Origin of the sequence: Streptomyces sp. 4N124 (assembly GCF_052245395.1) — a bacterium.
Taxonomy (GTDB): Bacteria; Actinomycetota; Actinomycetes; order Streptomycetales; family Streptomycetaceae; genus Streptomyces.
On record NZ_JBQQBS010000019.1, the window covers coordinates 1 to 113191 of the forward strand.

Sequence of the window (113191 nt, forward strand, 5' to 3'; positions counted from 1 at the left end):
GGTGTCGCCCGCGCCGGTCGAGTCCACCGCGGTGACGTTCGGGGCCGGGACGGTGACCGGCTCCTGGCCGCGGGCCGCGTACAGGCTGCCGGATGCGCCCAGCGTGATGACCACTTCCGGCACCTGGTCGAGCAGGACGTACGCGGCGGCGTGGGGGTCGGGGACGCCGGTGAGTGTGGCCGCCTCGTGCTCGTTGGGGACCAACAGGTCGGTGGCGGCGAGGAGTTCGGGGGGCAGGGGCTGGGCCGGGGCGGGTGTCAGGATCGTACGGACGCCATGGGCCCGTGCCGCCTGGGCGCCCGAGAGGACCGCGGCGAGCGGGATCTCCAGTTGGAGGAGCAGCGCGTCGGCGGAGGCGATCAGGCCCTCGTCGCCGGGGGCGAGGTGGTCGATGGTGCCATTCGCACCGGGGATCACGACGATCGCGTTGCTGCCCTCGTCGTCCACCACGATGTGGGCGGTGCCGGACGGGCCCTCCGTGGTGCGCAGATGGTCGGTGTTCACGCCGGAGTGCTCCAGTGTGGAGCGCAGCTTGCTGCCGAAGCTGTCGTTGCCGACCGCGCCGATCATCGAGACGCCGGCGCCCGCGCGGGCCGCGGCGATCGCCTGGTTGGCGCCCTTGCCGCCGGGGATCGTACGGAATGCGCGGCCGGTGACTGTTTCGCCGCGCTGTGGAGCCTTCTCGACGTAGGCCACCAGGTCCATGTTCGTGCTGCCGAGTACGGCGATGTGGGTCATGGGCGAGAAGCCTCCAGGCGGGTGAGGGCTTGGGTGAGGTGGGCGAGGGTGTCGAAGCCGGTGCCGTTGAAGTCGCCGACGGAGGTGGCCAGGCGGTTCTTGAGGGGGGTCGTCCAGCGGTCGGGAAGTGCGGCGGGGGAGCCGGCGAGGAGGGCGGCGATGCTGCCGGTCGTCGCGCCGTTGGAGTCCGTGTCCCAGCCGCCGGAGACGGCACGGCAGATGGAGGTGGTGAAGTCGCCGTTCGCGTGGGTGAGGGCGGCGGTGATCAGGGCGGTGTTGGGGATGGCGTGGACCCAGTGGTGGTCGGCGTAGGTGGTGTGGAGTTCGTCCACGACGGTGTCGAAGTCGGTGTGGTCTTCGGCCAGTTGGAGGGCGTGGTGGATGGCCTTGGTGAGGCGGGAGTTCGGGGGGATGACCGTGAGGCCTGTGCGTAGGCAGGTGTGGATGTCCTGCGTGCCGGTGGCGGCCGTGGCGATGACGGCCGCGGTGAACATCGCCGCGTAGACGCCGTTCGCCGTGTGGGTGAGGGTGGCGTCCCGGTGGGCCTGTTCCGCTGCGGCGGCTGGGTTGCCGGGGTTGGTCCAGCCGTGGACGTCGGCGCGGATCAGGGCGCCGATCCATTCGCGGAAGGGGTTGCGGTGGCGGGCCGTGTGTGGGGGCTCGATGCCGGTGAGGAGGTTGCGGTGGGCGATGCGTTCTGCGGTGAAGGTGCGGCCTGCGGGGAGTTCGTCGAGCCAGAGGGTGGCTACGTCTTCGGTGGTGAAGGTTTTGCCGTGGCGTTGGAGCAGGAGGAGGTTGAGGAGGGGGTAGTTGAGGTCGTCGTCCTCTGGCATGCCGTCGATGTTTTCGGCGAGGGAGGTGGTGGCCGATCGGCGGTTCCAGGGGTACTTCGTGGCGAGGTCTTGGGGCAGGCCCTGGGCTGTGAACCAGGTGGTGAGGGGCCAGTTGCCGGTGGCTTTGGCCAGTTGGCGGATGCCTGTGAGGGAGAGCTTCTCCACCGGTTTGCCCAGGAGGCACCCTGCTGCTCGGCCGAGCCAGGCTGCTTCCAAGCGGGCCTGAGTGGGGGCTGGGGCGGGGTGGGTCGCGCAGCCCGGCGCTTGCGGGGTGCCGCCTGCGCCCACCCGTGCCGCCCCAGGCGGCACGCATGCCCGCAGGTGGGGGCACAGGGTCTTGATCTTCTCCAGTTCCGTTGGTTCTTGCTCCTCCAACGCGCTTGGGAGGTCCGCCAGTTCGTCCAGCAAGTCCTCTGCCAGTTGGCGCAGGTAGCGCGATGCCCGATCCGGAGAGGCACCGGACCGTGGCGGAGCCTCCTGACCACCCGCCGCTCGCCACCGCGCCGCGATCCTCGAAGGCTCGCGGCCGTCCAAAGCCGCCTGGCGCAGCTCGTGGCCGAGGAGGTCCTCCGGCTGGACCCACGTCAGTCGGAGCATGCCGGGACTCCCAGCTCGGTCAGTGCCTGCTCGTGTGCCCGGCGTCGTCGTACGTCCCGTTCGAAGATCTCCCGGGTGACCTGGGTCAGTGTGGTCGCCGGTTCCCAGAGGTCCAGGCGGCTGGCCTCCGAGACGGTCTTGGACCAGTTCTCCGGGATCGGGGAACCCAGGGCGCCCGAGAGCGCGCCCGCCATCGTGGCGATGGAGTCGCAGTCGCGGCCGTAGTTCACCGAGCCGAGGACGGCGTGGCGGAAGTCGCCGTCGGCGACGACCAACATGCCCAGGGCTACCGGGAGTTCCTCGATCGCGTGCAGGCGGGACGGGCGGCGGGCGCCCAGGGAGGGCTGCCGGTAGTCGGGGCCCACTGTGTCGTACGGCGCCACCGCCTCCCGGAGCGGGCTCAGCGCCGACTCGAAGTCCGAGTGGGCGGAGGCCACTTCGCAGACCTTCTCGATCGCGGCCCGCGTGCCGTCCTTCGCCAGGGACAGGCAGGTCGTGACGACCGAGTCCGGCGTCGCGCCCGGCACGCAGGCCGCGGCCACCGCCGCCGCGAAGACGCCCGCCGCCTCGCGGCCGTACGAGGACTGGTGGGCGCCCGCGATGTCGAGGGCCTCGGTGTAGGCGGCCGTCGGGTTGGCCGCGTTGACCAGGCCGACCGGGGCCATGTACATCGCCGCGCCGCAGTTGACGATGTTGCCGGCGCCTGCCTCGCGCGGGTCGACATGGCCGTAGTGCAACCTCGCGACCAGCCACTTCTCCGCCAGGAAGACCCGGTGCAGCGGCAGGGTCTCCGTCTCCAGCTCCGGGATCCAGCGCGGGTTCGTCATCAGGTCCGGCACCAGGTGCTCGGCGATCGCGTAGGCGTCCAGGTGGTCGCGGACCTGGGCGTACACCCGTACCAGGGCGTGGGTCAGCAAGGTGTCGTCGGTGATGTGGCCGTCGCCCTTGTGGTACGGGGCGATGGGGCGGGCGGTGCGCCAGGCGCCGCCGTGCCAGGGGCCGACGATGCCGTGGACGCGGCCGCCGTGGCGTTCGAGGATCTGGGCGGGGGAGTAGCCCTCGACGGGGCCGCCGAGTGCGTCGCCGACGGCCGCTCCGACCAGGGCGCCGGTGATCCGGTCCGGCAGAGTGATCGCTGAGGTTTCATCTCCTTTGGGCGTCATGCCCCGAATCATCCTCCCGGTGGGGCCGGTTGCGCGGCTTCCAGGAGTTCGGCGAGTTCCACCAGGTCGGTGCCGGTCAGACGGGGCAGAACGCAGCCGGAGAGGGTGCGGCAGGTGTCCCGCCAGGTCGCCGGGATCGCCGCACCGCCGCCCAGTGCGCCGGTCAGGGCGCCCACGAGCGCCGGGGCCGAGTCCGCGACCCGGGACAGACAGGCCGCCGCGGGGACCGCCTCGGCGATCCTGCCGTGCGCCGCGGTCGCCAGGGCCAGGGCGACCGGGACCGTTTCGGCGGCGGCGATGCCGTAGCTGTAGACGTGGTCGACGATCTGGTGCTCCAGGAGCGGGATCAGCGCGAAGGCGCCGTCTGTGTCGGCCGCCAGCTTCAGCGCGTGGCGGGCGTTGCGGCCGGCCTCGGTGGACTCGGGGAGTTCCGCCAGGGCCGCCCGCGCGCACGCCTCGACCTCCGCTCCGACCAGCGCCAGCGAAACCGCCGCCGCCATCGCCCGCGCGCCGTGCACCCCGTCGCCGTCCTGGGTGTAGCGGGCGTCGAACTCGGCGAGGGAGGCGGCGAGTTCGGGGTCGCCGGGGTGGGCCACGGCCAGCACACAGGCCCGTACGCAGGCCGCGTCGTCGAAGTAGTGCGGGTTGTCGTGGCCGGTCGCGGGCGGGCGCAGTCCGGTGGCCAGGTTGCCGAGACCCGCCCGGACCGAGATACGGGCGCGCAGCGGGAGCACCGCCGATTCGATCTCGGGGGCGCGTTCGGCCGCCGCCGCGACTTCGCTCGCGACCGCGTTCCAGGTCAGGTCGATGGCGGCCCGCGTACGGCGCTCCCGGCTCAGGTCGCCCAGCGCACTGTCGTCCCCGGCCCGCAGCACGGCCTCCGCCGCGAACACCGCCCACTCCGCGTCGTCGGAGGGGCCGAGGCGGAGGGGTTCCGGGGGCTGGTTCAGCGCGATCGGCACGGGGAGCGTGGTCGTCGCGTTCTGCTCCGCGAACGTGTCCAGTTCGCGGGTCAGGCGCCGCGTCCACTCCGGCATCCGGGCCGCCCGGTGCCGGGCGGCCGGCCAGCCGGCGGCATCCCCCGCGGCCAGCCCCAGCAACAGCCCTTCCACCCGCCGGGTCACGGCCGCACCTCGTCCTCGTCGGCGGCGAGGACATAGAGGGCCACGGGGTCGGATTCCGCAGGCCCTTCATGTCGTACGAGACCATCCGGTCGTACGAGATCGTCCTGCCGTTCCTCTGCCTCCGCGTCCTCTTCTTCCGTCAGCAGGTCCGCCACATCCAGCACATGGTGGCCCCTCATCGACGGCAGGCAGCTGCCGCGGGCGGGGCCGATGGCGGCGGCCCAGTCGGACGGGATGGCGGACGCGCCCTGGGTCGCGCCGGCGAGGGCGCCCGCGACCGCTGCCGTGGTGTCGGCGTCGCGACCCATGTTCACGGCGGTCAGTACGGCCTGGACGAAGTCGCCGTCGGCTGCCGCGTAGGCGCCGAAGGCGAGGGCGACGGCTTCGGGGGCGAGGTCGGTCCAGGGGTAGCCGCCGATGACGACCGCGGAGCGGACCGCGCGTTCGCCGCGGTGGGCGACGGCGACGGCGCGGCGCAGGGAGCGGGCCGTCCAGGAGTCGTCCGGGACGACGGCGAGGGCGGATGCGACCACGGCGATCGTCGGGGCGCCGGCCATCGCCGCGGCGACGCCGGCCGCAACCGCCTGTCCGCCGTAGATGCCCTCGCCGTCATGGCTGACCGAGCCGTCGATCGCCACGAGACGGGCCGCTTCGGCCGGGCGTCCGGAGGCGAAGACGCCGAACGGGGCCGCGCGCATGGCGAGGCCGTCGCTCCAGGCGTGCCGGTGCTGGGCGGAGATGGGGGCGGCGAGGCCGCGGCGGAGGTTCTCCAGGGTGCCGCGTTCGCTGAAGCCGGCGCCGCGGAAGGGGCCCTCGTCGCGGTCGGCGATCCACTTGTGCCAGGCCGTCTCCACATGGAAGGGAGTGAGGGCGCTGCCGTGGCGGGCGAGCAGCAGGCCCGAGAAAATCGCGTACTCGGTGTCGTCCGTGCCGGCCGGCTTGTCGGCGACGTACCCGGTGATGCGGCCCCAGCGGGCGCGGATCTCGGAGGGCTTCATGTTCTCGGCGGGGGCTCCGAGGGCGTCGCCGACGGCGAGGCCGAGCAGCGCGCCGCGTGCCCGGTCGCGGAGTTCGGCGGCGTTCCCGGGCGCCGGGGCCGAGGGAACGCAGGCGATCGATGCCATAGGGGGCCTCTCCTCCGGGGGCTCCTCCCAGGGCGCGGAGCCCTTTGCGGATGTGTCCCACCGGAGGGGGCCGGGAGAGCGTCGGGGGCCTCAGTGTCACCCGGTCGACATCTGTGCATGCTCTCTGTCGAATGAGCGATCGATGGTAAAAGCGCAGGTTAGCCCAGCCTTTCCTTGCTGGCGGGAGAGGAATCAGGGGCGTAAGTTTGGTGTTGTCAAAGACTGGAATCAGTCTAAACTTAGCCTCACCTTAGCTCTGGGGGATCCGGCATGGCCATCATCGAAACCGAAGCGACGCTCCATGAGGCGCACCGCGACAACCACACCCACCGGGATGTGAACGGTGGCTGGCTGCGGCCCGCCGTCTTCGGCGCGATGGACGGCCTGGTCTCCAACCTCGCCCTGATGACCGGTGTCGCGGGCGGCGCGGCCGGTCCGCGGACCGTTGTGATCGCCGGGCTCGCGGGTCTCGCCGCCGGGGCCTTCTCCATGGCCGCCGGTGAGTACACGTCCGTCGCCTCGCAGCGCGAGCTCGTCGAGGCGGAACTGGACGTGGAGCGGCGGGAACTGCGCAAGCATCCCAAGGACGAGGAGGCCGAGCTCGCGGCGCTCTATGAGGCGCGCGGGGTCGAGCCCCGGCTGGCGCGGGAAGTGGCGGGGCAGCTCTCGCGCGATCCCGAGCAGGCCCTGGAGATACACGCCCGCGAGGAACTGGGCATCGACCCCGGTGATCTGCCGTCGCCGCTGGTCGCCGCCGTCTCGTCGTTCGGTTCCTTCGCGCTGGGCGCCCTGCTTCCCGTGCTGCCGTATCTGCTGGGCGCCAGTGCACTGTGGCCGGCCGTGCTGCTCGCGCTGGTGGGGCTGTTCGCGTGCGGTGCCGTGGTGGCCAAGGTGACGGCGCGGACCTGGTGGTTCAGCGGATTCAGGCAGCTCGCGCTCGGTGGTGCGGCGGCCGGTGTGACGTACGCCCTGGGCAGCCTGCTGGGAACGGCCGTAGGATAGATGGACTCGCACTTATGCGTTGGGCCGCATAAGTAGCCGTTACTCGCTGGTTTCGATTGCTTAACCACCGGGCATGAGCCGTAAGCGCTGTGGGCAATGAGGCCTGCCGCGCACCCTCGGGGTCGACGACGACGCCTCCCCGGCCCTCGGGCTGACGGACATCGATCTGTCCGCTTCGGTCCCCATTACTTCCGCCGCCGTGCGCGGTACCCCCGCCGCGACCGCGGCGTCCGCATGTTGGAACGCGGTATCCGGTTCCCGAGAACCGCCCCATCATGTAACCTGCACGAAATTTTGCACTCACGCAGAGGGCCAGCGTCGTCCCTCGGCACCTGCATATGCCAAGTTGACGACGACGGGAGAGCCGATGCGTACGCCGCGCCAGCCGTCCCAGCACTCTATGAATGGCCAGAACTGGTCGTTCATGGATGCTCGCCCTGCTGCGCAGGGTATGTACGACCCCCGCAATGAGCACGACGCCTGTGGCGTCGGCTTCGTGGCCAACCTCACCGGTGAGGCGAGCCATGCGCTGGTCGAACAGGCGCTCACGGTTCTGCGCAACCTGGAGCATCGCGGCGCCACCGGCTCCGAGCCCGACTCGGGTGACGGCGCCGGCATCCTCTCCCAGGTTCCCGACGCCTTCTTCCGTGAGGTGGCCGGATTTGAACTGCCGCAGGCCGGTGGGTACGCCGTCGGTATCGCCTTCCTGCCCGAGGCAGGCGCGGACGAGGCCGTCTCACGGATCGAGACGATCGCGGCCGACGAGGGGCTGACGGTCCTCGGCTGGCGCGAGGTGCCGGTCGCGCCCGAACTCCTCGGTGCCACCGCCCGCTCGACGATGCCCGCCTTCCGGCAGATCTTCGTCGCCGACGGCACCTCGGAGGGCATCGACCTCGACCGCAAGGCCTTTGTGCTGCGCAAGCGCGCCGAGCGCGAGGCCGACGTCTACTTCCCGTCGCTGTCCGCGCGGACCATCGTCTACAAGGGCATGCTGACCACCGGCCAGCTGGAGCCCTTCTTCCCGGACCTGTCCGACCGCCGCTTCGCCTCCGCGATCGCGCTCGTGCACTCCCGGTTCTCCACCAACACCTTCCCGAGCTGGCCGCTCGCCCACCCGTACCGCTTCGTCGCGCACAACGGCGAGATCAACACGGTCAAGGGCAACCGCAACTGGATGGCGGCCCGCGAGTCCCAGATCGTCTCCGACCTGTTCGGCGAGCAGGACAAGATCGACCGGATCTTCCCGATCTGTACACCCGAGGCGTCCGACTCCGCCTCCTTCGACGAGGTGCTGGAACTGCTGCACCTGGGCGGCCGTTCGCTGCCGCACTCCGTGCTGATGATGATCCCGGAGGCGTGGGAGAACCACGACTCCATGGACCCGGCCCGGCGCGCCTTCTACCAGTTCCACGCCACGATGATGGAGCCCTGGGACGGCCCGGCCTGTGTCACCTTCACCGACGGCACCCAGGTCGGCGCCGTGCTCGACCGCAACGGCCTGCGCCCCGGCCGCTACTGGGTCACCGACGACGGCCTCGTCGTCCTCGGCTCCGAGGTCGGCGTCCTCGACATCGACCCCGCCAAGGTCGTCCGCAAGGGCCGGCTGCAGCCCGGCCGGATGTTCCTCGTCGACACCGCCGAGCACCGCATCATCGAGGACGACGAGATCAAGGCCCAGCTCGCGACCGAGATGCCGTACGCCGAGTGGCTCGAAGCCGGCGAGATCGAGCTGTCCGACCTGCCCGAGCGCGAGCACATCGTGCACACGCACGCCTCGGTCACCCGCCGCCAGCAGACCTTCGGCTACACCGAGGAGGAGCTGCGCGTCATCCTCGCGCCGATGGCCAAGGCCGGTGCCGAGCCGATCGGTTCGATGGGTACGGACTCGCCGATCGCCGCGCTGAGCGACCGCCCGCGCCTGCTCTTCGACTACTTCACCCAGCTGTTCGCACAGGTCACCAACCCGCCGCTGGATGCCATCCGCGAAGAGCTGGTCACCTCTCTCCGCAGCTCCCTCGGCCCGCAGGGCAACCTGCTGGAGCCGACGGCCGCGTCCTGTCGCAGCGTCACCCTGCCCTTCCCGGTGATCGACAACGACGAGCTGGCCAAGCTCATACACATCAACGCCGACGGCGACATGCCCGGCATGAAGGCCGCGACCCTGTCCGGCCTGTACCGGGTCTCCGGCGGCGGTGACTCCCTCGCCGCGCGCATCGACGAGATCTGCGCCGAGGCCGACGCCGCCATCGACAACGGCGCCCGGCTGATCGTCCTCTCGGACCGCCACTCCGACGCCGAGCACGCGCCGATCCCGTCGCTGCTGCTCACCGCGGCCGTCCACCACCACCTCATCCGCACCAAGCAGCGCACCCACGTGGGCCTGCTGGTCGAGGCCGGTGACGTCCGCGAGGTCCACCACGTCGCCCTGCTCATCGGCTTCGGCGCCGCGGCCGTCAACCCGTACCTGGCGATGGAGTCCGTCGAGGACCTGGTCCGCGCGGGCACGTTCCTTCCCGGCATCGAGGCCGAGCACGCCATCCGCAACCTGATCTACGCGCTCGGCAAGGGCGTCCTGAAGGTCATGTCCAAGATGGGCATCTCGACCGTCGCCTCCTACCGCGGCGCCCAGGTCTTCGAAGCCGTCGGTCTCGACGAGACCTTCGTCGAGAAGTACTTCAACGGCACCGCCACCAAGATCGGCGGCGTCGGCATCGACGTCATCGCCAAGGAGGTCGCCGCCCGCCACGCGAAGGCGTACCCGGCGAGCGGCATCGCGCCCGCGCACCGCGCCCTCGACATAGGCGGCGAGTACCAGTGGCGCCGTGAGGGCGAGCCGCACCTGTTCGACCCGGAGACGGTCTTCCGCCTCCAGCACTCCACGCGCAGCGGCAGCTACGACATCTTCAAGAAGTACACGGACCGCGTGAACGAGCAGTCCGAGCGGCTGATGACGCTGCGCGGCCTGTTCGGCTTCAAGTCGGACCGGCAGCCGATCTCCATCGACGAGGTCGAGCCGGTCTCCGAGATCGTCAAGCGGTTCTCGACCGGCGCCATGTCGTACGGCTCCATCTCCAAGGAGGCGCACGAGACCCTCGCCATCGCCATGAACCAGCTGGGCGGCAAGTCCAACACCGGTGAGGGCGGCGAGGACGCGGACCGGCTGTACGACCCGGCCCGCCGTTCGTCGATCAAGCAGGTCGCCTCCGGCCGCTTCGGCGTGACGTCGGAGTACCTGGTCAACGCGGACGACATCCAGATCAAGATGGCCCAGGGCGCCAAGCCCGGCGAGGGTGGCCAGCTGCCCGGCCACAAGGTGTACCCGTGGGTCGCGAAGACCCGGCACTCGACGCCGGGCGTGGGGCTCATCTCCCCGCCGCCGCACCACGACATCTACTCCATCGAGGACCTGGCCCAGCTGATCCACGACCTGAAGAACGCGAACCCGCAGGCGCGGATTCACGTCAAGCTGGTGTCGGAGGTCGGCGTCGGCACGGTCGCGGCCGGTGTGTCGAAGGCGCACGCGGACGTCGTCCTCATCTCGGGTCACGACGGCGGTACGGGTGCGTCGCCGCTGACGTCGCTGAAGCACGCCGGTGGTCCCTGGGAGCTCGGTCTCGCCGAGACCCAGCAGACCCTGCTGCTCAACGGCCTGCGCGACCGCATCGTCGTACAGACCGACGGTCAGCTGAAGACCGGCCGTGACGTGGTCATCGCCGCGCTGCTCGGCGCCGAGGAGTTCGGTTTCGCGACCGCGCCGCTTGTCGTCTCCGGCTGCGTCATGATGCGCGTCTGCCACCTGGACACCTGCCCGGTCGGCATCGCCACCCAGAACCCGGTTCTGCGCGACCGGTACGCGGGCAAGGCCGAACACGTCGTGAACTTCTTCCAGTTCATCGCCGAGGAGGTCCGCGAGATCCTCGCCGAGCTGGGCTTCCGCACCCTCGAGGAGGCCGTCGGCCACGCCGAGACGCTGGACGTCTCGCGAGCCGTCGACCACTGGAAGGCGCAGGGCCTGGACCTGGAGCCGCTGTTCCACGTGCCCGACCTGCCCGGCGGCGCGGTGCGCCACCAGGTGATCGAGCAGGACCACGGGCTGGAGAAGGCGCTCGACAACGAGCTGATCAAGCTCGCCGCCGACGCCCTGGCCGCCGACTCGGCGACCGACGCCCAGCCGGTGCGCGCCCAGGTCGCCATCCGCAACATCAACCGCACGGTCGGCACCATGCTCGGCCACGAGGTGACCAAGAAGTTCGGTGGCGCGGGCCTGCCCGACGACACCATCGACATCACCTTCACCGGCTCGGCCGGCCAGTCCTTCGGTGCCTTCCTGCCGCGCGGCATCACGCTGCGCCTGGAGGGCGACGCCAACGACTACGTCGGCAAGGGGCTGTCGGGCGGCCGTGTGATCGTGCGTCCCGACCGGGGCGCCGATCACCTCGCCGAGTTCTCGACGATCGCGGGCAACACGATCGCGTACGGCGCGACCGGCGGCGAGCTGTTCCTGCGCGGTCGTACGGGCGAGCGCTTCTGCGTCCGCAACTCCGGCGCGACGGTCGTCTCCGAGGGCGTGGGCGACCACGGCTGCGAGTACATGACCGGCGGCCACGCGGTGGTGCTGGGCGAGACGGGCCGCAACTTCGCGGCCGGTATGTCCGGCGGTATCGCGTACGTCATCGACCTGGACCGCGACAACGTGAACGTCGGCAACGTCGGCGCCATCGAGAAGCTGGACGACACCGACAAGCAGTGGCTGCACGATGTGGTGCGCCGGCACGCGGAGGAGACCGGCTCCACGGTCGCCGGGAAGCTCCTCGCCGAGTGGTCCGAGTCGGTGGACCGCTTCAGCAAGATCATCCCCAGCACGTACAAGGCAGTGCTCGCCGCCAAGGACGCCGCCGAGCGAGCCGGTCTCTCCGAGACCGAGATCACCGAGAAGATGATGGAGGCGGCGACCAATGGCTGATCCCAAGGGCTTTCTCAACCACGGCCGCGAGGTCGCCAAGTCCCGCCCCGTCGACGTACGCCTCAAGGACTGGAACGAGGTCTACGTCCCCGGCTCGCTGCTGCCGATCATCAGCAAGCAGGCCAGCCGCTGCATGGACTGCGGTATCCCGTTCTGCCACAACGGCTGTCCGCTGGGGAACCTGATCCCCGAGTGGAACGACTACGCCTACCGCGAGGACTGGGCCGCCGCGTCCGAGCGCCTGCACGCCACGAACAACTTCCCGGAGTTCACCGGCCGCCTGTGCCCGGCTCCGTGCGAGTCGGCGTGTGTGCTCGGCATCAACCAGCCCGCCGTCACCATCAAGAACGTCGAAGTCTCGATCATCGACAAGGCGTGGGAGACCGGTGACGTCGCCGCGCAGGTGCCGGAGCGCCTGTCCGGCAAGACGGTCGCGGTCATCGGGTCCGGCCCCGCCGGTCTCGCCGCCGCCCAGCAGCTCACCCGGGCGGGCCACACCGTCGCCGTCTACGAGCGCGCGGACCGTATCGGCGGCCTCCTGCGCTACGGCATCCCCGAGTTCAAGATGGAGAAGCGGCACATCAACCGCCGTATCGAGCAGATGCGCGCGGAGGGCACCCGCTTCCGTACCGGTATCGAGATCGGCCGCGACCTCAAGGCGACCGACCTGAAGAAGCGGTACGACGCGATCGTCATCGCCGCCGGTGCGACGACCGCCCGTGACCTCCCGGTCCCCGGCCGTGAGCTCAAGGGCATCCACCAGGCCATGGAGTACCTGCCGCTGGCCAACAAGGTCCAGGAGGGCGACTTCGTGACGCCCCCCATCACGGCCGAGGGCAAGCACGTCGTCGTGATCGGCGGCGGTGACACCGGCGCCGACTGCGTGGGCACCGCCCACCGCCAGGGCGCTGCCTCCGTCACGCAGCTGGAGATCATGCCCAGGCCGGGCGAGGACCGGGCGCCGCACCAGCCGTGGCCGACCTTCCCGATGCTCTACAAGGTCACGTCCGCGCACGAGGAGGGCGGCGAGCGGGTCTACTCCGTCTCCACCACCCACTTCGAGGGCGACGAGGACGGCAACGTCCAGTGGCTGCACCTCACCGAGGTCGAGTTCATCGACGGCAAGCTGACGCCGAAGCCGGGCACGGAGCGCAAGATCCCCGCCCAGCTGGTCACGCTGGCGATGGGCTTCACGGGCACCGACCGGGAGAACGGCCTGGTCGAGCAGTTCGGCCTGGACCTCGACGAGCGCGGCAACATCGCCCGTGACGGCGACTTCCAGACCAACGTCCCCGGTGTCTTCGTCGCCGGTGACGCGGGCCGTGGTCAGTCGTTGATCGTCTGGGCGATCGCGGAGGGCCGCTCGGCCGCCCGCGGGTGCGACCGCTTCCTGACGGGCGTGAGCGACCTGCCGGCACCGATCCGTCCGACGGACCGCTCGCTGATGGTCTGATCGGCCCCAAGAAACGTCCCGCACAAAGGCGTGCGGTACACCCGACGGCGCCTGCCCCCTAGTCCCCGACCGGACGACTGGGCAGGCGCCGCCGCTTTTCTCACGCCAGTGCGCTCACCTTGCCGATGGCCAGTACGGCGAGCAGGGCGAGGAGTGCCAGGCAGACGCCCGCCTGGACCAGTGAGCGCCGATTGCGCGGCGCGTAGGCGAAGGCCACCGTCACCACCGCACCCGCGAGCAGCCCGCCCAAGTGCCCCTGCCAGGACGTGAGCCCCGCGGAGATCAGCAACCACAGCAGCAGGCCCGCCATGAAACGGTTGACGGCGTCCATGTTCGCCCCGAGCCGCCGGGCCATGACGTAGTAGGCGGCGCCGAGCCCGAAGATCGCGCCGGACGCGCCGACCGTCGGCGTCCCGGGCGCGAGCAGCAGCACCAGCACCGAGCCGCCGAGCGCGGAGAGCAGATAGAGGGCGAGGTAGCGGACGCGGCCGAGTTGTGCCTCGACGACCCGGCCCACGCTCCACAGCGACGCCATGTTCATCACGATGTGCAGGATCCCGAACGTGCCCTCGGTGGGGGGAAGATGGAGAAAGGCACCGGTCAGCAGCCGGTACCACTCCCCGTCCACGACCCCCTCCGGCTGGAACCCCGCCGGATAGGTGTCCTGCCACACGTAGTGCCCGCCGTCCGGCCCGGCCAGCCCGGCGCCCAGCATCTCGAACCGTTCCACGATCGCCGGACGCACCAACTCGCCCAGATACGCGAGCACGTTGAGCGCGATGAGTGCGTACGTCACGACAGGCGTCGCCGAGACCCGCCCGCCGACGACGGTCCGGGCCTGCCGTACCGTCCGCGCCCCCTCCTTCACGCACTCGGGGCACTGGTGGCCGACGGCCGCCTCCCGCATGCAGTCCGGGCAGATGTACCGCTCGCAGCGGGTGCAGCGGACGTGGGACTCCACCTTGGGATGGCGGTAGCAGGTGGTGACGGCGGACTCGGGTTCCACGGAACCGGCTCCTCGTGGGGACTTATGGGGGCGGCGACGGACGGCGGCGAACAAAATAGCGAACACCTGTGGACGGAGGGAGAGGTGGGGCCGCAGTGCCGTAGCCTCGGCGTCAGTCCTGACCTCGGTGTCAGTTCTGGTGAGTGAAGGGGGAGCCGGCATGGCCGCGATCAGTCTCAGCAAGGTGGAGGAGACCGCGCCCGCGCTGGTCAGCCTCTACAAGAGCGCAGGGGTGTCGCTCACGAAGCACGGCCTGGACGGGCAGCGGGCGGCGGTCTATCTGGTCGTCGACTACTCCGGGTCCATGAAGCCGTACTACAAGGACGGCAGTGTGCAGGCGCTGGCCGACCGGGTGCTGGGGCTGTCCGCGCACCTCGACGACGACGGCACCGTGCCCGTGGTGTTCTTCTCCACGGACGTCGACGCGGTCACCGACATCGCCCTCGCCGACCACCGCGGCCGGATCGACCGGATCGTGGCCGGACTCGGGCACATGGGCAAGACCAGCTATCACCTCGCGATGGACGCGGTCATCGACCACTACCTCGACAGCGGTTCCAAGGACCCGGCCCTGGTGGTCTTCCAGACCGACGGTGGCCCGATCAACAAGCTCGCCGCGGAACGGTATCTGTGCAAGGCGGCCAGACTGCCGCTGTTCTGGCAGTTCATCGGCTTCGGCGATCCGAAGAGCCGGCAGTTCGAGTATCTGCGCAAGCTCGACGAGTTGGCGGTGCCGGACAAGCGGGCCGTCGACAACGCCGGGTTCTTCCACGCCGGCCCGGATCCGCGGAAGGTGTCCGACAGCGAGTTGTACGACCGGCTGGTGGCCGAGTTCCCGAAGTGGCTGGTGGCGGCGCGGGCGGCGGGGATCGTGGGACCGGCCTGAGCCACTCGTCTGCTCGCACCGTTGGCTGAGCCGTGACAGCCGTGCCACCCTGAGTGAGATCCGACGGGGAGGCGACGACGCATGGACGGCGCACGATCGGTGGACCAGGCGGGCGGGTCCGCCCGCTCGCGCAGGCAGGCTCCCGGCAAGGGCGAGAAACTCGCGGACTGGGCCGACGGGCGGCTCGGGATCTACGGGCTGGCCAAGGCCCAGATGCGCAAGGTCTTCCCCGACCACCCGTCCTTCCTGCTGGGCGAGGTCGCGCTCTACAGCTTCATCGTGCTGATCCTCACGGGCGTCTACCTCACCCTGTTCTTCGAGCCGAGCATGGTCGAGGTCGAGTACCACGGCTCGTACGAGCCGCTCAACGGTGTCCTGATGACCAGGGCGTTCGAATCCACGCTGGAGATCAGCTTCGATGTGCGCGGCGGGCTGCTGATCCGGCAGATCCACCACTGGGCGGCGCTGGTCTTCGTCAGCGCCATGCTCGTGCACATGATGCGGATCTTCTTCACCGGCGCGTTCCGCAAGCCGCGCGAGCTCAACTGGGTCTTCGGCTGGACTCTGCTGATGCTCGGCATCATCACCGGCCTGACCGGCTACTCACTCCCCGACGACCTGCTCTCCGGCACCGGCATCCGCTTCGCCCAGGGCGCGATCCTGTCCGTCCCGATCGTCGGGACGTATCTGTCGTTCTTCCTCTTCGGCGGGGAGTTCCCGGGGCACGACATCATCTCGCGCCTGTTCCCGATCCATGTCCTGCTGCTGCCCGGGATCATGCTGGGGCTGGTGGCCGCCCATCTGATCCTGGTCTTCTACCACAAGCACACGCAGTATCCCGGCCCCGGCCGCGACAACAGGTCGGTGGTCGGCATGCCCTTCCTGCCGGTCTACATGGCGAAGGCGGGCGGCTTCTTCTTCCTCGTCTTCGGCGTGCTGACGATGATGGGCGGCATCGCCAGCATCAACCCCGTGTGGGCCTTCGGGCCCTACCGCCCCGATCTGGTGACGACCGGCGCCCAGCCCGACTGGTATCTCGGGTTCTCCGAGGGGCTGATCCGGGTGATGCCGGGATGGGAGATCAACCTCTGGGGCCACACCCTCGCGCTGGGCGTGTTCATCCCCTTCGCGCTGTTCCCGCTGGTCATGCTCGCCATCGGCGTGTACCCCTTCGTCGAGGCATGGGTCACCGGCGACAAACGCGAACACCACATCCTGGACCGGCCGCGCAACGCGCCCGTGCGCACCGGGCTCGGCGTGGCCTGGATCAGCCTGTACATGGTGCTGCTGATCGGCGGCGGCAACGACATCGTGGCCACCCATCTGCATCTGTCCATCAACGACATCACCTGGTTCGTGCGGATCGCCGTCTTCGTGGTGCCGGTCCTCGCCTACAGCATCACCAAGCGGATCTGTCTCGGCCTCCAGCGCCGTGACCGGAACAAGGTGCTGCACGGCAGGGAGACGGGCACCATCAAGAGGCTGCCGAACGGCGAGTACATCGAGGTCCATGAACCCGTCTCGCAGGAGCAGCTGTTCACCCTGACCCAGCATGAGCAGAACCCGCCGTACGAGCTCGGACCGCTCGTCGACGCCGGCGGTGTCCGCCGCCGGGTGAAACCGTCCCAGCGGCTGCGGGCCCGGCTCGCGCAGGCCATGTTCGGGCCCGGCAAGCGGATCGAGAAGCCGACGGTGGAGGAGTACCGGGAAGTCACCAGCGGCGACCACCACCCCTGACGACCAGGGCCCGGCACTCGTCCGGGGTGCCCCAGGCGGTGCGCAGGGCACGGGCCTTGGTCAGCCACAGCGACAGGTCGTACTCCGCGGTGTAGCCGATCGCGCCATGCAGCTGCAGCGCGGTCCGCGCCGTCGCATACGCCGCCTCGCAGGCCGTGACCTTGGCTGCGGCGACATCGGCGGCGTCCATGGTCAGCGCGGCGCCGAAGAGCAGGGGGCGGGCGAACTCCAGGGCGATCTTCGCGTCGGCCAGTCTGTGCTTGACGGCTTGGAACGAGCCTATGGGGGTGCCGAACTGAGTGCGCTGCTTGACGTAGGCGACGGTCTTGTCGAGGAGGGCGAGTCCGACGCCCAGCGCCTGGGCGGCGGTGGTGAGGCGGGCCCAGGTGAGGGCTTGCTCGACGGGTGGGGTGGGGGTGAGGAGTTCGCCGCCCGGGGTGAGGGGGGTGAGGCGGCGGGCGGGGTCGAGGGAGGGGCGGACGGGGCCGTGGCCGGGGGACAGGTGGAGGGAGTCGAGGGTGAGGGCGAGACGGATCGTGGCCGCGTCGCCGTCGAGGGCGTACGGGCTGCCGTATGCCACGGTGGCCATGGTCTCGCCGGAGGCGAGATGCGGTAGCAGGCGTTCGTCCTTGTCGAGCAGGACTGCCGCGGTCACGGTCTCCACCAGCGGGCCGGGCACCGCATGTCGCCCCAACTCGACGAAAGCGAGGGCGAGTTCGACGGGCCGGGGCCCCAGTCCGTCGTACTCCTCCGGCACCGCCAGTGCGAACACGCCCGCTTCGGCGATACGGCCCCACAGCGCGCGCCCGCTGCCGTGCTCGCCGCGGCTCCAGTCCCTTACCACCGTGGGCGTGTCCGCGGAGGTCAGCATCGCGTCCAGCGAGGCGGCGAACGCGCGCTGCTCGGCGTTGAGGAGGAAGCGCATCAGCGGCGTCCTTTCGGGAGGCCCAGCAGGCGTTCGGCGATGATGTCCCGCTGGATCTCGTTCGTGCCGGCGTAGATGGGGCCGGCGAGTGCGAATACGTACCGCTCCGACCAGTCCGTGTCCGTGAACTCGCCCTCCTCGGCCAGGAGATCGAGGGCCGTCTCGTGCAGCGCGATGTCGTATTCGGACCAGAAGACCTTGTTCAGGCTGGACTCCGGGCCGAGCTCCCGGCCGTCGAGGAAGCGGGAGGCGGCGGCGTAGGTGAAGAGCTGGTAGGCGCGGGCGCCGATCAGGGCGTCGGCGACACGGGGTTTCGTGGATTTCGGTTCTCCTTGCGCCTGCCAGAGCGTCAGCAGGTGGTCGGCGCTCGCGAGGAAACGGCCCGGAGAGCGCAGCTTCAGCCCGCGTTCGTTGCCCGCTGTCGACATCGCGATCCGCCAGCCCTGCCCGGGTTCGCCGATCACGTCCTCGTCCGGCACGAACACCTCGTCCAGGAACAGCTCGGCGAACGCGGGCTTTCCGTCGAGGCGGCCGATCGGGCGGACGGTGACGCCCGGTGCGCGCAGGTCGAACATCAGGTAGGTCAGGCCCTGGTGGGGCTTCGGGGTGTCCGGATCGGTGCGGAACAGGCCGAACGCGCGGTCGGCGAAGGCGGCCCGTGACGACCAGGTCTTCTGGCCGGTCAGTAGCCAGCCGCCGTCCGTGCGGACAGCCTTGGCTTTCAGGGATGCGAGGTCCGAACCGGCCTCGGGCTCCGACCACGCCTGGGCCCAGATCACCTCGCCGGAGGCCATGGGCGGCAGCACACGCGCGCGTTGTCGCTCCGTGCCGTGGTCGAAGAGGGTGGGGGCGAGGAGGCTGATGCCGTTCTGGCTGACGCGGCCGGGTGCGCCCGCCGCGTAGTACTCCTCCTCGAAGATCAGCCATCTGATCAGGCCCGCGTCCCGGCCGCCGTACGCGCTCGGCCAGTCCACCACCGACCAGCGGTCCGCGGCCAGCTCCGCCTCCCACGCGCGATGAGCCCGGAAGCCCTCCTCCGTCTCCAGCGAGGGCAGGGGCGCGGACGGCACATGCGCGTGCAGCCAGGCGCGGGCCTCGGCCCGGAAGGCGTCCTCTTCGTGTGTGAAGGCGAGATCCATCGGTGGCGTCCCCCTCGGCCGTGATCTCCTCAGCGGTCTTCTCGTGGTCTTCGCGTGGTCGTCTCACGCTCTTCCCTAACAAGTGTTTGGTAGGTTAGCGTGTCCCTATGACAGGCGTCGAGAGTCCGGCCTACGTGCCCGGGCACGGGCTGCTGAAGGGCCGCACCGCCGTCATCACCGCGGCGGCCGGGGCGGGGATCGGCGGGGCGACCGCGCGGCGCTTCCTGGAGGAGGGCGCGCGCGTGCTGATCAGCGACGCGCATGTGCGGCGGCTCAAGGAGTACGAGGCCGAGCTGGCCGGGGAGTTCGGGGCGGCCGTTGCCGCGCTGCCGTGCGATGTCACCGACGAGACGCAGGTGAGCGCGCTGTTCGAGGCGGCGGTCGAGAAACACGGCCTACTGGATGTCGTCGTCAACAACGCCGGGCTGGGCGGGACTTCGGACCTCGTCGACATGACCGACGAGCAGTGGTCGAAGGTGCTCGATGTGACGCTGACCGGGACCTTTCGGTGCACCCGGGCCGCCCTACGGCTGTTCCGGACCGGCGGCGACGGTGGGGTGATCGTCAACAACGCCTCCGTCGTCGGCTGGCGCGCCCAGGCCGGACAGGCGCACTACGCCGCCGCGAAGGCCGGGGTGATGGCGCTGACCCGGTGCGCGGCGCTGGAGGCCGCCGAGTTCGGGGTGCGAGTCAACGCGGTCTCGCCGAGCCTCGCCATGCATCCGCACCTGGTGAAGGTCACCAGCCCCGACCTGCTGGCCGAGCTGACCCAGCGGGAGGCCTTCGGGCGGTACGCCGAGCCCTGGGAGGTGGCCAACGTGATCGTGTTCCTGGCGTCGGGCTACTCCTCGTACATGACCGGAGAGGTCGTCTCCGTCAGCAGCCGGCATCCCTGACCACGGAGCGGCCCACAATGTGCTTGTGCCTACGAAGAAGAAGCCCCAGGTGACCGCCGCCCCCGAGCGCCGGCGCGAGCTCCTCGACACCGCCGCCGAGGTCTTCGCCGAGCAGGGATACAACGCCACCACCGTCCGCAAGATCGCGGACCACGCGGGGATGCTGGCCGGCAGCCTCTACTACCACTTCGACTCCAAGGAATCGATGCTGGAGGAGATCCTGCGGACGTTCCTCGACGAGCTCTGGGACGGGTACGACGCCGTCCTGGGCGCCGCCGAGCTGGGGCCGCGCGAGACGCTGGAGGCCCTGATCACCGAGTCGTTCCGGGAGATCGACCGGCACCGCGCCGCCGTCGCGATCTACCAGAAGGAGTCCAAGCACCTCGTGGCGCAGGAACGGTTCGCGTTCCTCGCCGAATCGCAGCGCAAGTTCGAGAAGGCGTGGCTGTCCACGCTGGAGCGCGGGGTCGCGGCCGAGGTCTTCCGGTCCGACCTCGACGTCCGCCTCACCTACCGGTTCGTGCGGGACACGGTGTGGGTCGCCGCGTCCTGGTACCGGCCCGGCGGACACCACAGCCCCGAGGAGATCGCCCGGCAGTACCTGTCGATGGTGCTGGACGGGATCGCCGTACGTACATAACCCACTGCTGGAGTCCGGAAGTCTGGGGAGTTGCCATGGCCGAGGCCTACATCGTCGAAGCGGTCCGTACGCCCGTGGGGCGGCGCGGGGGAGGACTGAGCGGGGTCCATCCGGCCGACCTGGGCGCGCATGTGCTGAAGGAACTGGTCGCGCGGTCGGGTGTCGATCCCGCCGCCGTCGAGGACGTCGTCTTCGGCTGCCTGGACGCGGTCGGGCCGCAGGCCGGCGACATCGCCCGCACCTGCTGGCTGGCCGCCGGGCTGCCGGAGGAGGTGCCGGGTGTGACGGTGGACCGGCAGTGCGGGTCCTCGCAGCAGGCCGTGCACTTCGCGGCGCAGGGCGTGCTCTCCGGGACACAGGACCTGGTCGTCGCGGGCGGTGTGCAGAACATGTCGCAGATCCCGATCGCCTATGCGACCCGGCAGGCCGCCGAGCCGCTGGGCTTCACCCAGGGCCCCTTCGCGGGCAGCGAGGGCTGGCGGGCGCGGTACGGGGACCGGGCGGTCAACCAGTTCGTCGGCGCCGAGATGATCGCCGGCAAGTGGGGGATCAGCAGGCAGGACCAGGAGGAGTTCGCGCTGCGCTCGCACCAGAGGGCGCTGCGGGCGATCGACGAGGGCCGCTTCCAGCGCGAGACCGTGCCGTACGGCGAGGTGACCCTCGACGAGGGGCCGCGCCGGGACACCTCCCTGGAGAAGATGGCCGGGCTCAAGCCGGTCATCGACGGCGGCACGATCACGGCCGCCTGCTCCTCGCAGGTCTCCGACGGAGCCGCTGCCATGCTGCTGGCCTCCGAGCAGGCGGTGCGTGAGCACGGGCTGACACCGCGCGCCCGAGTCCACCATCTCTCGGTGCGCGGCGAGGACCCGATCCGGATGCTGACCGCTCCGATACCGGCCACCGCCCACGCCTTGAAGAAGACCGGCCTTTCCATCGACGCGATCGACCTCGTCGAGATCAACGAGGCCTTCGCCCCCGTCGTCCTGGCCTGGCTGAAGGAGACGGGCGCCGATCCGGAGAAGGTCAACGTCAACGGCGGTGCGATAGCCCTCGGTCACCCGCTCGGCGCGACCGGCGCGAAGCTGATGACGACCCTGCTGCACGAACTGGAGCGCACGGGCGGGCGGTTCGGGCTGCAGACGATGTGTGAGGGCGGGGGGCAGGCGAACGTGACGATCATTGAGAGGCTGTGACGGGCGCTCCGCTGGGAGGTGCCGCGCTGGGTCGTCGATTGTCTGCGGCTCCGTTGTGGCTGGTCGCGCAGTTCCCCGCGCCCCTTACGGGGCGCTGCCGAACTGTGGGTTGCTAGGGGGCCGTCAGTCGTTCACGTGTCTCCTCGGCCTCCTTCATGATCCGGTCGATTAGTTCTGCGCATGTCGGCAGGTCGTCGATGACTCCGGCGACCTGCCCTGCCGCCATCACGCCGAGGTCCGTACGGCCGTCCACCATCGACGCTCTGAGCAGCATCGGAGTGTTCGCGGCGAGCAGGACCTGGCTCCAGGAGAGGTTCTTGCCGTGTTTGAGGGCGAGACCGTCGCGGATCATCGTCGGCCAGCCGAGGCCGGACAGCTTCCGGAAGCGGGCCGCGTGGCCCAGGGCTCGTAGCAGGGTTCTGGTGCGGCCGGAGTTCTCCAGCGAGTCGACCAGTTCCGTGCGGAGCATGCGGTGGGGAAGGCCGTCGACCGCCCGGGTGACCGTGACGTCCCGGACGCTCGCCGTCAGGTACCGCGCCTTGACCGCGTCCGGCACCGTCGAGTCCGAGGTGAGCAGGAAGCGAGTGCCCATGGCGACGCCCGCCGCTCCGTAGGCCAGCGCCGCGACCAGGCCCCGGCCGTCGAAGAAGCCGCCTGCCGCCACCACGGGTATGCGCACCGCGTCCACGACCTGCGGCAGCAGCACCGTCGTCGCCACCTCGCCGGTGTGCCCGCCGCCCTCGCCGCCCTGCACGATCACCGCGTCCGCGCCCCAGGCCGCGACCTTCTCGGCATGACGCCGGGCGCCGACCGTCGGGATCACGACCACGCCCGCGTCCTTGAGCGTGCCGATCAGCTCGGGGGAGGGCGCCAGCGCGAAGGAGGCGACCCGGACGCCCTCCTCGATCAGGATCCGCGCCCTGTCCCCGGCGTCGGAGGCGTCGGCGCGGAGATTGACCCCGAACGGCGCCGTCGTACGGGACGCGACCTCGCGTATCGCCTCACGCAACCGGTCGGTCGTCATCGTCGCCGAAGCCAGGATGCCCAGCCCGCCCGCGTTCGCCGTCGCCGAGACCAGACGCGGGCCCGCCACCCAGCCCATGCCCGTCTGCACGATCGGGTGGCGGACCCCGACCAGCCGGGTGAGCGCGGTGTCCATCAGGCCCTCGCCCCCTCGGGGACCTCACGCGCGCGCCGGTTGTCCGGGTCGATCACCTCACGGATCAGGCGCAGTTCGGTGGGCGTCGGCTCGCGGGTGGACGGCACCTCGTCCGGGACCGTCAGCGCGAACCCCGTCGCGTCCCTGACCTCCTCGACGCTCACGCCCGGATGCAGCGAGGCCAGCCGCATCGAGCGGTCCGGGGTGTCGAAGTCGAAGACGCCGAGGTCGGAGACGACCCGGGGGATGCGGTGATGGCGGGCACCGCCCGCATGGTCGTACCCCACGCCGCACACCATGTCGACCTTCTCCACGAACACCCGCCGGGAGTGCTTCGGGATCCAGTAACTGGTCGGATTGTTGAGGGTGTTGACCGGCGCGCCCCGCACCCCCAGAAGCTGCCGCTTCGGCTTCTCCCAGTCGCCGATGCAGGAGATGTTCTGGTTGCCGAAGCGGTCGATCTGACTCGCGCCCATCATCACGTGCCGCCGGCCTCCGGTGACGAGGGCCAGATGCTGCCGGTACGGCAGCCAGCCCTCGACGGTGCCGTCCACGTCGACCAGCATCGCCTCACCGTCGGTCAGCAACAGGTCCGGTGCGAAGGTGAGCCGGGCGAGGCGCGCGCCGACGGAGGGGATCAGGCCCATGGGGCTCGCCAGGATCTCACCGGCGCCGCGCCAGGCCTCGGCGCAGGCGATCACACAGAACTCACTCCGCGTCACGGTCATGTCCTCTCCCCCTCGGGCCCGTTGAGGAACCGCTCGGCGAACTCCGCCCAGGGTGTGGAGGCGTACTCCTTCTGCATGGCCTCGTCCCGCCCGTAGTCGGGCGCGCAGGACGTGAAGTACGCGCCGCCCGGCGCCTCCACCACGCCCGTCACCGCATGGCGTTTGATCAGCAGGGTCTGGGGTGCGGCCTCCTTCGTCAGCTCGGCGGTGTCCACGATCCGCTCGCAGGAGACGAACGCCGCGTCCGCCGCCTCGCAGAACAGGTCGTCGAAGTACGGGTCGGGCCCCAGATACTGGCCGTTGCCCCGCCGGTCGGCGCGGTTGACATGGACCAGGGCCGCGTCCAGGCGCAGGGCGGGCATGGCCACGAACGTCTCCCCGTCGTCGTACGGCGACGTCACCGTCCGCAGACCCGGGTTGACCCGCATCACATCGGAACCGATCCCGGCCCGCACCGGCAGGAAGGGCAGCCGGTTCGCCGCCGCGTGCAGCCCCCACATGAACATCGCCTCGTCGATCTCCATCAGCTCCAGCTCCCCCCGCTCGCGGGCCGCCCGGTAGTGCGGTTCGAGGGGGATCGAGTCGAGGGTGACGAAGGGGGCGACCAGTTTGCGGATCCGGCCGGCGGCGGCGAGCATGCCGACGTCCGGGCCGCCGTACGACACCACCGTGAGGTCGGTGATGCCGGACCGGAGCACTGCTCTCACCAGGGCCATCGGTTTGCGGCGCGAGCCCCAGCCGCCGATGCCGAGGGTCATGCCGCTCTCCAGCCCGGAGACGGCCTCGTCGGCGGTCATCGTCTTGTCACCCACAGCGGTCGTCGTCGTGTCGCCCACTCAGTCACCGTCCTTTCCAAAGGTGTCGCGGACCCGGTCGCCCACGCCGCTCACGCTCGCCTCGTAGGTGAAGCCCTGCTCGAAGCGGTAGCTGCGGCGCACGTCCACCGGGTCGATGCCGTTGATCGCGGCCTTGGCCAGCCGGAGCAGTTCTCCGTCCTTCGCGGCTATCTCGCGGGCCAACTCCAGGGCAGCCGAAGGGAGTTCCTCGCGGGGCACCACCCGCCACACCGAACCGTGCGCGTGCAGCTCGGCGGCGGTCGCCGTCCGCGAGGTGTAGTACAGGGCGCGCATCAGGTGCTGCGGGACCAGCCGGGTCAGGTGGGTGGCGGCGCCCAGTGCTCCACGGTCCAGCTCGGGCAGCCCGAAAGCGGCGTCCTCGCTCGCCACGATCACATCCGCGTTCCCCACCAGACCGATGCCCCCTCCCAGGCAGAAGCCCTGCACCGCCGCCACCACGGGCACCTCGCACTCATACACCGCCGAAAACGCCGCGAAGCAGCCCCGGTTGGCGCCGACCAGCGCGCTCTGCCCACGCGCCTGTATCTCCTTGATGTCCACGCCCGCGTTGAACCCCCGCCCCTCGGCGGCCAGCACGACGCACCGCACCTCCGGGTCGCGGCCGGCCGCGCGCACCGCGTCGGCCAGCGCGAACCAGCCGTCCACCGGCAGGGCGTTCACCGGCGGGAAGTCGACTGTGACAACGGCGATTCCGTCTTTCTCGGACCCCTTTTCCGGGGACGAGGTGGAGACACCCATGGGCGCATCAGCTACCTTCGCACTCAGCTACCTTTCCACCAAACATTTGTTAGGTGTGAGGCTTCGAAGCTAGCAGCAGGCGGATCGCGGCGGGAGGCCCTGTGGAAAACCAAGCGCCAGACCCTGTGGAAAACCCTGCCCATCCCCGCGACCGGCCCCTCGGCGGCCGCGTCGCCGTCGTCACCGGCGGCACCCGCGGCGTCGGCGCGGGCATCGCGAAGGCGTTCGTCGAGGCGGGCGCGGAGGTCGTCACCTGCGCGCGCCGACCACCCGAAGACCCCGTCGAGGGAACCGAGTTCGTGCCCCTGGACCTGCGGGACCCGGACGCCGTGCGCGCCTTCTTCGGCGGACTGCCCCGGCTCGACGTACTCGTCAACAACGCGGGCGGCAGCCCCTTCCGGCGACTGGCCGACGCGGACGCCGAGCGGCACTCACGGGTCGTCGAGCTGAACCTGATCGCTCCACTGACCGCCTCCCTCGCCGCCTACGAGCACCTCAGGCGATCCCGCGGCGCCGTCGTCATGATCGGCAGCGTCAGCGGCGACCGCCCCTCACCCGGCACGGCGGCGTACGGCGCGGCCAAGGCGGGCCTGCAGAGCCTCGCCCGGTCGATGGCCGTGGAGTGGGCGCCGGAGGTCCGCGTCAACACCCTCGTCGTCGGCATGGTCCGCACGGAGCTGTCCCACCTGCACTACGGCGGCGACGACGGCATCGAGGCGGTCGGCCGCACCGTCCCGCTCGGCCGCCTCGCCGATCCCGCCGACGTCGGCGCCGCCGCGGTCTTCCTCGCCTCCGACGCGGCCGCCTACATCAGCGGGGCGAGCCTGCTGGTGCACGGCGGAGGGGAGCGGCCCGCCTTCCTGGATGCCGCAACCGCCAACAAAGAGACGTGAGATGAGCGCCCGGGGAGACAAGAGCGATGAGTCGACAAGGAGACGCACCATGACCGGAATCTGCGACGGACGCGTCGTGATCGTCACCGGCGCCGGCCGCGGCCTCGGCCGCGCCCACGCGCTGGCGTTCGCCGCCGAGGGCGCCCGGGTCGTCGTCAACGACCTCGGCGTCGGCCTGGACGGCACCCCGGGCCCCGGCAGCCCGGCCGGCCAGGTCGTCGAGGAGATCCGCGCGGCGGGCGGCGAGGCGGTCGCGCACGGCGGCGACATCGCCACGACCGACGGCGCCGCCGCACTGATCCGGACCGCCCTGGAGACCTACGGCCGGCTCGACACCCTCGTCAACAACGCGGGCTTTCTGCGCGACCGGATGCTGGTCAACCTGGACGAGGACGACTGGGACGCCGTCGTACGCGTCCACCTCCAGGGTCACTTCCTGCCGCTGAAGCACGCCGCCGCGCACTGGCGTGCCGAGGCCAAGTCAGGCCGTGTGCCCGACGCGCGGATCGTCAACACCAGCAGCGGAGCGGGGCTGCTCGGCTCGGTCGGGCAGGGCAACTACAGCGCGGCGAAGGCCGGGATCGTCGGGCTGACGCTGGTCGCCGCGGCCGAGCTCGCTCGATACGGGGTTCAGGTCAACGCGATCGCCCCTGCGGCCCGTACGCGGATGACGGAACACACCTTCGCCGAGACCATGGCGGCGCCGGACGCCGGCTTCGACACGATGGCCCCGGAGAACGTCTCGCCGCTGGTGGTCTGGCTGGGCTCGGCGGGGAGCGCGGGGGTGACCGGGCGGGTCTTCGAGGCGGAGGGCGGCCGGATCACGGTCATGGAGGGCTGGCGCGCGGGGCCGACCGCCGACAAAGGGGCGCGGTGGGGTGCGGGGGAGGTGGGGGAGACGGTGCTGAAGCTGCTGGAGGAAGCAGAGGTGCCGGGAGAGGTGTACGGGACGTGAGGGCAGCCTGCGCCTCGCACTCGTCCGGCACGAAGAACAGTCGCCTACGTATCGCACTCCAGCACCGTCCGGCACAACGAACACCGCGCCCGCATCCGCCCCCGCACCGGCACCCTGATCCGCTGGTGGCAGGTCGGGCAGGGGAACGTGACGCGGAGGTGTCCGCCGCCGTCGGGGCTGAAGGTGTAGGGGACGCCGGGCTGAGGGCCGTGGACGTGGCGGCGGTCGCGGGCGTAGCGGCGGCGGCCCGCCCAGCCGGCCGCCGTCAGCGGGGGCTGCTGCTCGTCGCGGCGGGCCTGGACCATGCCCTTCGTGTACGCCGTGTAGGCCTGCGGACTGGTGAACCACACGGACGGGTCCTCGCCGAAGATCAGGGCGCGCTTGGCCAGGACGTACCCGAACTCCTCCGGTGTCAGATAGCCGAGCTTCTGCGACGACGACGCGTCCTCCCGGTAGGCGTCGAGGAGCAGCCAGCCGGCGCCCAGATACGTCGTCGCGGTGTCGGTGAGGATCTCGTTGTCTCGGGTGCCGGGGAACGACAGGTCGAGGCGGTGCAGATAGACGTGCATGATCTCGTGGGCGAGGGCCGCGCCGATGTCCCGCCGGTGGGTGCGGAAGCGGTCGTTCAGCTCGACGAAGTACTCGGGGCCCGCGGCGAGTTCGACGTTCGCGGCGTGCTTCATCTCGCGGAAGCTGACGATCACCCGGGCGTCCGGGAGCCGGTAGTGCCGCGCCAGCTCCCGTGCCACCCGCTGGGCGCCCAGATACAGGTCGTCGGTGTCGCAGAACGCCACGTCGACGGGGGCCACGCTGGTCGCGAACGTCTGGATGGTGTCGTACGACAGCCGCTTGTAGAGCGCGGTGATCGACTCCCGCACCGTCTCCAGGTGTGGGTAGCCGTGCTCGACCGGTCCGTCGTTCGCCACGTCTGTACCCCCAAGACGCCTGACCCGATTCCACTCTACGAGGGTATGAGCGGGTTTCGCGGGTCGGCGGTCAGGCGGAGCCCGGCTTCCGCCGACGGCCCCTCGAACTCCAGAACCCACACCTCGTTGCCGCCCTCCCGCAGCACCGGTCCGGGGACGTACAACGTGCGCTGTGGGCCCGCCGACCAGTAACGGCCCAGGTTGAAGCCGTTGATCCACACGAACCCGCGCGTCCAGCCCGGGAGCTCCAGGCAGGCGTCCCCGGCGCCACGGACCATGACGGTACCCCGGTACAGGCCGGGAGCACCCTCCCCGGCCGGCGGCTCGAAGGGCACACCGTCCACCCCCGCGTCGAAGGCGTCCAGCCGCAGTCCACGCGCGCGTACCCCGTGCAGAAACTGCCGCTCGTGCAGGATGCCTCCGGTGATGCCCTTGGCCTCGCCGGACCGCGGCCCGTAATTGACCCTCCCCAGGGACTCCACCCACAGCTCCACGCGCGCGTGCCCGGCAATCGGCTCCTTCAGCTGCTCGTCGCCCTCGGTGAGCACCCCGGCCCTTTCCCCGTCGACGTACACCACCGCCAGATCCCGCAGCCCGCGCGCGATCAGCGGGTACGGCTGCCGCGGCCCCGGCACGGCGACCTCGTACCGTACGACCCCCCGGTCGACGTCCAGCTCCTCGAAGGACGGCGGGAGGGGAGAGGTGGTCTCCGGGCCGCCGAGCGTCTCCAGTACGGCACTCAGGGGCGCCCAGCCCGCGAGGTCCACGTCGGCCGGGGCGCCCAACTGCTCAGGCATCGGAGGCGGTTCGGGCAGCGGACCGTCGGCGTACTCGGAGAGCACCTCGCGCAGGCGCCAGAACTTCTCCGTGGGGCGGCCGTACTCGTCGATCGGCGCGTCGTAGTCGTAGGAGGTCACGTCCGGCTCCAGCGGCCCGTCGTGCATGTCGCCGCCGCCCCGGTTGGCGCCCGCCCAGCCGGCGAAGTTGGTGCCGCCGTGCGCCATGTAGATGTTGACCGAGGCACCGCACTCCAGGATCTCGCGCAGGGATGCGGCCACATCCTGGGCGTCGCGCACGGTGTGCTGCCCGCCCCAGTGGTCGAACCAGCCGCACCAGAACTCCATGCACATCAGCGGACCCTCGGGGCGGTGCACGCGCAGCGTCTCGAACGCCACGCGCGCGTGGGAGCCGAAATTCACCGTGGCGAGGACACCCGGCACGGATCCGCCGGAGAGCATGTGGTCCTCCGGACCGTCCGAGGTGAACAACGGCACCGTGACACCCTGGTCCCGCAGCAGCTCGGCGAGCCGGCGCAGATACTCCGCGTCCGAGCCGTAGCTGCCGTACTCGTTCTCCACCTGCACCATGATCACCGGGCCACCGCGGTCGATCTGCCGGGGCACGACCTCCTCCAGCAGCCGGCCGAACCAACGCTCCACAGGACGCAGAAAACGCTCGTCACGCGTGCGTGCATGCCCCGGCACCCAGTGCGGCAGCCCACCGTTCTCCCACTCGGCGCAGATGTACGGCCCCGGCCGCACGATCGCCCACAGGCCCGCCTCCCGTGCCGCGTCCAGGAAGCGGCCCAGCGCACCCACGTCCCGGAAACGGCCGGGACCGGGCTCATGGAGATTCCACGGGACGTACGTCTCCACACAGTTCAGGCCCATCGCCCGCAGCATCGCCAGCCGGTGCCCCCACTGCTCCTCGTGCACGCGGAAGTAGTGCAGCGCACCTGACAGCAACCGCACCGGCCGCCCGTCCAACAGGAAATCCGTGTCCCCCACCGTGAAGTCGCTCATGCCGCCACCCTCACCCCTGGCGGCGATCACGTCCATGGACAAAGATCGGCGCTGGTTGGACGGAAACAACCGGGACGGAAACGACCGGGACGCACACGACACGGAGCGGAGTCGGCCGCGGATGTACCACACCTGGATGCGGTTCTTCACGCCCGGCCCCGCCCACCACCGGCTCGGCCTGGTCTGCCTCGGCGTCGGCCTCCAGTACGGCGCCCTGCCCACCGTCGGACCGCGCACCCTCGACAGCCACGTCGCCGTCGTGATCAGCACCGGCGGCGGCTGGTACGCCGGCCCCGACGGCCGCCGGACCACCGTCACCGCGCCCGCACTGCTGTGGCTCACACCCGGCATCCCGCACCACTACGGGCCCGACCCCGACACCGGCTGGGACGAGGGCTTCGTCGGCTTCGCCGGGCCCGCCACCGCCACCTACACCGAACTCGGCTACATCGAACCCGGCCGCCCCGTAGTGCCCCTCGCGGACGCCACCGGCCCGCGCGCCGTCATAGCCCGCATCGTGCGCGCCGCCCGCCGCGACAACCCGCTCCTGGAAGTGGAGACCGGCGCCGCCGTCCACGAACTCCTCGTCGCCCTGCGCCGCGCCCGCGCCGACCTGACTCCCGCCGGGAACCAGGTCCTCAAGGCACTCGCCCGCGACGCCTGTCTGCCGATGTCGGTCGCCGACCACGCCGCCCGGCACGGCATGACCACCGCCGAACTGCGCGCCGCCGTCCGCCGCGTGGCCGGCTGCAGCCCCAAGGACTACCTGCTCGGCATCCGCCTGGGCCGCGCCAAGGAACTCCTCGCCGCCACCGAACTGCCCGTCGCCGCCGTCGCCCGCCGCGTCGGCTACGACGACCCCGCCTACTTCTCCCGCCTGTTCACCCGCCGCGTCGGCATGGCCCCCATCCGCTTCCGCGCCCAGGAGGGCCGCACCGTCCCCGGCGGCTGGAGCGACCGCATCCCCGACCCCGACGACCCACCCGTCATCGAACGCCCGCGCTGAGCGCTCCGCTGGAAGCACGCCGTTGGGCCGTCTTTCGTCTGCGGCGCCGTCGTGGCTGGTCGCGCAGTTCCCCGCGCCCCTTCGGGGCGCGGCCCGGCTGCCCCGTAGGGTTTCGCCCATGACCACCAGCAACACCTCAACCGGTGACGTCGACCCCGCCGTCCGCGAGGAACTCGCCCGGCTGCGCGACAGCATCGACAACATCGACGCGGCCGTCGTCCACATGCTCGCCGAACGCTTCAAGTGCACCCAGCAGGTCGGCCACCTCAAAGCCGCCCACCAGTTGCCGCCCGCCGATCCCGCCCGTGAGGCCCGGCAGATCGCCCGGCTGCGCGCGCTCGCCGAGAGCGCCAAGCTGGACCCCGCCTTTGCTGAGAAGTTCCTCAATTTCATCATCGCCGAAGTGATCAGGCACCACGAGATCATCGCCGAGGACACCGTGAACGGCTCTACACCGGCGGCCAATTGACCTCGCCCTCTGCGCCCCGGGGCGTGACATGCGGGCCCGCGCGCGGCATGCTGCGCTGTGCACTCCTTGTCAGCTGACGAGCACGCCCCGTCAGTGCCCGGACATAAGCTGGTTGTCCACGCGGGAGGGACGCCGGGCCATGCCGTCGGAATCCAAGATCCTCATCGTTGACGATCACAAGGACACGCTCTACGCACTGGAGAGCGCCCTGGCGCCGCTGGGCTATCTGCTGGCCCGCGCCACCAGCGGCGACGAGGCACTCAAGCAGGTGCTCCGCGGCCGGGTCGGCCTCCTCCTGCTCGATGTGCGCATGCCCGGCGTCAGCGGCCTCGACGTGGTCCGCTACATGCGGCGCGTGGAACAGACCCAGCACATCCCCGTCATCCTGCTCACCGGCTTCGGCGCCGACCACGAACTGACCTCCACCGCCTTCGGACTCGGCGTCGCCGACCTCGTCATGAAACCCATCGACCCCTGGGCCCTGCGCACCAAGGTCCGCTACCTGTACGACACCCACCAGCGCCACCTCGCCCTCGAACGCGAGGTCCGCGAACTGCGCGCCCTCGTTCGGGACCACCCCCCGCGGCCCGCACTGCCCCACCCCGACGCCCGCGTACCGAACCAGCGACCCCCGGAAACCCAAACCGGAAAACTCGAACAGGACCGGACATAGGCCGCGTTACCGATCCGAGCCTGTGCGTTGTCGGTGGCATCAGGCAGCATGGCCTGCATGTCCGTACTGACGCGCGACGAAGCGCAGACCCGTGCCCGGCTTCTCGACGTCCACCGCTACCAGATCGAACTCGATCTGACGCGAGGCGACGAGCTCTTCGACTCCGTCACCGTCATCCACTTCACGGTACGGAGCGATCTCGAGGCATCGGACACCTTCGTCGAGCTCAAGCCCGCCGAACTGCGCAACGCCCGCCTCGACGGACGCCACCTCGACCTGGACACCCTGGACGAGAACCGGCTGCCCCTCAAGGACCTCACTCCGGGCGAGCACAAACTGCACATCGAGGCCGGCATGCGCTACTCGCGCACCGGCGAGGGCATGCACCGCTTCACCGACCCCACCGACGGCGAGACCTACGTCTACACCCAGCTGTTCATGGACGACGTCCAACGCGTCTTCGCCGCCTTCGACCAGCCCGACCTCAAGGCCGTCTTCGACCTGACCGTCACCGCCCCCGAAGGCTGGACCGTCCTCGCCAACGGCATCACCGAACACCTCGGCGAAGGCCGCTGGCAGGCCGCGCCCACCCCGCTGATCTCCACCTACCTCGTCGCCGTCGCCGCCGGCCCCTGGCACTCCGTGCGCACCGAACACCGCGGCCTGCCCTTCGGCCTGCACTGCCGCCGCTCCCTCGCCCCCCACCTCGACACCGACGCCGAGGAACTCTTCGAGGTCACGCGCGCGTGCTACGACCGCTACCACGAGAAGTTCGACGAGCCCTACCCCTTCGACTCCTACGACCAGGCGTTCGTCCCCGAGTTCAACGCCGGCGCCATGGAGAACCCCGGACTGGTCACCTTCCGCGACGAGTTCGTCTACCGCTCCGCCGTCACCGACACCGAGCGGCAGACCCGCGCCATGGTCATCGCCCACGAAATGGCCCACATGTGGTTCGGCGACCTCGTCACCCTCCGCTGGTGGGACGACATCTGGCTCAACGAGTCCTTCGCCGAGTACATGGGCTACCAGACCCTCACCGAGGCCACCCGATTCACGGACACCTGGGTGGAGTTCGGCGTCACCCGCAAGGCCTGGGGCTACGACGCCGACCAGCGCCCCTCCACCCACCCCGTCGCCCCCGAAGCCGTCGACGACACCGCCTCCGCCCTCCTCAACTTCGATGGCATCTCCTACGCCAAGGGCGCCTCCGCACTACGCCAACTCGTCGCCTGGCTCGGTGAGAAGGACTTCCTCGCCGGCATCAACACCCACTTCGCCCGCCACAAGTTCGCCAACGCCGCCCTCGCCGACTTCATCGACTCCCTCGCCGCCACCACCGACCGAGACGTCCACGCCTGGGCCGACACCTGGCTGCGCACCACCGGCGTCGACACCCTCACCCCCCACATCACCCCCGGCGACAACGGCACCTGCACCCTCACCGTCGACCACGCCGGCAGCCGCCCCCACCACATCGCCGTCGGCCTCTACGACCTCGACCTCACCGACGAAGGCCGCCTCACCCTGCGCGAACGCCTCGACCTCGACATCCCGCAGACCGACACCCGGCCCATCGGCAAACGCCCCGCACTGCTCCTGCTCAACGACGGCGACCTCAGCTACGCCAAGATCCGCTTCGACCCCGACTCCTTCCAGGCCGTACACGCCGGCCTGTCCGGCCTGCCCGACCCCCTCACCCGAGCCGTCGTCTGGAACGCCCTCAGAGACGCCGTACGCGACGGCGGCAGCGCCCATCCGGGGACGACCCACGAACCCGCGATGCCCGCCACCGCCTACCTCGAAGCGGCCCGCGCCCACCTCCCGCGCGAAACCGACCTCGCCATCGTCCAGGGCGTCCTCGCCTTCGCCGCCGGCCAGATCGCCGACCGCTACCTCACCCCCGAGCAGCGGCCCGCCGCGCTGGCCACCCTCTCCGCCCTCTGCCGCGACCTGCTGCGCCGCACCGAGGACGGCGACCACCCCGGCCTGCGCCTGATCGCCGTACGCCACTTCATCGACGTCGCCGCCCACCCCGACACCATCGCCGCCTGGCTCGCCGACGGCACCGTGCCCGGCGGCCCCGAACTCGACCCCGAGCTGCGCTGGCGCGTCCTGGCCCGCCTCGCCGTCCTCGGCGCCACCGACGAGTCGGCCATCGCCGCCGAACTGGCACGCGACCCCAGCGCCACCGGCCAGGAAGGCGCCGCCCTCTGCCGGGCCGCCCTGCCCGACCCGGACGCCAAGCGCACGGCCTGGGAGGCGATGTTCGCCACCGACGACCTCTCCAACTACCTCTTCAAGGCAACAGCCCAGGGCTTCTGGCAGCCCGAACAGGCCGATCTGGTACGGGAGTACGTGCCGCGCTACTACGCGGACGCCGTCGCCGTCGCCGCCCGCCGCGGCCCCGCCATCGCCGAAGCCGCCGGCCGCTGGGCCTTCCCCGTCCACGCCGTCGACGCCGACACCCTGCACCTCGGCGAGACCTGCCTGCGCGACGGCGACCCCATCCCCGCCCTGCGCCGCAAACTGGTCGACCAGCTCGACGACCTGGCCCGGGCACTGCGGGTCCGGGAGGCATAGGAACCCGGACCCCGCAACTCCGACACCCCCAACACGTTTTCCCCGCACGGAAGTACCCCCATTCGGGTTCCGATCGTTGGGCTTTTCGGGCGCCACCACGCAACCGCGTACAAGCTGGAACCCCCTCTGCCCGGCGCCCGGAGGACACCCATGAGCACGCTGCTGGCCCTCGCCTCAGGACCCGAGGGCCGCCACGCCCTGCGGCGGCTGCTCGACACGGTCCTCGACGCGCTCCACGCCGGCGAGCGGGCACGAGGCGGCCCGCTGCCCGCGGGAGGCCCGGAGGCGGTCGCCGCGCGCGTGCGGGACGCGGTGGGCGACGTACTGCCCGACGAGGGCGACCCGGAAGCCCTGCGCGTGCTCGTACAAGCCGTCGCCGAAGGCGCCGCCGACCCCGCGCACCCACTGTGCGCAGCCCACCTCCACTGCCCGCCCCTAGCCGTCGCCACCGCCGCCGACCTCGCCGTGTCTGCCCTGAACCCGTCGATGGACTCGTGGGACCAGGCCCCGGCGGCGTCGGAGCTGGAGGAACTGGTGACACGAGCACTCGCGAACGAGGTCTACGCAGGGGTACCCAGGGGCGAAGCCGAGAGTGGGGGAGCGATCGGCCCCCACCGGCCCGCGGCCAACACCGCACAGAACCACCCCGATGCCCTGGTCACCACCGGCGGCACCGAATCCAACCAACTCGCCCTCCTCCTAGCCCGCGAAACACACGGCCCGAGCGTGCGGCTGGTCGTCGGCGCCAACGCCCACCACACACTGCCCCGCGCCGCCTGGCTGCTAGGCCTGCCCGACCCCGTCGTCGTACCCGCCCCCGCCGGCACCCTCGACCCCGCCACCCTCGACCAAGCCCTCACCGCACTCCCCGGCCCGATCCTCGTCGCAGCCACCGCAGGCACCACCGACGCCGGACTCATCGACCCCCTCCCCGACATCGCCGCGCTCTGCCGAACCCATGGCGCACGACTCCACATCGACGCGGCCTACGGCGGCCCCCTCCTGTTCAGCCACCGCCACCGCGCCAAGCTCACCGGACTGGCAGCCGCCGACACCGTCACCCTCGACCTGCACAAACTCGGCTGGCAACCGGTCCCCGCCGGACTTCTCGCCGTCAAGGACGCCCGCGACCTCACCGCCCTGCACCACCACGCCGACTACCTAAACGCCGCCGACGACATCGAAGCCGGCCTCCCCGACCTGCTCGGCCGCTCCCTGCGCACCACCCGCCGCCCCGACGCCCTCAAAATCGCCGTCACCCTCAAAACCCTCGGCCGCACCGGACTCGGCACACTCATCGACCACATCTGCGACCGCGCCCGCGAGTTCGCCGCACTCGTCCAGGAACACCCCGGCTACGAGCTCTACGACACGCCCACCATCAGCACCGTCCTGTTCCGGCCCACCGCAGCCACCGACGACGCCGTCGCCGCCGTACGCCGACGACTCCTCACCGACGGCCGCGCCGTCCTCGGCCGGGCCCGCCTCGACGGCCGGCTGTGGCTCAAAGCAACGCTCCTCAACCCCGCCACCCGGCCGAGCGACCTCGCCGGGCTCCTGAAACTCGTGGAAGGAACCACCCCCCGATGACCCACCCCCCACGCCACGAGCCCGACACCCCCCGCGACCTCGTCGGCATCGGCATCGGCCCCTTCAACCTCTCCCTCGCCGCCCTCACCCACCCCCTCGCCGAACTCGACACCGTCTTCTACGACCAGCGCCCCACCTTCGCCTGGCACCCCGGCCTGCTCATCGACGGCGCCACCATCCAAGTCCCCTTCCTCGCCGACCTGGTGACCCTCGCCGACCCCGCCAGCCCCTGGACCTTCCTCAACTACCTCAAGGCCCGCGACCGGCTCTTCCCCTTCTACTTCGCCGAGCGCTTCCACATCCAGCGCGCCGAATACGACGCCTACTGCCGCTGGGTCGCCGAAAACCTCCCCGCACTCCACTTCGGCCACCAAGTCGACGCCGTCCGCTTCAACCCCGAACGCGACGTCTTCGAAGTCGACTTCACCAACCTCGACACCGACGGCGAAGCCCACTCCCTCGGCCGCACCTACACACGCAACATCGTCCTCGGCATCGGCACCGAACCCCACATCCCCGAACCGCTCAAACCCCTCGTCGACGCACCCGCCGTCCCCGTCATCCACGCCGCCGACTACACCGACCACCGCGACACCCTGCTCGCCGCCGAACACGTCACCGTCATCGGCTCAGGACAGTCCGGCGCCGAAATCTTCCTCGACCTGCTCCGCCACCGCCCCGCCGGCCGCGAACAACTCCACTGGCTCGGCCGCACCGAAGCCTTCGCACCCATGGAGTACTCCAAACTCGGCCTCGAACACTTCACCCCCGACTACACCCGCTACTTCCACGCCCTCGACGAACCCGTCCGCGACCGCCTCGTCACCTCCCAATGGCAGCTCCACAAAGGCATCGACACCGACACCATCGCCGCCATCCACGACGAGCTCTACCGCCGCACCCTGCACGGCGGCTGGCCCGACGCCGTCCTCACCCCCGGCGTCCGCGTCCGCACCGCGGGACGCGTCGCCACCACCAAAGTCGAACTCCACCTCGAACACACCCAGCAGAACACCCGCACCCGCCTCACCACCGACGCCGTCGTCCTCGCCACCGGCTACCGCGAACGCCCCCTCGACCACCTCCTCGCCGGCCTCGACCCCTACATGCGCCGCGACAGCCAGGAACGCCCCCGCATCGACGAACACTTCCGCCTCGTCCTCGACCCCACCGTCACCGGCTCCGGCTGCCACGTCTACGTCCAGAACGCCGAACACCACACCCACGGCGTAGGCACCCCCGACCTCGGCCTCGCCGCCTGGCGCAGCGCCACCATCCTCAACTCCCTCACCGGCAAAGAGACCTACCCCCTGCCACGCCGCACCGCCTTCACCACCTTCGGCCTCGAACCCCAACCCCACATCCCACCCACCCGCCGGCCCCGCCCCCTCACCCCCCTCCTCGACGGACGCTGACACGCCAACGGCGTCGGAGCGCGAACGCCCCGACGCCGTTGACCCGAACCCCCGCGTCCTAGAACACCGGCGTACCGCCCCGCGTCAACTTCCATTCCACCGACGCGAAGTCCTTCGGATCCAGCACGCCCTTCGCCGTCACCCACTCCGCGATCCGCGTACGAATCTCCGTCGACTCCGCCCACAACTCCTGCGCCGACGCCACATGCGGGAACGCACCCCCGCCATTCGCCCGGTAGTTGTTCACCGCGAACACGAACTTCTGGGCCTCATCCAGCGCGGCACCGTTGTACGTCAGATTCTTGATCCGCGAACCCGCCGCCTGCGCGATGTCGATCTCGTACGACAACCCCGACACGTAGTCGTAGTTGTAATCCGGACGGCCACCCGCGTTCGTCAGCTTCTCCACATCGACCGCGGCATCCGGCGCCGTCTGCACGAAATACTCCGCCGAATACTCCAGATACGCCTTCAGCTGCGCACCCGTCATCAACTTCGCGACCAGCGTGTTGTCGTACACATACAGACTCGACAGATCCCGGATCGTCACATCCCCCGCCGGAATCTCCGACGTCCGCGAGAACGGCGACGCCTGCGCGATCACCGGCAGCGAGGCGTACTCCGAACCCGCCAGCGCCGCCCTGACCACGTCCTCCTGCACCCTCGTGATCAGATCGATGATCGGGGCGTCCTTGTAACGGGCATCCACCGTCGTCAACGTCGCCGTGGCCGTACCGACGACCTGGTTGACGTACTCCACCACGATGTCGTGATCGTCCTTCAGCAGCTTCGTGATCCTCGGATCATCGGCGACCGTCTTCGCATCGCGCACCGTCGCCTTCACCGACTCGACCCTCCAGCGGCCCTTCTCGAAGACCAACTCGAAGTCGAACAGCGACAACCGCTCCGCAAAGCACAACGGCTCCGACAACACGACCGTCCTGCCGGTCTTCTCATTCGTGACCAGCAGCTCCGCGATCTCCGTGTGCGCATGACCCACCAGGATCGCGTCGATCCCCGGCACCTGCTGAGCCACCAGCGCCGACGAGTTCTCGATGTACGGCAGCTGATCACCGTACGACGACGTACCCGACGAACCCGAGTGCGCCGACACCACCACCACATCCGCGCCCATCGACCGCAGCCTCGGCACCCACTTCGCCGCCTGCTCCTCCAGACCCGGGAACGTCAGCTTGCCCTCCACATACGCCTTGTCCCAGATCGCGATACCCGGATTGGTCAGCCCCAGCACCGCCACCTTCACCGGCGGGGCGCCCGGCACCCGGAACTTCTTCATGAAATACGGCGGGAAAGCGGGCCTGAGCGTCTTCGCGTCCAACGCGTTCGCACCCAGCAGCGGGAAATCGCACTGCTCCTCGAACTTCCGCAGCGTCTCGATGCCGTAATTGAACTCGTGATTGCCCAGCGCCACCGCGTCATACCCGATCGCGTTCATCGCCGCCGCCATCGGATGAACCGGCCCGCCCTCGGCGGTGATCGGGTCCACCTTCGCGTAGTAATACGTCAGCGGAGTGCCCTGGATCGTGTCACCCGCGTCCAGCAACAGCGTGTTGCGGCGGCCCTTCTCCTCCCGGACCTGATTCACCAGCGTCGAAACGCGCGCCAGACCCTGCGCATTGCCCTTGGCGTCCGTGTACTCCGCGTTCTTGAAATAGTCCCAGTTGAAGATGTGCCCGTGCAGATCCGTCGTGCCCATCACCGTGAACGCGTACCGTTTCACCGGCCTCGGCCCCTTCTTCGCCTCCGCCGCCTCGGCCGCCGGAGCCACCGCCGCACCGGCGATCGCCACCCCCGCCCCGGTCACGGCGGACTTCTGCAGGAACTTCCGACGGTTCAACGGCATCTCTGGACACTCCTCGGGCCACGGTCAATGACGCGCGTAGACCGAACACGATCGGCAACGCGCGTAGATTCTGACCCGGACATGCCCAGCAGCAACAGACCCCACAGGTTTCGATCTGATGACCCACCCCGTGAACTCGCCCACTCCGTAAGCGAGTAAGGCGTGACAGAGTGGGGCGTATGACCCCACCACCCGCAGACGACCCCCACCCCGCCGTCCCCTACGGCACCCCCGAAGCCCCCCGCATCGCCGTCCGCGGCGAAGCCCGCCTCGAAGTCGACCCCGAAATCGCCCGCATCGTCGTCACCGTCACCACCCGCGGCAAAGACCGCCGCACCGCCCTTGACGACCTCACCCGCCGCAACACCACCACCCTCGACCTCATCAAAACCTACGGCGACGCAGTCGAACGCCTCGAAACCGGCGCCTTCTCCATCAGCCCCGAACTCAAGGAAAAAGGCCGCGGCGAACGCATCCACGCCTACCACGGCCGCGTCCACATCACCGCCGAACTCACCGACTTCACCGCCCTCGGCGAACTCACCACCCGCCTCGCCGACCAAGAACTCACCCGCGTCGACGGCCCCGCATGGGCCCTCCGCCCCGACTCACCCGCCCACCGCAAAGCCCGCCAGCAAGCGGTGAAAGAAGCCGTCCAGCGGGCGAGGGAGTACGCCGAAGCACTGGGCACCTCACTCGCGGCACTGGTGGAACTGGCCGACATCGGCGCCGAGAACCACGAGCCTTACGCAGTCGCCGGCAACGCCCGCATGCGCTCCGCAGCCTTCGCCGCCGAAGACGCCGCCGCCGCGCTCGACCTCGAACCCCAACGCCAACGCGTCTACGCCCAGGTCAACGCCCGCTTTACGATGGCACCGCCCCGCCTGTGAATGCGCGACAGCCTGCGGAATGCTCATCAGAGCACCCCGCCGCACAATTCAACACTTGTCAATAGCCCTTCACGTAAAGGTTGTTGAGTAGTCATGCGCGACCAATTCTCTACCCACCGGTAAGCCCTAGGCTCAAAACATGCGCCGAGTAAAGATCGTCTGCACCCTGGGCCCCGCCACCGACTCATACGACCAGATCAAGGCACTGGTCGAAGCCGGAATGGACGTCGCCCGATTCAACCTCAGCCACGGCAGCTACGCCGAACACGAGGAGCGCTACCAGCACGTCCGCAAGGCCTCCGACGAGACCGGCCGCAGCGTCGGCATCCTCGCCGACCTTCAAGGCCCGAAGATCCGACTCGGCCGCTTCACCGAAGGCCCCGTACTCCTTGAACGCGGCGACACCTTCACCATCACCGTCGAAGAGGGCGTCGCAGGCGACCAGCAGCAGTGCGGCACGACGTACGCCGGCCTGGCAGCCGACGTCACTACCGGCGAACGCATCCTCGTCGACGACGGCAAGGTGTGCCTGGAGGTCACCGGGGTCGACGGCCCCCGCGTTCACACCACGGTCGTCGAAGGCGGCATGATCTCCGACAACAAGGGGCTCAACCTCCCCGGCGTCGCGGTGTCGGTCCCCGCCCTCTCCGACAAGGACGAAGCCGACCTCCGCTGGGCCCTGCGCATGGGCTGCGACGTCATCGCCCTCTCCTTCGTCCGCAGCGGACGCGACATCGACGACGTACACAGGATCATGGACGAGGAAGGCCGCCGCCTCCCGGTGATCGCCAAGGTGGAGAAGCCGCAGGCCGTCGAGGCCATCGACGACATCGTCGCCGCCTTCGACGGCATCATGGTCGCCCGCGGAGACCTCGGCGTCGAAATGCCGCTGGAGCAGGTCCCGATCGTCCAGAAGCGCGCGATCAAGCTGGCCAAGCGCAACGCCAAGCCGGTGATCGTCGCGACCCAGATGCTCGACTCGATGATCGACAACTCCCGGCCGACCCGCGCCGAAGCGAGCGACGTCGCCAACGCGGTGATCGATGGCACGGACGCGGTGATGCTGTCGGGCGAGACCAGCGTCGGCAAGTACCCCATCGGGGTCGTCAAGACGATGGCGAAGATCGTCGAGGCGGCGGAGGAGGACATCCTCGCGAAGGGCCTCCCACCACTGACCGAACGCAACAAGCCCCGTACACAGGGCGGTGCGGTGGCTCGTGCGGCGGCGGAGATGGGCGACTTCCTGGGCGCGAAGTTCCTGGTCGCCTTCACCCAGTCCGGCGACACCGCCCGCCGCCTTTCCCGCTACCGCTCGCCGATCCCGCTGCTCGCCTTCACGCCCGAGCCGGCCACGCGATCGCAGCTGAATCTGACGTGGGGTGTGGAGACGTTCCTCGGCCCGCACGTCGACTCCACCGACGCGATGGTCGACCAGGTGGACGAACTGCTCCTGAAGTACGGCCGCTGCCAGCAGGGCGACATCGTGGTCATCACGGCAGGCTCGCCGCCCGGTGTGTCGGGGTCGACGAACCTGGTCCGGGTGCATCACATCGGGGAGGACGACAAGTAGGCGGCTTCTTCAGTGCTTGGGGCCTACGTGGGTGTCCATTAGGGCTACGGAGGCTTTCTTTGCGACGGAGATATTGTACGGGTTGCCGTTGCGGGTGCAGTGCGTCCACTCGATGCCGAGCTTGTCCAAGGTGTCGGTGTAGAGCTGACGGATGTCGTCGGAGACGTTGGTGAAGAAGTACCGGGGGTATTCGTAGCGCTTGCGCTCACCGGCGACGATTCGAGTGGTCCAGTTGGTGATCCGGCAGCCGTCTGAATGGATGAGGCCCCGGATGAACTTCCAGGGGTGAGCGTCGACGATGGCCTGTTGCCAGGGTTCAAGGGCGATGCGGCGCTCGTGCTTCTTGCCAGGGCCGTGCTGGGGGAACATGCAGGTCCAGTGCTTGGTGTACGACTTCACCTCGACACAGCCGGGCTTGTAGCGCTGCTTCACGCTCGGCAAGGGCATCACCTTGCGCATCGCGTCCTCGGCGGCGGTGATCAGGCCGGTCTGTGTGGCGTTGCAGAAGACGGACAAGTGGTGCTGCTTCCGCTTCGAGATGATGTGGCCGTCGCCGAGGTAGAGGCCCAGAAGGTAGGCGTACGCGGCTTTGTCGAAGTCGAGGCCTGTGCATTGAGGGCAGTCCGTGGGCTGCTCGTAGGGTTCGCCTCGGAGCTTGCGGTCTTCGCTGCGCCACCAGCCGACGGTCCCCCTCGGCACGTTGAGGCGAGCCGCGACTATGCGGTTCGGGATGCCTTGGCGCATGAGTGCGACAGCTTGTGCGCGAATCGAAGGGCCGTGCTGTTCCATTCGGCCACTCTGCGTCACTAATCGTGGCTGCATGTAGCAAAGAGCGGAGGTTCACGCGAACGTGATCCTCCGCTTCAAGTGTGCCGGGTATGGGATTCGAACCCACATGTCCTTTCGGACAGAGGTGTTTGAGACCTCCGCGTCAACCAGTTGCGCCAACCCGGCTGGTGACTCTGAGGAGTGTACCGGGTGACCAAGCCGACCTGCAGCTAGGTAGTCTCTAACGAGCAGCACCCCTGCCCCGAACGAGGAGCCCCCGTGACCGCCCCCGAGTCGCCCCAGCCCGTAGACGCGCCCGACGACGACAAGTCGCACGTGCCTCCGCTGACGACCCGTGTCGTCATTGCCGAGGATGAGGCACTGATCCGGCTCGATCTGAAAGAGATGCTGGAGGAGGAGGGCTACTCCGTCGTCGGTGAGGCCGGTGACGGGGAAGAGGCCGTGGAGCTTGCCCGCGAGCACAAGCCCGACCTCGTGATCCTCGATGTGAAGATGCCGAAGCTGGATGGCATCTCCGCCGCCGAGAAGATCGCCGAGGAGCGCATCGCCCCCGTCCTCATGCTGACCGCCTTCTCGCAGCGCGATCTCGTCGAGCGCGCCCGGGACGCCGGTGCCATGGCTTATCTCGTGAAGCCGTTCAGCAAGAGCGACGTCGTTCCGGCGATCGAGATGGCCGTCTCCCGTTTCACGGAACTGAAGGAGCTGGAGAAGGAGGTCGCGGATCTCTCTCTGCGGCTTGAGACTCGGAAGCTCGTCGACCGGGCGAAGTCGATCCTTCAGACGGAGTACGGGCTGACCGAGCCCGCGGCCTTCCGCTGGATTCAGAAGACGTCGATGGATCGCCGGATGTCGATGCAGCAGGTTGCCGAGGCGGTCATTCAGGACGCCGAGGAGAAGAAGGGCAACAACAAGGGCTGACGCCCCGCGAGCATGCACGAGGCCCGCGCTCCCAGGATTGGGGGCGCGGGCCTTGTCGTACCGGCAATTGGATCTCAGTCTTCGCCGAGGTATGCCTTCCGTACCGACTCGTCGTGCAGCAGGTCCTGCCCGCTGCCCGACAGCACGATGTTGCCGACTTCCATGACGTGCCCGTGGTCGGCCAGGGACAGCGCGGCCTGGGCGTTCTGCTCGACGAGGAGGATCGTCGTGCCCTGGGACTTGAGTTCGGCGATCGTCGCCATGATCTTCTGCATCATGATCGGCGAGAGGCCCATGGAGGGTTCGTCGAGCATGAGCAGTTTGGGCTGGGACATGAGGGCGCGGCCCATGGCGAGCATTTGCTGTTCGCCGCCGGACAGGGTGCCTGCTGCCTGGTTTCGGCGTTCGCCGAGGATGGGGAACAGGTCGTAGGCCCGTTGGATGTCCTTTTCGATGCCCTCCTTGTCGTTCCTGAGGAACGCGCCGAGTTGGAGGTTTTCGAAGATGGTGAGGCGGGGGAAGATGCGTCGGCCTTCGGGGGAGTGGGCGAGGCCGAGGGAGACGATCTTGTGGGCGGCGACGCCGGTGAGGGGTTTGCCGTCGAACAGGATCGTTCCGCTGCTTGGCTTCAGGAGGCCCGAGAGGGTGCGCAGGGTGGTCGTCTTGCCGGCGCCGTTGGTGCCGATGAGGGTGACGACTTCGCCGGCTTGGACGCTGAAGGAGATGCCTTTGACGGCTTCGATTTTGCCGTAGGAGACCCGGAGGTCCTCGACTTCGAGGAGTGCGGTCACTGGGCTTCTCCCTTGGTGCTGGTGCTGCTCTGCGCTTCGGCGGCCGCGACCTCCGCGGCTTCCGCGTCGCCGGGTGCTCCTTCGAAGGGTTCGCCCAGGTAGGCGGCGATGACTCGCTCGTCAGCCTGGACGACCTCCGACGTGCCTTCGACGAGTTTTTCGCCCTGGACGAGGACGGCGACTCGGTCAGACAGGTTGAAGACGAAGCGCATGTCGTGCTCGATGAGGAGGACGGCGATGCCCATGTCGCGGATGGCGAAGACCAACTCCTCGGTCGCTCGCGTCTCCTGGGGGTTCATGCCGGCGGTCGGCTCGTCGAGGAGCAGCAGGCCCGGTTCGGACGCGAGTGCTCGGGCGATTTCGAGCTTGCGCTGTTCGCCGTAGGGGAGGTTGCGTGCGAGGTGGTCGCGCTTGTGGGCGAGGCCGATGAACTCGAGGAGTTCCATGGCGCGTTCTTCGCTGGCCTTTTCCGCCTTTTTGAAGCCGGGGCCACGCAGCAGCGCGGACCACAGGCCTTCCTTCGTCCGCGTGTGGCGGCCGACGAGCACGTTCTCCAGCACCGTCATGTTGGCGAACAGGCGGATGTTCTGGAAGGTGCGGGCGATGCCGGCCTGTGTCACCAGGTGTGGCTTCGGCGGCAGGACCGTGCCCTTGTAGGAGACGGTGCCTTCGGTCGGGATGTACAGGCCGGTCAGGCAGTTGAAGAAGGTTGTCTTGCCGGCGCCGTTGGGACCGATGAGGCCGACGATTTCGCCGGCGTTGACGGTGAAGTCGACCGAGCGGACGGCGGTGAGGCCGCCGAAGCGCATGGTGACGTCGCGGGCTTCGAGTACTGGTGTAGTCATGGTGCTCACGCCCCCGTCTTGGTGACGGCGGCCGGTTCGCCGGTCAGTGTTGTTGTATCTGGTATGTCGAGTTGGCCGGTGTCGTGGAATTCGAGCTGGCGGCGTCGGTTGGCGATGATGCCTTCGGGGCGGAAGCGCATCAGCAGGATGAGGGCGACGCCGAAGGCGAGCAGTGACTTGTCCTGGAGGAAGACGAGCTTCTCGGGGAGCAGGTAGAGCAGAGCGGCGCCGAGGATGGGGCCTGCGACTGTGCCCATGCCGCCGAGGACGACTGCTGCGAGGAGGAACGCCGAGTTCGGGGGCGTGGAGCCGGCGAACTGGTAGGGCGTCGGTACGACGCTGTAGGTGACGTGGGCGCTGACGGTGCCGGCGAGGCCGGCGAGGGCGGCGCCCAGGGCGAAGGCGATGAGTTTGACGCGGAAGCCGTTGATGCCCATGGCGGTGGCGGCTGTCTCGTCTTCGCGGATGGCGATCCAGGAGCGGCCGATACGGGAGTCGGCGGCGCGGGTGTAGACGAGGACGACGATGGCCATGATGAGGACCATCAGCAGGTAGTAGTTGGCGAAGCGGCCGAGGGTGAAGCCGCCGATGTCGTGGGATTCGCCGAGGTTGAACCCGAAGAGGTTGAGGTCCGGGATGGCCGGGATGCCGTTGGGTCCGTTGGTGATGTCGGGGCCGGAGTCGCCGTCCATGTTGTTGACGGCGATGCGGAAGATTTCTCCGAAGCCGAGGGTGACGATGGCGAGGTAGTCGCCGCGCAGTCGCAGGGTGGGGGCGCCGATGAGGACGCCGAAGAGCAGTGATGCGGCGGCGCCGGCGAGGGCGGCGGCCCAGAAGGGGAACTGGACGCCGGAGAAGGTGGAGAACTCGGAGCCGGAGACGAGGGCGGCGGTGTAGGCGCCGACGCCGAGGAAGGCGACGTATCCGAGGTCGAGGAGTCCGGCGAGGCCGACGACGATGTTCAGGCCGAGGGCGACGGTCCCGAAGATCAGGATGTTGACGCCGATGTTGGCGTAGTGGTCGTCGGTCTGGGTGAAGGGGAACGCGATCGCGGCGACGAAGCCCATGGCGAGCGTGAAGCTGCGGTTGTGGGCGACGATGCGCGAGAAGCGGTCGATGAGGCCTGCGGTGTGCAGGGCCCAGACGGCGAAGACGGTGACGATGAGGTAGCCGACGAAGAGTTGGCCGTACTCGGTGTCGATGCCGTAGGTGAAGACGAAGAGGCCGATGGCGGTGACGACGGTGATGACGGCGCGTTCTGCCCATCCGCCGAGGGGCTGGGAGGCGGGGATGCCGTCGGGCTTGGCGAGGTACGCCTTGAGGTTTTCCTTGGTGTCGTCGCTGCGCTGCTCGGGGAGGGCGAAGGCGCCGATGACGGGCAGGAGGGACGCGATGGCCGCGATCCAGCCGCCGGGTTCGAGGTTGACGACGCCGCCGAGTTCGACGGTGATCGCGATGACGGTGTACCAGGTGACGCCGAGGCCGCCGAGGGCGAGCAGGGCGAGGGGTGCGTTGTTGCGGCCGGGTATGAGCCAGCCGAGGCCGCGGATGCCGTAGGTGGCGAGGGTGAAGAGGGCGGTGAGGACGCCGGCGGTGAAGGTGAGCCACTGGAGGCCGCCGGGGTAGCCGCTGATGGTGAGGTCGCCGGGGAATTCGCTGGTCCAGGTCCAGGCGAGGAAGGCGGATGCGGCGGTGGCGATGCCTCCGATGAGGAGGAGCGCGCGGGCTGCCGCGAGGGGCAGGGGGATGAGTCCGCGGGTGGCGGGGGTGGTCTTGGTGATGTTGGTCATCGTGATCACGCCCTGTCCGCGACGCGTTCGCCGAGCAGGCCTTGTGGTCTGACGAGGAGTACGAGGATGAGGAGGGCGAAGGCCCAGACGTTGGCCCAGCCCTGGCCGCCGAGCTTGTCCATGCCGGGGATGCCGTCGATGTAGGCGGAGGCGAGGGTTTCGGCGATGCCGAGGACGAGGCCGCCGAGCATGGCGCCGTAGATGTTCCCGATGCCGCCGAGGACGGCTGCGGTGAAGGCTTTGAGGCCCATGAGGAAGCCCATGCGGTAGTCGACGTTGCCGTACTTCAGGCCGTACGCCACTGCTGCGACGGCGGCGAAGAAGCCGCCGATGGCGAAGGCGATGACGATGATGCGGTTGGTGTCGATGCCCATGAGCTGGGCGGTGTCCGGGTCCTGGGCGGTGGCCTGCATCGCGCGGCCGGTGCGGCTCTTGCGGACGAAGAAGGCCAGGGCGGACATGCAGATGATGGCGGCCACGATGAGGAAGATGTCGGCGTCCTTGATGGTGATGGAGCCGATGTCGTGGGTGGTGTCGAGGCCGGGGAAGGCGCGGGCCCGGTCGGCGTCGGGGTAGAAGTTGCGTACGACTTCCTGGAGGGCCAGGGAGAGGCCGATCGCGGTGATGAGCGGTGCCAGGCGTGGTGCTCCGCGCAGTGGTCGGTAGGCGAACCGTTCCGCTCCGACGGCCATGAGGATGGCGACGATTCCGCCGCCGATCAGCATCATGGGGACGGCGATGGCCATCGAGGTGCCGTCGGGGAGGATGTAGAAGTAGACCGTGAGGGCGCCGAAGGCCCCGGTCATGAAGATCTCGCCGTGCGCGAAGTTGATGAGCTGGACGATGCCGTACACCATCGTGTAGCCGATGGCGATCAGCCCGTACATCGAGCCTAGGAGCAGCCCGTTGGCCAGCTGCTGCGGCAGGGTGTTCACCGCATGGCCTCCATAGTCGCTGGTGGTCGTGTGCACTGGTCGTGTGCAGGGGTGGGGTGTGGCAAGGGCCGCGCGGTCGGGGTCCCCTTCCGCGCGGCCCGTGGTGTGGTGCTGGTGTTGTGGGGGGCCTGGGTCAGCCGAGGTCGGCGGTGCCGGTCTTGGCTGCCTTCCACGCTCCCTTTTCGACCTTGTAGACCGTGAGCTGCTTGTTTGTGGTGTCGCCGTACTCGTCGAACGAGACCTTGCCGGAGATGCCGTCGAAGTTGGACTTCTGGACCTCGTCGACGACGGTGGAGCGCAGGTCGTTGATGTCGTCGGGGACCTTGTTGTCGTTGGCTTCGACGGCGGCCTTCACGGCGTTGATGATGGCGGTGGCGGCGTCGTAGGAGTACGCGCCGTAGGCGCCGTAGTCACCCTTGTAGCCCTTGGCCTTGTAGGTCTCGATGAAGGTCTTGGCGGCGGGCAGGGTGTCGGCGGGGACGCCGACGGCGGTGGCGAGGTCACCTTCGGAGGCCGCGCCCGCGGTCTCGATGTAGGTGGAGGCGAACATGCCGTCGCCGCCGAAGAGCGGGATCTTGACTCCGCCGTCCTTGAGCTGCTTGGTGATCAGCGCGGACTCGTCGTACTGGCCGCCGTAGTAGAGGAGGTCGGCGCCGGAGTTCTTGACCTTGGTGACGAGGGAGCCGAAGTCCTTGTCGCCGGTGTTGACGTGGTCGGATCCGGCGACGGTGCCGCCGAGCTTCTTGAACTGCTCGGTGAAGATCTTCGCGAGGCCGGCGCCGTAGGTCTGCTTGTCGTCGACGACGAAGACCTTCTTCTTCTTGATGCCGTTGTACGCGTAGTCGGCGGCGAAGCTGCCCTGCAGTTCGTCGGTGGTGGCGGTGCGGAAGTACGTCTTGTACGGCCGCTTCTTGTCCGTCTGCCAGTTCTTGCCCTGGGTCAGCTCGGGGTTGGTGTTCGAGGGGGAGATCTGGGCCATGTTGGCCGAGGCGAACACCTGCTGCATCGACTGGGCGACGCCCGAGTTCAGGGGGCCGACGGCGCCGACGGCGGTTTTGTCGCCGGTGATCGCGGTGGCGTTGGACTGGCCGGTGGCGGGCTGGGCCTTGTCGTCGTAGGCCTTCAGCTTGAAGGTGACACCGGGGACGGTCTTGTTCTTGTTGGCGTCGTCGACGGCGATCTGGGCGCCGTACTGGATGCCGAGACCGGTGGTGGAGTTCTCGCCGGACAGCGGGGCGTCCACGCCGATGGTCAGTGTGGTGGTGTCTCCGTTGCTGCCGTCGCCGCCACTGTCGTCTCGGGAGCCGCAGGCGGTGAGCGTCAGAGCTCCGGTCGCGAGGACGGAGGTAAGTATCACCAAGGAACGTCGCACAATCAGTCCTTTCCGCAGTCACGTCCGCCCGGGTGGGGCGGCGGGTGCCGCGCTGGTACCGAACTCCCGATGGAGCGGTGACTGGCCGTGACTCTAAGCCCGGTTTGCGCCGGGGGCATCGCCGTGCGCTGGCTTGTGACTTTCTTGTTATGACGTGCAGGTGTGTGCGGTTCGGTGAAGGGCACTGTTCATCCTTTTGGGTGACATCCCCCTCAGTCCACATTTTGAGAACTTGCACTTCCGGTTGGCCGTGCGGGCGGCGCTGCCGGTATTGGGGCGCAGGCGCCCTGGAGGAGCCGGGAAAGGTCGTGGGAGTACGCGCCTCCGAAGATGAAACTGTGGTGCTGTATTGCGCGCGTGTTACGCAGCGTTACGTCGAGAAAGGGAAGGTCCGCATTGAGGGGCACTCCCGAACAGTCGGATACGGATACCTCGACGGCGATCCGGAGGGTTGTTCCGCCGGGCACGAGGAAGGAGGGCCAGGGCACGGCGTGTGCGGTGAGCCCGTCGAAGGCGGTGCCGGAGACCTCGAGGCTGACGGGCGGCCCGTGGTCGACGGTCACGGCGAACAGGAAGCGGCCGCTGGTGGCCCCGGGTTTGTGAGGGGTGGCCAGTCCGAGGTAGCGCCAGGTGGTGACGTTGGCGGGCCAGGGGACGGGGGTGTCCTGCGGTTCGGCGCGGTCTTCGGGCGTGAGGGCGGGCGGCACCAGAATTCCCGCCGCGACCAGGGCGATCGCCGCCGCGCCGAGGGCGGCTTTGCGGGTCTTGGGCGACAGCCGGGCCCAGCGCGCACTCCAATGCTCCGCCCGTCGTGTCCGGTCGGAGCCGATGGTCGGGCAACTCTCCTCGGACCCCGGCGAGTCGACGGGCTCGACGGGGCCGATTCCGGTCATGAGGGCCGCCTCATGGGGAAACGGTAGGGGAGCCGGGAGCGGTTGCCCAGCCGAAAACCCGGTCAGGCCGCGGGCGTTGGGACGTCCCGCAGCAGGCAGGTCAGCCGGGCGGTGCAGACCCGCCGTCCGTCTTCGTCACTGATGACGATCTCGTACGTCGCCGTGGAGCGCCCCTGGTGCAGGGGCGTGGCCACGCCGGTCACGAGTCCGGAGCGTGCGCCGCGGTGGTGGGTGCAGTTGAGGTCGACGCCGACCGCGATCTTGGAGCTGCCGGCGTGGAGCATGGAGCCGACGGAACCGAGGGTCTCGGCGAGCACGGCGGACGCGCCGCCGTGCAACAGTCCGTACGGCTGGGTGTTGCCCTCGACGGGCATGGTGCCGACGACGCGGTCCGCGGATGCCTCGACGATCTGCACCCCCATGCGCGTGCCCAGGTGTCCGGCCGAGAACATGGCGACGAGGTCGACGCCGAGCGCGGCGTACTCGTCGATGACCTCTTGCGGGAACTTCACGTGCTGCTGTTCGCCCATGGGGCCGGCTCCGTTTCGTCGTCGGTCGCATCCGACTGAGCAAACGCTCAGTCGGTTGCCGATTGTTCCAGACGTACGACGACGGACTTGCTGGCCGGGGTGTTGCTGGTGTCCGCGGTGGCGTCGAGCGGGACCAGGACGTTGGTCTCGGGGTAGTAGGCGGCCGCGCAGCCCCGTGCTGTCGGGTAGTGCACGACGCGGAAGCCGGGCGCGCGGCGCTCGACGCCGTCCTGCCATTCGCTGACGAGATCGACGTACGAGCCGTCCGGGATGCGGAGTGCGTGGGCGTCCTCGGGGTGGACGAGGACGACGCGACGGCCGTTCTTGATGCCGCGGTAGCGGTCGTCGAGGCCGTAGATCGTGGTGTTGTACTGGTCGTGCGAGCGCAGCGTCTGCAGCAGCAGCCGTCCTTCGGGCAGCCGTGGGTATTCGACCGGCGCGGCGGTGAAGTTGGCCTTGCCGGTGGCCGTGGGGAAGCGGCGCTCGTCGCGCGGGGCGTGCGGCAGCGCGAAGCCTCCGGGGTGCGCGACGCGCGCGTTGAAGTCCTCGAAGCCGGGCACCACGCGCGCGATGCGGTCGCGGATCGTGGCGTAGTCCTTCTCGAACTCCTCCCAGGGCGTCCGGGACGCGTCCCCGAGGACGCGGCGGGCCAGGCGGCACACGATCGCCGGCTCCGACAGCAGATGGGTGCTCGCGGGCTCCAGCCGGCCGCGGGAGGCGTGCACCATGCCCATCGAGTCCTCGACGGTCACGAACTGGTCCCCGCTGCCCTGCAGATCCCGCTCGGTGCGCCCCAGCGTGGGCAGGATGAGCGCCCGCGCGCCCGTGACGGCGTGTGAGCGGTTGAGTTTCGTGGAGACGTGCACGGTCAGCCGGGCGCGCCGCATCGCCGCCTCGGTGACTTCGGTGTCGGGGGAGGCGGACACGAAGTTGCCGCCCATGGCGAAGAAGACCTTCGCCTTGTCGTCGCGCATCGCGCGGATGGCTCGTACGACGTCGTAGCCGTGCTCGCGTGGGGGTGCGAAGCCGAACTCCTTCTCCAGGGCGTCCAGGAAGGCGGGGGCGGGGCGCTCGAAGATGCCCATGGTGCGGTCGCCCTGCACGTTCGAGTGGCCGCGCACCGGGCACACGCCCGCGCCGGGGCGGCCGATGTTGCCGCGCAGGAGCAGGAAGTTGACCACTTCGCGGATGGTCGGCACGGCGTGCTTGTGCTGGGTGAGGCCCATGGCCCAGCAGACGATGGTGCGCTCGGAGGCGAGGATCATCCGGAGGGCTTCGTCGATCTGCCGCTGTTCGAGACCGGTCGCGGTGAGTGTCTCGTCCCAGTCGGCGGTGCGGGCTGCCTCGGCGAACTCCTCGAAGCCGTGGGTGTGTTCGCGTACGAAGTCCTCGTCGACCGCGTCGTCAGTGTCCAGGATCAGCTTGTTGAGCAGGCGGAACAGGGCCTGGTCGCCGCCGATGCGGATCTGTAGGAACAGATCGGTGAGCGCGGCGCCCTTGAGCATGCCCTGGGGGGTCTGCGGGTTCTTGAAGCGCTCCAGGCCCGCCTCGGGCAGCGGATTCACGCTGATGATCTTCGCGCCGTTGGCCTTGGCCTTCTCCAGGGCGGAGAGCATGCGCGGATGGTTGGTGCCGGGGTTCTGGCCGGCGACGATGATCAGGTCCGCCTGGTAGAGGTCTTCGAGCAGGACGCTGCCCTTGCCGACGCCGATCGTCTCGGACAGCGCCGAGCCGGACGACTCGTGGCACATGTTGGAGCAGTCCGGCAGGTTGTTCGTGCCGAACTCGCGGGCGAACAGCTGGTAGAGGAAGGCGGCCTCGTTGCTCGTCCGGCCGGAGGTGTAGAAGAGGGCCTCGTCGGGGGAGCCGAGGTTCTTCAGCTCCTCGGCGACGATGTCGAAGGCGCGGTCCCAGGTGACCGGCTCGTAGCGATCTCCCCCTTCGGGGAGATACATGGGGTGCGTCAGCCGCCCCTGCTGGCCCAGCCAGTAGCCGGAGCGGGTGGCGAGGTCGGCGACCGTGTGCGCGGCGAAGAACTCCGGGGTGACCCGGCGCAGGGTTGCTTCCTCGGCGACCGCCTTCGCGCCGTTCTCACAGAACTCCGCCTTGTGCCGGTGGTCCGGCTCCGGCCAGGCGCAGCCCGGGCAGTCGAAGCCGTCCTTCTGATTGACGCGCAGCAGGGTCAGCGCGGTCCGCTTCACACCCATCTGCTGCTGGGCGACACGCAGGGTGTGCCCGATGGCCGGGAGCCCCGCCGCCGCGTGCTGCGGCTCGGCGACCTGCGGCGCGTCCTGAACCGGATCACCCTGGGGCGGCTTCGTTGCCATCGCACGCTCTCCTCTACGACTGCTGCCACTGCGTGTGTGGTACATCTCCGATCCTCGCACGCGCCGGTGACAACGCTCGCGGTCGGGCTTGCGGAGATCGCCGGCGCCGGTTTCCGCGGGACCGAAGTCACCGCGGTCCCGACTGTCAGTGGGGCGTGGCAGGATCGGGGGCGTGGCAGAAACAGCATCGAAGAAGACCGACAGCACCCCCGGCGGCGACCGCCCGCGGCTGATGCTCATGGACGGGCACTCGCTGGCCTACCGCGCGTTCTTCGCGCTGCCCGCCGAGAACTTCACGACCGCGACGGGCCAGCCGACGAACGCGATCTACGGCTTCGCGTCGATGCTCGCCAACACACTGCGCGACGAAGCGCCCACCCACTTCGCGGTGGCCTTCGACGTCTCCCGCAAGACGTGGCGCTCCGAGGAGTTCACGGAGTACAAGGCCAACCGCTCCAAGACCCCGGACGAGTTCAAGGGCCAGGTCGAGCTGATCGGCGAGCTGCTCGACGCGATGCACGCGCACCGCTTCGCGGTGGACGGCTTCGAGGCGGACGACGTCATCGCCACCCTCGCCACCCAGGCCGAGGCCGACGGCTTCGACGTGCTGATCGTCACCGGCGACCGGGACTCCTTCCAGCTGGTCTCCGAGCACACCACGGTGCTGTATCCGACGAAGGGCGTCTCCGAGCTGACCCGGTTCACGCCGGAGAAGGTCTTCGAGAAGTACGGTTTGACGCCGGCGCAGTACCCCGACTTCGCGGCCCTGCGCGGCGACCCCTCCGACAACCTGCCGGGCATCCCCGGCGTCGGTGAGAAGACTGCCGCGAAGTGGATCAACCAGTTCGGTTCCTTCGCGGACCTCGTCGAGCGCGTCGAGGAGGTCAAGGGCAAGGCCGGGCAGAACCTGCGCGATCACCTGGAGGCCGTCAAGCTCAACCGCCGGCTCACCGAGCTGGAGCGGCAGGTGGAGCTGCCGAAGACGGTCACGGACCTCGAGCGGGCGCCGTACGACCGCAAGGCGGTCGCGATGGTGCTGGACACCCTGGAGATCCGCAACCCGTCGCTGCGCGAGCGCCTCTTCGCCGTCGACCCCGGCGCCGAGGAGGCCGAGACGACCCCGGTCACCACGGACGGCGTCCAGCTGGACGGCAAGGCGCTCGCCACCGGCGAGCTCGCCCCCTGGCTGACGGAGCACGGCACCGACACACTTGGCGTCGCCACCGTCGACACCTGGGCGCTCGGCGCCGGCTCGGTCGCCGAGGTGGCCCTGGCGGCGCCCGGAGGAGCGGCCGCCTGGTTCGACCCCTCGCAGCTGGACGAGGCGGACGAGACGTCGTTCGCCGCCTGGCTGGCCGACGCGGGCCGCCCCAAGGTCTTCCACAACGCCAAGGGCGCGATGCGTGTCTTCGCCGAGCACGGCTGGACCGTGGACGGCGTCACCATGGACACCGCGCTCGCCGCCTACCTGGTCAAGCCGGGCCGCCGCTCCTTCGACCTGGACGCGCTGTCCCTGGAGTACCTCCACCGCGAGCTGGCCCCGGCCGCCGCGGCCGACGGCCAGCTCGCCTTCGGCACGGACGACGGCGCCGAGGCCGACGCCCTGATGGTCCAGGCCCGCGCGATCCTCGACCTCGGCGAGGCCTTCGGCGAGCGGCTCCAGGAAGTGGGCGCCGCGGACCTCCTGCGGGACGTGGAACTGCCGACGTCCGCGCTGCTGGCCCGCATGGAGCGGCACGGCATCGCCGCCGACCGGGCCCATCTGGAGGCCATGGAGCAGATGTTCGCCGGCGCGGTGCAGCAGGCGGTGAAGGAGGCGCACGCGGCGGCCGGGCACGAGTTCAACCTGGGCTCGCCCAAGCAGCTCCAGGAAGTCCTCTTCGGCGAGCTGGCCCTGCCCAAGACCAAGCGCACCAAGACCGGCTACACCACCGACGCCGACGCACTGGCCTGGCTCGCCGGCCAGACGGACAACGAACTGCCGGTGATCATGCTCCGCCACCGTGAGCAGGCCAAGCTGCGCGTCACCGTGGAGGGCCTGATCAAGACGGTCGCGGCGGACGGCCGTATCCACACCACCTTCAACCAGACGGTCGCGGCGACAGGCCGCCTGTCCTCGACCGACCCGAACCTCCAGAACATTCCGGTCCGCACGGACGAGGGCCGGGCCATCCGCCGGGGCTTCGTCGTCGGCGAGGGCTTCGAGTCCCTGATGACCGCGGACTACAGCCAGATCGAGCTGCGCGTGATGGCCCACCTCTCCGAGGACGAGGGCCTGATCGAGGCGTTCACCTCCGGCGAGGACCTGCACACCACGGCCGCCTCGCAGGTGTTCGCCGTCGAGCCCACCGCGGTCGACGCGGAGATGCGCCGCAAGATCAAGGCGATGTCGTACGGCCTGGCGTACGGGCTGTCGGCCTTCGGCCTCTCCCAGCAGCTGAACATCGAGGCGGCCGAGGCGCGTGCCCTGATGGACGCGTACTTCGAGCGCTTCGGCGGCGTACGGGACTATCTGCGCCGCGCGGTCGACGAGGCACGGGCGACGGGCTACACGGCGACCCTCTTCGGGCGCCGCCGCTACCTCCCCGACCTCAACAGCGACAACCGCCAGCGCCGTGAGGCGGCCGAGCGGATGGCCCTCAACGCACCCATCCAGGGCACCGCCGCCGACATCGTCAAGATCGCCATGCTCAACGTGGACCGGTCCCTGCGCGAAGCCAACCTCACCTCCCGCATGCTCCTCCAGGTCCACGACGAAATCGTCCTGGAGATCGCCCCCGGCGAGCGCGCCGCCACAGAAGAACTGGTCCGCCACGAAATGGCCAACGCCGTCCACCTCAACGTCCCCCTGGGCGTCTCCGTGGGCGCAGGCCCGGACTGGGAGTCGGCAGCGCACTAGCGGGCGGCGATTGAGCCGAGTGGCTGGCCGTGCCGCTAGGCAGGCGGGACTGCACGCCCTGAGGGGCGCGGGGAACTGCGCGACCAGCCACAAACCACCCGCAGCCTCCACACAACCGCGACCCGGCAGACGCGTAGGACCCGGCCAACCCCCAAAGGCCCCGTCACCCGCGTGGCCCCCGCGAAAACGCCCCCACCCCCACCGCCCGTAAAGATGCCCGCATGGGTATACGCATGCTCAACCGCCGGACGGCATGGGCACTGGCGCAGGCGAACGCCGACGCGACCCCGCCCCCGCCGCCCCCACCGGTCCCGGTCTTCTCGGCCGCCGCAAGCACCGCCCGCATCCCCACCGACCTCCCGGCGGCCCTGCGCGGGGCGGCCGCAAGGCTCCGACACAGGTTCAGTGACAGCGAGCGGCCCGTCGTACGGCCACGGCATAGGCCGGACTGGCGTCTGTGGACCGACCTGGCCCGCAGCTACCTGGCCCTGGTCCTCTCCCGGCTGCCACGGTCACGCCCCGTGCAGACCGTCACCGTGTTCATCGCGACCGCGTCCACGGTCAGCGGGCGGCCGGACGGCTCCGGCTCCGCTCCGGAACCGCCGGGGACCCGCGCCACACCCTGACGCCGACGGCGTACAGCAGCAGCCCCAGGACCAGCCCGGCGCCGGCCCCGAAGCACAGGGTCGGAATCAGTTCCCACGGCTCCGCGACGGAACCCCAGTAGGCCCACCAGCCCACGGCCCGCTCCACCGCAGCCACCGCCGCACACCCGCAGATCACCGCACCCGCCACCCACCGGTCCCGCACCGACAGAGCAGGCACCCCGACCGGCTCGACCGACGGAGTCCGCCGCAGCGCGCTCGCCACGAACACGGCGATCACGACCGCGGCGACCGCCGAGCCGCCGTACTGCAGGTACCAGTACAACGGTGAGCCGGCCACCTCCTCGCCCAGGACGGGAAACAGCCGCATCCCCCACCGGTCGGGATGCGTGAACGCGTCCCACACGACATGCGTCAGCGCGCCGAGCGCGGCGGAGACGTACCACCACAGCAAGAGGGACGGCCGGACACGCGCGCGTGGGCCGCCGCAGCGCACCAGGGCGGCCACCCTGCCCTGCCGCTCCCGCGGCAGCAGCGCCACCAGAGGCTCACGCATCAGCAGCCACAGCCCCACGAGGACCCAGGCGAGGACCACATCGATGGTGAAGACGCCGCCGAACGAGTGGGTGACATCGCCGAATTCCATCGCCCCGGGCAGGACACTCGCGGCGTAATAGGTCATGTCGGGCGCGAAGGAACCGGCCACGAGCGCGACCGGCACAAGCGGGCCGCGGCCGGTTCCGTCGGTGCGTACGGCGGGCAGCACGGCCGCCGCATGGCTCAGCGTGAACGGCAACTGCATCCCCCGCGGCGGACGTTGGCGGACCTGCCGGTCCCGTTGATCATCGACGTCCAGTATGCGGGATGACCGGCGCAGTCGTAGCGGCCCAACGACATATGGCCAACCGGTTAAGACCCGGCTCGAACGGGTGCCCGTGGAAAGCAAGTTGTCGTAGGGTCACTTGAGTCGGCATTCCCAGGGGCGTGACCGACCCCATCAACAGAACACCGGCGGGCCCCGTGAGGGCAACCGCGGCGGCGGGCCGATCGTCCCTCAGGGCGAGCACAGCAGTCGGAGAAGGGCGCGCAGCGCCCACGGGAGGGGTTCACTTTATGGCGGCGCAATTCGGCAGGAGGCTGCGCGCAGGTGCGGCAACGACGGCCGCGGCCGCGTTGGCGGTCGCAGCGCTGTCCGCGTCCCAGGCGCCGGGCGTCACGGTCGACGACTCCGGCAGGCGGACCGCCGGCGACGCCCAGTCCACCCCCGACGCGGACCCCCCTGCGGAGAGCGCGACCGGCAACTCGCCGTACTACACGGACCTGCCGCCGCTCAACACCCCCAGCCCCACGCCGACCATCGGCAGCCCCGCCTCCCGCGGTGCGGCGGAGGCGGGCATACCCGCCACCGTCCTCGACGCCTACAAGCAGGCCGCGGCGTCGCTCCGGGCGTCCAAGCCCGGCTGCAACCTGCCCTGGGAACTCCTCGCCGCCATCGGCAAGGTCGAGTCGGGCCAGGCCCAGGGCGGCCGCGTCGACTCCGCCGGCAACACCCTCACCCCGATCCTCGGCCCGCAGCTCAACGGCAACGGCTTCGCGAACATCAGCGACACCGACGGCGGCGCGTTCGACGATGACAGCTCGTACGACCGTGCCGTCGGACCCATGCAGTTCATCCCGTCCACCTGGTCATGGGCGGGCCGCGACGGCAACGGCGACGGCGAGAAGGACCCGAACAACATCTACGACGCCGCACTCGCCGCGGGCCACTACCTGTGCCGCTACGGCTGGGACCTGTCCACCGAGTCCGACCTGAGCAGCGCGATCCTCAGCTACAACAACTCGCAGGACTACCTGAACCTGGTCCTGTCGTGGCTGGAGTACTACCGCAAGGGCACGCACGAGGTCCCGGACGGCACGGGCACGCTGCCGAGGGACCGCAGCGACACCAACAACGGCGGGGGGAGTGCCAGCCCCTCGCCCCGTCCGCCGGGCACGCCCAATCCGAGCCCGAAGCCCCCAGCGAACAATGGGGGCGGCTCCCAGAGCCCGAGCCCCAAGCCGCCGTCGGGCTCCCCGAGCACCCCGGGCACCCCGGCCCCGACCCCCACTGACACGGTGGACCACCTGGAAGACGCCGGCACCCCAGACCTCACCGCGATGGCCGGCGACGCGTTCACCCAGAAGATCAGCACCCGTGCCGAGACCGAGGACGGCGAGGCGGTCGGCAAGGTCAGGATCCGCTTCACGATCACCGGCGACTCCGACGCCACCTTCGCGGGCGGCGAGAGCGTGGCCACGGTCGTCACCAACGCCTCCGGTGTGGCCGTCGCGCCCGCGCTGAAGGCGGGGGAGAAGACGGGCGACTTCACCGTCCGCGCCACCGTCGTCGGCCGCACCGTCAGCGCCGTCAGCTACACGGCCACCGTCACCGAACGTGTCGCCAGCGCCCTCACCCGCACCAGCGGCACCGCGCTGACCTGCCCGGCGGGCGGCGAGTTCGCCGAGCAGGTCGAGGTGAAGGCGACATACCGGGGCGAGGCCGCGGACAAGGTCGCCGCCACCGCCACACTGATCAAGTCGGTGCTCGACCCGTCCGAGAACGACAAGGGCCCCTACTTCAAGGACGCGAACGGCAAGACCGTACGCACCCTGACGGGTCTCAAGACCGACGAGAACGGGCTGCTGAAGCTGCCCAAGCTGTACGCGGACGACACCACCGGCACGTTCCTGCTCCGCATCGACACCGCGGGCGGGGCGACGCTCACGGTCATGCTGACGGTGGAGGAGCCCGCGGCGACGTCCTCGCCGAGCCCGTCGGCAAGCCCCAGCGCGTAGCCCCTCGTACTCCCTCCCACACCTTCATACGGCTTTCTACGACGGCGGCGGCGCCCCTTCACCGAGGGGGCGCCGTCGTTGTGTGTGCAACGTGTTCTCATCTCAGCCGCCCGTTGCTACGGTGCCGGACCTGACGATGTATCAGTTCCGCCTGTCGGGAGGCGTCCCTATGCGCGCCCTGATCGCCGCCGCGACCGGTCTCGCCGTCGCGCTCGCCCTCGTGCTCACCATCACGGCGCTGGGCTCACCCACCGGCGAGACCTCTCCGAAGCCGCTCCTGACAACGGTGCCCGCACACCCCTGACCACCCGGGAGGGAGGCCGAGATGCGCCGCAAGGCCAGCCTGATCCTGCTCGCCCTCGCCGTGTTCTTCGCGGCGCTGTCCCCACTGCTGCGCTGGTACGCCTTCCCGCGCCTGGCCAAGATCCCGCCGAACCAGTACCAGGACATGGTCCTTGAGGCGAAGGACGCGACCCTCCTCGACTACGGCACCATGCAGGCGCGCAAGGTCCCCAAGGTCACCATCGTGCAGACCCTCAAGGGCAACGTGGAGGAGTCCGAGAAGATCGAGAAGACCGCGGGCAAGGACGTCGTCGTCTGGGACGGGCTGTCGTACGTCGTCGGCCCCGACGGCAAGATGGTCTCCAAGATCCCCGAGCGTTACATCTTCGACGCCCACACCCAGGAACCCGTTCACGCCACGGGCGAGATGGTCGACGGTGACCCGGTGCGCCGGGACGGCATCGAGTTCAAGTGGCCGTTCATGGCGGAGAAACGGGACTACGAGTACTTCGACGCGCAGGCGCGCGTGACGGCGCCGATCCACTACAAGGGCACACAGGACTTCCGCGGCGTCGAGGTCTACTACTTCGAGCAGACCATTCCGTGGACGAAGGTGCCGATGCCCAAGACGATGCCGGTCCAGGGCATCACACCGGAATCGGTCGCCAAGACCGGCACCACCCGCTGGTACACCACCGTCCGTAAGTTCTGGGTCGAACCCCTCACCGGCGCCCCCGTCTACGGCGAGGAGATCCACAAGGAGGAACTCCGCGGCGGCTCCCTGCTCGGCGACCGCGACAAGGTGACGGCGTTCGCCGGGCACGTGAAGATGCGCGAGGACTACATCAAGTCCACCGTCGACCTGGTCAACTCCAACCGCACCCTGGTCCTGCTGATGACGTCGTACCTGCCGTGGGGCTTCCTCTTCCTCGGCGCCCTGCTGCTGTCGCTCTCCCTCTACCTGGAGGCCCGCAGCCGCCGCCCCGCCGACCCCGCGGGCGTTCAGACGGCGGCACCGGAGCCGGTCAGCGCCTGAGTCGGGCGTTGGTGTGCCGGGTCGGCTCGGCGGTGGCGGGGTCCTCGGGCCACGGATGCTTCGGATACCGGCCGCGCAGCTCCGCCCGCACGCCCTTGTAGCCGTCCCTCCAGAACGACGCGAGGTCGGCGGTGACGGCGGCGGGCCGTCCGGCGGGGGAGAGCAGATGCACGAGCACCGGCACGCCCGCGAGGCTCGGCGACTCCTGGAGCCCGAACATCTCCTGCAACTTCACCGCGAGGACAGGCTGCTCGGGGTTGGCGTAGTCGATCCGGATTCTGGACCCACTGGGCACGGTGATCCGCTCGGGCGCGAGCTCGTCGAGCCGGGCGGCGTCACCGGAGGCCCAGGGCAGCAGCCGGGCCAGCGCTGCTCCGGCGTCGATACGGGCGAGATCCGCACGACGCCGCGCACGGCTCAGCTCCGGCTCCAACCACTCCTCCACGCGCGCGTGGAGCGCGTCATCACAGACATCGGGCCACGGCTCACCGAGGTGCAGACGCAGAAAGGCGAGCCGCTGCCGCAGTGCCTCGGCATCGGGGGACCAGCGCAACAGGCCGAACCCTTCCTGCCGCAGCCCGTCGAGAAGGGCATCGCGTACGAGGACGGGGTCGGGGCTCTTGAGCGGCCGCACCGCCAGCTCGATCGCCCCGAGCCGCTCGACCCTCCGGGCGACGACGTCCCCGTCGGCCCAGTGGACCTCCTGGCCCTCGGAATACAGCGAGGCGGCCGCCGACCGTGCCCTGTCCTCGTCCACCACGGCGGCAAGCTGCACGCGCGCGTGCCCTTTGCCCACGGGCCGATCCGCCGCGGCCACGGCGATCCAGGCCGCGCCCCGCAGCGCACTCCCCTCCCCGAGCTCGGCACGCGTCCCGGACACCATGAGATAGGAGGCCCCGTCGGCCTTGGCGAGGCGCTCGGGGAACGCGAGGGCGGTGACCAGTCCGACAAGACGGTCGTCGGAGTCACCGGCGGACGGAGCGGAAACCCCCTCCGAAGCGGCCCGCAGTCGCCGCACCTCCGCCCGCCACCGTCCCGCATAGGCGTCACCGCCACGCCGGGCGGTGCGCAGCGCAGCCACCAGATCATCCCCGTAATCCCGCGGCACCTCTTCGGAGAGCAGCGCCACGACCTCCGCGCCCCCACCGGGGGCGTCCAGCAGGGCCCGTCCCAGCCGCGGATGCAACCCCAGCCGCGCCAACCGCCTCCCACGCTCCGTGGCCCGCCCGTGGGAGTCCACCGCCCCGATCGCCGACAGCACGGTCCGCGCCGCCGCCATCGCCCCACCCGGCGGCGGATCCAGCAGCGCCAGTCCGGAGGCCTCAGGATCGCCCCAGCACGCCGCCTGCAGGGCGAACGCCGTCAGATCGGCCACCTTGATCTCCGGTGACGGAAAACGCGGCAGACGCGCGTCCTCGGCCTCCGCCCAGCACCGGTACACCGCCCCCGGCGCCTCCCGCCCGGCACGCCCCGCCCGCTGCCGGCCGGCCGCCTGCGAGGCCCGTACCGTCGTCAGCGCGCTCAGCCCGCGCGCATGATCGACCCGCGGCTCGCGCGCAAGCCCCGAGTCGACGACCACCTGCACGCCGGGAACCGTCAAAGAGGACTCGGCCACGGACGTCGTCAGCACCACCCGGCGCCGCACACCGGGGGACAGCACGGCATCCTGCACCGCCGCCGGCGCCCGCCCGTGCACCTGAAGCACCTCGACATCCCCCGGGCCGCCCAGCTGCCCGGCCACGCGCGCGATCTCCCCGACCCCCGGCAGGAAACACAGCACGTCCCCCGGCCGCTCGGCCAGCGCCCGCCGCACCACCGACGCCACATGCGTGAGCAGCGCCGGGTCGACCCGCATGCCGTGCGGCGGCCGTACCGGACGCACCGGTGGCGCCCACACCACCTCCACCGGATACGAGACCCCCTCGGCCTCGACCACCGGCGCCCCGCCCAGCAGCCGCGCCCAGCCCTGAGCGTCGGTCGTCGCGGACGCGGCCACCAGCCGCAGCTCCGGGCGCAGGGTCTCCCGTACGTCCCACAGGAATGCGGCCACCGTGTCCGCGTCCAGATGCCGCTCATGGCACTCGTCGAGCACCACCACGTCCACGCCCGCCAGCTCCTGGTCGCGCTGCAGCCGCTGCAACAGCACGCCGGTCGTGACGACCTCCACGCGCGCGCGGCGCCCCACGACCCGCTCCCCGCGCACGGTGTAGCCGACGCTCTCGCCGACCTTCTCGCCCAGTAGCCACGCCATCCGCCGGGCCGCGGCCCGCGCCGCGATCCGCCGCGGCTCGGCCACGATCACACGGCGTGCGGGACCGTCCCCGAGCAGTCCGGACAGAGCGAGTGGCACGAGGGTCGTCTTGCCCGTGCCGGGCGGTGCCACGAGGACCGCGGTGCCGTGCGCGTCCAGGGCGCCGTGCAGTGCGGGCAGGGCGCCACGTACGGGCAGCGCCTCCAGGGCGTCGTAACGGATCACGCACTCAGTCTCGTACGCACACGAAGATCGCCGTCCCCGGGATCAGGTTCCCCCGCAACGGCGACCAGCCGCCCCATTCCGAGGTGTTCCACTCCGGCCACTCCGGCTCGACCAGATCCACCAGCCGCAAGCCCGCCGCGACGACGTCCCGGACGCGGTCGCCGAGGGTCCGGTGGTGTTCGACGTAGACCGCGTGGCCGTCGTCGTCCTGCTCGACGTACGGAGTGCGGTCGAAGTAGGAGGCCGAGACGCTCAGCCCCTCGGGGCCGGGCTCGTCCGGGAACGCCCAGCGGATCGGGTGCGTGACGGAGAAGACGAAACGGCCACCGGGGCGCAGTACCCGGCGGACCTCCCGCAGGACCAGCACCGGGTCGGCGACGAACGGCATCGCCCCGTACGCCGAGCACGCCAGGTCGAAGGAGGCGTCGGCGAAGGGCAGGGCGCCCGCGTCCGCCTGCACCAGCGGGAACGCGGTACCGATCCGCAGCGCGTGCTGGAGCTGGCGGTGGGAGAGGTCCAGGGCCACCGGCCGGGCACCCTGGGCGGCCAGCCAGCGCGCGCACTGGGCCGCGCCGGCGCCGATCTCCAGGACGTCCTTGCCCTTCAGCTCCTCCGGCGGGCCGAGCAGCTCCGCCTCCACCTCGTCCAGGCCCTCGGGGCACCACACGAATCGGTCGTCCCCGAGGAACGTGCCGTGCTCGGTCTGATATTCGTCCGCGTTGCGGTCCCACCAGCCCCGGTTTGCCCGGGCGCTCTCCGTGACTCCGGCGTCACGTCGGGTGGCTTCCGGCTCGAACGCTTCGGGCTCTTGGATGATCGGCTCCCTCGTCGTACTCTTCCGTCCAACCCCGTCGCGGTGGTGTCACGCGAGGGGTGCCTTGGGCCATGCGTGGCCTCAAGGGACACGTATTGTGCCGGGATTGCGGCGATCCGCCCCGGGTGTGCGCCTTCGCGCATTGACCCTGTCCGGCTGCCCCCGTATGCTACAAGTTGCGCTGCGGGCCTGCGCTCCTCAGACGTAGCAGGCTGCGCTCGCATCTGTTGTATGTCCCCTCGGTTGTCGAGGCGCCACCAGTGTTTTCGGTGGCGCTTCCTAGGCTGTCCGGCTTCTGCAGAGCGAAACGGGCTCCCGGCGTAAGCAGTACCTACGACTTCAATGTCCGTACCGGAGCCCTTTCCCACATGACGAGCAGCACCGAGACCACCGCCACCACCCCGCAGGTTGCGGTCAACGACATCGGTAACGAGGAAGCCTTCCTCGCCGCGATCGACGAGACGATCAAGTACTTCAACGACGGCGACATCGTCGACGGCGTCATCGTGAAGGTCGACCGGGACGAGGTCCTGCTCGACATCGGTTACAAGACCGAAGGCGTTATCCCGAGCCGCGAGCTCTCCATCAAGCATGACGTCGACCCCAATGAGGTCGTCGCCGTGGGCGATGAGATCGAGGCCCTTGTTCTCCAGAAGGAGGACAAGGAAGGCCGTCTGATCCTGTCCAAGAAGCGCGCTCAGTACGAGCGTGCCTGGGGCACGATCGAGAAGATCAAGGAAGAAGACGGCATCGTCACCGGTACCGTCATCGAGGTCGTCAAGGGTGGTCTCATCCTCGACATCGGCCTCCGTGGCTTCCTGCCGGCCTCCCTCGTCGAGATGCGCCGCGTTCGCGACCTCCAGCCGTACGTGGGCAAGGAGCTCGAGGCCAAGATCATCGAGCTGGACAAGAACCGCAACAACGTGGTCCTGTCCCGCCGTGCCTGGCTGGAGCAGACCCAGTCCGAGGTCCGCCAGACGTTCCTCACGACCCTCCAGAAGGGGCAGGTCCGCTCCGGTGTGGTCTCCTCGATCGTCAACTTCGGTGCTTTCGTGGACCTGGGTGGCGTCGACGGTCTGGTCCACGTCTCCGAGCTGTCCTGGAAGCACATCGACCACCCCTCCGAGGTTGTCGAGGTCGGCCAGGAAGTCACCGTCGAGGTCCTCGACGTCGACATGGACCGCGAGCGTGTCTCCCTGTCGCTGAAGGCGACCCAGGAAGACCCGTGGCAGCAGTTCGCCCGCACCCACCAGATCGGCCAGGTCGTGCCCGGCAAGGTCACGAAGCTGGTTCCGTTCGGTGCGTTCGTCCGCGTGGACGAGGGCATCGAGGGTCTGGTCCACATCTCCGAGCTGGCCGAGCGCCACGTGGAGATCCCGGAGCAGGTCGTCCAGGTCAACGACGAGATCTTCGTCAAGGTCATCGACATCGACCTCGAGCGCCGTCGCATCAGCCTCTCGCTGAAGCAGGCCAACGAGTCCTTCGGTGCCGACCCGGCCTCCGTCGAGTTCGACCCGACGCTGTACGGCATGGCCGCGTCGTACGACGACCAGGGCAACTACATCTACCCCGAGGGCTTCGACCCCGAGACCAACGACTGGCTCGAGGGCTACGAGAAGCAGCGCGAGGAGTGGGAGCGCCAGTACGCCGAGGCGCAGCAGCGCTTCGAGCAGCACCAGCAGCAGGTCATCAAGTCCCGCGAGGCCGACGCCGCTGCCGCGGCCGAGGGCGGCGACACGGCGGGTGCGGCTCCGGCCGCGTCCGGTGGTGGCGGCGGTTCGTACTCCTCCGAGGGCCCGGACAACTCCGGCGCGCTGGCCTCGGACGAGGCGCTTGCCGCGCTGCGGGAGAAGCTGGCGGGTGGGCAGAGCTGAACGCTGGCCCACTGAGGCATAGTGGTTAGTTTGAGGGGCCGTACCTTTCGAGGTACGGCCCCTCAGTCGTATCTGGCACCATCGCCACCTTTGTAGAAACGTGCGGGATACACGAGTAACTGATGGGCCGTAACCGGTCGTTGGGAGGCTCCCCCGATCAATCGTGATCGGAAAAGGGAGCCGATACATGGCGCAGACTCAGCACGCACCCGGCACCAGTCGCCGTGCCTTCCTCCGCAATGTCGGTGTCACCAGCGGCGCGGGCACCATGCTCGCCACCATGGGGGCCCTCGGGCTCGCCCCCACCGCCCAGGCCGCTCGGCGGGAGGAGCCCTTCCGGGCGCTCAGTGCGGGTGACTTCACGCTTACCGGACGTGGTGCCGCGAAGGTCGTCATCGTCGGGGGTGGGATTGCCGGGCTGGCGGCCGCGTACGAACTCGGCAAGGCCGGCTACGACTGTACGGTGCTGGAGGCCAGGGACCGCGCGGGCGGACGTAACTTCACTGTTCGCGGTGGGGACACGACCGTCGACCTCTACGGCAACCGGCAGACCGCGCACTTCGGTGACGGCGAGTACATGAACACCGGGCCCGCGCGCATTCCGCAGTGGATGGTCACCCTCGACTACTGCCGCGAACTCGGCGTGCCCATCGAGGTGTTCACCAACGTCAACGCCGATGCGTATCTCTACAACGAGTCCGCCGGAATGACCAAGCCGATGCGCTATCGCACGGCGAAGGCCGATGTCTACGGCTATGTCTCGGAGTTGCTCGCCAAGGCCACCAACAAGGGTGCTCTCGACAAGGAGTTGACGGCCACCGATCAGGAACGGTTGATCGAGTTCCTGGAGAACTGGGGCGAACTCGGCGACAAGCTGACGTACGAGGGCGGCGAGCGCCGCGGGTACACCACCGTGCCCGCCGCGGCCGGGACCCCCGGTGTGCTGCTCGGGGACATCCCCAGCGCCTCCGAGGTGTTCGCCAGTGGCGTCGGGCGGTACTTCTCCTTCGAGTTCGGGTTCGACCAGGCCATGCTGATGTTCCAGCCGGTCGGCGGCATGGACCGGATTCCCAGGGCGCTGACCAAGGCGATCGGCGCGCATCGGGTGCGTACGGGAGCGGTCGTCTCGAAGATCACCGACACGGGCGGCGGGGTGTCCGTCGCGTATGCGCAAGGCGGGCGTACGAAGGTCGTAGAGGCCGACTTCTGCATCGCCGCCCTGCCGCCCAACATCCTTGCCAAGGTGCCGCACAACCTGGGCTCCGGGGTGCAGTCCGCGCTGAAGGCGATCACGCCGTCGTCGGCGGCGAAGATCGGGCTGGAGTACAAGTCCCGCTGGTGGGAACTGGACCACCACATCTACGGCGGCATCACCGAGACCGACCAGGACGTCAGCCACATCTGGCATCCCTCGTACGGCTTCCACCGCGAACGCGGCATCGTCATCGGCTACTACAACTACGACGACGCCGCGGACGCGTACGCGAAGCTCAGCCCCAAGGAGCGCGAGGCGCGCGCGGTCGCCGCGGGCGTGAAGATCTACGGCGAGAAGTACCGCACCGACCTCGCCTCCTCCTTCTCGCACCACTGGCGGCAGACACCCCACCTGGAGGCCGCCTGGCACGACACGCCCGGCGGCCCCGACGACGTCCGCTACAAGCCGCTGAACGAGCCCACCGGCCGCGTCTACTTCGCCGGCGACTGGCTCAGCTACACCGACGCCTGGCAGCACGGCGCGTTCACGTCCGCCCGGAAAGCCGTAACAGCCCTCCACGCGCGCGTGCTGTCCTCGTGAACCACTGGGGCGGCGGTCGACCCTGCCCAGCAGTGCCGCATGAAAACGCGATGAGACAGGCCTGATCAGGGACACGGGTGGGAATGCCCGTGTCCTGGGCTGTGTTGTGCAGTACGAACACGAGGAGGAGCGGTCACAGTGCTTGATCCGCAGGGTTTGTACGCATGGGAGCCGAAGGGCCTGGCCGTCGTCGACATGGCGCTGGCACAGGAGTCGGCCGGCCTTGTCATGCTCTACCACTTCGACGGTTACATCGACGCGGGCGAAACCGGCGACCAGATCGTCGACCGGCTCCTCGACTCGCTGCCCCACCAGGTCGTCGCCCGCTTCGACCACGACCGGCTCGTTGACTACCGCGCCCGCCGGCCGCTGCTGACCTTCCAGCGCGACCGGTGGACCGACTACGACGTGCCCGGCATCGAGGTGCGGCTCGTCCAGGACGCGACGGGCGCGCCCTTCCTGCTGCTGTCCGGCCCCGAGCCGGACGTGGAGTGGGAGCGCTTCGCCGCGGCCGTGCAGCAGATCGTGGAGCGCCTCGGCGTGCGACTGGCCGTGAACTTCCACGGCATCCCCATGGGCGTCCCGCACACCCGCCCCGTCGGCCTCACCCCGCACGGCAGCCGCACCGACCTGGTCCCGGGACACACCAGCCCGTTCGAGGAGGCACAGGTGCCGGGCAGCGCCGAGGCGCTGCTGGAGTACCGCCTCATGGAAGCCGGACACGAGGTCCTGGGCGTCGCCGCGCACGTACCGCACTACATCGCGCGTTCCCCGTACCCGGACGCCGCGCTGACCGTACTGGAGGCCATCACGGGAGCGACCGGACTGGTCCTCCCCAGCATCGCCCACGCCCTGCGCACGGACGCCTACCGTACGCAGACGGAGATCGACCGGCAGATCCAGGAGGGCGACGAGGAACTGGTCGCCCTCGTCCAGGGCCTGGAGCACCAGTACGACGCCGCCGCGGGCGCCGAGACGCGGGGCAACATGCTCGCCGAACCCATGGACATTCCGTCGGCGGACGAGATCGGGCGGGAGTTCGAGCGCTTCCTGGCGGAGCGGGAGGGCGACACCTGACCGGGTGCCCTGTCAGTGGCAGGCCCTAAGCTGCCGGTCATGCTGAAAGTGGGCCTGACCGGTGGCATCGGCGCCGGCAAGAGCGAGGTGTCACGGCTGCTCGTGGAGCAGGGTGCCGTCCTCATCGACGCGGACCGTATCGCGCGTGAGGTCGTCGCGCCGGGAACTCCCGGACTCGCGGCGGTCGTCGAGGCCTTCGGCACGGAGGTGTTCGCCGCGGACGGCAGCCTGGACCGGCCCAAGCTGGGCTCCATCGTCTTCGCCGACCCCGACAAGCTGGCCGTGCTGAACGGGATCGTGCACCCCCTGGTGGGCGCGCGCTCCCGTGAACTCGAAAGCGCCGCCGCCGAGGACGCCGTGGTGGTCCACGACGTGCCGCTGCTCGCGGAGAACGGCCTCGCGCCGCTGTACGACGTCGTGGTCGTCGTCGACGCGAGCCCCGAGACCCAGCTCGACCGGCTGGTCCGGCTGCGCGGCATGACGGAGCAGGACGCACGCGCGCGTATGGCCGCGCAGGCCACCCGAGAGAAGCGCCTGGAGATCGCGGACATCGTCATCGACAACGACGTACCGTTGGAGGAGCTTCAGGCACGCGTGCGCGAGGTCTGGGCGGATCTCGTCGGACGGGCGCATGCGTCGCGGTAGCCGCCCGGGGAGGGGCCGGGGTCGCCGTCGAGGGGCCAGTGACCCACTACTCGACCGCGGGTGCCTGGTGGCGCCTGCGCAGGTCGCCGGTCTTCGGTGATCGTCGCGACAGGGCGCCGCTCGATGACGACCGCGGAATCGCGGCCCTGTTGCGGGCGTTGAACCCGTTGAGTGAGGGAAGGACTGTGCCGTGCCCGAGACCAGCGGATCGACCGGACGTACTCCGGAGACCCATGTCATCGACTTCCGTGCCGCCGAGCATCTGCTCGCCGCACGGGACCCGCGGGGCGCGGTGAAACTGCTCGACGGAGTGATCGCGGCGCACCCGGAGAACACCGCCGCACGGCTGCTACGCGCGCGTGCCTTCTTCGCCGCCGCGCAACTGCGACCTGCCGAGTTGGAGTTCACCATCGTCCTGGAGCGCGAGCCGGACAACGCGTTCGCGCACTTCGCCCTTGCCCGCACCTATGAGCGTCAGGCGCGGCACGACGAGGCCAAGCGCCACTTCCGGCTCGCGGCCGCCCTGGACCCGAACCCGGAGTACATCAAGGCGGCACGCTTCGACGGGTGAGCGCCCGGCAGTCGGTCATGGGGGCTGCCGGCCCGGCGGGCGCCGCTGGTGCGGTCGGGTCGGGTACTGCTGGTCCGGCGGTCGGTACGGCGGAATGTCGCGGCCCGGCTGATAGTGCGGGCCCTGGCGGATGTGCCGGAGGATCAGCGCGATGTCGACGGTGATCACCAGCCACAGCACCCCGCAGGCGATCGCCCACCCCGGGCGTCCCGCGAGCGCGAAAGCGATCGTGCCGAAGACCGCCCAGACCAGCCCCCACACGCTCAGCCAGAAGCGCGCCCGCAGTGCACTGCGCGCGGTCGCCGGCTCACTGCCCGTACGCATCGGGATCACTACTCCTGTCTGCAACGTACTCCTCGGTACGGACGTTCACCAAAGAGCTCATCAGCTGCCCGAGGAGGGGGAGACCACACCGTGCTGCCGGACACCGACGCGTTGCCCGAGATCCTGCTCGACCTTGCGGTACCCCACGAGGACATCAACGAACTGGTCCGCCTGCGGCGGACACTGACCGCCGACGCCGGGGCGATGCGGCTCATGGAGGAGTGCGCCGAGGCGCTGGTGCGCGACATCGGGGAGATCATCGAGTACGGCGAGGGGCTACAGCTGGGCGAGCGGGTCGCCGAGGCGCCCGCGGTGCTGCGCCGCTACTTCGCCGCGTACGTGCTCGTCGCGGCGCTTCCCCACACACGCGCGTACCACCGCGCACGCGGTATCCCCGCCGACGTCTCCCGACGCACTCTCGCCGACCTCGGGCGGAACATGGCCGTCCACCGCAGACGGCACGGTAGGGGAGGCGTGCAGTCCCCGCAGTGGCTCACCCTTCACTTCCGCGGCGAGCTGTACCAGTTGGGACGGCTCCAGTTCCAACGGGCGCGGCTCTGGCGGCGCGCGGCGTCGGAGCTCGCGTCCGCCGGAATGGACGCGACCGCCGGCACGCCCTGTCTGGACGTCCACATCCCCGAGTTCCTCGGCCCGCTGTCCCCGGACGCCTGCGACTGCTCGGTGGCGCTGGCCCGCGAGTTCTTCGCGGGGTACTACCCCGAGGAGGAGTACCGGGCGGTGATGTGCCACTCCTGGCTGCTGGACCCGCAGTTGAAGCAGTACCTCACCGCCGACTCCAACATCGTCCGGTTCCAGGAGCGGTTCCGGATCGCCCGCCAGGACACCGAGCCCGCCGACACGGAACCGGTCCAGTTCGTGTTCGGGAACCCGGAGTTGCCGGTGGAGAGTCTGCCGCGGCGGACGTCGGTGGAGCGGGCGGTCGGGGATCATCTGCGGGCGGGCGGTCATTGGTACATCGGGCACGGGTGGTTTCCGTTGTGAGCGGGGCCCTTTGAGTGGGCTGTAGCTCGAACGGGTGAACCCCGGCGAGGTGGGAACGGCCGTGCGGATGTGGGCCGTTGGTCGGGCATGGGGCTGAACATGCGAAGCGGACATCAGGGGACGGGACCCGGGGCGATCACCCCGGACGGCTGTGCGGTCGAGCTCTACTCACGGCTGCCTGCCGGGGGAGAGCCGGACATCATCGCCGGGGCCGTCCCGGCGGGCGCGCACATCCTGGAGCTGGGCTGCGGCGTGGGGCGAATGACCCACCCGTTGCTGGAACGCGGCTTCACGGTCACGGCGGTGGACGAATCCGCGGAGATGCTCGACCGCGTCCGCGGGGCCCGCACCATATGCGGCGCGATCGAGGATCTCGACCTCGGCGAGAGATTCGACGTGGTGCTGCTCGCGTCGTTCCTCGTGCACTCCGGTGACGTCGAGGTGCGGCGAGGACTGCTGCGGACCTGCGTCCGGCATCTCGCCGACGGTGGCTGCGTGTTGATCCAGCGGGAGGGAGAGGACTACCACACGGGTCTGCCGCGCGAGCGCGTCGATCCCAGCGGCTTCACCGTGCGGATAGCGTCCTCGGAGCCGGTCGGCGACGGGGTGAACTCGGTGCGCGCGGAGTATGAGTTCCCGGACGCGGTCTGGACCCAGACGTTCCTGGCACGGCCGCTGACGAAGGAGCAGTTCGAGGGGGCGTTGGCGGAGGTGGGGCTGAGGGTGGACAAGTACCTGACGGACGAGCGGATATGGGTGCGGGCGGTTCCCGCCGCCGGGTGAGCCGAGGCGACTGAGAACGGGGCGCCGGACAGCGATGAGTTCTGGAGTGGGTGCCGGTCTACCTCTGTGACAGCAACACGGACCGCTGCACACAGGAGACCCCGATGTCCGAGACCACCGCTTCCGGCAGCACCGCCGCTTCCGCCTCGTCCCGCCCTGTCGTCATCGGCGAGTCCGCGACCGCCCGTGGCCGGCGTGCCCGCATCGCCCTGCGCGGCCTGCAGGTGCTGCTCGCACTCTTCTACGTGATCGCGAGTGCGCTGCCCAAGCTGATCGCGCACCCCACCGCCGCCGAGGGCTTCAACGAGATGGGCTGGGGCAGCACGGGGATGTACGTCATCGGCGCCCTCGAACTGGCCGGAGGCATAGCGCTGTTGATTCCGGTGCTGCAGTCGGTGGCGGCGTTGGCGCTGAGCGGTCTGATGGTGGGCGCGTTCGTCGTCACCCTCACGTACTTCAACGGGGAGAACGCAGCGACCCCGCTGATCCTCATCGTGCCGCTCGCGCTCATCGCCTGGGCTCGGCGAGGGCACAACGCGGAGCTTCTGCGGCTTCTGCGGCTGGAGCGACGACGGGCGTGAGCGAGGGTCGGCCGAGGAGGCCGCTGCTGTGAGGCCGGTGCCTTGTGCAAGGGGCACCGGCCTTCGAGCGGCGTTGTGCCGGGTGTGCTCCAGCGGTGGCCCGGTAGCGGCGGGCGAGTCCGGGACCGCTGCGATCAGCGGCCTTCGGATCGGCCTCCCGAGGGACGGTCTCCCGTGGGACGGCCGCTCAGTCCGCGCAGCGCCCGCAGGCGTTCCAGCTCGCGGCGGTCACGTTTGGTCGGGCGGCCCGTGCCGCGGTCGCGGATGCCGGCGGGAGCGACGGCCTCGCGGGGCGGGGGCGGCGGGCTGTTGTCGACGTAGCACTGGACGGCTACCGGGGCGCCGACCCGCTTCCGGATCAGGATCAGGCGCTTGACGACGACGATCCGCTCCCGGCCTTCGTGCCGCAGGCGGACCTCGTCGCCGACGCGGACGGAGTGGGCGGGCTTGACGCGCTCGCCGTTCACCCGCACGTGGCCGCCCTTGCAGGCGGCGGCGCCCGCCGAGCGGGTCTTGACCAGGCGTACGGACCAGATCCAGCTGTCGATGCGGACGGTCTCGCCGTTCTGCGGACGGGCGGCTTCGGCGGCGGCGTTCGCGGCGGCGGTCTTGGCGTCGGCCGGAACGGCGGCGGGTGTGGGGGCGTCGACGGTGGCGGGTCCCTCGTGCCCCTCCTGCGTGTGCCCGGCCGTGGTCGGGGGCGTGCCCCCTTCGCCGTTCGTCCGGCCGTTCGACTCGTCGTAGTGCATAGCTTCCGAAGCCATGTCTCGACCTTAGTCCTCCGCACCGGATGAATCGGCCGGGATTTCCCAGGGGCGAAGCCACCGCCGGAGGACGGGGAGGCCGGGGAGGACCGGGCGACCCGGGCGTAGGGCTACCGTTGCCCTATGGACGTCCTCGCCGATCTCGACCAGCGGGTCGCGGGCTGTAGGGCCTGCCCGCGGCTGGTCGCCTGGCGTGAGGAGGTGGCCCGTACCAAGCGGGCTGCCTTCGCCGACTGGACGTATTGGGGGCGGCCGGTTCCGGGGTTCGGGCCGGGGGATGCCCGGTTGCTGGTCGTGGGACTGGCGCCTGCCGCGCACGGCGGGAACCGCACGGGACGGATGTTCACGGGTGACCGTTCCGGAGACGTGCTGTATCAGGCGCTGTACGACGTCGGACTGGCGTCGCAGCCCAGCTCCGTGTCGGCGGACGACGGTCTTGAGCTGTACGGCGTGCGCGTCACCTCGCCCGTGCACTGCGCCCCGCCCGAGAACAAGCCCACGCCCGGCGAGCGGGACGCGTGCCGCCCCTGGCTCGTTCAGGAGCTGACGCTGCTGCGGCCGACGGTGCGGGCGGTGGTGGTGCTCGGTGCCTTCGGGTGGCAGGCCACGCTGCCCGCACTCGCCGAGGCCGGGTGGAGCGTGCCGCGGCCGCGCCCCGTCTTCGCGCACGGGGTGAGGGTCCCGCTCGACGGGCTCGACCTCTTCGGTTGCTTTCACGTCAGCCAGCGCAACACCTTCACCGGCCGGCTCACGCCCGCGATGCTGCGGGACGTACTGCGCACGGCGGCCGGGGCGGCGGGCCTGAGTCGCGCAAATTGAGGCGACCTGACCGTCGTAAGGACCTTAGGGTGCCCGGATGGCTCTCTACCCGGAGATCGAACCGTACGACCACGGCATGCTCGACGTCGGTGACGGCAACCGCGTGCACTGGGAGACCTGCGGCAACCCGCACGGCAAGCCCGCGCTGGTGCTGCACGGCGGTCCGGGATCAGGATGTTCGCCGTATCCGCGGCGCCTGTTCGACCCCGCCGTGTATCGGATCGTGCTGCTCGACCAGCGGGGGTGCGGGCGTTCGACGCCGCCGGCGAGCGCGTACGAGACCGACATGAGCGTCAATACGACGGCTCATCTGATCGCCGATCTGGAGCTGTTGCGGCGGGAGTTGGGGATCGGACGGTGGCTGGTGTGGGGCGTGTCATGGGGGTCGGTGCTGGGGCTGCGGTATGCGCAGACGTATCCCGAGGTGGTGTCGGAGCTGGTGCTGACGGGGGTGGCGACCGGAGCGAGCCCCGAAGTGGCCCTGCTGACCAGAGGACTTGGGAAGATCTTTCCGGCGGCGTTCGAGCGGTTCGTCGGTGAACTGCCCGTCGGCGAGAGGGGCGGCAACCTCGCGGCCGCGTACAACCGGCTGCTCGAGTCGCCGGATGCCGAGGTGCGGGCGCGGGCCGCGCGGGCCTGGACCGACTGGGAGACGGCGATCATTCCCGCGCCGCCGCGTTCGGTGCCGCGGTACGAGGATCCGGTGTTCCGTCTGGGCTTCGCCCGCACCGTCACGCACTACTGGGGCAACGACCACTTCCTGGGCGAGGGCAATGACCAGGGCGTCGTACTGCGCGATGCGCACCTGCTCAAGGGCATCCCCGGCACGCTCGTCCAGGGCAGCCTGGACTTCGGCAACCTGCTCGGCATCGTGTGGCGGCTTCATCACGCCTGGCAGGGAAGCGAGTTGGTGATGATCGACGAGGTCGGTCACGACGCGGGGGCGCCGGGGGTGGCCGAGGCGCTGGTGGCGGCGACGGACAAGTACGCGGTCCGCTAGGGAAGTTCGGTTAGGGAAGTTCGGTCTCGCCGAACAGCTGCCGTACCGTCGAGCGGTAGTTGGTCCGCACGTGGGCGAGTGCGTGAGCGCGGGCTCGCTCCGGGTCGCCGGAGGCGATCGCCTCGTACAACTCGCGGTGTTCCACGAGGAGTTGGGGCCACTCCTCGTTCCGCCGGGTCATCCAGCGCAGGCGGCCGGCGACCGGTTCGAGGGCCTGCAGCAGCAGGCTGTTGTCGGCCATCGCCACGATGCGGTCGTGCAGGCGGCTGTTGATGTCGGTGATCGCCTCCGCGTCCCCGGCCTCGGTAGCGGTGGCGGCGCGCTCCAGCAGTTCCTCGACCTCGGCCAGGTCCTGCGGGGTCGCGCGTGCGGCGGCCAGTCCCGCCGCGTACACCTCCAGCGCCTCGCGCAGCTCGAAGAGTTCCTTGACGTCGTTCGGGGTCAGGCGTCGGACGACCGTACGGCGTGGCGTCTCGAAGTGGACGAACCCCTCCGCGACCAGCGCGCGGATCGCCTCGCGGACCGGCACGCGGGAGACGCCGAAACGTTCGGCGAGCTCCCGCTCCACGAGCCGGTCGCCGGGGCGGAGGCGGCCCGCGATGATCTCCTGCCGCAGGTTCACCAGGACGCGCTCGCGAACCGCGCCGATGGGTTCGATCTTCGTCACGGAGCTCATGGAGCCATCTTCGCCGACTCGGGGCGTGTTTTACGGAGCGTTAACAGCAACGACATCGGTCGGAACGGTTGACGGGAGGACTATGTCGGCAGTTTGGTATACCAAACGCGTTGCCAAGCGACCGGAAACAAGCCACTGGAAAGCCTTCCTCCTCCGTCCCCCGTCCATGGAGGCCCCGTGTCCCTCGCCGACCGTGCCGAAGCCACCGGCACAGCAGCGTTCGTCCCCGATCCCCGGCTCACCAACGAAGACCTCGCCCCCGCGGGCAAGCGCAACTGGAAGGTCTTCGACCTCTTCGCCATGTGGATGTCCGACGTCCACAACCTGGGCAACTACACCTTCGCCGCCGGCCTGCTCGTCCTCGGCATGAACGTGTGGCAGGTCTTCACGTCCCTGCTCGTCGGCTTCGTGCTCATCTACATCGGCATGAACTGGATGGGCAAGATCGGCCAGCGCCACGGCGTGCCCTTCCCGGTCGTCAGCCGCATCAGCTTCGGCGTCTGGGGTGCGAACATCCCCGCGCTGATCAGGGCCGTGATCGCCATCATGTGGTACGGCATCCAGACCTACCTGGCCTCCGTCGCGGTCAACGTGATGCTGCTCGCCGCCTGGCCGGGCCTGGAGTCCTGGACCCACAGCTCCTTCCTCGGCCTGGACGCGCTCGGCTGGGTCTCCTTCCTGTCGCTCTGGCTGATCCAGGCGGCGATCATCAGCCGGGGCATGGAGTCGGTGCGGAAGTTCCAGGACTTCTGCGGACCGGCGATCTGGGTGGTGATGATCGCGCTGGCGGTCTGGGTCCTGGCCAAGGCCGGCTGGACCATCTCGCTCACCTCGACGCCGCACCCGGTCTCCGTCGGCGAGCAGTGGCGGCAGTGGTTCGGCGCGATCGGGCTGATCCTCGCCACGTACGGCACCCTGATGCTCAACTTCTGTGACTTCTCCCGCTTCGCGCCGGACTTTCGCACCGTGCGCCGCGGCAACTTCTGGGGTCTGCCGATCAACTCGACCGCCTTCGTGGTCGTGTCCGTGATCGTCACGGCCGGCTCGCTGGAGGTCTTCGGCGAGGCCATCACCGACCCGGCGGAGCTGGTCGCCAAGGTCGGCAACACCTGGGTGCTGGTGCTGGCGGCCCTGACCTTCGCCATCGCCACCATGGGCGTCAACATCGTCGCCAACTTCGTCTCACCGGCGTACGACCTCGCCAACGTCTGGCCGCAGAAGATCACCTTCAAGATCGGCGGCATGATCAGCACGGTGGCCGCGTTGCTGGTGACGCCGTGGAACCTCTTCTCGAACCCGACGGTCGTCCAGTACTTCCTCGGCGGCCTGGGTGCCTTCCTGGGACCCCTCTTCGGCGTGATCATGGTCGACTACTACTGGGTCAAGCGCGGCCGGGTCGATGTCAACGAGCTGTTCGACGCCACGCCCGGCTCGCGCTACTACTACAGGAAGGGCGTCAACCCCAAGGCCCTGTGGGCGTTCCTGCCGGCGGCGGGAGTCGCGGCGGTGCTGGCGCTGGTGAAGACGTTCAGCGATGTGGCGCCGTACTCGTGGTTCATCGGCACCGCGTTGGCGGCGGGGCTCTATGTGCTGCTGTGCCGCAGCGAGCGGGCGGCCACGCCCGCATCCGTTTCCGAGAAGCCCGTGGAGGTCTGAGGAACGTGCGGATCGTCGTCACCAACTGCAACACCACGCAGGAGATGACCGCGGAGATCGTACGAGGTGCCCGGGCCGCCGCAGGCCCGGGCACCACCGTGACCGGGCTGACCCCCGCGTGGGGACCCGAGTCGGCGGAGGGCTGGCTGGACAGCTATCTGTCGGCCGCGGCGGTCATCGACCTGTTGCGTACGTATGAGGGGCCGTCGTACGACGCCGTCGTCATGGCGGGCTTCGGGGAGCACGGGCGGGAAGGCGTCCGGGAGTTGGTGGACGTCCCGGTCGTCGACATCACGGAGGCGGCGGCGCATCTGGCGTGTCTGCTCGGCCGACGGTACGGGGTGGTGACCACGCTGGAACGGTCGTGCGGGCAGATCGAGGACAGCCTGGAGACGGCGGGCGTCGGGCGCAATTGCGCGGTCGTCGTGGGCACGGGGCTGAGCGTCCTCGATCTGGGTGACGAGGCGCGCACGGAGGCGGCGTTCCTGGCGGCGGCCGAGCGGGCGTGCGCTGCCGGCGCGGAGGTTCTCGTGCTGGGGTGCGCCGGAATGACGGGGCTGCAGCGGGCGGTGGGGGAGAAGCTGGGCATTCCCGTTGTCGACGGAGTCGGGGCGGCGGTGAAGCTGGCGGAGTCGCTGGTGGGGCTGGGGCTGATGACGAGCAGGGCGGGGAGTTATGCGAAGCCGGTGCCGAAGAGGAGGGTGTGGGGATCGCCGTCGGGGTGACGGGTGCGGGACCGTCGTCGGAGTGACGGGTGCGTGTGACCGTCGTCGGAGTGATGGCCGTTGACCGGCTCAGGGTCGCCAGGCATACCGGATATCGGGCTCCCGCTCCTCGTTGCCGCTGCCGTCGGTGCGGTGGACCTCCGCGAACCCGTGCCGTTCGTAGAAGCGCTGGGCGGGGTGGTTGACCTGGAAGGCCCACAGGGTGAGGCCGGTGGGGCTGAGTTCCTTGGCCAGCGCGACGAAGCGGTCCCCGATGCCCTGCCCGCGCCAATCGGGGTCGAGATACAGCGCGTTCATCTCCTCGCCGTCCAAGGTCATCATGCCGACGACCACACCCGCGCCCTCGCGCCCGCTGTCGCACTCGACCGTGGCCTCCGCGACCCAGGTCGTGCCCCGCGGTATCACCACGTCCCGGATGTACGCGCGTACCTCGTCGTCGGAGTGGGCCCGCCGGACGGTGGGCAGGGCGGCGCTGTAGGAGCGCAGCCAGACGGCCGCCACGGCGGGGGCATCCGGGGCGGAGGCCCGACGGAGCACGACGGACGTCATGAGCTCCCCTTCCGGTTCCGGGACAACGACGGACGTCATCAGCCCGCCTCTTCCGGCTCAGGGACGACGGCCGTCGCCGTGATCTCGACCAGCTGTCCGGTGTAGCCGAGGCAGGCGACGCCGAGGAGCGTGGACGAGTGCGGTCCCGTACTGAGCCCCGACGCCTCGACGACGTCCCACACGGCGGACAGCACCGCGGTCTCACCGCTGACGACATACACGTCGGTCGACACGACATGGGCCAAGTCGCTCCCGACCGCCCGCAGTTGCTCACGCAGATTGGCGATCACCTGCTCGGCCTGCCGTACGGGATCCCCCTCCCCGACCAGCTTCCCCTCAGCGTCGAGCGGCACGGCACCGGCAAGAAACGCGAGCTTCGTGCCGGCCTCGACGACGGAGGCGTGGGAGTAGGTCGGCGGAGGAAAGAGACTCGGGACGGTGACGCGCTGGATCACGGCGGCTCCTCGTACGGTGAACGGCCAACCTGCCGATCATCCGTGCTGTCACCCGGGCAGGGCATCTGAATTTCCTCGCTCCCCGAACGGCACCAATGGCCAACCTCGCACCGCGAGATACAGCGCCAGTGTCGAGCGCGCATACAGGCGTACGACATCGCGCTCGTCCCGCATACGCCGATACCGCTCGGTCTCCCGCAGACGGAACCCGCGCCGTGTTCCCGACCGCCCTCGTCCCTCTCCAGCATCGTCATCGCGCACCCCCGTAGCGCTCTCGTCCGTCACGCTCTGTGACGACGAGATCAATTAGAGCGCACGGCACTGACAATCGGCCTGGACACCGACACCGGCACGACCGCCGTGCGTCGCCCCCGCCGTCACCCCGCCCTACGGCGGCCGTATTTGCGTCGCGGAGGGGAGGGCGATGTGCCTAACCTGCGGCTGCTGTCCGACCACGCTCCCCACCCGATGGAGCCTCGCGTGCCCGTTCTCACCGACGCCGCGTTCCTCGACACCACCGCCGACCGCCTGGCCTCCCTGCCCACGGTCCGGGCCGTGGCCCTCGGCGGCTCCCGCGCCCAGGGCACGCACACGTCGGAGAGTGACTGGGATCTGGCCGTGTATTACCGCGGCTCCTTCGACCCCGCAGACCTCCGCGCCGTCGGCTGGGAGGGCGAGGTCTCGGAGGTGGGTGGCTGGGGTGGCGGGGTGTTCAACGGGGGTGCGTGGCTGACGATCGACGGGCGGCGCGTCGATGTGCACTATCGCGATCTCGACGTCGTCGAGGGGGAGTTGGCGGAGGCGGAGGAGGGGCGGTTCCGGGTGGAGCCGTTGCTGTTCCATCTCGCGGGGATTCCCAGCTACCTGGTGGTGGCGGAGCTGGCGATCAACCAGGTGTTGCGGGGTGCGCTGCCGCGGCCGGAGGGGTATCCGGAGAAGCTGCGTCGTACGGCGAGCGTGCGCTGGTACGGCACTGCTCAGGCCACTCTCGGGTACGCGAAGGCCAACCACGCACCTGCCGGTCGCTTCACGGAGGTCGCGGGGGCGATCGCGACAGCGGCTCTGCAGACGGGACATGGGGTCCTGGCAGCGCGTGGTGAGTGGGTCACGAACGAGAAGCAACTGTTGGAGCGGTCAGGGATGCGCGGTGTGGATGATCTGCTGGGCGGGATGGGACGGCAGCCCGAACTGTTGGCTGCTGCCCTCTCCGACGCCGAGGCGTTCCTCGCGCGTCACCGCAGCTAGCTGGTGAGCAGAGGCTCGAAGAGCAGGGACCGGCCCGTTCGGGGCCTGATCGCGTCCCGATTGCGTTCATAAAGTACGTGGCGTTTCCACGCATCGTCACATCCCCGAAACGTCAAAGTCCCATCGCCTCCAAGAACCCGATCTACCGTGAACCTCACACCCCAAAGCCCGGCCACCGTCGCCCGAAGGCAAACCCGCGCCCTCGTCCCGACAGGAGCCCCGTGTCACGCCCCGCGTTCGCGTCGTTCGTCCTCCCGCCCTGGCTCGCCCATGCTCTCCGTGCTCAGCGCGGGCCGGTGCCCTGGATGGCGGTGACGCGTGGGGCGCTTTCCGCCGGGCCGCTCCTGCTCCTGGCCGTGCTGTTCGACCGTGCCTCCCTCGGTGTCGTCGCCGCCGTCGCCGCCATGTTGGCCGGGATCAATGACCGGCCGGGGAGTCGGCGGGCGTCTGTCAGGCGGCTCGGGGTGCCCGCGGTTGCGGGGGCGGGCGGGATGCTCGTCGGGACGTACGCCGGTCACAGCACGGGCGTCTTCGTGCTGACCTTGATCCTCACCGGCCTCGGGCTCGTCGCCGGAGGCATCAGTGCCATCGGCCCCGTCGCCTCCTCCGCCGGTACGCAACTGCTGGTCGCGGCCGCCATCGGGGCCGGGATGCCGTTGCCCGAGCCGGGGTGGGTGCGGGCCCTTGCCTTCGTCGCCGGAGCGGGGTGGCTGCTCGCGCTGCGGCTGCTCCTTCCCACGCCCGGCGCGATCGTCGGGGACTATCGGTTCGACGGGGAGCGGAAGGCCGTCGCCGCTGTGTACGACGCCGTTGCCGAACTTCTCGATGCCGTCGGGTCCTCCGCGGCGACCGCCCGTCGCGTCTCCCTCACCGCCGCCCTCGATCACGCGCAGGACGCCCTCGCCGGGCCACGGCTGCGGCGGTACGCCAGTTCCGCGGCCGAGCGGCGGCTGCGGGCGCAGTACGTTGCGGCGTTGCCGCTGGCCGAGGCGGCGACCGCGTTGGCCTGGGGTGGGGAGGGTGTGTCGGCGCGTGCCTCCGAAGGGCCGCGTCGGCTCGCTGCCGCCGTGCGCGGGAACACGCACACCGGGCCGTTGCCCGCGCCCAACCGGTCGGCGCCCGCGCTGCGTGCCCTCGATGACGCCCTTCTGCACGCTGCCGAGGTGTTCGACCAGGGCGAGGGCCGCGACCTGCACACCCGTCGGCGGTCCCCGCGGGCGCTCCTCCGCAGCGTCTTCGGGGCCGGCGGGCGGGAGTACGGGTTGCGCGTCGCCCTGTGCTTCGGGGCCAGCGCCGCCATCGCCCAGGCGCTGCATCACGCTCAGTGGTACGGGCAGCACGAGCACTGGTACTGGCTGCCCGCGACCGCCGTCTTCCTCGTCAAGCCGGACCTCGGGCCGCTCGTCTCACGCGTTCTGTGCCGGGCCGCGGGGACGGTCCTCGGGGCTGTCGTCTTCGCCGGGTTCGCCGCGGTGCTGCCTCAGCCGGGAGGGCTCATCGCGCTCGTGGCTCTCAGTGGTGCCCTGATCCCTGTCGCCACGCGGCACTTCGCCGCCCAGACCGCGGTCGTCACCGTTCTCGTCCTCGCCCTGGTGATGGTCGGCGGTGAGCCCCCGGCCTCCTGGAGCCGCATCGGCGAGACGCTGCTGGCCTGCGCCATCGTGCTGGTCGTGGGGCACCTGCCGATGCCGGGGCAGCGGGGTGGAGGGGTGCGGGCCCGGCTGGTGGCGGCGGAGGACGCAGCGCACGCCTATCTGACACACGTCCTGAACGGCTCAGACTCCCGCCCTCTGCGCTGGACTCTCCGCCGCGAGGCCTATCGCACCCTCGCCGAAGCGCGTACCGCCATCGCCCTCGCCGGCGCCGAACTCCCCACCCTGGCCCGGCACTCGGAGGGTTCGGACGAGATCGTCGCCGTACTCGAACGGATCGTCGACACGACCACCGCGTGCGCCGTACACCTCGACGACTCCGGCCGGCTCACCGCCCGGCACACCGACCGCCTGGCCGCCCTGCTCGACGAACTCGCAGCGCACCGAGAGCGGGCCGGCCTACCCGCGTCCGAGTTGCCCATCGCTGTCTAGCGCGTCCAACACCGTGTGCACCAGCGCCGTACCGGGTCCCGTCTCCCCACCCGGCCCCGCCGCGTGCCTGACCTCCCCCGGTCTCAGTTCCTCCCCGCACTCCGAGCACGTCACCCGCGCCTCGATCTGACCCCCGCACGTCTCGTGCACCAGCGTCAACGGCGGCCCCGCCACCGCCCGATGCCGGTCGCCCCACGTCATGAGCGTCAGGATGGCGCCGTACAACTCCCGCCCGGCGTCCGTGAGTTCGTACTCATATCGCGTGGGGCGCTCCTGGTAGGCCACCCTCTCCACGATCCTCTCGGTGACCAGGTGATCGAGGCGGTCCGCGAGGATATTCGTCGCGATGCCCAGGTCGGTGCGGAGATCCTCGTAGCGGTTCAGGCCGAGGAAGAGGTCCCGCAGGATCACGACCGTCCACGGGTCCGCGACGACGGTGGCGGCCCGCGCCACCGAGCAGTGCATCCGTGCGAAACGCTCACCTCTCATGCCCGCAGGGTAGTCCCTTGCGGTTAGCAAGGGACCCGCCTAACCTCTTCATGGAAGGTCACTTGCAAAGAACAAGCGACTCCTCAGGGGCTGCCCCATGTACCACGCCATTGTCCGCCGCAAAGTCCGCGCCCTCTGGCGCACCGTCGGCAGCGGCGCCGGCGGCTACCGGGAGGCCGTCGCCCTCGCCGCGCCCGACGTGCACTTTCGCTTCATCGGCGACACCCCGATGAGCGCGGACCTCCGCGGCCGTGAGGCCTTCGCCGCCTGGTTCGAGCGGTTCGAGGAGACATTCCCGGGGCTGCACCTCACGCTCCAGGACGTTGCCGTTCAGGGGCCGCCCTGGAACACGACCGTCGCCACCCGGCTGCATGTCCGTGGGACGCTCGCGGACGGCAGCCCGTACGAGAACGAGGTCATGCAGTGGGTACGGCTGCGCTGGGGGCACATGGTCGAGGACATCGTGCTCGAGGACACGTTGCGGCTCGACCGGGCCTACCGAAGGCAGGCCGCGGCCCGGGCTCGCGCCTAGCTGTCGGTGGCTTCCGTCCGCTTCAGCAGGCGGCAGGCGGCCTGGGCACGCACGCACACCAGGCCGCGCTTGCCTTCGGCAGTCGTCGCCGTGCGTACCTCCGCCTCGAAGCCCTGAGACGTGACGGCCGCCGTCACCGCCTCCGCGATCTCCCCGGCCCGTCGCGTATCCGGCGGCTCCCACGACAGGCACAGGATCCCGCCCGGCGTCAGCCACCGCCTCACTGCCGTCAGCTCCTTCTCCGGCGACCGGACCCAGAAGTGGTTCACGTTCACCGCGAAGACCTTGTCGAACGACCTGTCCGGGAAATCAGCTTCCCCCAGCGCCGCCACCCGAAGCACCGCCCTGCCCGCGGCGACGCACTCGCCGTTGCGCTGCCGCGCCGCCTCCACCGCCGTCCGAGAACGGTCGATGGCGGTGACGGTGCCCGTCGTGAGCCGTCCGCAGAGCAACGCGACCGCGACACCCCGGCCGCATCCGATCTCCAGCACCCGGTCGCCGGGATCGGGGTCCAGGATGTCGACGGTCCACGTCAGCCGCTCCGGAACGGACACAGAAGCCTCAGTCCCCGACCCGCACCCACACCGGCGCGTGGTCCGACCCCGGCTCCCCGCGTCGAGCCGCAGGGTCCGGCCCCACGGACGGCAACCGCGGCGTGTCCGCACCCGGCAGCCCCGTCCCCGCCTCCGACACCCGCCGGACCAGACGGTGGCTGACCAGCACGTGGTCGATCAGTTCACGCCGCCCGGAGTTGATGCGCGAGAAACGCCGCTCGGCCGGTATGAGCGGGGCGACGTCCCACAGGCGGGCCGCGTCTCCCTTGTCGCCCACCTTGAAGCCGGGCGTGCCGATCTCCGAGCCGGGCGGGCCGAGCAGGATCTGTGTGGTGGCCGCCTGCACCTCGTCGTTCAGGTCGCCCAGCACGACCACATCCCGCTCACGGCCGTCGCCCGCCAGCAACTCGTCCGCGAGCGCCCGCAGCGCCGTCGCCTCGGCCGCCCGCCGGTACAGCGCATACGCCCCGAACCGGGCCCGCTCGCCCTCGTCGCGCGCGTGGAAGCGGCCTCCGGGGAAGGTCAGCAGCTTCGACTTCAGATGGCAGACCGCCACCCGCAACGGCCCCGCCTGCGTCGTCGTCTCCACCGCCAGGAAGCCCCGGCCCGCCGCCGACACCGCTGTGCCGTCGTCGTCCCCTTGCACCGGGCGCAGCTTCGGCGGGAACGCCGTCGTATCGGCCAGCACCTTGAGCGGCGTCCGGCTGAGGAAGCCGACCCGTATGCCCCGGCTGTCGTCGTGCTGAGAGAGCGCGGTGTGCCAGGTGCCGCCCACCATCGCGATCAGGTCCTGCAACGCCGTGTCCTCCCCGACCTCCTGCACACCGAGCAGCGCCGGGTCGAGTTCCTTGATCACGTCCGCCAGGGCGGCCAGCTTCGTCTCGTACGCGGCCTTGTCCTTCGGGCCGGACGGGCCGCCGGGCAGAAAGAGGTTCTCCAGGTTCCAGGTGCCGATCAGCATGCCGGGCTCCTTTCCAGAAGCCATCGGTGCGGGCTGTGGTGAGGCCAGGGTGACCGCACGGGCCGCCCCGCGACAGGGCCGCGACGGGATGCGCGGTTCGGCTCACGTCACCGCACGACACCGTCGTACGTTGGCCCAATGACGCCTTCTCCCGTGGAAGCTGATCTCATCATCACCGGATGCACCGTCCTCGTGCACGACGATCACGAGCGGATCGGGTTCGAGGAAGACGCCGCCATCGTCGTACGGGACGGGCTCGTCGAGGCGGTCACCAGCGCCGCCGACGTCGGAGGGCTGGCGGCGCGGGAACGGATCGACGCCCGCGGACAGGTCGCCATGCCCGGGCTCGTCAACTGCCACACACACGCCCCGATGGTCGCGCTGCGCGGTGTCGCCGAGGACCTGCCGACCGAGGAGTGGTTCAACGACGTCGTCTGGCCCATCGAGTCCAACCTCACCGAAAAGGACGTGGAGTTGGGGGCGCGGCTCGCCTGTGCCGAGATGATCCGCGGGGGTGTCACCTGCTTCGCCGATCACTACTTCGCCATGGACGCGGTCGCCGCCGTGGTCGACGCATGCGGGATGCGGGCGCACCTCGGCGAGGCCTTCTTCTCCTCCCAGGGTCCTCAAGGGCGGGAGAAATCCCTGGAGTTCGCGCTACGGCACCGGGGAGGCGCAGGCGGCCGTATCACCACCACCCTCGCCCCGCACGCCCCCTACACCGTCGACGACGCCGACCTCGCCGCCACCGCCGCGCTCGCCCGCGAACACGGCCTCCCCGTCCACATCCACGCCTCCGAGAACCGCGACCAGGCCGACACCAGCCTCGCCCGCCACGGCCGTACCCCCATCGACGTCCTCGCCGCCACCGGGCTCCTCGACACCGACCTCCTCATCGCCCACGGCACCGGCATCCTCGATCGCGACCTGCCCGTCCTGGAACGCGCCGGCGGACGCATCGCCGTCGCCTCCGCACCGCGCGGCTATCTCAAGTTCGCCTGGCCCGACACCACACCCGTGCGCGCGCTGTACGACATCGGCGTCCCCGTCGGACTCGCCACGGACGGCGCCGCCTCCAACAACTCCCTCGACGTATGGGAGTCGATGGCGCTCACCGCCCTCGTCCAGAAGTCGACCCAGGGCGACCCGCGCTGGCTGACGTCCCGTCAAGCCCTGCACCACGCGACCCTGCAGAGCGCACGTGCCGTCGGGCTGGGGGATGAGCTGGGAAGCATCGCACCGGGCCGGCGCGCCGACATCATCCTCGTCGACCTCACCGGCCCGCACACCCAGCCCGTGCACGACCTCGCCGCGACCCTGGTGCACAGCGCCCGGTCCGCCGACGTCCGTACGACGATCGTCGATGGGCGGGTCCTGATGCGTGACCGTGAGCTGTTGACGCTGGATGTGCCTGCGGTTGTGGGGGAGTTGGGGGAGCGGCTGCCCGCACTTGTGGACCGGAGCCATGGGAAGCGCATCCAGGAGTACGACACGTGAGCGCTCCGCTGGGGGTGCCGTGATGGGTCGTCGGTTGTCTGCGGCTCCGTTGTGGCTGGTCGCGCAGTTCCCCGCGCCCCTTCGGGGCGCTCCAAGTGACGTGCTCCCAAGAAATTTCCTGAAGCAGCGATGAGTTCCGCCGTCGCCTCCGGTCACCACCCGAGAACGGACCGTTGCACTGGAGGGGTCATGTCGCTTCCGGAGATCGTGACGCGTGACGCATGGCGCGCGGCACGTGCCGAACTGCTGCTCAAGGAGAAGGCGGCCACGCGCGCGAGGGATGTACTGAACGCCGAGCGGCGTGGGCTGCCGATGGTCGAGGTCGACACGGAGTACGTGTTCGAGGGCGGCGACGGCAAGGCCACGCTGCTGGACCTCTTCGAGGGGCGGCAGCAACTCGTCGTCTACCACTTCATGTTCGCGCCCGAATGGGACGCGGGCTGCCGCAGCTGCTCAGCGTTCCTGGACCAGATAGGGCATCTCGCGCATCTGCACGCGCGCGGGACGACGTTCGCGGCGGTGTCCAGGGCGCCGTACACGAAGATCCTGCCGTTCAAGGCGCGGATGGGCTGGACGCTGCCCTGGTACTCGTCGTACGGCAGCGACTTCAACCACGACTTCGAGGTGACGCTGGAACACGAGGGGGAGCTGTCCGAGCGGCCCGGCGTCAGCTGCTTCCTGCGGGACCGCGAGCGCGTCTTCCACACCTACTCGACGTACGAACGCGGCCTCGACGGACTCGGATCGACCACCAGCCTGCTGGATCTGACCGCACTGGGGCGGCAGGAGGAGTGGGAGGCGCCCAAGGGGCGCGCGTCGGCTCTTGGTGCGCCTGCGGGCAGTGAGCGCATTCGGTATCACGATGAGTACGAAGACTGACGCACAGAGTGATGGTGTGCCCGAAATGCTGAGAGAGTCCTCACAGCCTGTGGTGGACGAGTGTCAACTACGTCTCAGTACCGTCACTTCGCGAGGCGTTCACCCCGACTTTGGCGTTTAACTCTATGAGTCAGCGCTACATGGAGGTGCAGGGTGAACGGGCGAACGGTGCTCGAGAGCTTTCCCGCAGGCGGGCCGCGAGGTTCCTGGCCGGCGGAGGAGTTCGCGCAGGCGCAGCGTCTGAAGGGCCTGCCCGCGGAAGTCGTGATGGACCTCGCCACGGACTCGTTCCTGGTGATCCTTCGGGGCGGTGACGCCGTCACGGACATCGCAGCGTGATGGCAGGCGCTAGCTCGCCTTCGGCACCGGTGTCGTGAACTGGTCCGCCTGGAGCGAGTACAGCTCCGCGTAGACGCCGCCGGTGGCGAGCAGTTCGTCCGGGGTGCCGGACTCCACCAGACGGCCCTGGTCGAGGACGTGCACCAGGTCCGCGTGGCGGACGGACGCCAGTCGGTGCGTGATGAGGATGACCGTCTGGCCGGTGGAGGCCAGGGCGCGGATCTTCTCGAAGACCTCCAGCTCGGCCCGCGCGTCCAGGGCCGCCGTCGGCTCGTCGACGATCAGGATGCTGCCGCGCCGGTAGGCCGCCCGCGCGATGCCGAGCCGCTGCCACTGGCCGCCGGACAGCTCGTGCCCGCCGCTGAAGTGCCGGGCCAGCAGGGTGTCCAGACCCCGCGGCAGATCGGCGACCACATCCTCGGCGCCCGCCTCGGCCACCGACGCGGCCAGGCGTTCCTCGGTGAGAGGCGCGGAGGAGCGACCGACGGCCACATTCACGCGAGCCGTGAACGGCCAGCGCTTGAAGTCCTGCGCCACCATCGCGATGCGCTCGGCCAGTTGATGCCGGTCCGCGCCCGCCGCGTCGACACCGTCCCACAGGATCCGGCCCCGGTCCGGCGTGTACAGGCCCGAGAGCAGCTTCACCAGCGTCGTCTTGCCGGAGCCGTTCTCGCCGACGAGCGCCACGATGCGGCCGAGCGGGACGGTGAGTGTGACGTCGTCCAGGGCCGGGCGGGTGGACTCACCCGGGTAGCTGAACGACACGTTCTCGAAGTGGATCTCGCGGGGTGCCTCCGGGAGCGCGTCGCCGCCGACCGGGATCGCCCGTTCGGCCGCCTCGACGTACAGGCGTTGCAGATCGCCCACGAACAGCGCCTCCTCGTGGAGCGCGTTGACCTCCAGGACGAGGGTGTCGAGGCTGGAGGAGCCGGTGCGGATCGCGATCACGGCCGTGCCCGCGACGGACAGGGCCATCGCCCCGGCGAGCAGCAGCCCGCCGAGCGTCGCGTACGTCGCCACCGTCGCGATGCCTGTCCACGCCGCCGCGAACAGCCCCGTACGGGCCGCCAGCCGCGCCAGCCGGGCCTGTTCCGCCTCCGCCGTCTCCGACATCGCCCGGAAGTGACGCAGCAGGAACGGGCCCACGCCGTGCAGCCGGATCTCCGGCGCCGCCGCCGGTTCGGTGAGCAAACTGCTGATCAGGTGTCCGGCGCGGGCATGCTGCACCCAGGTGTGGAAGGACTCGTACCGCCGCCGGGCGTTCGTCAGGGCGCTCCACGCGCTCGGCAGCGTCATCGTCGCCAGGAGCGGGAGCAGTGCCGGATGCAGGACGGTCAGCACACCGGCCGCAGCGATCAGCGAGATCATCGCGTTCACCACGCGGGTGCTGTACGAGATCATGCGCCGGGCCGACTGAGCGCCGTACTGCGCGGTGTCCAGCAGCTTGTGGAAGGTGTGGTCCTCGATCGCGGCCAGTTCCACGGCCGCCGCCCGCTCCAGATACCGCTCGGTGGCCACGCGCTCCACCTTCGGCTCAAGCCGTCCGGTGGCGTACGTCGACGCCGCCCGCAGCAGCGCCGATACGAACATCACGGCGGCCACCGTGATCAGCGCGGGGGCCGCTCCGCGCAGCCGGTCCTCGATGGCGCCGCCCGCCAGCAGCCGGCCCAGCACGCTGTTGACGGCGAGCAGACTCACCGCCTGCGCCATACCCCGGCCGACCTCGGCGGCCAGCACGGTCCGCGCGGCCCGCCGGTCGGCCTGCCAGGCCAGCCGGAAACTGGAGGCCAGCATGCCGGGCAGCCGTGCCACCATGGCCCGGAAGTTCAGCTCCAGGAATGCGTCACGGTGCTGGTTCCAGCCCATGTCGTAGCGCAACGGGCCGCCGAAGAGCAGCTGCTCGGATTCGGAGACTTCGGGTTTCTCCGCGTCGCGCTTCCTACCGACCACCGTGGACCTCCCCCGATCGTGGACGACGGCCACTATCGCGGGACATATGCGCCCGGGGGAGAGCGCAGACGGGAGAGGCCGAAGCACGCGGGCGTACGCCCTGTGCTTACGCGCTCACCGGCCGCGACCAGACGGGGGTCGTGCCCGTCACCCGGCACAGGGCCAGGTAGAGCGGGATCGGCGGGGTGTACGGCACCTTGCCGTCCGGCCGGTGGATCAGGCCCGGGGCCTGCGGGGCGTCCGGGATCAGCGCGCCGGTGGCATAGCGCACGGGGGCCGGCCACTCCAAGGCGTAGTCGGAGTCGGACGGAACGATCCACCACCAGTGCGCATCGTCGGCGTAGACGCAGCCCACGCGGGGCAGCCGGGGCAGCACCAGCGGGCCGAGACGGGCCGGCACCGCCACCGCGTCACAGCCGAGGGGGGCGGTCATGCCCTCGGGGACGGGGAGCCGCCGGGGTGCTGTGGGGGTGTGCAGTCCGCGGCGCAGGCGGACCACCGTGTCCAGGGTCAGCACCCGGCCGCCGCTGTGACCAGCGCCTACAGCCATTCGGCCCCCGCCCCGTGACCGTCGTGGGGGCGCGCCGCGTGGCCGTGGTGCTGCGGCGCCTGGTGGGCGTCGTACTGACCGTGTCCGTCGTACTTGTCGTGCGCGTATGTGTCGTGTGCGTGTGTGTCGCATCCGAAGGGCACGTGTCTGTACGCGCCATGTGGGTCGATCCCGTGTCCGTGCGCGCCCTGCGCGTCGGCCCCGTGCCCGTACCCGGTGTGCGTATCCCTGTCGTGCGCGTCCCTGTCATGCCCGTCCGCCGTGCCCGTGCCGCCGGTCGAGCCGCCGGACGGGCCCGGCTTCGGGCGGGCGCCCCAGCCGAGGTCGCCCCGCGGGCCCGGGACGGCCTCGGCGGTCTCACGCGGCAGCTCCGCCCAGACCACCAGGCCGGGACCGTGTTCCTGGGCGCCCCAGGCCCGGCACAGCGCGTCGACGAGGAACAATCCCCTCCCGTGCTCCTCCTCGGACCGCGGGCCGGCCGGGTGGGGCTCACCCGGTGCGCAGCCCTCGTCGCGGACGGCTATGCGCACCAGATCGGCACCGTCGTGCAACTCGCACACGATGTGGGTGCTCGCGGTGTGCAGAATCGCGTTGGTGACCAGCTCGGAGACGACCAGCGCCGCCGAGTCGCAGGTGTCCTCGCCCACCGACCAGCCGGTCAGCCGGGCGCGCGTCAGGCGTCTCGCCTGGGCGGGCGAGCCCGGATGTGCGGCCAGCTCGAAGTGGAACCGGCGCTCGGCTGCGGCCCCACCAGGGCCTCCTACCGGGGCCGCACCGAGGCCGAAGGGGCCTGCGGCGGCGTCTGTTCCTAAGGGCGCGGACGGAATCACGCTTGCCACTATCGCCCCGCCGTGAACACTTGGCAAGTGCCACTCTGAAAAATGCAGAGTGCTGTGTGACGCGGTGGAATGCCGTGGCACACTGCTCGCAACAGCATGTCGAGCGGCGCCAGTTGAGACCTCGAAGGTTGACCCAGCTTTTCGAATAGGTCTTCGAATGGCGCCGCCGGGCTGTCAGGAATCTTTTGTGGAGGTGGAGGGTGAGCGAGCCTCGGTCCGCGCCGACGGTCGGTCAGGTCGTCCTCGGCCGGCGCCTGCTCGACCTGCGCGAACGCGCGGGCCTCAAGCGTGAGGAGGCCGCCCGTATCCTCCGCGTCGCCCCCGCCACCGTCCGCCGTATGGAGATGGCCGAGGTCGGGCTCAAAATCCCGTATCTCCAGCTGCTGTTGAAGTCCTACGGCGTCTCCGAGGAAGAGGCCGACGCCTTTGTGCAGTTGGCCGAGGAGGCCAACAAACCCGGCTGGTGGCAGCGCTTCCACGACATCCTGCCCGGCTGGTTCTCCATGTACGTCAGCCTGGAGGGCGCGGCCGCCCTGATGCGCAGCTACGAACCGCATTTCGTCCCCGGTCTGCTCCAGACCGAGGAATACGCCCTCGGAGTGCTGAAGTCGGGCGCCATCGGCCAGACCCGCCCCGAGGACATAGAGCGCCATGTCGCGCTGCGCATGCAGCGCCAGGATCTGCTCACCCGTCCTGACGCGCCCCGCTTCTGGGCGGTGATGGACGAGACCGCCCTGCGTCGCCCCGTAGCGGGCCCGGAGGTGATGCGTGCTCAGATCGACAAGCTGCTCGAGGTCACGAAGCTGCCCAACGTGACGCTGCAGGTCGCCCCGTTCTCCAGCGGGCCGCACCCCGGCACGTACGGGCCCTTCGTGCTGTTCCGATTTGCCATGCCCGAACTCCCGGACATGGTCTACAGCGAGTACCTGACCGGCGCCGTCTATCTCGACGCGCGTGAAGAGGTGGCGACCCACCTCGAGGTCATGGACCGCATGGCGGCGCAGGCCGCTACAGCACATCGCACGAAGGAGATCCTCAGGGATCTCCGCAAGGAGCTGTGAATGGATCGCATCAAGCCGCGCCCTCGCGTCTACAACGGCATGCCCGCGCGGGACTTGGGCAGCGAAGGCTGGCACAAGCCGTGGAGCGGCGGTAACGGAGGCAACTGCCTGGAGGCGATGAAGCTGGCCGACGGCCGGATCGCCGTACGCCAGTCTACCGATCCCGACGGGCCGGCGCTGATCTACACCACTGATGAGATGACGGCCTTCATCGAGGGAGCGAAGGCGGGGGAGGCGGACTTCCTGCTGTCTTGAATGTCACATGTTATTGCTTCATCAACTTCCCTAACTTTGGTGCTGACTTGATCACTTTCCGTCTCACACGCTTACGGGGTGCCGCATGACCGGGCAGGACACCGGACGCAACGCCGTCGAGATCGACACCAGCAAGCCGCATCCCGCGCGGATGTACGACTGGTATCTCGGCGGCAAGGACAACTACCCGGTCGACGAGGCCATGGGCCGCCAGATGCTCGCCCTCGACCCGAGGGTCCCGGTGATGGCACGGGTCAACCGGGCCTTCATGCATCGAACCACCCGGTGGCTGGCCCAGCACGGCGTACGGCAGTTCCTGGACGTCGGCACGGGTATACCGACCGAGCCGAACCTCCATCAGGTCGCGCAGGAGATCGTGCCCGACGCGCGCATCGTCTACTGCGACAACGACCCGATCGTGCTCGCCCACGCCGAGGCCCTGCTGCGCGGCACGGACGAGGGGGTGACGGAGTACCTCCAGGGCGACGTCCGCGACCCGGACGCGATCATCGAGGGCGCCAGGAAGGTTCTCGACTTCACCCGGCCCGTGGCGCTCTCCCTCGTCGCCCTGCTGCACTTCGTCTCCGACGAGGACGGCGCGCAGGAACTGGTCGGCCGGCTGCTGTCCGAGCTGCCGTCCGGCAGCTTCCTGACGGTCACGCACGCCACCGCCGACTTCACTCCGGAGGAGTCGAAGGCGGCGGTGGAGAAGATGAAGGCCGCGGGTGTGACCCTGGCCCTGCGCTCCCGTGAGGAGTTCGCCCGCTTCTTCGCCGGCCTCGAACTGGTCGAGCCCGGCGTCGAGGTGCCCCACCAGTGGCACCCCGAGCTGGGCGAGCCGGTGCCCGGGCAGGACGACGGGGTCATTCCCGGGTATGGGGCGGTGGGGCGCAAGCCGTAAGAGTGGCGGGCGGGTTCAACGCAGGCCGTAAGAGCGGCGGGCGGGTTCAGAACCAGGACGCGATGCGGCGCGGTGCGTCAACCACGCGGCTGACGGCCACGACCGGCAGCGGCGGCTGCTCCGCCTTGTTGGGGCTGAGGTTCAGGCCGTAGTAGATCTGCTCGATCGACGGCGGTCCGACCGCGAGGTTGCGCCGGACCGCCTGCGCCGACGACTCCTCACCGGTCTGCACGAGGTAGGCCGCCGCCATCGTGCCCGTACGGCCGACTCCGGCACCGCAGTGCACGAACACCGGTCCGGACGCGTTCGAGACGATGCTGAGCAGGTGCTGCACCTGCTTGGGCGTCGGCGTCTGCCCGTCCCGGATGGGCAGGTGTACGGCCTTCAGCCCGGCCTTGCCGGGTTCGGAGAGCTGGGCCGCGCTCAGGTCCTCGGCGCGCAGGTCGACGACGGTGGCGAAGCCCATGCTCGCCAGCGCGCGGTATCCGGCGGGGGAGGGGGCGGCGCCCCGCCACAGCTTGCCGTCGGGGTCGACCGGCTGGAAGTTGTGGACGCCCTGGACGGTACGGGTGCCCGCAGGCGCCGGGGTCTCGGCCTTCGCCCAGTACGACAGACCCAGGATGCCGCCCGCGCCGGCGGCCCACAGGACGAGGTAGCCGATGACGACGCCGAGAAGGATCCGCAGTGCACGCCGCGACAGCGGGCGCTTGCGGAGGGCAGGGCGGGGCAGGGTTGCGGTGATGACAGCCATGGGCGACCCGGGGGACTAGGGGACGAGGGCGTTTTGGCATCGTAACCCGGGGCCTGTGATCATCTGTTCGATGTGTCCGTTTTTGTGCCCTATGTCTCAGTTGTCATGTCCGTCGGCGTGCTCGTCCGCCACGCCTCAGTCGTCATGCGCGTCGGCGTCGCCGATGCCGACCACCGTGAGGTGCGCTCGGTCGAGCGTCGTGTCCTCCAGGCAGCCGCGCAGCCGCAAGCGGTCGTGCTCGCTGAGCGCGGGCCGTACGGCTCCGGCGAACAGTCCGTCGCCCAGGTCGCCGAGGGTCGCATGGTGCAGGGGGATGGAGGTGGAGTCCCGGCACCGCTCCCAGAGCTGCTGGGCGGCGAGAGACCGGCGCTCTGTTGTCATGCTTGCGTCGCGGGTGTCGACCTGGAAGAGCACGGACGTCGCCCTGCCGGTGTTCTCCGGCTCCGCCCGGGTCTGGGTGAGGTCGGCCAGCCCGACGACGAGCGCGGCGAGCAGTGCGACGCCGACGACGATGACGGTGGCGACACGCGCCGTGCCCGCCTGGAAGCGTCTAGTGCCCGGCGGCGGCAGATCCTCCAGGTCGTCGCCGATGTCCGGGCCGGGCGCGCTGAGGACGGCCGCCCGCCCCGCGAGCCGCCGCTCCGCCGGACGGGACGTCGCCGTCGCCACCCGCTGTACCGCCCAGGCGAGCCCGGACAGCGCGACACCGGCGACCATGAGGACCGGCACGAAGACGTACGTCCGCTCGGCGGGGTCGTCCAGCCAGCGGAACCGGCCGTTGCTCTCCGGCTCGGGCGCGCTGGTGCGCAGCCGGGTCAGTACGTCCTCCTGCCGCGCGGTCAGCTCCCGCTGCCGCCGGTCGGTGTCACGTACCCGCTCCTCGATCCGGGCCAGCCGGCCCAGCATCACGATGCCGAGCAGCATGACCTCGACGATCAGCAGCAGCACCCCGCACAGGATGGCGCGCTGCCACTGCCACCGGTACAGGTACACGACCAGGTAGGTCCCGGCTCCCGCGGCGGCCAGGGCCCCGAAGACGAACGCGATGCGCCTCATGGCCCCTCCCATGTGTCGACGCCTCCGGTCGTCCCGTCGACGGTTAGGCGGGTGCCGGGAGGGAAGCGGCGTACGGCGTCGGTGGCGCCGACCACCGCGGGCAGCCCCAGCTCACGGGCCAGCACCGCCAGATGCGACAGCGGGCTGCCGGTCTGCGCGACCAGTCCGGTGAGGCGGGGCAGCAGCGGAGCGAGCGCGGGGTCCAGTGTCCGTACGACGAGCACCGCGTCCGGCGGCCGGGTGCCGGTCCCGTCCCAGACCGTTCCGACCGCGCGCCCCGCGGACACGCCTCGTGCGCCGTCCTCGCCACGGCGCCGGCCACTCCGCTCGGCGACGACGACCCCGCCGTCCGCGAGCCGGAACGCGTCCGGCAGCGGCGGCGACTCTGCCTGCGGCACCCGGTCGTGCAGATCGGCCGGGAGCGCGGCTCCGTCGAGGGCGGCGGTCAGCTCGGGCCAGCGGAGCAGCCCGACGCGCTCCACATCCAGGGCGAGTCGCCGGGCCGCTTCGCGGACCAGGCGCACCTGGAGCTCCTGTACCCAGCGGATACGGAGGCGGAGGGCTTCGCGGGGTGGGGGGTGGGGGCGTGGGGATGCGGCGGTGGTGCCGTCGGTTTTCGCGTAGCCATTGCTGTGTGTGCGACCGTCGGTTTTCGCGTAGCCACCGCCATATGTGCGGCCGTCGGCGTTCGCGTAGCCGTCGGTCCCCGAGCCCGCCGCCGTGCCCTGCTGTCCCGGAAGCCGGACGTTCCCCCGCAGACTCGGCGCCGTCAGCGCCAGTACCACCGGATCCGTCGCGGCGACGCGGTCGTCCGGCACGCCTCGGGCGCGGGCCGCCGCGAGGGCGGTCAGGGCCGCGCCCGCTGCCGTGCGGGCCTTGGCCTGTTCGGGCAGGAGGGCACCCGAGAGGGCTTCCTGGGCGTGCAGGGAGACCAGGACCGCGCGGGTCCAGCGGAGCTCGACCGTGAGGTCGGGCGTGGGCAGCGCGGCGGGTGGCGGAAGTTCGGTGAGATGGCGGTCGACGTCGGCCGTCAGGTCCGTCGCCAGGCCGGGCAGCGCCGAGGTGAGGCGGCCCACCCGCCAGGCGGCACCGAGCCTGCGCGCCCCCGGTGCCGGGTTGAGCAGCGCGAGCCACCGGTGCCTCGGCGGAATCGCGCCGAGCAGCCGCAGGTCGGCGGCGGCCCGTCCGCCCGCCGTGGTGACCACCGGTGTGGTCCGCAGCAGCCGGCGCGGCGCGCTGCCCCCGATGTCGAGCGCGGCGGCGAGCCCGCGGGCCATGGGCGCCACCCACAGGTCCTCCTCCAGCGGCTCCAGTTGACCGGGCAACGTCTCCGCGACCGGCCCGGGCCCGAGCAGCCGGGCCCCGCGCGCGGGACGTGCCGCCATCGCCGTGATCGGCCGGCTCTGGAACAGCCACAGCCGCCCGTCCTCGTCGAACCCGAACTCGATGTCCTGCGGCCCGCCGAACACCTGCCGTGCCTGCCGCGCAAGACGCGCCAGCCGGAACAACTCGGTGCGGGTGAGCGGCGAACCGGCCTCCGGCGCCTCCGTGCGCCGTACCCGTCCGCTCCTGCTCAGCCAATGATTGGTGCCCGTCTGCGCCCCGCTGACCAGGCTGTCCGGGCCGCCGCGCACCGCGCTCACCAGCATGCGGTCGGCCCGCCCCCCGACCGGGTCGGCACCGAACACCACCCCGCCGACCCGGGCCGTCAGCATGGGTTGCACCAGCACCGCCATGGGTGCCCTGGACCCGTCGGGCCGGTGCGCCGAATCGAGCACGGTCTGTACGGCCGTACGGAAGTCCCGCCAGCCGCGTACGTCGAGTACGGAGTCGAACTGGCCCGCCAGGGACGACTCCTCGGTGTCCTCCTGCGGAGAGGAGGACCGTACGACCAGTGGGCGCGTGCCGCCGTACGAGAGGTCCTGCCAGGCCTCTCGCAGGGCTCTAGGGTCATCGCCCGCTCTGCTGGGAATCACGAAGCCGGGGAGTACCGGCAGGCCGGCGCGGGCCGCGCGGGCCAGGTTCGCAGCCTTGGAACCCGTGAGGCGGGAGAGTGCGGCGGTGGGCTGCTCCAGGGCGATCACGGCCGGGCCGTAGGCCTCGACGGGGCCCAGGGTCACCTCGCCCCGGGGCTCTTCCCTGCCCCGCGCACCATCTCCGTGACGTTCGTCGATCGTCGTCATCGAACACCCTCCAGGACCGGCCGCCAACAGGGGGGACGCGCTGGGGTGGCCCTGCGCCTGACGGCGGAACGAAGGATGGGGCGGGTCCCTGTCGGGACCGGACGAGATCCGGTGACGGCAACGACGCGCCTCCTGGGATCAAGGATCCCACTTCTGTTGTCCAACATGACAGGCCTGAGTCATATTCCGGCCATATGCGAATTACTTCCGGCCCGGGGCGGAAGTACTTCCGCCCCGGGGCTCGACCGGGGCGGCCAGTGGCTCATGCCGACGGCAATACGCCGCACAGCGCCTCCAGCGCCGCCCCGTACGCGTGCTCCGAGGGCGTCGCGTAGCCCACGACGAGTCCGTCGACGGCCGGCATGTCCGTCTCCGGGTGCCGGAACTCGGCGAGTCCGTCCAGCGCGACGCCTTGCCAGGTGGCGGCCTTGACGGCGGACCGCTCGGTGCCGGGCGGCAGTCTGAGCACGGCGTGCAGTCCGGCCGCCACGCCGGTGACCTCGATGTGCGGCGCGTGCTCGGCGAGCGCCGCGACGAGCCGGTCACGGCGGCTCCGGTACCGCTGCCGCATACGCCGCACATGACGGTCGTACGCCCCGGAGACGATGAAGTCGGCCAGGCTCAGCTGATCGAGAACGCTCGCCCATGCCTCCCGCTCGCCCTTGGCCTCGAGTACGGCGCCCACGTACCGCTCCGGAAGCACCATCCAGCCCAGCCGCAGCGCTGGCGACAGGCTCTTGCTGACCGAGCCGATGTGGATCACCCGCTCGGGGTCGAGGCCCTGGACGGCGCCGACGGGCTTGCGGTCGTAGCGGAACTCCCCGTCGTAGTCGTCCTCCAGAACCACCCCGCCCCGCGCGCGTGCCCAGTCGACGGTGGCCGCCCGTCGCTCGGCGTGCAGTGGTCCGCCGGTGGGGAACTGATGCGCGGGCGTCAGCAGGACCGCGCGCTCGCGCGCCAGGAGGTCGACGCGGGCGCCGTCGTCGTCCAGGGGGAGCGGCACGGTCCGGACCCCCGCCGACTGCAGCAGTTCCCGGTGGAAGGCCAGTCCGTACGCCTCCACCGCCACCGGTCCGCGCAGCACGCCGCCCCCGAACAGCAGCCGGAGGGCGTGCGCGAAACCGGAGCAGATGACGATCCGGCCCGGCTCGGTGCGTACGCCACGCGCGCGTGCCAGATATTCGGTGAGCGCCTCCCGCACCTCACGCCGCCCGGCCGGATCACCGGGCCCGAACACCTCGTTCGGCGCCTGCTGGAGGGCCCGCCGGTAGGAGGCCAGCCAGGCCGCGCGCGGGAAGGCCGACGCGTCCGGGGTGCCCTGTCTGAGGTCGTGCCGTGGTCCACGCGCGCGTGGAGGTGCCTTTTTGGGCACCCGCTCGGCGTGTCGCAGGGGCTCGGCCCTCCCCCACTGCCTTAAAGGCGTGGGAGGTACCCCCATGGCGACCCGTGTGCCCGAGCCCTGACGGGCGGTGAGCCAGCCCTCAGCGACCAGTTCCGCGTACGCGTCGGCCACCGTGTTGCGGGCCACGCCGAGATCGGCGGCGAGCGAACGGTACGGCGGCAGCCGGGTGCCCGGAGCGAGCCGCCCACTGCGCACGGCATCGCGCAGCGCCCGGATCAGCGCGGCCCGCCGCCCACCCGGCCCCGACAGCTCCAGATGCAGGTCGGCGCCGATGCGCTCCGCGGAATTGACCCACGATTCCGTCATGGAAATGCACCCTACAGCCGGTCTTTCGGCTTCATAGATTGATGCACATGACGACGAACACGACGACAACCGCCTCCGCTGCGACCATGCCGGCCGTGGGGGCCATGGCCGAAAAGACCCGCATCAACTTCGCCAAGACCGCCCCGAAGGTCTTCCGCGCCCTCATCGGCTTCGACGCCGCCGCCCGCGAGGGCCTCGACCCGGCCCTCGTCGAACTCATCCAGATCCGTGCCTCGCACCTCAACCACTGCGCCTACTGCCTCCACATGCACACCAACGACGCCCGCAGGGCCGGCGAGAGCGAGGACCGGCTCCACATGGTCCCGGTCTGGCGCGAGGCCCGGCACTTCTTCACCCCACAGGAACAAGCCGCCCTCGCCCTCACAGAAGCGGTCACCCTGATCGCCGACGGAGGCGTCCCGGACGACGTCTACGCGGAGGCAGCGGCTCACTTCGACGAGGAGGAACTCGCCCACGTACTCGCCCTGATCTTCACGATCAACACGTGGAACCGCGTGGCCCTGTCGACGGGGAAGGTGGCGGGCACGGACGAACGCTGAACCGCACCCAAGGCCCTTGTGCCCAGCCCCTACACCACCATCGGCCGGTCATACGGCCCGATCGGCGCCGGCAGTCGCGAACTCCCCGTCAGATGACGGTCGACGGCAGCCGCCACCGCCCGCCCCTCCGCGATCGCCCACACGATCAGCGACTGCCCCCGCGCGGCGTCCCCGGCGACGAACACGCCGGGGACGTTCGTGGCGAAGTCGGCATCCCGCGTGACCGTGCCCCGGGCCTCCATCGTCAGCCCCAACTGGTCGACGAGCCCGTCCCCCCGATCGGGCCCGGAGAACCCGAGGGCCAGCAGCACAAGATCGGCGGGCAGCATCCGCCCGGTGCCCGGCAACGGCCGCCGCTGCGCGTCCACCTCGACCAGGTGCAGTGACCGCACATGCCCACTGTCGTCGCCGGTGAAGCGGAGCGTGGACGCCGCGAACAGCCGTGCGTCCGCATCCGCCGCCGGCGCCGTCCGCAGCTCACCGGCCTCCTCGTGCGCGGCCGACAGCCGGTAGATCTTCGGATACGTGGGCCAGGGCTCGACATCCTCGTCCCGTTCCACGCCCGGCTGGGTGTAGATGTCCAACTGCGTGACGGACGCGGCGCCTTCCCGCACTGCCGTGCCCAGACAGTCCGCCCCGGTGTCACCGCCACCGACGATGACGACATGCTTCCCGGCCGCCGACATCGGCGAGGACTCCAGATCCCCCTCGCACACCCGGTTGGCCAGCGGCAGATACTCCATCGCCTGCTGTATTCCGGCCAACTCCCGCCCGGGTACGGGAAGTTCACGCCACGCGGTCGCTCCCGTCGCGATCACGACGGCGTCGTACCGCGCCCGCAGCTCCGCGGCGCCGACATCCCGCCCCACCGCCGTCGATGTACGGAACTTCGTGCCCTCGGCCCGCATCTGCTCCAGCCGCCGCTCCAGATGCCGTTTCTCCATCTTGAACTCGGGGATGCCGTACCGCATCAGCCCGCCCAGCCGGTCGTCCTTCTCGTACACGACGACCGTATGGCCCGCCCGGGTCAACTGCTGTGCGGCGGCGAGCCCGGTGGGCCCCGACCCGATCACCGCGACCGTCCGCCCGGAGAGCCGGTCCGGCGGCTGCGGCGGCGCGAAACCCTCCTCCCAGGCCCGGTCGGCGATGGCACACTCGACGTTCTTGATCGTGACCGCGGGCTGGTTGATGGCCAGCACACAGCCCGCCTCGCAGGGCGCCGGGCACAACCGGCCGGTGAACTCGGGGAAGTTGTTGGTGGCGTGCAGCCGGTCGGCGGCCGCCCGCCAGTCCTCCCGGGAGACGAGGTCGTTCCACTCCGGGATCAGATTGCCGAGCGGACACGCCTCGTGGCAGAACGGGATCCCGCAGTCCATACAGCGGTCGGCCTGCTTGCTGATGATGGGCAGCAACGCCCCGGGGACATACACCTCGTCCCAGTCCCGGACCCGCTCCTCGACGGGCCTGCGGGGCCAGTCCTCGCGAGGCGTGGTCAGGAAACCCTTGGGATCGGCCATGGCCGTCTTCCTCAGATACGCGTGTGACAGGCCGTGCGTCATCGGGCGGCACTCTTTCGGCCACGATACGTCCCTCCGGCCACGCCCGCAGAGTGCCGGACAGCGCTTTCTCGCCGGGTTTCCCGCGATGAGGCACGGGCTCCCTCAAGCGATGGCCAGCACATACGCCACCGCCGCGCCGGCCGAGGCGACCATGCGGACGTGATTCCAGGCCGTCCACTCGCGCACATACGTCGGCCAGTACGCGGCCGCCTCCGGAGTACCGGCGTCCAGCTTCATCAACGCCTCGTTGCGCGGCACGTTCGCGATCATCGTCAGCCCGAACGATCCGAACAGATACAGCGCACTGCCGATCAGCAACTCCACGGTGCCCTCGTCCGGCCACAGCACGAACGTCACCACCGTGATCACCGCGCACAGCACAGCGGAGCCGATGAACACCAGCATGAACGCAGGGCGCAGCGCGGTCACGTTGATCGCCTTCATCGCGGCGACTCCCTGCGCGGGCGGCAGCGCGGCCAGCCCCTGCATCACGAAGGTCGAGAACGCGCAGAAGACCCCGGCCACCAGCCCGGTGCCCACCACGCCCAGCACCGTCAGCACGAAGTACGGCCCGTCGATCGTCATCTCAACACCCACTCCCACGTCGGCCGAGACCTGCCCGGCACCTTCCGTCACCACAAGTGAAATCCCGTACGAGATCAGTGACCATGGCTCATCCGCGCGACGACATACGCGAGAGTCCAGAACCGGACACTCACTCGGAGCAGTCGGCCGACCTCAGACCACCCCCACCGCTCGCCAAGCCCCCAGCCGCGCCTCCACGTCCGCCGCGATCCGCCGCCGCGCCTCATGGCGCGGAACCCCGCTCATCAGCAGTTGGTCGTACGGCGTGTCCACATGCCGCACGGACGCCACGACCGCCGACGTCACCGCCCCCTCGGACAGCGCCCGCCCCGCCGCACTCCGCCCCACGCGCCCACTGCCCCGCACGGACGCATGCGCCGCGATCTCCCACGCCCGCTCCTGTGGGCAGCCTGGAAACAGCCGCCGTATCTCGCCCGCGAACACCTCCGTGAACCGCAGATCCTCCGCCGCCCGCCGCGCGGCGTCCCGCACCCGGCGCCGCCGCCGTGCCTCCGCGTCCACCAGACACCGCTGCTCCGCCCGCGCGAGCGCCGCCTCCTCGACCAGAACGCCCTGCCGCTCATACCGACTCTGGCGCCGGTTGAACCGCACGACGACCGCCGACAGCCCACTCTCCTCCCGAGACCTGCGCGTCAACGCCGTGTCGCCCCGCGGCAGAAAGACCAGATGCCCGAGGTCGGCACAGTCGAGACACCGCGGCGCGCCCTCCTCCATGACGAGCAGTTGCAGCGGCCCGCGGTGACATGCGGAGCAGCTCCGTCTCTTGATCGGCTGGAAGACCAGAAGTCCGGCGCGGTGCACGGAAGTTGCCAGGGGTGCCATAGGCGCTTCCTTCCCGCCGGTGACCCACGATCCACACCGGATTCCCGCCCCCCGTCACCGCTGACCGGGAACGGGCGCATCATGGCCGTGTGCGACTCGAAGCGATCACCTGGGAGCGGCTCGGCGATCTCCTGGCCGAGCGGCTGCTCGATCTGAAGACGGCCGACGGCGGCCCGTGGCCCCGCGTCGCCTTCGACGGCGCCCCGGCCGCCCGCCCGGGAGACCTCGCCGAACGCGTCTGCGAAGCACTGCGCCTACGCGGCCGCCCCTCACTCGTCGTGGGCATGGAGGGCTTTCTGCGCCCCGCCTCGGTACGTCTGGAATATGGCCACCGGGACGTCGAGGCCTACTACAACGGCTGGTTCGACACCGGCGCAGTATGGCGCGAGGTCTTCGGCCCCCTCGAACCCTCCGGCGACGGCCGCGTCCTGCCGGATCTTTGGGACCCGGCCACCGACCGAGCGACCCGCAGCCCCTACGTCCAACTCCCGCCCGGTGGCGTCCTGTTGCTCCACGGTCCCCTCCTGCTGCGCCACTGGTTCCCCTTCGACCTGTCCGTCCACGTCCGCCTTACGTCCGGCGCTCTCCGCCGCCGTACTCCCGAGGCCGAGCAGTGGACCCTCCCCGCCTTCGAGCGCTACGAGGACGAGACGGACCCCGCCGGCACGGCCGACGTCCTGGTGCGCGCCGACGACCCCCGGCATCCGGCCTGGCGCGGCTGACTGGGCGCACCTCCTCTTGTATGCGTGTATGCGCGAAGCCCTCGGTCCGACGCTCGCCCCCCCCGGCGCTCGAACGTCATCCCGACGTTCCGGGTGCATCCGCCCGGCTACACGGCGAGAATGAGGGGCGCCGGGACTAGCGGTGCGTTCCGCGCCGCGCCGGCCGTCCGGCATCGGGAGGTACGCCCATGACCACCGCCGGAGACATCATGCACCGCGGCGCCCAGTGGATCCCCGCCCACGAGACCCTCGACCGCGCCGCCCAGCTGATGCGCGAGCTCAACGTCGGAGCCCTGCCCATCGGCGACTCGAACGACCGGCTCTGCGGCATCCTCACCGACCGCGACATCGTCGTCGGCTGCGTGGCCATGGGCCGCGACCCGGCCAAGGTCACCGCCGGCGAAATGGCCCAGGGCACCCCTCGCTGGATCCCGGCGAACGCCGATGTCAGCGACGTACTCCACGAGATGCAGGAGCACCAGATCCGCCGGCTCCCCGTCATCGACAACAAGCGCCTGGTCGGCATGATCAGCGAGGCCGATCTGGCCCAGCACCTGACGGAGGACCAGATCGCCACCTGGGCCGAGTCCGTCTATGCGAGGACCCCCACGCGCTGACCCGCTCGATCACCTCGATCGGCCGGCTCACGCCGCCCCCGCCCGGACGACGGCGCCGGACGGGGGCGGACCTCGTCGGGCAGGACGCCGCTCAGAGCCAGCCGCTGCGCCGGAAGCCGCGGTACAGCGTCAGACAGGCGACGGATATCACGGCCATGACCAACGGATAGCCGAACTGCCAGTGCAGTTCCGGCATGTGCTCGAAGTTCATGCCATACACCCCGCAGACCATGGTCGGTACGGCGATGATCGCGGCCCACGCCGTGATCTTCCGCATGTCCTCGTTCTGCGCGACGGTGACCTGGGCCAGATGCGCCTGCAGGATCGAGTTGAGCAGCTCGTCGAAGGCGGCTATCTGCTCCTTGGCGCGCAGCAAGTGGTCGGAGACGTCGCGGAAGTAGGCCTGTATCTCCGGATCGACCACCCGTATCGGCCGGGTGGCGAGATCCTCGAGCGGGCGGCCGAGCGGAACCACGGCCCGCTTCAGTTCGAGGAGTTCGCGCTTGAGCTGGTAGATACGCCCCGGGTCGACCCGCGCGCCGTTCTCCGCGAACACCGCCGTCTCGACCTCGTCGATGTCGCCCTGCACCGAGTCGGTGACGCTCAGATAGTCGTCGACCACATGGTCCGCGATCGCGTGCAGCACCGCCGCGGGACCCTGCGCGAGTTGCTGGGGGTCGGACTCCAGCTCCTCACGGAGCGGGCCCAGCGAGCCGTGTCGTCCGTGCCGCACGGTGATCACGAAGTCCCGGCCGACGAACACCATGATCTCGCCGGTGTTCACCACCTCGCTTGTCGCCGTGAGTTCCTCGTGCTCGACATAGCAGACCGTCTTGAACACCGCGAACAGCGTCTCGTCGTAGCGCTCCAGTTTTGGGCGCTGGTGGGCCTCGATCGCGTCCTCGACCGCCAGCGGGTGCAGGTCGAAGAGTTCGGCGATACCCGCGAACTCCTGGTCCGTCGGCTCGTGGAGGCCGAGCCAGACGAAACCGTCGCCGTGCTTGCGCACCCGCTGCACCGCATCGACCAGATCGCCGCCGGCGAGATCCCGGGCGCCGTCCCGGTAGGTCACGCAGTTCACCACCGAGGAACCCAGCGGGGACCGGGCGGGATGGCTCAGGTCGACGCGCGGGCGCCGCCGGGCCAGCCGCGCCACTCTGCGCAGGCCACCGACCCTGCCGAGGCCCGTCACCTTCCGCAGATTCCCTGCCATCGCCATCTGGATCTCCTTGCGTGGATCTCCGCGCCGCATTTCTGCGCCCTGGCGTGCCAGTTTGCCAGCTCCGCCGGACTGTTGGGCGGGCCTGTGGGTACAGCCAATTCCGCTTTGTTCCCGGCTGTGCACAACGTTGGGCGGCCCCGCGACGTGGTGGCGAAGACGGGCAGGGTCGTCTCCGATCGGATCGTCCTACCGGAGCGTCGGCGATCCGGGCAAGTGGAGCGAATGGGATGATCACGGCATGACGCGAAGCGATGGATACCTTCTCGACAACCGGCAGACCGAGGCGGCCGAGCGCTTCGACGCCTTCGCCACCCTCTTCGACCCCACGACGTTCCGGCACCTCGAAGGGTTCGGCATCGGACCCGGCTGGCGCTGCTGGGAGGTCGGCGCCGGTGGCACCTCCGTGGTGTCCTGGCTGGCCAAGAAGGTCGGTCCGACCGGAAAGGTCGTCGCGACCGACATCGACATCTCGCACCTCGCCCCGGCCGCCCGGCCCCCGGTCGAGGTCCACGTCCATGACGTGGGTGCCCACGAGCCGCCGGGGGAGGGGTTCGACCTGGTGCACGCCCGGCTCGTCCTCGTCCATGTGCCGGACCGGGAACGGGCGTTGCGCTCCATGGTCAAGGCCCTGCGTCCCGGCGGACGGCTCCTGATCGAGGACGCCGACCCTGCCCTGCAACCCTTGACCTGCCCCGACGAGTACGGCCCCGACCAGGAGCTGGCGAACCGGCTACGGACCGGCTTCCGCCAACTTCTCGCCGATCGCGGCGCCGACCTCGCGTACGGCCGCACGCTCCCGCGCCTGCTGCGTGAGGCCGGACTGCGCGGTGTGGAGGCCGACGCGTACTTCCCGGTCGCCTCACCCGCCTGCGCCGCCCTGGAATCCGCGACGATCCGTCAGATTCGCGACCAGCTCGTCACGGCGGGCCTCGCCACGGACGCCGACATCGACCGGCACCTGACGAACGTCGTCTCCGGCACCATGGATCTGGCCACCGCCCCGTTGATCTCGGCGTGGGGACGCAGGGCGTAGGGCTGACAGCGGGATGTCGGCCGACGGGAGGCACCGCGTGCGAGGCAGCCCGTCGTCAGTCATGCACCGGTTTTCTGGCCCTCGCCCCGTCGGCATCGCGGGCCGGCGGTCTGCCACCCACCCGTTCCACCGCCAGCGCACCCGCCCGGCATCCTTCCGCCGCCGCGTCCTCGGGCCCGGCGCCCGCCAGCAGCGTCGCGAGGAAGGCGCCCGTGAAGGCGTCGCCCGCTCCCGTCGTGTCCGTCGGTGTCGCCGATGTCGCGGGGACATGGGCGGACACGGTGCCGGACCGGGCCACGAGCGCGCCCTGATCGCCCTGCTTGGCAATCACCAGCGGGACATGGCGACTCAGCTTGGCCGCCGCGTCCGCCGCATCGGGCAGCCCGGTCAGCAGACACGCCTCGTCACGGCTGGGCAGCAGGACGTCCACACCCTCCACCAGCGCCAGGAAGCGGTCGACGCCCAGCTCCGCTAGAAAACCGGCGGACGCCGGATCCATGCTCACCGGCACGCCACGCGCGCGTGCCGACTCCAGGGCCACGGCCACCAGCGCCCGGCTCGGTTCGGAGAACAGCAGGTAGCCCGACAGATGCAGCCATGCGACCCCGTCCAGCAGCGCCGCCGACCAGTCGCCGGGTTCGAACCGCAACGACGCTCCACTGTCGGTGAGGAACGTCCGCTGGGCCGCGGCATCCGTGTCGACCAGGCAGATCACCGTTCCGGTCGGGGCCTGTGGGTCCACCACGAGGTGGGGCCGTACTCCGCAGTCGACCAGCTCCTGGTCGTGCCACGCGCTCGCGTCCGCGCCCACCCGGCCGAGCAGCCGCACCTCGGGACAGCCCCAATGAGCCGCCCAGCAGGCCACGTTGGCGCCCGCGCCGCCCGGCACCGTGCGGATCGTCGCGGCAGTGTCCGTACCCGAGGCGAGCGGCCCCCGGTGCCGGGCGACGACGTCCGTGACGACGTCCCCGACGACCAGCAGCGCGCCCTGCGGTCCCGCGGTCACGCCCCGGCCCAGGCCGCCGCGATCCGCGCCGCCAGCCGTACGTTGCCGCGTACCGCCGCCAGATTGGCGTTCAGTGAGGCACCCTCGGTGTGCCGTACCAGGTAGTCGAGCAGGAACGGCGTGACCGCCTGTCCGCTGACGCCTTCTTCCTCGCACGCGCGCAGCGCGTCGGCCAGCACGCGCGCGTGCTGCTCTGGATCCAACTGCTCGTCCTCGGGCACCGGATTGGCGACGATCAGCGCCGACTCGGGCCCGTCGAGCGCGTCCTGCGCCCGCATGACGTCCGCCGCCTGCTCCGGCGTCCGCAGCGTCCAGTCCACCGGATGCCCCGAGTCGGACAGATAGAAGCCGGGAAAGCGGTCCGTGCCGTACCCCGCCACGGCGACACCCAGCGTCTCCAGCCGCTGCAGCGTGGCCGGCACGTCCAGGATCGACTTCACGCCCGCGCACACCACGGTGATCCGGGTGCGGGCCAGCAGCCCCAGGTCGGCCGACTCGTCCTGCGTCACCGTCCACTCCCGGTGCACCCCGCCCAGACCGCCCGTCGCGAACACCCGGACGCCGGCCGAAGCCGCCAGCAGCGCCGTCGCCGACACCGTGGTCGCCCCGCTCGCACCCGACGCCACGGCGAGCGGCAGGTCACGATGGCCCAGCTTGCGGATCCCGTCCTCGTTGGCGATCCGCTCCAGCTGCTCCTTGTCCAGGCCGACATAAGGCCGCCCGTCCAGCACGGCGATCGTCGCCGGTACGGCACCCTGCTGCCGTACGACGGCCTCCAGCTCCAGCGCCACCTGCAGATTGCGCGGGCGCGGCAGCCCGTGCGCGATGATCGTGGACTCCAGGGCCACCACCGGTCGACGCGCGTCGACCGCCTCCCGTACTTCCTCGGACACCATCAGCACCACGCGCCTGCCTCCTGTCGTTCGGTCTTCCCTCATCTCTGGCGGGCGGCACGCCACGTCAAACCCTTGCGGCCTGTGGGGGAGAGCACCAGCCTGGGGTGCATGACGGACCACACCACACGTCTCGACCACGTCGTCCTCTGGGTGAACGACCCGATCGGTTCGGCCGAGTTCTACGAGAAGACCCTCGGCATGGAGCCCCTGAGGCTCACCGATTTCGCCGCGGGCCAGGTCCCCTTCCCCTCCGTACGCCTCAATGAGGAGACCATTCTCGACCTGATGCCGCAGACCATGGCGGAACGCATGAAGATGCTCCCCGGCGCCGCGGACAGCGCCGGACACCCGGTCAACCACGTCTGCGTCGCCCTGGCCGCGGACGACTTCGACGCCCTCCGTGGACGCCTGGAGGAGGGCTCCGTTCCGGTGTCGGACATCTCGTACGACTCCTTCGGCGCCCGCGGCCTGGCGAAGCGCAGCTTCTACTTCCGTGACCCGGACGGGAACGTCTTCGAGGCCCGCCACTACGACTAGGGGCCACTGTTTGCAGCAAGGCCAAGACGCAGCAAGGCCATGACAGGGGGTGCTCACGCGCGTGTGAGCACCCCCTGCTCGTTCTGCCGGACGCTCAGACCGGCTGTACCCCCTGCAGCGCCCCGTGCGGATCGAGCACGTACTTGCGGCTCGCGCCTTGGTCGAACTCGGCGTAGCCGCGTGGTGCGTCCTCCAGACCGATGACGGTCGCGTTGACCGCCTTGGCGATGTGCACACGCTCGTGCAGGATCGCCATCATCAGGCCCCGGTGGTACTGCATCACCGGGCACTGCCCGGTCGTGAACCGGTGGCTCTTGGCCCAGCCGAGGCCGAGCCGCACCTTCAGCGTCCCTGACTTCGCGTCCTCGTCGACCCCGCCCGGGTCGTCCGTGACATACAACCCCGGAATGCCCAGGGCACCGCCCGCGCGCGTGATGCCCATCAGCGAGTTGAGGACTGTCGCGGGCGCCTCCGGAGCATCCGGGCCATGGGCCCGGGCTTCAAAGCCGACCGCGTCGACCGCGACGTCCACCTCGGGTTCCCCGAGGATCTGCGCGATCTGTTCGCCCACACTGCCGCGCGACACGTCGACGGTCTCGCAGCCGAAGCTCCGCGCCTGGGCGAGGCGTTCGGCGTTGAGGTCGCCGACGACGACCACGGCGGCCCCCAGCAGCTGCGCGGACGCGGCAGCCGCCAGACCGACCGGGCCCGCCCCGGCGACGTACACCGTCGAACCGACCCCGGCGCCCGCGCTCACGGCGCCGTGGAAGCCGGTCGGGAAGATGTCCGACAGCATGGTCAGGTCGAGCAGCTTCGCGCGTGCCTGGTCCCGGTCCGGGAACTTCAGCAGGTTGAAGTCGGCGTAGGGGACCATGGCGTACTCGGCCTGGCCGCCGACCCAGCCGCCCATGTCGACATAGCCGTAAGCCGCCCCCGGGCGGGCCGGGTTGACGTTCAGACAGATGCCGGTGTTGCGTTCCTTGCAGTTGCGGCATCGCCCGCAGGCGATGTTGAACGGTACGGAGACGATGTCGCCGACGTCGATGTTCTCGACGTCCGGGCCCCGTTCGACGACCTCGCCGGTGATCTCGTGTCCGAGGACCAGCCCTTCGGGCGCGGTCGTCCGCCCGCGCACCATGTGCTGGTCGCTTCCGCAGATGTTGCTGGCGAGCACCTTGAGGATCACTCCGTGCCGGCACTTGCGGCCGACGTTCTCGGGTGCGACCCCCGGCCCGTCCTGGAGTTCAAGCGTCGGGTAGTCGATGGTCGTCACTTCCACCGCGCCCGGCTTGAGATATGCGACTGCCCTGTTTCCGCTCATGCGTGATCGCCGTCCCTTCGGCTCCGAGCCCTCGGATGCCAGTGGCTGTGCGCATGGCGGAGTCTGCTACCGGCTCCGCCTCCCGGCCAGTCTCCGCGCAGGACCGGAGCAAAGGGCTTACCGTCGGCTCGCCTTTGGAGACGCCTGTCCGCCGGAACCCTCAGAACAGCGGCTCGGGCAGCACCCCCTCCAGCGCCAGCAGCTGCCGCTTGGTCTCCAGGCCGCCCCCGAACCCCCCGATGCCGCCGTCGCTCTCCACGACCCGGTGGCAGGGCACGACGACCGGCAGGGGATTGGCGCCCATGGCCAGTCCGACCGCCTGGGCGGCGCCGGGCTGACCGACCCGCCCGGCGAGATCGCCGTAGCCGACGACCGCGCCGTACGGTACGCCGGAGGCCAGCTCGCGCAGCACCTCCCGGTTGAACCCCGAGATCAGCGACCAGTCCAGCGGCAGCTCGAAGGCCCGCCGCTCACCCGCGAAATACGCCTTGAACTGCCGTATCGCCTCGGCCAGCAGCGGGGAGTCCGGTGCCTCGACGGGCTCGCTGCCCAGCCGGGACCCGAGCCGGTCGAGGGCCTTGTCGCGCACCGCCTCCGTGGCGTGGAACACGACATTGACCAGGCCGTCGCGGGTCGCGGCCAGCAGCAGCGGACCGATGTCTGTGCCGACGACGGTCCACACGACCTGCTGCTCGTACTGCCCATGGCTGTCCATGCGCTCCACCGTACGGCCCGCCACTGACAACGCCCTGGCCGCACCGAACTCAGGGCCCCTCGACCGCGTCCCGCACCAAGTCCGGCCTGTTGGTGATGATGCCGTCGACGCCGTACCCGGCGACCCGGCGGGCGGTCCGCGCGTCGTCGACGGTCCAGGTGAAGACCTCCAGCGGCTTGCCGCGCGGACCGGTGAACCCGTGGACGGCGGAGACGTAGCCCGTCGAAACGGTGAGGTAGGACGGGTTGATCTGGTCGGTGAAGCGTGCGTACTCCTGAAGGGCCGCCACGGACGGTGTGCCGAGAAAGCCAGTCTTGACGTCGGGCTTGATCTCGTGGACGGTCCGGATGCTGTCCGCGCTGAAGCTCTGGACGATCAGCCGACCGGCGACGTGCTGCTGATCCAGCCAGCCCTCGTTGCCGAGGACCTTGAGGGTCTCCCGCTCGATGCCGGCATACAGCCCGGGATTCTTGATCTCCAGGAGCAGCTTCTGGTGGTGGTGCTCCACGCGCCGTACGTACTGCCGCAGCGTCGGCACGCGCGCGCCCGCGTAGGCGGAGCCGAACCAGCTGCCCGCGTCGAGACGGGCGATCTCCGCCGCGGTGAAGTCCTTCACCTTCCAGGGAGCCCGGCCGGGGAAGACGTCCTCGACGTCGGTCGTGCGCGCCAGGCTGTCGTCGTGCAGGACGACCAGCTCGCCGTCCTTGGTGCGCTGGACGTCGTTCTCGACCCAGTCGATGCCCAGCTCGGCCGCCTTGTCGATGGCGGCCAGAGTGTTCTCGGGCGCGTACGCGGAGGCCCCGCGGTGCGCGATGACCGTAGGGGGCTCGGCGGTGGGGTCGGCCTGCGCACCGGAGGTGGGGAGCAGGAGGGCGGCGGTGCCCAGGACCACCGCGGTGCTCGCGGTGGCGACTGCGCGCGCGTGCATGCGTACTCCTCGCGTCGAGGCGATCACGGACAGATCGACTGTGACAGCGGAGGGTCAACGGCGGAGGGGTACAGAATGGCCACAGGTTGAATGAAGTTGCCCGACTCCGCTCACTGGTGCCGCACAAGTGCGGCAAGGGCGTGTTTCTTTGCCGGATAATCGTTCGACCGTTCCGGGTGGAGACATACTCTCTGCCACAACCTTGACCGCTCGTCGGTGGTCCTGGGATGGGGGGCTTGTTTCATGTAGGTCCGGGACGTAAGAGGGTGGAAGGGCAGCCGCGCATGCAGGGCACGGTCGACGGATTCAGCTACGGACTCGTCACACCGCTGGTGGCCTACCTGATGGCCTGCCTCGGCGGTGCGCTCGGTCTGCGCTGCACCACGCGGTCCATGCTGGTCTCCCAGTCCTGGAGACCGGGATGGCTGGCCCTGGGCGCGGCCGCGATCGGCTCCGGCATATGGACCATGCACTTCGTCGCGATGATGGGCTTCACCGTCGTGGGCGCCCCGATCCGCTACGACATGCTGACGACCTTCGCCAGCCTGGGCGTCGCCATCGTCATGGTGGGCATCGGGATCTTCATAGTCGGCTACAAGGGCGCGCGGGGAACGGCTCTGTTCACCGGAGGCACCATCACCGGCCTGGGCATCGCCTCCATGCACTATCTGGGCATGGCCGGAATGCGCCTCAACGGAAACCTGGAGTACAACACCTTCACCGTGGCCGCGTCCGTCGTCATAGCCATGGTCGCGGCCACCGCCGCCCTGTGGGCGGCCGGACAGGTCAGAGGGTTCATGTGGAGCGTGGGGGCGAGCCTGGTCATGGGACTCGCCGTCAGCGGTATGCACTACACGGGCATGGCCGCGCTCAAGGTCCACGTCCACACCGCGAGCGCTCCCACCTCGGGGGACTCCCCGGCCGGCATCCTCGCGCCCATCATGGTCGGCCCGCTGGCCTTCCTCCTCCTCGCGGGCGTCGTGGTGATGTTCGACCCGCTCATGATCATGGGGAAGCCCGCCGGGGTCCCCGTCGAGAACAAGCCCGGCATCCCGGCGCACTCCACCCTCCCGCACACCACTCGGCGCCCGATGATCCGCACCCGCCGCAGAGTGGGCGGCCGGAGTTCTCGCACCCCGCAGAACAGGTGATCAGGCCGCGTTGTCAGTGGGGGGTCGTACGGTGGATTCCATGCGGCCCGTTTCCAGCATCGAACGCACGGTGGCGCCCTTCGAGGTCGTCAGCCCCTACCAGCCCAGCGGCGACCAGCCGCAGGCCATCGCCGAGCTAGCCCGGCGTATCGAGGCCGGTGAGAAGGACGTGGTCCTCCTCGGCGCGACCGGCACCGGCAAGTCCGCCACCACCGCGTGGATGATCGAGAAGCTTCAGCGGCCCACCCTGGTGATGGCCCCGAACAAGACACTGGCCGCCCAGCTGGCCAACGAGTTCCGGGAGCTGCTGCCGAACAACGCCGTCGAGTACTTCGTCTCGTACTACGACTACTACCAGCCCGAGGCCTACGTCCCGCAGTCGGACACCTACATCGAGAAGGACTCCTCCATCAACGAGGAGGTCGAGCGACTGCGCCACTCCGCGACCAACTCGCTGCTCACCCGCCGTGACGTCGTCGTGGTCGCCTCCGTCTCCTGCATCTACGGCCTCGGTACTCCACAGGAGTACGTGGACCGCATGGTCCCCCTCAAGGTCGGCGACGAACTCGACCGAGACCAGCTCCTGCGCCGCTTCGTGGACATCCAGTACACGCGCAACGACATGGCCTTCACCCGCGGTACCTTCCGCGTCCGCGGCGACACCATCGAGATCTTCCCGGTCTACGAGGAGC

General features: G+C 70.2%; 101 protein-coding genes, 1 tRNA gene and 2 pseudogenes (1 of these 104 cut by a window edge). 52 read left to right on the top strand and 52 right to left on the bottom strand.

Annotation, left to right across the window (positions count from 1 at the left end):
- The 5 genes from ACTWQO_RS20510 to ACTWQO_RS20530 all read right to left on the bottom strand — a co-directional run.
- On the bottom strand, positions 1-738 hold a 738-nt coding region (locus ACTWQO_RS20510), incomplete at its 3' end, for a ribokinase (RefSeq protein WP_443238766.1).
- Positions 735-2168, bottom strand: coding sequence for an ADP-ribosylglycohydrolase family protein (locus tag ACTWQO_RS20515; RefSeq protein WP_443238767.1), 1434 nt, complete (start codon positions 2166-2168; stop codon positions 735-737). The genes ACTWQO_RS20510 and ACTWQO_RS20515, both read right to left, overlap by 4 nt.
- Positions 2156-3331, bottom strand: coding sequence for an ADP-ribosylglycohydrolase family protein (locus ACTWQO_RS20520; protein ID WP_443238768.1), 1176 nt, complete (start codon positions 3329-3331; stop codon positions 2156-2158). Before ACTWQO_RS20520 ends, ACTWQO_RS20515 begins: the two co-directional genes overlap by 13 nt.
- An 8-nt stretch (positions 3332-3339) precedes the next feature.
- Positions 3340-4455, bottom strand: a complete 1116-nt coding sequence (locus ACTWQO_RS20525; RefSeq protein ID WP_443238769.1) for an ADP-ribosylglycohydrolase family protein — start codon at positions 4453-4455, stop codon at positions 3340-3342.
- Positions 4452-5579, bottom strand: a complete 1128-nt coding sequence (locus ACTWQO_RS20530) for an ADP-ribosylglycohydrolase family protein (RefSeq protein ID WP_443238770.1) — start codon at positions 5577-5579, stop codon at positions 4452-4454. The genes ACTWQO_RS20525 and ACTWQO_RS20530 overlap by 4 nt, the downstream gene beginning before the upstream one ends.
- Positions 5580-5849: 270 nt before the next feature.
- Here ACTWQO_RS20530 and ACTWQO_RS20535 point away from each other — a divergent pair, with 270 nt between their 5' ends.
- The 3 genes from ACTWQO_RS20535 to ACTWQO_RS20545 all read left to right on the top strand — a co-directional run bounded on the left by ACTWQO_RS20535 (position 5850) and on the right by ACTWQO_RS20545 (position 12997).
- Positions 5850-6581 (top strand): VIT1/CCC1 transporter family protein, encoded by a 732-nt coding sequence (locus tag ACTWQO_RS20535; RefSeq protein WP_443238771.1) that lies wholly within the window; start codon positions 5850-5852, stop codon positions 6579-6581.
- Between the two features lie 451 nt (positions 6582-7032).
- Positions 7033-11544, top strand: a complete 4512-nt coding sequence (gene gltB, locus ACTWQO_RS20540) for a glutamate synthase large subunit (RefSeq protein ID WP_443238772.1) — start codon at positions 7033-7035, stop codon at positions 11542-11544.
- Positions 11537-12997, top strand: a complete 1461-nt coding sequence (locus ACTWQO_RS20545) for a glutamate synthase subunit beta (RefSeq protein WP_443238773.1) — start codon at positions 11537-11539, stop codon at positions 12995-12997. Before gltB ends, ACTWQO_RS20545 begins: the two co-directional genes overlap by 8 nt.
- A gap of 100 nt (positions 12998-13097) precedes the next feature.
- On the opposite strand, the gene ACTWQO_RS20550 is transcribed toward ACTWQO_RS20545, so the two are convergent.
- A complete protein-coding gene (locus ACTWQO_RS20550) occupies positions 13098-14003 on the bottom strand; it encodes a rhomboid family intramembrane serine protease (protein WP_443238774.1) in 906 nt (301 codons plus the stop codon).
- Between the two features lie 160 nt (positions 14004-14163).
- Here ACTWQO_RS20550 and ACTWQO_RS20555 point away from each other — a divergent pair, with 160 nt between their 5' ends.
- Both ACTWQO_RS20555 and qcrB read left to right on the top strand, forming a co-directional pair.
- Complete coding sequence (locus tag ACTWQO_RS20555) at positions 14164-14889, top strand: vWA domain-containing protein (RefSeq protein WP_443238775.1); 726 nt, start codon at positions 14164-14166, stop codon at positions 14887-14889.
- 81 nt (positions 14890-14970) lie between these two features.
- Positions 14971-16626: a cytochrome bc1 complex cytochrome b subunit gene (gene qcrB, locus ACTWQO_RS20560; RefSeq protein ID WP_443238776.1), complete on the top strand. Its 1656-nt coding sequence runs from the start codon at positions 14971-14973 to the stop codon at positions 16624-16626.
- On the opposite strand, the gene ACTWQO_RS20565 is transcribed toward qcrB, so the two are convergent.
- Complete coding sequence (locus tag ACTWQO_RS20565; RefSeq protein ID WP_443238777.1) at positions 16601-17551, bottom strand: acyl-CoA dehydrogenase family protein; 951 nt, start codon at positions 17549-17551, stop codon at positions 16601-16603. The two genes, qcrB and ACTWQO_RS20565, sit on opposite strands and share 26 nt — an antisense overlap.
- Positions 17551-18690: an acyl-CoA dehydrogenase family protein gene (locus tag ACTWQO_RS20570; RefSeq protein WP_443238778.1), complete on the bottom strand. Its 1140-nt coding sequence runs from the start codon at positions 18688-18690 to the stop codon at positions 17551-17553. Before ACTWQO_RS20570 ends, ACTWQO_RS20565 begins: the two co-directional genes overlap by 1 nt.
- A gap of 107 nt (positions 18691-18797) precedes the next feature.
- On the opposite strand from ACTWQO_RS20570, the gene ACTWQO_RS20575 reads away from it, so the two are divergent.
- From ACTWQO_RS20575 to ACTWQO_RS20585, 3 genes are read left to right on the top strand one after another with little or no spacing between them, the layout of a single operon-like run.
- A complete protein-coding gene (locus ACTWQO_RS20575) occupies positions 18798-19586 on the top strand; it encodes an SDR family oxidoreductase (protein WP_443238779.1) in 789 nt (262 codons plus the stop codon).
- 25 nt (positions 19587-19611) lie between these two features.
- A complete protein-coding gene (locus tag ACTWQO_RS20580) occupies positions 19612-20226 on the top strand; it encodes a TetR/AcrR family transcriptional regulator (protein WP_443238780.1) in 615 nt (204 codons plus the stop codon).
- Positions 20227-20261: 35 nt separating this feature from the next.
- The gene (locus ACTWQO_RS20585; RefSeq protein ID WP_443238781.1) at positions 20262-21419 is read left to right on the top strand and encodes an acetyl-CoA C-acetyltransferase; all 1158 of its coding nucleotides are present in this window, start codon (positions 20262-20264) and stop codon (positions 21417-21419) included.
- 112 nt (positions 21420-21531) lie between these two features.
- Here the strand turns inward: ACTWQO_RS20585 and ACTWQO_RS20590 are convergent, their stop codons facing one another.
- Genes ACTWQO_RS20590 through ACTWQO_RS20605 form a run of 4 tightly spaced genes read right to left on the bottom strand, consistent with a single transcriptional unit; the run spans position 21532 to position 24901 of the window.
- The gene (locus tag ACTWQO_RS20590) at positions 21532-22578 is read right to left on the bottom strand and encodes an NAD(P)H-dependent flavin oxidoreductase (protein WP_443238782.1); all 1047 of its coding nucleotides are present in this window, start codon (positions 22576-22578) and stop codon (positions 21532-21534) included.
- Complete coding sequence (locus ACTWQO_RS20595; RefSeq protein WP_443238783.1) at positions 22578-23306, bottom strand: CoA-transferase subunit beta; 729 nt, start codon at positions 23304-23306, stop codon at positions 22578-22580. Before ACTWQO_RS20595 ends, ACTWQO_RS20590 begins: the two co-directional genes overlap by 1 nt.
- Entirely contained in the window at positions 23303-24118 is an 816-nt protein-coding gene (locus ACTWQO_RS20600) for a CoA transferase subunit A (protein ID WP_443238883.1), read from the bottom strand. The genes ACTWQO_RS20595 and ACTWQO_RS20600 overlap by 4 nt, the downstream gene beginning before the upstream one ends.
- Before the next feature lie 24 nt (positions 24119-24142).
- Entirely contained in the window at positions 24143-24901 is a 759-nt protein-coding gene (locus tag ACTWQO_RS20605; protein ID WP_443238784.1) for an enoyl-CoA hydratase family protein, read from the bottom strand.
- Between the two features lie 125 nt (positions 24902-25026).
- On the opposite strand from ACTWQO_RS20605, the gene ACTWQO_RS20610 reads away from it, so the two are divergent.
- Both ACTWQO_RS20610 and ACTWQO_RS20615 read left to right on the top strand, forming a co-directional pair.
- Complete coding sequence (locus ACTWQO_RS20610; protein ID WP_443238785.1) at positions 25027-25794, top strand: SDR family oxidoreductase; 768 nt, start codon at positions 25027-25029, stop codon at positions 25792-25794.
- 49 nt (positions 25795-25843) lie between these two features.
- The gene (locus ACTWQO_RS20615; protein WP_443238786.1) at positions 25844-26749 is read left to right on the top strand and encodes an SDR family oxidoreductase; all 906 of its coding nucleotides are present in this window, start codon (positions 25844-25846) and stop codon (positions 26747-26749) included.
- Positions 26750-26793: 44 nt separating this feature from the next.
- Here ACTWQO_RS20615 and ACTWQO_RS20620 read toward each other — a convergent pair whose 3' ends face one another.
- The gene (locus tag ACTWQO_RS20620) at positions 26794-27675 is read right to left on the bottom strand and encodes a hypothetical protein (RefSeq protein ID WP_443238787.1); all 882 of its coding nucleotides are present in this window, start codon (positions 27673-27675) and stop codon (positions 26794-26796) included.
- 35 nt (positions 27676-27710) lie between these two features.
- Entirely contained in the window at positions 27711-29477 is a 1767-nt protein-coding gene (locus ACTWQO_RS20625) for a glycoside hydrolase family 35 protein (protein WP_443238788.1), read from the bottom strand.
- Between the two features lie 121 nt (positions 29478-29598).
- Here ACTWQO_RS20625 and ACTWQO_RS20630 point away from each other — a divergent pair, with 121 nt between their 5' ends.
- The 6 genes from ACTWQO_RS20630 (at position 29599) to ACTWQO_RS20655 (ending at position 37213) form a co-directional block, all read left to right on the top strand.
- A complete protein-coding gene (locus ACTWQO_RS20630; RefSeq protein WP_443238884.1) occupies positions 29599-30483 on the top strand; it encodes an AraC family transcriptional regulator in 885 nt (294 codons plus the stop codon).
- A gap of 118 nt (positions 30484-30601) precedes the next feature.
- A complete protein-coding gene (locus ACTWQO_RS20635; protein ID WP_443238789.1) occupies positions 30602-30952 on the top strand; it encodes a chorismate mutase in 351 nt (116 codons plus the stop codon).
- A gap of 139 nt (positions 30953-31091) precedes the next feature.
- Positions 31092-31625, top strand: coding sequence for a response regulator (locus ACTWQO_RS20640; RefSeq protein ID WP_443238790.1), 534 nt, complete (start codon positions 31092-31094; stop codon positions 31623-31625).
- A gap of 57 nt (positions 31626-31682) precedes the next feature.
- Positions 31683-34208, top strand: a complete 2526-nt coding sequence (gene pepN / locus ACTWQO_RS20645; RefSeq protein ID WP_443238791.1) for an aminopeptidase N — start codon at positions 31683-31685, stop codon at positions 34206-34208.
- A gap of 150 nt (positions 34209-34358) precedes the next feature.
- On the top strand, positions 34359-35798 hold the full coding sequence (locus tag ACTWQO_RS20650; protein ID WP_443238792.1) for a pyridoxal phosphate-dependent decarboxylase family protein: 1440 nt from the start codon (positions 34359-34361) through the stop codon (positions 35796-35798).
- A complete protein-coding gene (locus ACTWQO_RS20655; protein ID WP_443238793.1) occupies positions 35795-37213 on the top strand; it encodes a lysine N(6)-hydroxylase/L-ornithine N(5)-oxygenase family protein in 1419 nt (472 codons plus the stop codon). Before ACTWQO_RS20650 ends, ACTWQO_RS20655 begins: the two co-directional genes overlap by 4 nt.
- A gap of 58 nt (positions 37214-37271) precedes the next feature.
- On the opposite strand, the gene ACTWQO_RS20660 is transcribed toward ACTWQO_RS20655, so the two are convergent.
- Positions 37272-39077: a bifunctional metallophosphatase/5'-nucleotidase gene (locus tag ACTWQO_RS20660; protein WP_443238794.1), complete on the bottom strand. Its 1806-nt coding sequence runs from the start codon at positions 39075-39077 to the stop codon at positions 37272-37274.
- 179 nt (positions 39078-39256) lie between these two features.
- Between ACTWQO_RS20660 and ACTWQO_RS20665 the strand changes: the two genes are divergently transcribed.
- Both ACTWQO_RS20665 and pyk read left to right on the top strand, forming a co-directional pair.
- On the top strand, positions 39257-39967 hold the full coding sequence (locus tag ACTWQO_RS20665; protein ID WP_443238795.1) for an SIMPL domain-containing protein: 711 nt from the start codon (positions 39257-39259) through the stop codon (positions 39965-39967).
- 139 nt (positions 39968-40106) lie between these two features.
- Entirely contained in the window at positions 40107-41537 is a 1431-nt protein-coding gene (gene pyk / locus ACTWQO_RS20670) for a pyruvate kinase (protein WP_443238796.1), read from the top strand.
- 9 nt (positions 41538-41546) lie between these two features.
- Here the strand turns inward: pyk and ACTWQO_RS20675 are convergent, their stop codons facing one another.
- Both ACTWQO_RS20675 and ACTWQO_RS20680 read right to left on the bottom strand, forming a co-directional pair.
- Positions 41547-42326, bottom strand: coding sequence for a helix-turn-helix domain-containing protein (locus tag ACTWQO_RS20675; RefSeq protein ID WP_443238797.1), 780 nt, complete (start codon positions 42324-42326; stop codon positions 41547-41549).
- 81 nt (positions 42327-42407) lie between these two features.
- Positions 42408-42491: transfer RNA gene (locus tag ACTWQO_RS20680), tRNA-Leu, on the bottom strand.
- Positions 42492-42584: 93 nt separating this feature from the next.
- Between ACTWQO_RS20680 and ACTWQO_RS20685 the strand changes: the two genes are divergently transcribed.
- Entirely contained in the window at positions 42585-43244 is a 660-nt protein-coding gene (locus tag ACTWQO_RS20685; RefSeq protein ID WP_443238798.1) for an ANTAR domain-containing response regulator, read from the top strand.
- A gap of 74 nt (positions 43245-43318) precedes the next feature.
- On the opposite strand, the gene ACTWQO_RS20690 is transcribed toward ACTWQO_RS20685, so the two are convergent.
- From ACTWQO_RS20690 to ACTWQO_RS20725, 8 genes are all read right to left on the bottom strand, one after another.
- Positions 43319-44035, bottom strand: coding sequence for an ABC transporter ATP-binding protein (locus tag ACTWQO_RS20690; protein ID WP_443238799.1), 717 nt, complete (start codon positions 44033-44035; stop codon positions 43319-43321).
- Complete coding sequence (locus ACTWQO_RS20695; RefSeq protein WP_443238800.1) at positions 44032-44880, bottom strand: ABC transporter ATP-binding protein; 849 nt, start codon at positions 44878-44880, stop codon at positions 44032-44034. The genes ACTWQO_RS20690 and ACTWQO_RS20695 overlap by 4 nt, the downstream gene beginning before the upstream one ends.
- Before the next feature lie 5 nt (positions 44881-44885).
- Positions 44886-46670 carry a branched-chain amino acid ABC transporter permease gene (locus tag ACTWQO_RS20700; RefSeq protein WP_443238801.1) on the bottom strand — a complete coding sequence of 595 codons (1785 nt, stop codon included), beginning with the start codon at positions 46668-46670 and terminating at the stop codon, positions 44886-44888.
- A gap of 5 nt (positions 46671-46675) precedes the next feature.
- Positions 46676-47605: a branched-chain amino acid ABC transporter permease gene (locus ACTWQO_RS20705; protein ID WP_443238802.1), complete on the bottom strand. Its 930-nt coding sequence runs from the start codon at positions 47603-47605 to the stop codon at positions 46676-46678.
- A 133-nt stretch (positions 47606-47738) separates the two neighbouring features.
- Complete coding sequence (locus ACTWQO_RS20710) at positions 47739-48965, bottom strand: branched-chain amino acid ABC transporter substrate-binding protein (protein WP_443238885.1); 1227 nt, start codon at positions 48963-48965, stop codon at positions 47739-47741.
- A gap of 224 nt (positions 48966-49189) precedes the next feature.
- Positions 49190-49870, bottom strand: coding sequence for a hypothetical protein (locus ACTWQO_RS20715; RefSeq protein ID WP_443238803.1), 681 nt, complete (start codon positions 49868-49870; stop codon positions 49190-49192).
- A gap of 62 nt (positions 49871-49932) precedes the next feature.
- Positions 49933-50400, bottom strand: coding sequence for a PaaI family thioesterase (locus ACTWQO_RS20720; RefSeq protein WP_443238804.1), 468 nt, complete (start codon positions 50398-50400; stop codon positions 49933-49935).
- 47 nt (positions 50401-50447) lie between these two features.
- Positions 50448-52727, bottom strand: coding sequence for an FdhF/YdeP family oxidoreductase (locus ACTWQO_RS20725; RefSeq protein ID WP_443238805.1), 2280 nt, complete (start codon positions 52725-52727; stop codon positions 50448-50450).
- Positions 52728-52899: 172 nt separating this feature from the next.
- Here ACTWQO_RS20725 and polA point away from each other — a divergent pair, with 172 nt between their 5' ends.
- On the top strand, positions 52900-55626 hold the full coding sequence (gene polA, locus ACTWQO_RS20730; protein WP_443238806.1) for a DNA polymerase I: 2727 nt from the start codon (positions 52900-52902) through the stop codon (positions 55624-55626).
- A gap of 221 nt (positions 55627-55847) precedes the next feature.
- Positions 55848-56252: a hypothetical protein gene (locus tag ACTWQO_RS20735; protein WP_443238807.1), complete on the top strand. Its 405-nt coding sequence runs from the start codon at positions 55848-55850 to the stop codon at positions 56250-56252.
- On the opposite strand, the gene ACTWQO_RS20740 is transcribed toward ACTWQO_RS20735, so the two are convergent.
- The gene (locus ACTWQO_RS20740; protein ID WP_443238886.1) at positions 56188-57027 is read right to left on the bottom strand and encodes a DUF4184 family protein; all 840 of its coding nucleotides are present in this window, start codon (positions 57025-57027) and stop codon (positions 56188-56190) included. The two genes, ACTWQO_RS20735 and ACTWQO_RS20740, sit on opposite strands and share 65 nt — an antisense overlap.
- A gap of 317 nt (positions 57028-57344) precedes the next feature.
- On the opposite strand from ACTWQO_RS20740, the gene ACTWQO_RS20745 reads away from it, so the two are divergent.
- From ACTWQO_RS20745 to ACTWQO_RS20755, 3 genes are all read left to right on the top strand, one after another.
- A complete protein-coding gene (locus ACTWQO_RS20745; protein WP_443238808.1) occupies positions 57345-59066 on the top strand; it encodes a lytic transglycosylase domain-containing protein in 1722 nt (573 codons plus the stop codon).
- 169 nt (positions 59067-59235) lie between these two features.
- Positions 59236-59370 (top strand): SPW_0924 family protein, encoded by a 135-nt coding sequence (locus ACTWQO_RS20750; protein ID WP_155055294.1) that lies wholly within the window; start codon positions 59236-59238, stop codon positions 59368-59370.
- Positions 59371-59391: 21 nt separating this feature from the next.
- Positions 59392-60384 (top strand): DUF3068 domain-containing protein, encoded by a 993-nt coding sequence (locus tag ACTWQO_RS20755; protein ID WP_443238809.1) that lies wholly within the window; start codon positions 59392-59394, stop codon positions 60382-60384.
- On the opposite strand, the gene hrpB is transcribed toward ACTWQO_RS20755, so the two are convergent.
- Positions 60374-62860 (bottom strand): ATP-dependent helicase HrpB, encoded by a 2487-nt coding sequence (gene hrpB / locus ACTWQO_RS20760; RefSeq protein WP_443238810.1) that lies wholly within the window; start codon positions 62858-62860, stop codon positions 60374-60376. The genes ACTWQO_RS20755 and hrpB overlap by 11 nt on opposite strands.
- A 4-nt stretch (positions 62861-62864) precedes the next feature.
- A pseudogene (locus ACTWQO_RS20765) lies at positions 62865-63898 on the bottom strand (class I SAM-dependent methyltransferase).
- A gap of 144 nt (positions 63899-64042) precedes the next feature.
- Here ACTWQO_RS20765 and rpsA point away from each other — a divergent pair.
- From rpsA to ACTWQO_RS20790, 5 genes are all read left to right on the top strand, one after another.
- Positions 64043-65548, top strand: a complete 1506-nt coding sequence (gene rpsA, locus ACTWQO_RS20770) for a 30S ribosomal protein S1 (RefSeq protein WP_362945936.1) — start codon at positions 64043-64045, stop codon at positions 65546-65548.
- A 268-nt stretch (positions 65549-65816) separates the two neighbouring features.
- Positions 65817-67343 carry a flavin monoamine oxidase family protein gene (locus ACTWQO_RS20775; RefSeq protein WP_443238887.1) on the top strand — a complete coding sequence of 509 codons (1527 nt, stop codon included), beginning with the start codon at positions 65817-65819 and terminating at the stop codon, positions 67341-67343.
- A gap of 138 nt (positions 67344-67481) precedes the next feature.
- Positions 67482-68420: a PAC2 family protein gene (locus ACTWQO_RS20780; protein WP_443238811.1), complete on the top strand. Its 939-nt coding sequence runs from the start codon at positions 67482-67484 to the stop codon at positions 68418-68420.
- 39 nt (positions 68421-68459) lie between these two features.
- Entirely contained in the window at positions 68460-69065 is a 606-nt protein-coding gene (gene coaE, locus ACTWQO_RS20785; protein WP_443238812.1) for a dephospho-CoA kinase, read from the top strand.
- 190 nt (positions 69066-69255) lie between these two features.
- Positions 69256-69636 (top strand): tetratricopeptide repeat protein, encoded by a 381-nt coding sequence (locus ACTWQO_RS20790; protein ID WP_443238813.1) that lies wholly within the window; start codon positions 69256-69258, stop codon positions 69634-69636.
- A 15-nt stretch (positions 69637-69651) separates the two neighbouring features.
- On the opposite strand, the gene ACTWQO_RS20795 is transcribed toward ACTWQO_RS20790, so the two are convergent.
- The gene (locus ACTWQO_RS20795) at positions 69652-69960 is read right to left on the bottom strand and encodes a DUF6343 family protein (RefSeq protein ID WP_443238814.1); all 309 of its coding nucleotides are present in this window, start codon (positions 69958-69960) and stop codon (positions 69652-69654) included.
- Positions 69961-70050: 90 nt separating this feature from the next.
- Between ACTWQO_RS20795 and ACTWQO_RS20800 the strand changes: the two genes are divergently transcribed.
- The 3 genes from ACTWQO_RS20800 (at position 70051) to ACTWQO_RS20810 (ending at position 72326) form a co-directional block, all read left to right on the top strand.
- Positions 70051-70962 carry an acyltransferase domain-containing protein gene (locus tag ACTWQO_RS20800; protein ID WP_443238815.1) on the top strand — a complete coding sequence of 304 codons (912 nt, stop codon included), beginning with the start codon at positions 70051-70053 and terminating at the stop codon, positions 70960-70962.
- Between the two features lie 99 nt (positions 70963-71061).
- Positions 71062-71745 carry a class I SAM-dependent methyltransferase gene (locus ACTWQO_RS20805; protein ID WP_443238816.1) on the top strand — a complete coding sequence of 228 codons (684 nt, stop codon included), beginning with the start codon at positions 71062-71064 and terminating at the stop codon, positions 71743-71745.
- A 104-nt stretch (positions 71746-71849) separates the two neighbouring features.
- Entirely contained in the window at positions 71850-72326 is a 477-nt protein-coding gene (locus ACTWQO_RS20810; protein WP_443238817.1) for a DoxX family protein, read from the top strand.
- Between the two features lie 134 nt (positions 72327-72460).
- On the opposite strand, the gene ACTWQO_RS20815 is transcribed toward ACTWQO_RS20810, so the two are convergent.
- Entirely contained in the window at positions 72461-73090 is a 630-nt protein-coding gene (locus ACTWQO_RS20815; RefSeq protein WP_443238818.1) for an RNA-binding S4 domain-containing protein, read from the bottom strand.
- Positions 73091-73213: 123 nt separating this feature from the next.
- Between ACTWQO_RS20815 and ACTWQO_RS20820 the strand changes: the two genes are divergently transcribed.
- Both ACTWQO_RS20820 and pip read left to right on the top strand, forming a co-directional pair.
- Positions 73214-73909 carry a uracil-DNA glycosylase gene (locus ACTWQO_RS20820; protein ID WP_443238819.1) on the top strand — a complete coding sequence of 232 codons (696 nt, stop codon included), beginning with the start codon at positions 73214-73216 and terminating at the stop codon, positions 73907-73909.
- Between the two features lie 37 nt (positions 73910-73946).
- A complete protein-coding gene (pip, locus tag ACTWQO_RS20825; RefSeq protein ID WP_443238820.1) occupies positions 73947-74909 on the top strand; it encodes a prolyl aminopeptidase in 963 nt (320 codons plus the stop codon).
- A gap of 10 nt (positions 74910-74919) precedes the next feature.
- Here pip and ACTWQO_RS20830 read toward each other — a convergent pair whose 3' ends face one another.
- Positions 74920-75585: a GntR family transcriptional regulator gene (locus ACTWQO_RS20830; protein ID WP_443238821.1), complete on the bottom strand. Its 666-nt coding sequence runs from the start codon at positions 75583-75585 to the stop codon at positions 74920-74922.
- 177 nt (positions 75586-75762) lie between these two features.
- Here ACTWQO_RS20830 and ACTWQO_RS20835 point away from each other — a divergent pair, with 177 nt between their 5' ends.
- Together ACTWQO_RS20835 and ACTWQO_RS20840 are read left to right on the top strand one after the other, a co-directional pair.
- Complete coding sequence (locus tag ACTWQO_RS20835) at positions 75763-77241, top strand: NCS1 family nucleobase:cation symporter-1 (protein ID WP_443238822.1); 1479 nt, start codon at positions 75763-75765, stop codon at positions 77239-77241.
- A 5-nt stretch (positions 77242-77246) separates the two neighbouring features.
- Complete coding sequence (locus tag ACTWQO_RS20840; RefSeq protein WP_443238823.1) at positions 77247-77966, top strand: aspartate/glutamate racemase family protein; 720 nt, start codon at positions 77247-77249, stop codon at positions 77964-77966.
- 69 nt (positions 77967-78035) lie between these two features.
- Here ACTWQO_RS20840 and ACTWQO_RS20845 read toward each other — a convergent pair whose 3' ends face one another.
- Both ACTWQO_RS20845 and ACTWQO_RS20850 read right to left on the bottom strand, forming a co-directional pair.
- Positions 78036-78515 (bottom strand): GNAT family N-acetyltransferase, encoded by a 480-nt coding sequence (locus tag ACTWQO_RS20845; RefSeq protein WP_443238824.1) that lies wholly within the window; start codon positions 78513-78515, stop codon positions 78036-78038.
- A 38-nt stretch (positions 78516-78553) separates the two neighbouring features.
- Positions 78554-78970, bottom strand: a complete 417-nt coding sequence (locus ACTWQO_RS20850) for a RidA family protein (RefSeq protein ID WP_443238825.1) — start codon at positions 78968-78970, stop codon at positions 78554-78556.
- A gap of 480 nt (positions 78971-79450) precedes the next feature.
- Between ACTWQO_RS20850 and ACTWQO_RS20855 the strand changes: the two genes are divergently transcribed.
- Together ACTWQO_RS20855 and ACTWQO_RS20860 are read left to right on the top strand one after the other, a co-directional pair.
- A complete protein-coding gene (locus ACTWQO_RS20855; protein ID WP_443238826.1) occupies positions 79451-80215 on the top strand; it encodes a nucleotidyltransferase domain-containing protein in 765 nt (254 codons plus the stop codon).
- A 221-nt stretch (positions 80216-80436) separates the two neighbouring features.
- Positions 80437-82299 carry an FUSC family protein gene (locus tag ACTWQO_RS20860; RefSeq protein ID WP_443238827.1) on the top strand — a complete coding sequence of 621 codons (1863 nt, stop codon included), beginning with the start codon at positions 80437-80439 and terminating at the stop codon, positions 82297-82299.
- On the opposite strand, the gene ACTWQO_RS20865 is transcribed toward ACTWQO_RS20860, so the two are convergent.
- Positions 82267-82788 carry a winged helix-turn-helix transcriptional regulator gene (locus tag ACTWQO_RS20865; RefSeq protein ID WP_443238828.1) on the bottom strand — a complete coding sequence of 174 codons (522 nt, stop codon included), beginning with the start codon at positions 82786-82788 and terminating at the stop codon, positions 82267-82269. The genes ACTWQO_RS20860 and ACTWQO_RS20865 overlap by 33 nt on opposite strands.
- 97 nt (positions 82789-82885) lie before the next feature.
- Between ACTWQO_RS20865 and ACTWQO_RS20870 the strand changes: the two genes are divergently transcribed.
- Complete coding sequence (locus ACTWQO_RS20870; protein WP_443238829.1) at positions 82886-83320, top strand: nuclear transport factor 2 family protein; 435 nt, start codon at positions 82886-82888, stop codon at positions 83318-83320.
- Here ACTWQO_RS20870 and ACTWQO_RS20875 read toward each other — a convergent pair.
- Together ACTWQO_RS20875 and ACTWQO_RS20880 are read right to left on the bottom strand one after the other, a co-directional pair.
- Entirely contained in the window at positions 83317-83874 is a 558-nt protein-coding gene (locus ACTWQO_RS20875) for a class I SAM-dependent methyltransferase (protein WP_443238830.1), read from the bottom strand. The two genes, ACTWQO_RS20870 and ACTWQO_RS20875, sit on opposite strands and share 4 nt — an antisense overlap.
- A 7-nt stretch (positions 83875-83881) precedes the next feature.
- Positions 83882-84835: an endonuclease/exonuclease/phosphatase family protein gene (locus tag ACTWQO_RS20880; protein ID WP_443238831.1), complete on the bottom strand. Its 954-nt coding sequence runs from the start codon at positions 84833-84835 to the stop codon at positions 83882-83884.
- Positions 84836-84973: 138 nt separating this feature from the next.
- On the opposite strand from ACTWQO_RS20880, the gene ACTWQO_RS20885 reads away from it, so the two are divergent.
- The 3 genes from ACTWQO_RS20885 (at position 84974) to ACTWQO_RS20895 (ending at position 87550) form a co-directional block, all read left to right on the top strand.
- The gene (locus tag ACTWQO_RS20885) at positions 84974-86332 is read left to right on the top strand and encodes an amidohydrolase (protein WP_443238832.1); all 1359 of its coding nucleotides are present in this window, start codon (positions 84974-84976) and stop codon (positions 86330-86332) included.
- Positions 86333-86521: 189 nt separating this feature from the next.
- Positions 86522-87211, top strand: coding sequence for a DUF899 domain-containing protein (locus ACTWQO_RS20890; protein ID WP_443238833.1), 690 nt, complete (start codon positions 86522-86524; stop codon positions 87209-87211).
- A gap of 153 nt (positions 87212-87364) precedes the next feature.
- Positions 87365-87550 carry a hypothetical protein gene (locus tag ACTWQO_RS20895; RefSeq protein WP_210575910.1) on the top strand — a complete coding sequence of 62 codons (186 nt, stop codon included), beginning with the start codon at positions 87365-87367 and terminating at the stop codon, positions 87548-87550.
- A 9-nt stretch (positions 87551-87559) separates the two neighbouring features.
- On the opposite strand, the gene ACTWQO_RS20900 is transcribed toward ACTWQO_RS20895, so the two are convergent.
- The 3 genes and pseudogenes from ACTWQO_RS20900 to ACTWQO_RS20910 all read right to left on the bottom strand — a co-directional run.
- On the bottom strand, positions 87560-89416 hold the full coding sequence (locus tag ACTWQO_RS20900) for an ABC transporter ATP-binding protein (protein WP_443238888.1): 1857 nt from the start codon (positions 89414-89416) through the stop codon (positions 87560-87562).
- Between the two features lie 190 nt (positions 89417-89606).
- Positions 89607-90050 carry a hypothetical protein gene (locus ACTWQO_RS20905; RefSeq protein WP_443238834.1) on the bottom strand — a complete coding sequence of 148 codons (444 nt, stop codon included), beginning with the start codon at positions 90048-90050 and terminating at the stop codon, positions 89607-89609.
- Positions 90051-90283: 233 nt separating this feature from the next.
- A pseudogene (locus tag ACTWQO_RS20910) lies at positions 90284-90889 on the bottom strand (ATP-binding protein); the annotation flags it as partial.
- Positions 90890-91089: 200 nt separating this feature from the next.
- On the opposite strand from ACTWQO_RS20910, the gene ACTWQO_RS20915 reads away from it, so the two are divergent.
- The 3 genes from ACTWQO_RS20915 to ACTWQO_RS20925 all read left to right on the top strand — a co-directional run bounded on the left by ACTWQO_RS20915 (position 91090) and on the right by ACTWQO_RS20925 (position 93106).
- Positions 91090-91950: a helix-turn-helix domain-containing protein gene (locus tag ACTWQO_RS20915; RefSeq protein WP_443238835.1), complete on the top strand. Its 861-nt coding sequence runs from the start codon at positions 91090-91092 to the stop codon at positions 91948-91950.
- On the top strand, positions 91951-92205 hold the full coding sequence (locus tag ACTWQO_RS20920; RefSeq protein WP_301979101.1) for a DUF397 domain-containing protein: 255 nt from the start codon (positions 91951-91953) through the stop codon (positions 92203-92205).
- Between the two features lie 85 nt (positions 92206-92290).
- Positions 92291-93106: an SAM-dependent methyltransferase gene (locus ACTWQO_RS20925; RefSeq protein WP_443238836.1), complete on the top strand. Its 816-nt coding sequence runs from the start codon at positions 92291-92293 to the stop codon at positions 93104-93106.
- Between the two features lie 46 nt (positions 93107-93152).
- Here the strand turns inward: ACTWQO_RS20925 and ACTWQO_RS20930 are convergent, their stop codons facing one another.
- The 4 genes from ACTWQO_RS20930 to pdxR form a co-directional block, all read right to left on the bottom strand.
- Positions 93153-93857, bottom strand: a complete 705-nt coding sequence (locus tag ACTWQO_RS20930) for a protein-tyrosine phosphatase family protein (RefSeq protein ID WP_443238837.1) — start codon at positions 93855-93857, stop codon at positions 93153-93155.
- A 135-nt stretch (positions 93858-93992) separates the two neighbouring features.
- Positions 93993-94913 carry a hypothetical protein gene (locus tag ACTWQO_RS20935; protein ID WP_443238838.1) on the bottom strand — a complete coding sequence of 307 codons (921 nt, stop codon included), beginning with the start codon at positions 94911-94913 and terminating at the stop codon, positions 93993-93995.
- Positions 94910-97096, bottom strand: a complete 2187-nt coding sequence (locus tag ACTWQO_RS20940; RefSeq protein WP_443238839.1) for a PEP/pyruvate-binding domain-containing protein — start codon at positions 97094-97096, stop codon at positions 94910-94912. Before ACTWQO_RS20940 ends, ACTWQO_RS20935 begins: the two co-directional genes overlap by 4 nt.
- Positions 97097-97358: 262 nt before the next feature.
- A complete protein-coding gene (pdxR, locus tag ACTWQO_RS20945; RefSeq protein ID WP_443238840.1) occupies positions 97359-98804 on the bottom strand; it encodes a MocR-like pyridoxine biosynthesis transcription factor PdxR in 1446 nt (481 codons plus the stop codon).
- Positions 98805-98851: 47 nt separating this feature from the next.
- On the opposite strand from pdxR, the gene ACTWQO_RS20950 reads away from it, so the two are divergent.
- Complete coding sequence (locus ACTWQO_RS20950) at positions 98852-99364, top strand: carboxymuconolactone decarboxylase family protein (RefSeq protein ID WP_443238841.1); 513 nt, start codon at positions 98852-98854, stop codon at positions 99362-99364.
- Positions 99365-99393: 29 nt separating this feature from the next.
- On the opposite strand, the gene ACTWQO_RS20955 is transcribed toward ACTWQO_RS20950, so the two are convergent.
- The 3 genes from ACTWQO_RS20955 to ACTWQO_RS20965 all read right to left on the bottom strand — a co-directional run bounded on the left by ACTWQO_RS20955 (position 99394) and on the right by ACTWQO_RS20965 (position 102351).
- Entirely contained in the window at positions 99394-100881 is a 1488-nt protein-coding gene (locus ACTWQO_RS20955; RefSeq protein WP_443238842.1) for a glutamate synthase subunit beta, read from the bottom strand.
- Positions 100882-101025: 144 nt separating this feature from the next.
- Entirely contained in the window at positions 101026-101508 is a 483-nt protein-coding gene (locus ACTWQO_RS20960) for an anthrone oxygenase family protein (protein ID WP_443238843.1), read from the bottom strand.
- 153 nt (positions 101509-101661) lie between these two features.
- Positions 101662-102351 carry a DUF2293 domain-containing protein gene (locus tag ACTWQO_RS20965; RefSeq protein WP_443238844.1) on the bottom strand — a complete coding sequence of 230 codons (690 nt, stop codon included), beginning with the start codon at positions 102349-102351 and terminating at the stop codon, positions 101662-101664.
- Positions 102352-102440: 89 nt separating this feature from the next.
- On the opposite strand from ACTWQO_RS20965, the gene ACTWQO_RS20970 reads away from it, so the two are divergent.
- Complete coding sequence (locus tag ACTWQO_RS20970) at positions 102441-103073, top strand: uridine kinase (protein WP_443238845.1); 633 nt, start codon at positions 102441-102443, stop codon at positions 103071-103073.
- Positions 103074-103261: 188 nt separating this feature from the next.
- Positions 103262-103690, top strand: a complete 429-nt coding sequence (locus tag ACTWQO_RS20975) for a CBS domain-containing protein (RefSeq protein WP_443238846.1) — start codon at positions 103262-103264, stop codon at positions 103688-103690.
- A 91-nt stretch (positions 103691-103781) separates the two neighbouring features.
- Here ACTWQO_RS20975 and ACTWQO_RS20980 read toward each other — a convergent pair whose 3' ends face one another.
- Entirely contained in the window at positions 103782-104909 is a 1128-nt protein-coding gene (locus ACTWQO_RS20980; protein ID WP_443238847.1) for a magnesium and cobalt transport protein CorA, read from the bottom strand.
- Positions 104910-105150: 241 nt separating this feature from the next.
- Between ACTWQO_RS20980 and ACTWQO_RS20985 the strand changes: the two genes are divergently transcribed.
- Positions 105151-105945 carry a methyltransferase domain-containing protein gene (locus tag ACTWQO_RS20985; RefSeq protein WP_443238848.1) on the top strand — a complete coding sequence of 265 codons (795 nt, stop codon included), beginning with the start codon at positions 105151-105153 and terminating at the stop codon, positions 105943-105945.
- 55 nt (positions 105946-106000) lie between these two features.
- Here the strand turns inward: ACTWQO_RS20985 and ACTWQO_RS20990 are convergent, their stop codons facing one another.
- Positions 106001-106951 carry a carbohydrate kinase family protein gene (locus ACTWQO_RS20990; protein ID WP_443238849.1) on the bottom strand — a complete coding sequence of 317 codons (951 nt, stop codon included), beginning with the start codon at positions 106949-106951 and terminating at the stop codon, positions 106001-106003.
- On the bottom strand, positions 106948-107853 hold the full coding sequence (locus tag ACTWQO_RS20995; RefSeq protein WP_443238889.1) for a pseudouridine-5'-phosphate glycosidase: 906 nt from the start codon (positions 107851-107853) through the stop codon (positions 106948-106950). Before ACTWQO_RS20995 ends, ACTWQO_RS20990 begins: the two co-directional genes overlap by 4 nt.
- 102 nt (positions 107854-107955) lie before the next feature.
- On the opposite strand from ACTWQO_RS20995, the gene ACTWQO_RS21000 reads away from it, so the two are divergent.
- Positions 107956-108384, top strand: coding sequence for a VOC family protein (locus ACTWQO_RS21000; protein WP_443238850.1), 429 nt, complete (start codon positions 107956-107958; stop codon positions 108382-108384).
- Positions 108385-108478: 94 nt separating this feature from the next.
- On the opposite strand, the gene fdhA is transcribed toward ACTWQO_RS21000, so the two are convergent.
- The 3 genes from fdhA to ACTWQO_RS21015 form a co-directional block, all read right to left on the bottom strand.
- Positions 108479-109705, bottom strand: coding sequence for a formaldehyde dehydrogenase, glutathione-independent (fdhA, locus tag ACTWQO_RS21005; protein ID WP_443238851.1), 1227 nt, complete (start codon positions 109703-109705; stop codon positions 108479-108481).
- Positions 109706-109865: 160 nt separating this feature from the next.
- Entirely contained in the window at positions 109866-110420 is a 555-nt protein-coding gene (locus ACTWQO_RS21010) for a methylated-DNA--[protein]-cysteine S-methyltransferase (protein ID WP_443238852.1), read from the bottom strand.
- A gap of 49 nt (positions 110421-110469) precedes the next feature.
- On the bottom strand, positions 110470-111348 hold the full coding sequence (locus ACTWQO_RS21015; RefSeq protein ID WP_443238853.1) for a glycerophosphodiester phosphodiesterase: 879 nt from the start codon (positions 111346-111348) through the stop codon (positions 110470-110472).
- Positions 111349-111632: 284 nt separating this feature from the next.
- On the opposite strand from ACTWQO_RS21015, the gene ACTWQO_RS21020 reads away from it, so the two are divergent.
- Both ACTWQO_RS21020 and uvrB read left to right on the top strand, forming a co-directional pair.
- Complete coding sequence (locus tag ACTWQO_RS21020) at positions 111633-112499, top strand: MHYT domain-containing protein (protein WP_443238854.1); 867 nt, start codon at positions 111633-111635, stop codon at positions 112497-112499.
- A 40-nt stretch (positions 112500-112539) separates the two neighbouring features.
- A protein-coding gene (gene uvrB, locus ACTWQO_RS21025; RefSeq protein ID WP_443238855.1) for an excinuclease ABC subunit UvrB crosses the window boundary here: on the top strand, positions 112540-113191 show its 5' end (the start). The gene runs 1487 nt beyond the window's last position; 652 of the gene's 2139 nt are visible here — the first part of the coding sequence; its start codon is at positions 112540-112542; its stop codon lies beyond the right edge, outside the window.

What these genes read in the sequence shown, in the direction of transcription:
- ACTWQO_RS20515 (WP_443238767.1), bottom strand. Translation starts at nt 2,168, where the DNA reads ATGCTCCGACTGACGTGGGTCCAGCCGGAGGACCTCCTCGGCCACGAG.
- ACTWQO_RS20520 (WP_443238768.1), bottom strand. Translation starts at nt 3,331, where the DNA reads ATGACGCCCAAAGGAGATGAAACCTCAGCGATCACTCTGCCGGACCGG.
- ACTWQO_RS20530 (WP_443238770.1), bottom strand. Translation starts at nt 5,579, where the DNA reads ATGGCATCGATCGCCTGCGTTCCCTCGGCCCCGGCGCCCGGGAACGCC.
- ACTWQO_RS20535 (WP_443238771.1), top strand. Translation starts at nt 5,850, where the DNA reads ATGGCCATCATCGAAACCGAAGCGACGCTCCATGAGGCGCACCGCGAC.
- gltB (WP_443238772.1), top strand. Translation starts at nt 7,033, where the DNA reads ATGTACGACCCCCGCAATGAGCACGACGCCTGTGGCGTCGGCTTCGTG.
- ACTWQO_RS20545 (WP_443238773.1), top strand. Translation starts at nt 11,537, where the DNA reads ATGGCTGATCCCAAGGGCTTTCTCAACCACGGCCGCGAGGTCGCCAAG.
- ACTWQO_RS20555 (WP_443238775.1), top strand. Translation starts at nt 14,164, where the DNA reads ATGGCCGCGATCAGTCTCAGCAAGGTGGAGGAGACCGCGCCCGCGCTG.
- qcrB (WP_443238776.1), top strand. Translation starts at nt 14,971, where the DNA reads ATGGACGGCGCACGATCGGTGGACCAGGCGGGCGGGTCCGCCCGCTCG.
- ACTWQO_RS20565 (WP_443238777.1), bottom strand. Translation starts at nt 17,551, where the DNA reads ATGCGCTTCCTCCTCAACGCCGAGCAGCGCGCGTTCGCCGCCTCGCTG.
- ACTWQO_RS20570 (WP_443238778.1), bottom strand. Translation starts at nt 18,690, where the DNA reads ATGGATCTCGCCTTCACACACGAAGAGGACGCCTTCCGGGCCGAGGCC.
- ACTWQO_RS20575 (WP_443238779.1), top strand. Translation starts at nt 18,798, where the DNA reads ATGACAGGCGTCGAGAGTCCGGCCTACGTGCCCGGGCACGGGCTGCTG.
- ACTWQO_RS20585 (WP_443238781.1), top strand. Translation starts at nt 20,262, where the DNA reads ATGGCCGAGGCCTACATCGTCGAAGCGGTCCGTACGCCCGTGGGGCGG.
- ACTWQO_RS20590 (WP_443238782.1), bottom strand. Translation starts at nt 22,578, where the DNA reads ATGGACACCGCGCTCACCCGGCTGGTCGGGGTCCGCCACCCGATCGTG.
- ACTWQO_RS20595 (WP_443238783.1), bottom strand. Translation starts at nt 23,306, where the DNA reads ATGACCGTGACGCGGAGTGAGTTCTGTGTGATCGCCTGCGCCGAGGCC.
- ACTWQO_RS20605 (WP_443238784.1), bottom strand. Translation starts at nt 24,901, where the DNA reads ATGGGTGTCTCCACCTCGTCCCCGGAAAAGGGGTCCGAGAAAGACGGA.
- ACTWQO_RS20615 (WP_443238786.1), top strand. Translation starts at nt 25,844, where the DNA reads ATGACCGGAATCTGCGACGGACGCGTCGTGATCGTCACCGGCGCCGGC.
- ACTWQO_RS20625 (WP_443238788.1), bottom strand. Translation starts at nt 29,477, where the DNA reads ATGAGCGACTTCACGGTGGGGGACACGGATTTCCTGTTGGACGGGCGG.
- ACTWQO_RS20630 (WP_443238884.1), top strand. Translation starts at nt 29,599, where the DNA reads ATGTACCACACCTGGATGCGGTTCTTCACGCCCGGCCCCGCCCACCAC.
- ACTWQO_RS20635 (WP_443238789.1), top strand. Translation starts at nt 30,602, where the DNA reads ATGACCACCAGCAACACCTCAACCGGTGACGTCGACCCCGCCGTCCGC.
- ACTWQO_RS20640 (WP_443238790.1), top strand. Translation starts at nt 31,092, where the DNA reads ATGCCGTCGGAATCCAAGATCCTCATCGTTGACGATCACAAGGACACG.
- pepN (WP_443238791.1), top strand. Translation starts at nt 31,683, where the DNA reads ATGTCCGTACTGACGCGCGACGAAGCGCAGACCCGTGCCCGGCTTCTC.
- ACTWQO_RS20650 (WP_443238792.1), top strand. Translation starts at nt 34,359, where the DNA reads ATGAGCACGCTGCTGGCCCTCGCCTCAGGACCCGAGGGCCGCCACGCC.
- ACTWQO_RS20655 (WP_443238793.1), top strand. Translation starts at nt 35,795, where the DNA reads ATGACCCACCCCCCACGCCACGAGCCCGACACCCCCCGCGACCTCGTC.
- ACTWQO_RS20660 (WP_443238794.1), bottom strand. Translation starts at nt 39,077, where the DNA reads ATGCCGTTGAACCGTCGGAAGTTCCTGCAGAAGTCCGCCGTGACCGGG.
- ACTWQO_RS20665 (WP_443238795.1), top strand. Translation starts at nt 39,257, where the DNA reads ATGACCCCACCACCCGCAGACGACCCCCACCCCGCCGTCCCCTACGGC.
- pyk (WP_443238796.1), top strand. Translation starts at nt 40,107, where the DNA reads ATGCGCCGAGTAAAGATCGTCTGCACCCTGGGCCCCGCCACCGACTCA.
- ACTWQO_RS20675 (WP_443238797.1), bottom strand. Translation starts at nt 42,326, where the DNA reads ATGGAACAGCACGGCCCTTCGATTCGCGCACAAGCTGTCGCACTCATG.
- ACTWQO_RS20695 (WP_443238800.1), bottom strand. Translation starts at nt 44,880, where the DNA reads ATGACTACACCAGTACTCGAAGCCCGCGACGTCACCATGCGCTTCGGC.
- ACTWQO_RS20700 (WP_443238801.1), bottom strand. Translation starts at nt 46,670, where the DNA reads ATGACCAACATCACCAAGACCACCCCCGCCACCCGCGGACTCATCCCC.
- ACTWQO_RS20715 (WP_443238803.1), bottom strand. Translation starts at nt 49,870, where the DNA reads ATGACCGGAATCGGCCCCGTCGAGCCCGTCGACTCGCCGGGGTCCGAG.
- ACTWQO_RS20720 (WP_443238804.1), bottom strand. Translation starts at nt 50,400, where the DNA reads ATGGGCGAACAGCAGCACGTGAAGTTCCCGCAAGAGGTCATCGACGAG.
- ACTWQO_RS20725 (WP_443238805.1), bottom strand. Translation starts at nt 52,727, where the DNA reads ATGGCAACGAAGCCGCCCCAGGGTGATCCGGTTCAGGACGCGCCGCAG.
- ACTWQO_RS20735 (WP_443238807.1), top strand. Translation starts at nt 55,848, where the DNA reads ATGGGTATACGCATGCTCAACCGCCGGACGGCATGGGCACTGGCGCAG.
- ACTWQO_RS20745 (WP_443238808.1), top strand. Translation starts at nt 57,345, where the DNA reads ATGGCGGCGCAATTCGGCAGGAGGCTGCGCGCAGGTGCGGCAACGACG.
- ACTWQO_RS20750 (WP_155055294.1), top strand. Translation starts at nt 59,236, where the DNA reads ATGCGCGCCCTGATCGCCGCCGCGACCGGTCTCGCCGTCGCGCTCGCC.
- ACTWQO_RS20755 (WP_443238809.1), top strand. Translation starts at nt 59,392, where the DNA reads ATGCGCCGCAAGGCCAGCCTGATCCTGCTCGCCCTCGCCGTGTTCTTC.
- rpsA (WP_362945936.1), top strand. Translation starts at nt 64,043, where the DNA reads ATGACGAGCAGCACCGAGACCACCGCCACCACCCCGCAGGTTGCGGTC.
- ACTWQO_RS20775 (WP_443238887.1), top strand. Translation starts at nt 65,817, where the DNA reads ATGCTCGCCACCATGGGGGCCCTCGGGCTCGCCCCCACCGCCCAGGCC.
- coaE (WP_443238812.1), top strand. Translation starts at nt 68,460, where the DNA reads ATGCTGAAAGTGGGCCTGACCGGTGGCATCGGCGCCGGCAAGAGCGAG.
- ACTWQO_RS20795 (WP_443238814.1), bottom strand. Translation starts at nt 69,960, where the DNA reads ATGCGTACGGGCAGTGAGCCGGCGACCGCGCGCAGTGCACTGCGGGCG.
- ACTWQO_RS20805 (WP_443238816.1), top strand. Translation starts at nt 71,062, where the DNA reads ATGCGAAGCGGACATCAGGGGACGGGACCCGGGGCGATCACCCCGGAC.
- ACTWQO_RS20810 (WP_443238817.1), top strand. Translation starts at nt 71,850, where the DNA reads ATGTCCGAGACCACCGCTTCCGGCAGCACCGCCGCTTCCGCCTCGTCC.
- ACTWQO_RS20815 (WP_443238818.1), bottom strand. Translation starts at nt 73,090, where the DNA reads ATGGCTTCGGAAGCTATGCACTACGACGAGTCGAACGGCCGGACGAAC.
- ACTWQO_RS20820 (WP_443238819.1), top strand. Translation starts at nt 73,214, where the DNA reads ATGGACGTCCTCGCCGATCTCGACCAGCGGGTCGCGGGCTGTAGGGCC.
- pip (WP_443238820.1), top strand. Translation starts at nt 73,947, where the DNA reads ATGGCTCTCTACCCGGAGATCGAACCGTACGACCACGGCATGCTCGAC.
- ACTWQO_RS20830 (WP_443238821.1), bottom strand. Translation starts at nt 75,585, where the DNA reads ATGAGCTCCGTGACGAAGATCGAACCCATCGGCGCGGTTCGCGAGCGC.
- ACTWQO_RS20845 (WP_443238824.1), bottom strand. Translation starts at nt 78,515, where the DNA reads ATGACGTCCGTCGTGCTCCGTCGGGCCTCCGCCCCGGATGCCCCCGCC.
- ACTWQO_RS20865 (WP_443238828.1), bottom strand. Translation starts at nt 82,788, where the DNA reads ATGAGAGGTGAGCGTTTCGCACGGATGCACTGCTCGGTGGCGCGGGCC.
- ACTWQO_RS20870 (WP_443238829.1), top strand. Translation starts at nt 82,886, where the DNA reads ATGTACCACGCCATTGTCCGCCGCAAAGTCCGCGCCCTCTGGCGCACC.
- ACTWQO_RS20880 (WP_443238831.1), bottom strand. Translation starts at nt 84,835, where the DNA reads ATGCTGATCGGCACCTGGAACCTGGAGAACCTCTTTCTGCCCGGCGGC.
- ACTWQO_RS20885 (WP_443238832.1), top strand. Translation starts at nt 84,974, where the DNA reads ATGACGCCTTCTCCCGTGGAAGCTGATCTCATCATCACCGGATGCACC.
- ACTWQO_RS20890 (WP_443238833.1), top strand. Translation starts at nt 86,522, where the DNA reads ATGTCGCTTCCGGAGATCGTGACGCGTGACGCATGGCGCGCGGCACGT.
- ACTWQO_RS20900 (WP_443238888.1), bottom strand. Translation starts at nt 89,416, where the DNA reads ATGGGCTGGAACCAGCACCGTGACGCATTCCTGGAGCTGAACTTCCGG.
- ACTWQO_RS20905 (WP_443238834.1), bottom strand. Translation starts at nt 90,050, where the DNA reads ATGGCTGTAGGCGCTGGTCACAGCGGCGGCCGGGTGCTGACCCTGGAC.
- ACTWQO_RS20920 (WP_301979101.1), top strand. Translation starts at nt 91,951, where the DNA reads ATGGATCGCATCAAGCCGCGCCCTCGCGTCTACAACGGCATGCCCGCG.
- ACTWQO_RS20925 (WP_443238836.1), top strand. Translation starts at nt 92,291, where the DNA reads ATGACCGGGCAGGACACCGGACGCAACGCCGTCGAGATCGACACCAGC.
- ACTWQO_RS20930 (WP_443238837.1), bottom strand. Translation starts at nt 93,857, where the DNA reads ATGGCTGTCATCACCGCAACCCTGCCCCGCCCTGCCCTCCGCAAGCGC.
- ACTWQO_RS20935 (WP_443238838.1), bottom strand. Translation starts at nt 94,913, where the DNA reads ATGAGGCGCATCGCGTTCGTCTTCGGGGCCCTGGCCGCCGCGGGAGCC.
- ACTWQO_RS20940 (WP_443238839.1), bottom strand. Translation starts at nt 97,096, where the DNA reads ATGACGACGATCGACGAACGTCACGGAGATGGTGCGCGGGGCAGGGAA.
- pdxR (WP_443238840.1), bottom strand. Translation starts at nt 98,804, where the DNA reads ATGACGGAATCGTGGGTCAATTCCGCGGAGCGCATCGGCGCCGACCTG.
- ACTWQO_RS20950 (WP_443238841.1), top strand. Translation starts at nt 98,852, where the DNA reads ATGACGACGAACACGACGACAACCGCCTCCGCTGCGACCATGCCGGCC.
- ACTWQO_RS20955 (WP_443238842.1), bottom strand. Translation starts at nt 100,881, where the DNA reads ATGGCCGATCCCAAGGGTTTCCTGACCACGCCTCGCGAGGACTGGCCC.
- ACTWQO_RS20960 (WP_443238843.1), bottom strand. Translation starts at nt 101,508, where the DNA reads ATGACGATCGACGGGCCGTACTTCGTGCTGACGGTGCTGGGCGTGGTG.
- ACTWQO_RS20965 (WP_443238844.1), bottom strand. Translation starts at nt 102,351, where the DNA reads ATGGCACCCCTGGCAACTTCCGTGCACCGCGCCGGACTTCTGGTCTTC.
- ACTWQO_RS20975 (WP_443238846.1), top strand. Translation starts at nt 103,262, where the DNA reads ATGACCACCGCCGGAGACATCATGCACCGCGGCGCCCAGTGGATCCCC.
- ACTWQO_RS20980 (WP_443238847.1), bottom strand. Translation starts at nt 104,909, where the DNA reads ATGGCGATGGCAGGGAATCTGCGGAAGGTGACGGGCCTCGGCAGGGTC.
- ACTWQO_RS20985 (WP_443238848.1), top strand. Translation starts at nt 105,151, where the DNA reads ATGACGCGAAGCGATGGATACCTTCTCGACAACCGGCAGACCGAGGCG.
- ACTWQO_RS21000 (WP_443238850.1), top strand. Translation starts at nt 107,956, where the DNA reads ATGACGGACCACACCACACGTCTCGACCACGTCGTCCTCTGGGTGAAC.
- fdhA (WP_443238851.1), bottom strand. Translation starts at nt 109,705, where the DNA reads ATGAGCGGAAACAGGGCAGTCGCATATCTCAAGCCGGGCGCGGTGGAA.
- ACTWQO_RS21010 (WP_443238852.1), bottom strand. Translation starts at nt 110,420, where the DNA reads ATGGACAGCCATGGGCAGTACGAGCAGCAGGTCGTGTGGACCGTCGTC.
- ACTWQO_RS21015 (WP_443238853.1), bottom strand. Translation starts at nt 111,348, where the DNA reads ATGCACGCGCGCGCAGTCGCCACCGCGAGCACCGCGGTGGTCCTGGGC.
- ACTWQO_RS21020 (WP_443238854.1), top strand. Translation starts at nt 111,633, where the DNA reads ATGCAGGGCACGGTCGACGGATTCAGCTACGGACTCGTCACACCGCTG.